Raw genomic sequence first — 114,535 nt, 5'->3', positions numbered from 1 at the left:
GACAGAAACACGATGCGCTCGAAGCGGCCTGCCGGCACGCATTCCGCCGCGCGTACCGCCAACGCGGTCTTGCCGATGCCGCCCGGCCCGTCGATCAGCGCGCCCCAGCCGCGCGCGTCTTCGGCCAGGGACTCCGCGATTTTTTGCAGCTCGCCGTCGCGACCGAAGAAATATTGCAGGCGCGGCAGATTGTTGGGAATCGCGGCTTGCAGCTTGATTGGCTTGGTTTTGTGCCGGCCGCTGAGGTAATAATCCGCCGGCTTATCGGCGTTCAGCGCCAAGCGCTCCAGAATCAAATCGGCGGTTTCGGCGGGGCTGATGTCGTCGAGATCGGTATAACCGGCTAAACCTCGCAAACCCTTGCCTTCGACTTTATTGAAGCGGGTCAACATGACTTCGCCGACTTTGCGGGCTTTCAGCAAGCCATAAATCGCGTTCCATTCCAAGCCGCACCATTCCTTGGTTTCGTAATCCGGGCAAAACACCGCGACCACCAAATCCGCTTCCTGCTCGTACAGATCCGGCAAATAAAATGCCAGATCGCTACGGGAAAATTCGGCCCGGTGATAACGATCGTAAAGAATCTCGGCTTTACTGAAATGTTCGGCCAATAAGTCGGCCATCTGTTCGACGAATTGGCGCTTTTCGCCGGCGAAGGAAAATGCGATACGGAAACGGCGCATGGTGAGGTCTATGTGTGGGCTGTTGGTTTACCGGCGTTACCGGGGTTCAGGTTTATCGTTTGGTTGAGCTTTTGAGAGGTTCCCTTCGACTCCGCTCAGGGAACGACAGCTCCGCTCAGAGAAGGACGGCTTCACTAAGGGTATGACCGCCCGCTCAGGGAGTGACAGCTCCGCCCAAGGAACGACGGTCTCACTCTGGGAACGACCGCCCGCTCAGGAAGCGACGGCTCCGCTCAAAGAAGGACGGCTTCTCTCTGGGAACGACGGCTCCGTTCAGAGAAGGACGACTTCACTCTGGGAACGACCGCCGCTCCCAACACGGAGTCGAAGCGAACGACTGCGCGCGTTCCCTGAGCGGAGCCGCCGCCCCCTGAGCGGAGCCGAAGGGAGCGCGGCGGTAGATTCAATCATCAACAGGCCGAATCATAATTCGCTCGACTCGTTTGCAAGGCGGCAAACGTAGCGCCATCAGTCCGCTAGTGTAGCCGGAAAGCGGCGCGGCGGAATCCCGGCGATGAACGTTTGTCGCGGCTGTCGGACCAAACCACGATCAGCCTTCGAATGCCAAGCGGGCGCCGCTTAATCTCGAACATGGTCAACCAAGGTTTTGCTCTAGCCAAGCGCCCGGTCCGGGCTATACTAAAAGGTACTTTCCACGCGCTCTTCGCTAGACGCCAAACCCGGCGGATGTCCCGCCACCACTTCAGCCGAGCCGTCGCGGCATTCCATCGGCCGCTCGCACTGTCAACGGCTTCTGATATGGGAGATAGCTCATGACAAACATCACAGCATTCATTCTCTGCGCCGGCTTGCTGGCCGCTTGCGCCTCGTCCGGCCCGGTGGCCCGCCGCGACCCGAACGATCATCGCGGTTACGCGGCCGACGCGATGCGTTGCAGCCAAGCATCGATGCGCATGGAAGCCATCAAAGTGCCCACGCCGCATGCGCTCAGTGTCGTCGAAATACCGACCATCCCGGACGCCGGACGCTTCACCGCCTGCATGGATTACGCCAAATGGCCGGTAGCGCGCGCGGACACGGCGCAGTATCTCAAGGTATCAACCGTATGCCTAAACCGGGCCAGGAATGCCGACAACGCCGACGAAACCTATGCCGACTGCATCAAAGCCAGCCAATTGAGTATCGAGTTAATCCCGAACCAGTAACGAAGCGGAGGGCATGATCCCCGCGCCCTTTTCGAGCATCCCCCGTACTCTGGTTGCGACCGGTTTCCAAAACTGAGCGGCTGCCGCGACCGCTTAAACGCAACCGGCGTCAAGTCGATCATCTCGGCATTACCCCATCGGATCGGTTTTGCGACACCGCCAACCACTGAATCAGTTTACCGCTTTCACTAAACAAGAGGCTTTACGGAAAGCGCGGCGACGAATACCTGCCCCAAGTCCGGCAATCCGCGACTCGCGCCACTCTCGCACCGCAACAATTTCAGGTAAGGCGCGCCCGGTAAACTTTGACGGTGCGCCATGACCCGTGTTTTATATGCGCTTTGACTTGATCCCAGGAATGGCCTTACTCCTAATGTTCTCGAATTCTCGCAATCGGCTTTCCCGTTCAGGCTTCACCGCCGGTGAATCCATCAGAGCCTCCGAAACCGCCGCGACACCGGCCAAAATCAATGCTACGAGTTGAATACGTTCCTGGACCGGTCGTTCGTGACCGCTTTGTTGCACAAATCCCTGATCAAGCAAACTCCCCTTACCCCAAACCCGCCGGACGGTTTTAGGGGTTAGCTACCGCGATTGGCCGACCGACCCGATTCGAGCTCACCTCAATGCCCGAATTCCGGAGTTTCGGCGTCGACTCCCAGCTGAACCTTGCGCGATTGGCGGCGATACTCCACGCCGGGTTTCTTGGTTTTGCATTTATGCTTTGGACACTTGCCTTCGCCCAACATCTTTACTGCGGAGCGATCGACAAGTAGACGCAAGCCATTGGGATGGGCGCGATAGGAAATACACACCGGCACATGTTGCTGGCAACGGCAAAGCGTCGGGTAATAGGGCTTAACCCGATCAAGGCCAAACAATTTCAATATACTGGCGACCATCCGGCTGGCTTGCCGCTGCGCCAAACCGAACAAGTTTTGATCATCAAACAAAACCGGATCGCCGCATCCGAAAATTTCTCGGCCGGCCCTCGCCGGCCACGGGCAGGTGCCAGCCAATCCATAGCTGCATAAAGCCACGGCTCCACAGGGATTGGTTATAGTCTCGCCAGGTAGTGGTTAGGAATTTCAAGGGTTCTGGCTTGGGCGTTTCGGCTTGTGTTCAATGACTTCCCTTGTATTATGGAGACCGCCGGCGATTTATGCGACAAAGCCCCGTGACGGGCAAATACAGCCCTGGATAATCGTCAAAAGTCATCTGGCGTCCTGGCTGAAAAGCTATAGCGGCGCAGGTATCGAATTGTTTTTAATATCGTTTTTTATGTTGATCGATGATCGAATATAGCCCGAAAAAAACCTATGCTAAACAGCAACGTGCCGGGAAGTTTTGAAAAGTGTAGTTAGCGAAAACCGACGCATAGCATAGAACAATTATCTGTTATTTCATTAATTTACGAATGAATCTCCAAATAAAACAAGACAGCAAGCAAGGCAGCGAAATCCAACACACGCCGATGATGCAGCAATATCTCCGCATCAAGGCTCAACATCCGGACATTCTGCTGTTTTACCGGATGGGCGACTTTTACGAGCTGTTTTACAACGACGCCAAACGCGCCGCTCAATTGCTGGACATTACCCTGACCGCACGCGGCGCATCGGCCGGAGCGCCGATTCCGATGGCCGGCATTCCCTATCATGCCGCCGAAAACTATATCGCCAGACTGTTGAAACAAGGCGAATCGATCGCGATTTGCGAGCAAATCGGCGATCCCTCCAAATCCAAGGGGCCGGTCGAACGTAAAGTCGTACGCATCGTCACGCCTGGTACCGTCACCGACGAAGCCTTGCTGGAAGACCGCAAGGACAATCTGCTGTTGGCGCTGGCGCGCTACGATAATTTGGTCGGCATCGCCTGCCTGGATTTGACCAGCGGCAAGTTCGTGTTGCAACAACTGGAAAACGACAGCCAGTTACTGGCCGAAATCGAGCGTCTGAATCCTGCTGAACTGTTGTTCAGCGAAGACCAAGCCCTGCCGGCGTCCATCAAGGAACGCAAGGGTTTGTGCAAACGCCCGCCTTGGCATTTCGATTTGGATAGTTGCCGCCAACTAATTTTGAAGCAATTCAACTGTCACGATCTGAAAGGCTTCGGTTGCGAGCACCTGCCGGCGGCGATTTGCGCCGCCGGTTGCTTGCTGCAATATGTGCGGGATACCCAGTTCAACGCCCTGCCCCACATTCAGGGCATTGCCGTCGAACACGCCGACGACGGCATCAGCTTGGACGCCGCCAGCCGCCGTAACCTGGAATTGGACAGCCACCCCAGCGGACAAATGCAATACACGCTGCTCGGCGTGCTGGACAAAACTGCAACCGCGATGGGCAGCCGCTGTTTGCGGCGCTGGCTGCACCGGCCGTTGCGCGATCAGGCCGTGGTCAACGGCCGCTATGCCTGCATCGCCAGCCTGCTCGAAAACGAGCTATACCGTGATTTGCAAACCAGTTTGCGCCAAGTCGGCGACATCGAACGCATCAGCTCGCGGATTGCGTTGAAATCGGCGCGGCCGCGCGACCTGCTGACCTTGCGGCTGACCCTGGCGGTGCTACCCGAATTACAACAAAAATTGGCCGGCAGCGACAATCCGCATCTGGAAGCGTTATGCGGCCAGTTGCGCGAACACCCTGAATTGGTAGAACTGTTACAACGCGCCATCATCGAAAACCCACCGATGTTGATCCGCGACGGCGGCGTGATCGCGCCGGGTTTCAACGCCGAGCTGGACGAATTGCGCAATCTCAGCCAAAACGCCGACCAGTTTCTGATCGACATGGAACAGCGCGAGCGCGCCGCCACCGGTATTGCCAATCTCAAGGTCAATTACAACCGGGTGCACGGCTATTACATCGAAATTTCCAACGCCCAGGCCGACAAGGTACCGGTGCATTACACTCGCAAACAAACTCTGAAAGGCGCCGAGCGCTATATCACGCCGGAACTCAAATCGTTCGAAGACAAGGTGCTCAGCGCGCGGGAAAAATCGCTGGCCTTCGAAAAAGCCTTGTACGACGACTTGCTCGATACGCTCGGCGAAGCGCTGCCCGACTTGCAACAATGCGCGACGGCTTTGGCGGAACTGGACGTGCTGGTCAACTTTGCCGAACGCGCCGAAACCCTGAACTGGACTCAGCCGGTATTGACTCAGGAGCCCGGCATCCACATCGTCGCCGGTCGTCATCCGGTGGTCGAGCAATTGTCCAGCATACCGTTCGTCGCCAATGATTTGGACTTTTCCGGCGACCGCCGCATGCTGGTGATCACCGGGCCCAACATGGGCGGTAAATCGACCTACATGCGCCAGGCGGCGCTGATCGTGCTGTTGGCGCACATCGGCTGTTACGTGCCGGCGCAGTCGTTGACGTGCGGGCCGGTCGATAAAATCTTCACCCGCATCGGCGCCTCGGACGACCTGGCCAGCGGGCGCTCGACCTTCATGGTCGAGATGTCGGAAACCGCCAACATCCTGCACAACGCCAGCGCCAACAGTTTGATTTTGATGGACGAAATCGGCCGCGGCACCAGCACCTTCGACGGCCTATCCCTAGCCTGGGCTTGCGCAGACTACTTGGCGCGCCACGTCAAAGCCTTTACCTTGTTCGCCACCCACTACTTCGAGCTAACCACGCTGGCCGAAGAACAAACCGGCATCCACAACATTCATCTGGATGCGATGGAGCACGGCGACAAGATCGTGTTTTTGCACGCGGTCAAAGACGGGCCGGCCAGTCAGAGTTACGGGCTGCAGGTCGCGGCCTTGGCCGGCGTGCCGCAATCGGTGATCGCCAACGCCAAGCACAAGCTGGCGCAATTGGAAAACACCGCCTACATCGAACAACAAAGTCACCAAGAGATTAATCAGTTCGATTTGTTTACCAGCCGCGAATGCCATCCCGCCGTGGTGCTGCTCGAAGAAATCGATCCGGACCTCCTCAGTCCGCGCCAAGCCTTGGAGACCTTATACCGGTTGAAGAAAATGCTCTAGAAACCATCAGGGCCGTCGCTCGCCCATTGGGTTAGGCGACGTCTCCCCGGCTGTTTGGCGCGGAGCCACGCAAATATCTCGGCCCGGCGTACAGACGCCCTCAAACCGCAGCCACGAATGTTTGCTTGCAACACGAACCGCGACGAAATACCAAAACGCTGTCCGCTGACTATAATCGGCAGTGATTCTTCAAACTTTCTCCGCATCGATGCCAAGACGGCTAAGCAAGCAAACGCCCATCGCGCTAATCCTCGCCGCCGCGATAGTGACCTTGACCTGGACCGACGCCGCTTGGCGACTGGACCGCTGGCTGTACGACGCCTGTTTGACTTGGCTGGCCAAGCCCGCTTCCGCCGATATCGTCATCGTCGAAGTCGATCAGCGCAGTCTTGGCACGCTGGGGCGCTGGCCGTGGCCTCGCGATATCCACGCCAAGCTATTGCGCAAATTGGCCGCGGCCCGGCCCACCGCGATTGCGCTGGATTTTGTGTTCTCCGAGGCCGATGCCGAGCACCCCGAAGCGGATGCCGAGCTATCCATGGCCTTGCGAAACAGCGGCCCTGTGATTCTACCGGTCATCATCGAAAGCAACGCCGATTCCCTGGTCGAAACCTTGCCGATCGCTTCGTTTCGCTCGGCGGCGATTCTGGGCCATGCCAACTTGGAAATAGACAAAGACGGGGTCGGGCGTGGCCTGCTGTTATGGAGCGGGCTAGGCGCCGCTCGTTGGCCGGCGATGGCGCTTGCAGCCTATGCGGTCCGCTATCCGGACGCTTTAAAAGCATCGACCGGCGCGCGGACAGGCAATAATCCGGCTGGCGTCGCCACCGGATTGGCCGGCGATTATCGGGTCGGCTTGCCGTTTTACGACACCAGCACCGACTTCGTCCGGGTGTCTTATGCCGACGTGCTGTCCGGCGCCGTGGCCGACCGGGTTTTCAAGGATAAATTCGTCTTGGTCGGCTTGACCGCCGCCGGCATCGAGCGAGAATTACCGGCCCCACTCGCGGTTGGGAATCGGCCGCTAAGCGGTGTCGAATTTGTCGCGGCCGGGCTGGACGCCTTATTGAAACAGAAATTTTGGCAAGAACTACCGTGGCTCTGGCAGTGCGGTGTGGCGCTGCTGCTGACCGGCTTGACCGTCGGCGCCGGCGCTTGGGCACCGGCGCGCTGGCTGCCGCTGGTCGTAGCGGCCTTTGCGGTTGGCACGGTCGTTCTCAGTCTGTTGTTATTGGCGTTCGGCGGCTATTGGTTTGCACCGGCAGCCACCGTCACGGTCGTATTCCTCAGCTATCCGCTACGCAGCTGGCGCCAATTCGAAAAACTGCTGCAATCCTTGTTTGCCGAACGTAAACGGGCTTACATCACATTGAATGCGATTGTCGATGCTGTCGTGACCACGCGCGATAACGGCGAAATCGACTTCATGAACTCCCGCGCGTTGGATATGTTCGGTCCCAAACTGCTCGAAGCCGGCCGTAACATTGACCAGTTATTTTCAGCACAAGCCGGCGGAAAGCTCTGGCTCCCTAGCGAGTTGATCGCCGAGAGCCGGAGCGGAAACGCGCCTCTCAAATTCGAACACTGCCGACTGACCGTTAGCGATCAACAAAGTGTGACCGCCAATTTGGTAGTGGCACCGTTGTTCGGCAGTCAAGGTGAAGCACTAGGCGCGGTGATTACGGTCAACGACCTTAGCGAGCGCATGCTGATGGCAAAACTCTTGCTTAAAAAAGCCGAGGAATTTAGCGAGATTCGCGAGTCCATGGATCGCGTCGAGCAAATGAGTACCGCCAAAAGCCAATTCATGGCCCAAATCGGCCACGAACTGCGCACACCATTGAACGCGGTGATCGGCTTTGCGCAGTTGCTGCAAATGGAGGACCCCGAGCACCCGCTGGCCGCCGAACATCTGGAAGCCGTAAACGAAATATTCAAGGCCGGCATGCACTTACTGAATTTGATCAACGATTTGCTGGACTTGGCCAGAATCGAATCCGGAAAGCTGAGTCTGAACCTGACCGCGGTCGAACTGACAACCCTGTTGGACGACTGCCTGGCCTGGATCGCACCGCTCGCCAACCCGAACGCGATTGTCGTAGAGCTGGCCAACCCGCTGGCCGCGACGACCTGTCTCTACGCCGATGCCGGCCGCGCCAAGCAGGTCTTGCTGAACTTTTTGTCCAACGCCGTCAAATATAACCGGCCCGGCGGCCGCGTCGTCGTGTCGACCCAGACCACCGACGCCGGCTACATCCGCATCGCGGTGACCGATACCGGGCCGGGATTGAGCACGGCGCAACTCGATCGCCTATTCAAGTCATTCGAACGCCTGGATGCCGAACATAGCGGTATAGAAGGGACAGGCATCGGCTTGGCTATCGCCAAGCAACTGACGGAGCTGATGGCGGGACGAGTCGGCGTCAGCAGCATCCCGGAGGTTGGCAGCACGTTCTGGGCTGAATTTCCACGCGCATAAGCCGCAATGCTGTCTATACTTGCCCGCTAACCCACCGCGCTGTCTGCGCAAGGCTTTCGGACTTTCGAGAGGGCATCCATGAAAATCGTATTCTTGTGTTTGATCTGGCTGAGCTGTGCCGCCGGCTCGGTCCGGGCGGAGCAATCGGCCATCGGTTACGTCAAAACGGTCGCCGACGCGACGGTGATTGTCGAAGGCGATCTGCAAATTCCGGCTGTATTAGGCTCGCCGATTAGAGTCGGTCAAGTCATCAAAACCGACGAGCGCGGCGCGGCCGGAATTACGTTGAAAGACAACACGGTACTATCGATAGGACCGAACACCGAACTGGAGATCAAGGCCTACCAATTCGAACCGCAACAAGAGCGCTTGGAACTGAACGCCAGCTTGCTGAAAGGCACGCTCCAATACATTTCCGGGGTTATCGCCAAACTCAAGCCCGAGGCGGTAACGCTGAAAACGCCGTCCGGCGTCATCGCGGTGCGCGGTACGCGGTTTCTGGCCAAAGTCGATCCATAAAGCGGGAGCAGCCATGACTATCAATCGAATGAAACCCTTAAGGCTGCTGCTGACCGTCGCGCCAATGTTCGTCGGCTGTAGCTCGTCGTATCTGGTGTTGTTGGAAGATCACGACGGCAGTACCGGCCAGGTCGTGTTCAAATCGGCCGACGGCGAAACGGTGTTGGACCGCGCCGGATCCGCGACCCGCATCGACCGGAAAGGGGACGTATTTCAGGCCGACCAAAAACAAATTGAATCAGACTTCGGCCGGGCACTCGGCTCAGAGCCGGTCAGGCCGGAAGTATATCTGCTGTACTTCGAAACTGGCGGTACCCGCTTGACGGCCGAATCGGCGGCGCAGTTGCCTAAAATCATCGAATCGGCGAGCCGTCACCCGGCCGCCGACATTTCCATCATCGGCCATACCGACACGGTTGGCGCGGCGGCGGACAATGAGACGCTGGCGAAAGAACGTGCCGAACAAGTGGCTAAGCTATTTGGTGCCGGACAGTTGGATGTCAAGGAAATTGCGGTGACTTCTCACGGTGAGAAAAACCCGCTGGTAAAAACCGCCGACGAAACACCGGAACCGAAAAATCGGCGGGTAGAAGTTACGATACGCTAGGGCAGCGAGTCTTCTTGAAAAATTTTAAAGTGGTCTAAAACCCGCTAAACGGTCGCTTAGCGGGAGTTTGGCGAGCAAACCGCCGGCTTATTCGCTGGACAGGATTTTGGCGAGCTGGGCTGCCGGCACGTATCCCGGTAATACGTTACCTTTTTCAGTGACAATCATCGGCGTGCCGTTCATGCCGAATTCCTCGCCCAAAGCCATGTGATTGTCGACCGGATTGTCACAGGCCTTGCTATCCAGATTTTCGCCTTTCTTGGCAGAGGTCAGCGCCTTGTTACGATCGGGCGCGCACCAGACCGACACCGCTTTCTTATAGGAATCCGAACCTTTGCCGGCCCTGGGGAAAAACAGGTAGCGTATGGTGATGCCCTGCGCCTGATATTGCTCCATCTCGGAATGTAGTTTCCGACAATAGCCGCAATCGATGTCAGTGAACACCGAGACCTGATGCTTAGGCGATTCGGGCTTGAAAATAATCATATTTTTCTCGCCGACTTTGTCCAGCGCGTTTTTTCTGGCGCCAGCCTGCTTGGTTTCGGTGATATTTTTCTTGGCCTCGGCATCGAACAACTGTCCTTGCAGCAAATACTTACCGTCTTCCGAGGCATAGAAAATATTGGCGCCCATCGTCACTTCGTATAAACCCTTGATTTCAGCCGGCGTGATTGAATCGACCTGTCCGGACGGCATGAATTCGGTCAAGGCTTTCTTGATGGCGGCTTCGTCGGCGGCCGCGTTCGCACTGATCGCGGCCGAAGCGGCAATCACCAGGGTTCGAAACAATGTTTTCATGGAATAGTCCGAGGGATGGGAAAGAAAGCGGTTGACTCGACGCGGCGCGAATCGTTCCAAGTTATTGGAACAATCGATCGATATCCAAAAACATCGCCAGCGCCATCAGCATCATTAGTAAAAACATGCCGACTTGTTGAAAATACATTTGGATCTTGTCCGGCAACGGCCGCCCGCGCAGGGCTTCGACCAGATAAAACAGCAGGTGACCACCATCCAGCACCGGTACCGGCAACAGATTGAGGACGCCCAAGCTGACGCTGACCAAACCGAGAAATTTCAAAAATGCCGTTAGGCCCATTTCCGCCGACTGACCGGCATATTGGGCAATACTGATCGGACCGCTCAAATTATCGACCGAAGCCGAACCCACCAACATTTTGCCCATCATTTTCAGCGTCGCGGTCGCGTAAAACCAGGTCCGCTCCAAGGCCAACGGCACCGCTTCCCAGGGGCTTTTAGACGACTTGACCAACACCGAATCGCTCAATTCCTTCGGAATGTGGACACCGGCACCAATCTTGCCGATCTCCCGACCGTCCTCCTGATGTTCGCGGCGCGGCGTTAGCGTCAACGGCAGAGTTACGTTGTCGCGCTCTATCAGCAACTTGATCGGTTGATCCGGTCTAGCCTGCACATAATCAACCCACTGTTGCCATTCGCCGATCGGATTGCCATCGGCGCTAAGGATCAGATCGCCGCTCAACAAACCGGCCTGCTTGGCGACACCGTCTTCAAGCAGTTTACCCACTACCGGCTTGACGACCGGCATCCACGGCTTTAGGCCCAGGCGTTTGTGTAACACTTCCGGAGAGTCGACGTCGCTGGGCTGTAATTGCAACTGTCTGACCTGCCGGCTATCGTCGCTGGTTTTGACCGCGACGTCGATTTGCGTCTGACCGTCGATGGCCAACGATAGCACGGCATCCAAGGCATCCATCCAGGTCGGGATGTCCTTGCCGGCCACGCCGACGATTTCTTCGCCAGCCGTGAAACCGGCAGCGGCCGCCAACGAATCCGCTTCGACACCGCCAATCACAGGTCTAACGCCGACTTCGCCCAGCACCAGCACGGTCCAAAACAAAACCACGGCCAGCGACAGGTTAGCCAACGGGCCGGCCGCGACTACCGCTGTTCTGGCCCACAAGGGTTGACGGTTAAACGCATAGGGTAAATCCTCGGGACTCACCTCGCCTTCGCGCTCGTCGACCATTTTGACGTAGCCGCCCAACGGCACGGCGGCAATGACGAACTCGGTGTCATGGGGCGATTTACGCCAAGTCCAAAGTGGCTTGCCGAAACCGATGGAAAAACGAATCACTTTGACACCGACTTTACGCGCCACCCAGAAATGACCGAATTCGTGAAATGCGACCAGAACCGCGATGGCGACGATGAAATAAAAGACGGTGTGCAGAGTATCCATGGTTAGGCGGTCAATTCGGCAATGATGTCGTTAGCGACTTGCCTTGCTTGACTGTCGGCCCGCAGGATCAGTTCCAAACTATCGGCGCTGTCCGCTTGAAACCTAGCCATGCCGCGCTCGATAACTTTGGCGATATCGGTGAACTTGATTCTTTCGTTCAAGAACGCGTCGACCGCGACTTCGTTGGCGGCATTCAACACGGTCGGCATGATACCGCCGGCCTTGATCGCTTCGTAAGCCAGGCGTAGGCAGGGGAAGCGGTTTAAATCGGGCTGTTCGAAGTCCATGTGCTTAACCTCGAAGATATTCAGCGGCGCGACGCCGGAATCGAAGCGTTCCGGCCACGCCATCGCGTAGGCGATCGGCGTACGCATGTCCGGGTTGCCCATTTGCGCCAATACCGAACCGTCGACGTAATCGACCATCGAATGGATGATGCTTTGCGGATGTATTACGACTTGGATCGCATCCGGGTCCATGTTAAACAACAGACAAGCTTCGATCAGCTCCAACCCTTTATTCATCATCGTCGCCGAATCGACCGAGATTTTCCGGCCCATATCCCATTTGGGATGCGCTACCGCCTGTTCGGGCGTGACGGCATCCAGATCGGCGATCGGCGTTTGCCGAAACGGTCCGCCGGACGCGGTCAACAAAATACGTCGGGCTTGCTTGGCGGTATGCCCGGTCGTGTAACCGGCCGGCATGCATTGAAAAATGGCGTTATGTTCGCTATCGATCGGCAACAGCGTCGCACCGGAGTCGGTGATCGCTTGCATAAAAATCTGCCCGGACATCACCAAGGCTTCCTTGTTCGCCAATAACACGGTTTTTCCGGCCTTGGCGGCCGCCAGCGTCGGCAACAAACCGGCCGCGCCGACGATCGCGGCCATGACCGCGTCGACGCTATCCAGCGTTGCCACCGTTTCCAGCGCCTCGGCGCCGGCCAGCACGGTCATGTCGGCGATCGGCGACCCGGCGATTTTGGCTTTAAACGCGTCGGCATTGGCCGGGTTGGCGACGACCGCGTAATCAGGCTTATGCACCAGACATTGCTGATACAGTGCTTCGATGTTGCCGTTGGCGGTCAGCGCGACGACGCGATATTGATCGGAATGCCGCGCGACGACATCCAGCGTGCTGACGCCAATAGAACCGGTCGCGCCCAGTATGCAAATACCTTTCATGAGTAAAAAATCCGGCCGATCAATAAAATACCCGCATAGAAGAACGGTGTCGCGGCGACGATGCTGTCTATCCGGTCGAGCACGCCGCCATGACCCGGCAACAAGCTGCCGCTATCCTTGACGCCCTTGCGGCGTTTGACCAAACTGAAAAACAAATCGCCGTAGATCGAGATCAAAACGGTGAATACCGACAGCATCAACATATCGAAAAACACCAATTCGTCCAGGAACTGCATCATGCCTTCCTGGGCTTGCGCCGATTCGGTGGAAATGGTTTTACCGTAAATAAAGAAGCCTATTCCACAGACTACCGCCGAGACCAACGCACCGTACATGCCTTGTATGGTTTTGCCGGGGCTGATCTCCGGCGCCAATTTGTCGGTGCCCCATTTTTTTCCGGCGAAATAAGCGGAAATATCGGCGGCCCAGATCAACAACAATAAGTAGATCACCATGCCGGACCCGTAATAGGCGCGCAGTTTGCTCAGGAACATCCAGGCCGACATCAACACCAACCAGCCCAGGAAGGCTTGCAGGCGCGGCGAAAATTGGGCCGTCAATAGCTGCGGCCCAGTCTGGCGTATCAGCACCATGGTCAGAATCCAAAACAACACCGGCGCGAACACCAACCATTCCAACACATCGGAATAATCTTTGATTTCCGGCCACTCCATCGCTTCGCTGAGCAACTCCAGCAATTCGGTCCAATAAGTGACGCCGAACATCGGCACGAGCATTGCGCCGAAAAACAATAGCTTACGCCCCAGGCTATCGACGCCGGTCAACGCCAGCCATTCCCAAGCGGCGATAAAGGTAATGATGGCAATAAATAACGAAAACAATAGAGCCGGTAATTTGAAGACGGCAACGATAACCAGTGCCGCCAACACCGAGGCGGTTAAAACGCGTTTCAATAACATGAGCTGATTTTCTTATACTTATGGTTATGGAAAAATCCCTAGCGCACTTTTTGAGCAATGACCTGCTCGCCAGTGTGCCCGAAGCGACGTTGCCTGCCCTTGAAGCTGGCGATCGCTTTATCGAGCGAGGCCTGATCGAAATCCGGCCATAAGGCGTCGGTAAAATAAAATTCGGTATAGGCCGATTGCCACAGCAGAAAGTTGCTGATGCGCTCTTCCCCGCCGGTGCGAATAAACAAATCCGGCTCCGGCAAGCCGGCGGTCATTAGATGACTATCGACCAACTCTTCAGTCACGTCGGACGCTTGAATGACGCCGGCCAAAACGTCGGCGGCTATTTTACGCGCGGCTTGGGTAATATCCCAGCGTCCGCCGTAATTGGCGGCTATCAGCAGGGTCAAACCGGTATTCCGAGAGGTCTGCTGCTCGGCTGCGGCGATCTTTTGTTGCAGTTTCTCGGGAAAGGCGTGCTTGTCGCCGATGATTTTCAAGCGGATGTTGTTCTTGTCCAGTTTGTCGACTTCCGATTGCAGCGTCGCCATGAACAATTCCATCAGCAAACTGACTTCGTCCTGCGGCCGGCGCCAGTTCTCGCTACTGAACGCGAACAGCGAGAGCACTTCAATGTGCTGTTTCGCGCAATATTCGACGATTTTTCTGACCGCCTTGACACCGGCGTGATGCCCCATGATTCTAGGCATCATCCGCTTCTGCGCCCAACGACCGTTGCCGTCCATAATGATGGCTATATGACGGGGATTACCATTATTCACGACCGTTTTTTCGTTGCTGACAGCAGTCATTTCACCTCCCGATTACATCGAAAGCAGGTCGGCTTCTTTCTCTTCAAGATGCTTTTCCACTTCCTTGATGTATTGATCGGTGAGCTTTTGAATTTTATCTTCGGCCTGACGAGCGTCATCCTCCGAAATCAGCTTTTCCTTCAACGCGTCCTTGACCGCCGCATTGGCGTCTCGACGGATGTTGCGTATCGCCACCCGTCCTTGTTCGGCTTCGTTTTTGACGATCTTCACCAGATCGCGGCGGCGTTCTTCGGTCAGGGCCGGCAACGGCAAGCGTATCACCGTACCTTGAGTGGCGGGATTCAATCCCAATCCAGACGACAATATGGCTTTTTCAATAGCGCCGACCATGCTTTTTTCCCAGGGTACGACTTTCAGGGTACGCGCGTCTTCGACGGTGACGTTGGCCACTTGGGATAGCGGCGATTCCGAACCGTAATAAGACACGCTGATTTGATCCAGCAGGCTGGGATGCGCCCGCCCGGTCCGAATTTTACTGAAGGCTTTCTGCAAAGCCTCTATGCTCTTCACCATTCGGCTCGCGGCATCTTGTTGAATATCGCTGATCATTGTTATTAATTCCTCACGATTAGAGAGCCGATGTCTTCGCCGCGCATCAGGCGCATCACCGCTCCCGGCTCAAAAACATTCATGACCCGCATGGGTAAATTGTTGTCCCGGCATAAGACCAAAGCCGTGGTATCCATCACGTTCAAACGCTGGTCTATGGCTTCGTCGTAGGTCAAACGCGGGTAAAAAACCGCATCGGCCACCTTGTTGGGATCGGCGGAATACACACCCTTGACCTTGGTCGCCTTGATCATCAAATCGGCGTCGATTTCGATCGCGCGCAGACTGGCCGCGGTATCGGTGGTAAAAAACGGGTTGCCGGTACCGGCCGCGAAAATCGCCACCCGGCCTTTTTCAAGGTGACGCACGGCCCGGCGCCGGATGTAATCCTCGCAGACCTGATTAATTTTCAACGCCGTCATCACCCGCACCGGCTGACCCAGGTATTCAAGAGCGTCCTGCATCGCCAAGGCATTGATCACGGTTGCCAACATACCCATTTGATCGCCGGTCACCCGATTCAGGGATTCCGACGCCTTTTCGCCGCCGCGCAGAATATTGCCGCCGCCAATTACCAGCCCCACCTGCACGCCGGCGTCGCATAAATCCTTCACTTCGAGGGCTAAGCGTTGGACGATATCCGGATCGATACTGCCGCCCTTCTCGCTCATTAGGGCTTCGCCGCTCAACTTCAGCAAAATTCTTTGGCAAATCATTTGATTCATAATCGAACGTCCGTCGGGAGTTTCAGTTAAAGCAACGAATTGTAGAACATAACCGCGTCGAGTCCCCTCGACGCGCGAACTAAGCGTAAGTTCGGGCGGAAACCGTTCTTGGCTCGGTGCCGGTTTCCGCCTCGGCTCGGCCTAGCCTCTAACTTGCGCCATAACCTCGGCCGCGAAATCTTCTTCTTTCTTCTCGATGCCTTCGCCAACTTCGAAACGAGCGAAGCGTACCGCCGAATTGCCTTTCTCTTTCAAAAGTTGGCCGACGGATTTGCTGTCGTCCTTAATAAAGGCTTGGCCTTGCAACGTAATTTCCGACAAAAACTTGTTAATGCGGCCTGAAACCATTTTTTCCACGATGTCCGCCGGCTTACCTTTGATTTTCTCTTCTTGCTGCGCCAAGAAAATTTCTTTCTCTTTTTCAAGGGTTTCCTGTGCAACTTGATCGGCGGAAATGCAAATCGGCTTGCTGGCGGCAATGTGCATCGCAATGTCTTTTCCCAATTCGGCATCCGCTTTTGCCAACTCGACGATAACGCCGATTTTGCTACCGTGCAGATAAGCCGCTTGACCGCCATCGGTGGTGGTGTATTTGACAAAACGGCGCACGGTGATGTTTTCACCAATTTTGGCGATCAATGCCCGCCGGGTTTCGTCCAAGCTGACGCCAGTACTCAACAACATGGCTTGCAAATCTTCGTCGCTATTGACATTGCTGTTCAGCAAGCTGTTGACCACATCGCTGGTGAATCCAATAAAGTCTTCACCCTTGGCCACGAAATCGGTTTCGCAGTTGACGTCGGCCATCACCACGGTTTTGCCGTCTTCGGAGACTTTGACGCCGATAATGCCTTCGGCCGCGATACGGCCGGACTTTTTATCGGCCTTGGCCAAACCTGCCTTACGCATGTTTTCGACTGCCAATTCCATATCGCCGTTGGCCTCGACCAGGGCCTTCTTGCATTCCATCATGCCGGAACCGGTACGCTCACGCAGTTCCTTGACCATCGCCGCACTTATACTCATCGTTATTTCCTCAAGTTTATTAACTAAAAAAACGCCTCACTAAGGAGGCGTTTAAAAGACATACGGTACCGGACGCAAATCAAGCACCCGGGAGGGTCCGGCGACAGGGCCGGACACTATCGAAAGTTTGCTTACGCTTCCGCTACGACTTCTTCGACGAAGTCGTCGGACTTGCCGCCGGCATCCATCCGCAAGGCTTTAGCTTCCAAAATCGCCGCGGCCGCACTTTGGCAATACAGGGTAACGGCGCGTATCGAGTCGTCATTACCGGGAATGACGTAATCAATGTTGTCTGGAGAGTTGTTCGAATCGACAACGCCAACCACTGGAATGCCCAATTTCTTGGCTTCCATAATGGCATTTTTTTCGTATCCGACATCCAAAACGAAAATCGCATCGGGTATGCCGCGCATATCCTTAATACCGCCCAAGCTACGCTCCAGTTTATCCAGCTCGCGCTCCATGCCCAGGGCTTCTTTTTTGCTGAAGCGTTGATACAGTGTGCCGTCGGCTTTCATCGCTTCCAGTTCCTTTAAGCGATTGATCGATTTCTTAATGGTCTTGAAGTTGGTCAACATGCCGCCCAACCACCGATGGTTGACATAAGGCATGCCGCAACGCGCCGCTTCTTCAGCCACGACCTTACGGGCAGCTTTTTTGGTACCCACGAACAATATGGTACCTTTATTAGCGGTCATTTGACCTAAATAGTTCATCGCATCGTTGAACAACGGCAAGGTGTGTTCCAGATTGATGATATGAATTTTGTTACGAGCTCCAAACAAATATGAAGCCATTTTGGGGTTCCAGTAACGGGTTTGGTGACCGAAGTGCACACCCGCTTCCAGCATTTGACGCATTGACACTGCTGCCATTTACTTCTCCTAAAATTGCCGAATAATTCGGCGTTGGGTTACGCCTCCACTGATCCCGACCGGTGACCCGACTTTTCTAAAAAGGCGAGCACCCCACCGATCGTGTCGATAAGTGTGAGTATTGGTTACTTGGTGAACTTACCTTTATACCATGATCGCGTTTTCCCAACAAGCTTAAACCTGCTAGACTGCGCTGCCTTAGCGGCGCACTCCGCGATGCGATCCGGCGCAGCTCCTTGTTTTTTCAACCATTACAACCCTCGAATGACTATCAGCATTAAGAACGCCGACGAAATCGCCAAAATGCGCGTGGCCGGAAAATTAGCCGCCGAAGTACTGGAAATGATTGCACCGCATGTCGTTGCCGGCGTGACCACCGAAGCGCTCGATAAAATTTGCCATGATTACATCGTGGACGTTCAACACGCCGTACCGGCACCACTGAATTATCGCGGCTTTCCGAAATCGATCTGCACGTCGGTCAATCACCAAATCTGCCACGGCATTCCGAGCGAAAAGAAACTAAAAAACGGTGACATCGTCAATGTCGATATCACGGTCATCAAGGATGGCTACCATGGCGACACCAGCAAAATGTTTTGCATCGGCGATGTCAGCCCGCACGCCAAGCGCCTGGTGGACGTCACGCGCGAATGCCTGATGCTGGGAATTGCCGAAGTCCGCCCCGGCAAGCATTTTGGAGACATTGGGCATTCGATTCAAAAACATGCGGAGGCCCATCGTTATTCGGTGGTCAGAGAGTTCTGCGGGCACGGCATCGGCAAACAATTTCACGAAGAACCCCACGTCATGCATTTCGGTAAGCAGGGCGAAGGTGCGATGTTCGAGCCAGGCATGATTTTCACGATAGAGCCGATGATCAACCTCGGCAAGCGCCACATGAAAATCCTCGGTGACGGCTGGACCGCGGTTACCAAGGATCACAGCCTTTCAGCACAATGGGAACACACGATTCTGGTCACCGAAACCGGCCACGAAATACTCACCCTGAGGCAAGAAGAGCTGTGAAAGGCATGTGGTTTTCCGAAAACGACTTTCTGGGTTGTTTCGGCGAAGAGAATCCGGTTGCCTCGTTCAAAAGCGCCATCGCCAAGGAAAACGCACATTTAAAGCTTCGCTTCAATCCCGACAAAGCAACCACCGGACTACTGACCGAGAAAGCCCATTTCATCGACAACTTGCTGCAAGCCTGCTGGAAGCACTTCATGGGAGCTTGCGATACTCACCACGGCTTGGTGGCGACCGGCGGTTACGGGCGCGGCGAACTGTTCCCCTACTCAGACATCGATATATTGGTACTACTGGACCCTGCTTGTGCCGAAGATTATCGGGAAGCCGTCGCCGGGTTTGCCAACTTCCTTTGGGACATTGGCCTAAAACCCGGACTAAGCACCCGCAGCGTTGCCGAATGTCTACAAACCGCGGCAGCCGACCAAACCGTGTTTACCAGCTTGCTGGAGATGCGTCTGATCGCCGGCAGCACAACGTTATTCGAAACCTTGAAACAGCAAGTAAATTCCGACACGCTCTGGCCGTCCGAAAAATTCTTTCCGGCCAAACTCAGCGAACAAGAACGCCGCTACGCCAAGTTTCACGACACCGCTTACAATCTTGAACCCAACATCAAGGAAGGCCCCGGAGGCCTGCGGGATCTGCAAGTCATCAGTTGGGTATTCAAACACCACTACAAAGCCGCGTCGCTACGCGAACTCATCAAATACGGCTTTCTACCCAAATCCGAATACGACAATCTGATCACTGCCCGCGACATACTCTGGCGTTTGCGATTTGCGCTGCACAACCTGACCGGCCGCTGCGAAGACCGTTTGCTGTTCGATTATCAACGCGAGCTCGCCGCCCAACTCGGCTATTTCGACGCGAACGACCAGCCGGATGTCGAGCAATTCATGCAATTTTTCTTCAAGACCGTCGTCGATATCGAGCGACTCAACGAAATGCTGTTGCAATTGCTCAACGAAAAACTGATCAGCAACAAGGAAAGCTTGAATCCGATCCCGATTACCGCGAATTTTTCGTCGATCGACGGCTACCTGGAGGCCTCCAACAAAGATGTTTTTCAAAAACAACCGCTGGCGTTACTGGAAATATTCTTGATTTTGCAACAATCGCCGTCGCTAAAAGGTATCCGCGCCAGCACGATACGGTTAATCCGAAAAAGCTTGCCCTTGATCGACGAAGAATTCCGGCAAAACAAGCGCGCCAACCGTTTGTTTATGGACATACTGCGACAACCGCGCGGCATCACCCACCAGCTCAAGCGTATGAACCGCTATGGGATACTGGCGGCCTACTTGCCGGACTTCGCCAATATTGTTGCCCGCATGCAGTACGACTTGTTTCATATCTACACGGTCGACGAGCATACGCTGTTCGTGATTCGTAACCTGCGCCGCTTTTCGCTGGCCAAGCACAACAAGGAATTACCGTTTTGCAACAATATTTTCCTGCTGATTTCCAAGCCGGAAATTTTGTATATCGCCGCGTTGTTTCACGACATCGCCAAAGGTCGCGGCGGAGACCATTCGACATTGGGCGAAACCATCGCCCGCCAGTTTTGCCAACAGCACGAGCTGCCCAGCTCAGACACCAAGATCATCACTTGGCTGGTTCGCAACCATTTGCTGATGTCCATGACCGCGCAGCGCAAGGACATCAGCGATCCCGACATCATTCACGACTTCGCGCTGCATGTCGGCAGCATCGAATACCTGAACTACCTGTATCTGCTGACCGTGGCCGACATTAGGGCGACCAATCCCAGCCTTTGGAATGCCTGGAAAGACGCGTTGCTAAAAGAACTGTATATTTCGACACATCAGGCGCTGCATCGCGGTCTGCTCAATCCGATGGCCAGATCGGAACGCCTTGAGGAAAACCGCAAGGAAGCCCGAGAGGAATTGATAAAGCTCGGTTTATCGCCGACATCGATAGAACGTTCTTGGCAACACGTCAGCGACGATTATTTTTTACGATACTCCGGCGACGAAATCGCTTGGCATACGGTCGCGATTGCCGCCTGCCACGACCACGAATTGCCCCTGGTGCTGTTGCGCCCGCAAACCCTGCGCGGCAGCGCGGAAATCTTCGTGTACGCCCGCAACGAAGTTCAGATTTTTTCGATCTGCACCGCGACGCTCGATCAATTAGGCCTCACCATCCTCGACGCGCGGATCATCACAACCGCCGACCAATACGTCCTGAACAGCTTTCAAGTCCTGGAACAGTCCGGCAAACCGATTACCGATTTGCACCGGGAGGTGCATATCTGCACATCATTACGTCACGGACTGCTAACCAAGACCGTCAAATCATCTAAAAACATCCACAAGCAATCGCGGCAAGCCAAGCACTTCCCAATCAAAACCACGCTGACCTATCTGGAAAATCCGTCGCATAAGCATACGATACTGGAATTGGTGACAACCGACAGCGCCGGTTTGCTATCGACCATCGGCCGCGCCTTTACCGAACAAAACATCCAGCTGCACGACGCGAAAATCACCACAATAGGCAGCCGAGCCGAGGATATGTTTTACATTAGCGCACTGGACGGCACGCCCATTACCGATCAGCACCAGCGACAAGCGTTGCGCGATACCATACTGCAACTACTGAGCGGCTAAATGCGCTAACCCAATAACAAACGTTCGCCGCGAGCCAATTTTGGCAGCCGACCTTCCAATCCCATCGCCGCCCTCATCACCTTATTCCGAGCCGGAGAGATACGTTGCGCCAACCCGAGGCCCAAATTACGTAAAACCTTTAAAGGCAAGATGTCGTTGCTAAACGATTGATAAAACACATCCATCACCGTCATCATTTTCAGATTTTCGTTACGGCGCATCCGTTCATAGCGCTGCAATACGGCCGAATCGCCGATCGCCTTGCCCTGTTTGCCGGCTTCGATCAGCACTTCGGCCAGCGCGGCGGCATCCAACAAACCGATATTGACGCCTTGACCCGCCAGGGGATTGATCATGTGCGCGGCATCGCCCACCAAGGCGACGCCTTGCTTGAAGTAATGCTGTGCATGTTGGCGCCGTAACGGAAAACTGGCGACACCCAACACTCGCTGGATTTCCCCGAGACAATCCGGGAAGGCACCCGTCAGTTCGCGCTTCAACTCTTCGACGGGCAATGCCTGCAAACGCTTAACTTCGTCGGGCGAGTTATACCAAACCAGAGAAGCAAAATGGCCGGTCAGGGGCAGGAACGCTTGCGGTCCGGACGGGACAAAGCGTTGCCAGGTGATATCTTGTTGGGGATATTGAGTCTCGACGTAGATCACCAGCGCATGCTGGTTATAATCCCAACTGGTGACCCCAAGCCCAACCGCTTGCCTAACCCTGGAATGACCTCCATCGGCCCCGACCAACATGTTTGTGGCGATTTTGGTGCCATCGGCCAACGTCAATTCCGTCCGGCCTGCTAGATAGTCGATAGCCTCGATCGAACACGGCGCGAGCAGCTCGATATTGGCGAAATCCGGCAAGCGCTCCAGCAAGGCCAACTGCGTGACGCGATTTTCGACAATGTAACCCAACTCCGACGCATTGATATCCTTACTGTTGAAGGTGGTGTCGCCCGCTGTTTCCCAAACGCGCATGCGCTGAAAAGGGCAGCATCGCTTGGACTCGACACCCTGCCAAGCGCCCACCATCTCGAGTATGGTTTTGGACGCAATACTCAACGCAGACACCCTTAAATCGTGCGGTTGTTCCGGCGCAAACGGTTCCGGCAAACGGTTTTCGAGCAGAGCCACCTTCAAGGCGCTACCGCCCAGACAGCAGGCGACCGCCGCACCCACCATTCCGCCACCCACAATTACTACATCGTATTGTTGTTTCATCATTTTTTATAGTGTGTTGCCGTTTATGCAATGGATTTGAAGCCGGCTTGGCCGGCCCCAGGAATGACAGGCTCTAGCGCGCATGGTATCATTGGAAAGTTTCACCAACCGAAAGCCACCTTGGCCAACGAGAACTGGTTGCGACGACTAGCGCAAAGCGAACTTCTCAAATATAGTGACTCTATCACGCGGTCGATTTAAAAACCATAAACCTGCCGGCAGGCCACTTCGGGTGGTTCATTAATCAGGAAGACAGGATCTGGATAGCTATGAATACACACGCCCAGAAAAACAACACATTCATGCTCTACGACGCGGACTTATCGCAAGACAGTTGCGGCGTGGGCTTCATCACGCGCAAGGATAGCAAACAGACTCACGAGTTATTGCTGAAGTCGCACGAGGCCTTATGCACGATCCCGCATCGCGGCGGCATGAGCGCCGAGGGCATCGGCGACGGCGCCGGCGTGAATATCGACCTGTCTTTGAAGTTTTTCCGCAAGGTCACCGGCGATGCAACGCTGGAACTGGGTCAATTCGGCGTCGCCAACTTCTTCTTCCCGGAAGATCACGCCCATTACGATTCCGAAGCACAAAAATTGGTCGAAGAACATCTGAAGGAATTCGATCTGCCGGTCATCAAGTGGCGTGAGGTGCCGGTCGACCATTCGGTATTGAATACAGCCTCTGTCAAGGCTCAACTACCGATCAAACAACTGATTTTCGGCCGCCCCGCATCGTTGAAGGATGCTAGCCACGAGCTGTTCGAAAAACATATTCAGCAAGCGCTGCTGACCATCGAAGTCGACGGTTTCGGCCGCCCGGAATTGCGCGGATTTTATCCGTTGTCGATGAGTTCGCGCACCCAGGTTTACAAAGGCCGCCTGAATTCGTTTGAAGTTATCCCATACTTTATCGACCTATACGACGCCGACCACGAAATCAGCACGCTGTTTTTCCACACCCGCTTTTCGACCAATACCGCGCCGGCGACGATGATGGCCCAGCCGTTCCGCTACATGGCCCACAACGGCGAGTTGAATACCGACAAGAAAAACCGTCTCAGCGAAAACGCCATTGCCCGGCAAAATAACAAACACATCGTATTTCCGTGCGGCCAGTCCGATTCCGGCCGCCTCGACCAAACCCTGACTCGCCGCATCAACGAAGACGAACTCGACATCGTCACCGCGATTCTGGCGATGATGCCGCCAGCCTGGGAAAACGACCCTACTTTGTCCGATGACGTGCGCGCGATGCTGGAATATTTCAGCTTGTACGAAGAGAAAAACGACGGTCCGGCGGCGCTGATCTTCAATGACGGCGTCCGTGTCGGCGCTCGCCTCGACCGTCTCGGGCTACGCCCGTTGCGTTCGGTGGAAACCCAAGAATATTTGGCGGTGATGTCGGAGGCCGGCCAGATCGATTTCCCGCCGGAACAAGTTCTGCGCCGCAGCCGGATCGAAGCCGGCGGGATGCTGTATTTCGATCACGGCACCGGCGAGTCGTACAACAGCCATCAGGTCATGGAACGCCTGGCGAAACAGAAAGATTACAAAGCCCTGTTGGCCCAGCGGTGCGTTCACATGAACGAACTGCCGAAAGTCGAATTGTCCGAAATCGGCAACGACCACGAACTAAACATTGATCAACGCCATACCGCCTATTCGCTGAATCAGGAAAGCTTCAAATTCCTGCTTGATCCGATACTGCAAACCGGTTTGGAAAAAGTGTCCGCGATGGGTTACGGCCTGACTCCGAACGCGCTCAGCGCGGCCGAAGGCGGCATGTCGCGCTATTTTAGCCAACGTTTCGCCCAGGTCACCAACCCACCGTTGGATTCGTTGCGCGAGAGCGACGGTATGACCCTGCGCGTCGCGCTGGGTGCGAAACCTACCTTCGCGCCGCCGACCAGCAAGCAATTGATGGTCGACTCGCCGATCCTGCAACGCACCCAGCTTGAGCAAATCCGTCGGCAAAACCAAGTTAAAACCGTCACCCTGGACGCGCTGTACACCCCGAATTTCGACGATGCCGACCAAAACGAGCTGGCTCTGGAACAAGCCCTGCTCGCGGTGTGCGAACAAGCGGAACAGGCCGCGCGCAACCACACCGGCATCATCATCCTTAGCGATGCCAATATCGGCAAAACCAAGGCAGCGATCCCAGCCCTGCTAATGATCGCCGCCGCCAATCAGCATCTGGTCAAACAAGGTTTGCGCTTCAACTCGTCTATCGTCATGGAAACCGGTCAAGCCGCCAGCCCTCACGACGTTGCGACGATCTTGGGCTTCGGCGCGTCGGCGATTTGTCCGCTCAGCGTGCATAACCGGGTGATGACCGAATACGGCGACGAGGCGGGCCGCAAGAAAGCCTTGTACAACTTCCAGAAAGGCGTCGAAAAATCGCTGATGAAAACCATGGGCAAGTTCGGATTGTGCACCGTGGAAAGCTACATTGGCGGCGAGTTCTTCGAATCCAACTATCTGGACACCGACGAGCCGAAACTGAACGCCTACTTCCCCAACATCAACTCGTCGGTCGGCGGCGTGCGCTACGCGGACATCGCCGCCAGCAACACCGAATGGCACCACAAGGCGCTGTCGGTGCAAGGCGAGAACGACATTCCGTTCCTGGGCCTGTTCAAGGAACGTCAGGACGGCGCCGGCCACACCTTCGGCAATACCGCGGTACGCGAATACATCGCGATGACCGACGAACCTATTTTATACGTAGCGCGGGAGCAGGCTAACGAAGCGAGCGACACCGCTTACCGCGATTTCGGCTACGATAAGCGCACGCCGGAGCAGATCGACGCCTTCGGCATTACCCCTGCGTATCGCAGCTTCGCTCGCAATTTGACGCTGGAACGCGCCAATCGCCCCGCCGCGTTGCGCGATGTGATGGAGTTTCCGGTCGACATCAGCGCAGCCGACACCCAAGCCGAATTCGATCGTCTGTTGGGCAGCCAAAATCTGCTTGGCAACAACAATTTTCTGGTTCGGGGCCTGAAAGTCAGCCAAATGGATAATTCGGTTTTCAATGTGAGTTTTACTGAAAATAGCAGTAAAACCCGTCTGGAACCGCTAGCGGCACATCTGAAAACCCGTTTCTCCAGCCAGGATTTCAGCATCAATATCGAAACGGATACGCTAAAAGTAGTGGTCAACGATGGCGACAGTTTGATCTACCGCTATTTGAGTAACGTCCGCACTGCCCGCGAGCGTCTGGATTTGAGTCAGGTCCAACCGGCTCACGAAATTACTCCGACGTTCGCCTCCGGCGCGATGAGTCACGGCGCCTTACTGGCCGAAGCTCACGAAGCCGTCGCCCAAGGCACCAATATCGCCGGCGCCATGAGCAACTCCGGCGAAGGCGGCGAACATTCCAGCCGCTTCGGCACCCTCCGTTCCAGCAAAATCAAACAGTTTGCGTCCGGCCGCTTTGGCGTCTGGGCCGGCTATCTGGCCGACCCTAATCTGGAAGAAATCGAAATCAAGATCGGCCAGGGGGCCAAACCAGGCGAAGGCGGTCAATTGCCCGCGCCGAAAGTGTCGGTCGAAATCGCCGCACTGCGCGGCGGCACCCCCAAAGTCGAGTTGGTCAGCCCGCCACCCCACCACGACACTTACTCCATCGAAGACTTGGGTCAATTGATTCACGACGCCAAAGCCGCTCGTGTCCGCGTGGTCGTTAAACTGGTGTCGTCGGAAGGCATAGGCACCATCGCGGTTGGCGTCGCCAAAGCCGGTGCCGACGTCATCAACGTCGCCGGCAATACCGGCGGCACCGGCGCGGCGGCGGTCACCAGCCTGAAAAACACCGGCCGTTCGCCGGAAATCGGCATTGCCGAAGTGCATCAAGCACTGGCCGTCAACGGCCTGCGCGATAAAGTGATCCTGCGTTGTAGCGCAGCCCATCAAAACGGCGCCGACGTGGTCAAATCCGCGATTCTCGGCGGCGACTCCTTCGAGTTCGGCACGACCGCGCTGATGATGTTGCGTTGTGTGATGGCGAAAAATTGCAACATTCGCTGCCCGGCCGGCCTAACCACCGCGCATGAAGAATTCAAGGGCGATCCGCGCGTATTGGCGCAATTCTTTATGAATTTGGCCCACGAAGTCCGCGAGATCCTCGCCGACCTGGGCTACACCAGCCTGAAGGAAATTCGCGGTAAAACCGAATTGCTGCATTTGATCGACCACCCAAGCATGGTTGGTCAAATTCATCTGCAAAAATTGCTGGCGGAAGTCCACGAAGTCAAAATAGCCCGACCAGTCTATCTGGAAAAAGACTTTGCTATCGACGACCGAATTTTCCCGCAAGTCAAAACCGCGTTGTTCCAGCGAGGTCTGAAGCAAGTCGTTATCGAAGGTGACGAGTTCAAGCTCAACAACCGCAATAAAACCGTCGGCGGCCAAACCGCGATCGACCTTGAGCGCTTTTTAGCCTACGAAATGAGCGCCGAGCAAGTCGCCGCCTCCAAAATCGTTTACACCAACCAGCACGGCCGCCGCTATCTAGCTGACGACACTATCATCGTCCGTACCCACGGCTCCGCGGGCCAAAGCTATGCGGCCTTTAATAACGACGGCATGCGCATGGAACACACCGGCACCTGCAACGACGGTGTCGGTAAAACCGCGTGCGGCGGAGTTATCGTCATCAAATCGCCCGGTGGCGGGTCTAAGCTGCCCGGCGAAAACGTGCTGATCGGCAATTTCGCGTTATTCGGCGCATCCGGCGGCAAAACCTTCATCAACGGCGAGGCCGGCGACCGCTTCGCGGTGCGCAACTCCGGTGCGATGGCCGTCGTCGAAGGCGTCGGCGACTTCGCTTGCGAATACATGATCAATGGCGCGGTGTTGAATTTAGGCGGCTTCGGCAAAGGTTTCTGCACCGGCATGTCCGGCGGCAATGCCTACCAATACGACCCGGAAAATCGTCTGGAAGACCTGTACGACGCCACGTCCGTGTCTATCCACGGCCTCACCGACGGCAGTGAGCTCGCGGCCAGCCATGAACAGTTCGTTCTGTACATGCTGGAACAACATATCGAACACACCGGTTCGGAAAAAGCGAAAACGATTCTGAACAATTGGACAAACGAGCGCCAGCACTTCAAATTCGCGCTGCCGTTGTGGTTGAATCGCACCCAAACTGCTGAGTTTCTCAGTAAATCGATGGATCGCAAGGCCATGATCGAGGAATTATCGGTCGCCCTCGCCCAGCAGCAAATCGAGCAAATCAAACAGGCTTACACCCTTGATAAGGCCCTGTTCGATGGCGCGATTCCCGCTTACGGCGAAACCGACGGCGAATTGACCTTGAAATTGATCAATAGCTACGCTGTCATCGACAAGGCGCAACAAATCGCCCGCGACCAGTTCCAAAAAGCAGGGCAAACCACCACGCCGGCACAGGTCGATCAACAGGCCCGCAAACTGGTGATGGAACGGCCACGCAAGTTACAAGACGCGCTGATCAAAAATATCCGCGAGGCCTATAGTCAATACGACGACGGTCAATTAGCGGCATTGATGGCGGCAAAGCGCCTGAACGATTACAAGACCACGCTGATGCTGCGCGATGTACAAAGCATCTACTCGATCGGTTCGACTGCCTGGATCATCGAGCAAGACCGTGTCAATCGCGCGGCATTGGTCAACTTACCTTCGGTCGACAAAAACCTGGCCAGCCTGGAAAGCCTGACCATCGTTCAAAACATGCTGGAATGCGAGGCAGCGTAACCGAAATCGAAGTGGACCAGGTTAACCTAGGCCGCACAGTCCGGCTATCTCGCCTTTGCGCCGGGTAGCGTTCCACTCGATCCAAGCTACGTTGATTTATATAGAGACCGGACCGGCGCAAGCCGGTCCCAAGTTGGTAGAGAAATGAAATCACCTTTTATCCCTGAAAACGCCCCCTACTCCGACTCACAACGTGCCTGGCTCAGCGGTTTTTTCGCCGGCATGCACAGCCATATGCTTCACAGCGCCGGCAGCGTCAATTCCGCCAACGCCCGCAACTTACATATTCTGTTCGGCAGCCAGACCGGCAATTCCGAATCCCTGGCTCACGACGCCGCCGCCCGCGCCAAAAGCCACGGTTTGGTTCCCATCGTTAAAGGCATGGACGAAATCGAAATCGGTCAACTAGCAAATATCGAATACCTATTGATCATCACCAGCACCTATGGCGAAGGCGCCATGCCAGACAACGCCGAAATGCTCTGGGAAGCCGCCAGCGGCGACAGCGCCCCTCGCCTGGAAAAACTCCATTACGCGGTGTTGGCGCTGGGCGATACCAGCTACGATTTGTTTTGCCAAGCCGGCAAGGACTGGGACGAACGCCTGCAAGCCCTGGGAGCCAACCGCTTGTTCGAGCGGGTCGATTGCGACGTCGATTTCGAAGCGCCCGCCGAACAATGGCTTAGCGAAGTGATTCCGTTGATGGCCGACGGCGCCGAAACCGTCGCGGTTGTCGATACCGAGGCTCAGCCAAGCAAATCTCAATACAACCGCAAAAATCCATTCCCGGCCAAACTGTTGGTCAATCGCTTGTTAACCGCCGGCGACTCGTCCAAGGAAACCCGCCACTACGAAATATCGATCGCCGGTTCCGGCCTGAATTACGAGGCGGGCGACGCAATGTGCGTGGTACCGACCAACTGCCCGCTACTGGTGGCCGATCTGGTCAAGGCCCTGGGTTGCAGCGGCGCCGAGGAAGAACCGGTAAACAGCGAACTGATGACGCTTTCGGAAGCATTGCGCACTCACTTCGAGATCAAAACGCCAAGCAAGGAGTTGATCGAGGAAATCGCCAAACGCTCTGGCGATCAGGAACTCAACGCGCTGCTGCAAGCCGGCGACAAGGACAAACTCGCCGATTACCTGTGGGGTCGCGACACGCTGGATCTGCTGATGCAGTTCCCAGGCGTCGAATTTTCCGCCGCTGAATTTCTGCGCCTGCTAAAGCCGTTGCAACATCGAGCCTACTCGATCTCGTCGAGCAGCAAGCAACATCCCGATGCCGTCCACCTGACCGTCGCCAGTGTGCGCTACGACGCCCACGGCCGGCATCACAAGGGCGTCTGTTCCACCTATCTGGCCGATTTAGTCGATGAAACCACCGATGTGCGGATTTTTCACACCGAACAACAATTTCCGAGTTCCGAGCGACGACAATTTGCCGATGATCATGGTCGGTCCCGGCACCGGCATTGCCCCGTTCCGCGCCTTCTTGCAAGAACGCCAAGCCCGCAAGGCCAGCGGCAAGGACTGGTTGTTTTTCGGCGACCGTAACGCCGCGACCGATTTCATTTACCGCGACGAAATCGAGGCGATGCAAAGCAACGGTCTGCTGACCAAGCTGGATCTGGCCTTTTCCCGCGATCAAGCGGAAAAGATTTACGTCCAGGATCGCATGAAGGAACACGGTGCAGAGTTGTTCGCCTGGTTGGAACAAGGCGGTTATTTCTTCGTGTGTGGCGACGCCTATCGCATGGCCAAGGACGTCGATCAAGCCTTGCACGACGTCATCCGCGAACACGGTAAAATGACATTGGTCGAAGCCGTGGAATACGTCAACCAATTGAAAAAAGACAAACGCTACGTCCGCGACGTTTATTGACAAGAGGGGCGAGCTGCCGGTTAGAAACCGACAACTCGCTGGTCCAGTTCCTCGAGCCGCCAGCAACGCCGATTCCATTCGAGTCCGGCTAAACCTAGCCGTTGGCAATGCGGCGATTTTCCGCCGGTTTTGGCCGAAACATCCTTCCTCCGCCCGACAAAATCCCGCTCGATCGACCCCGTATTCGGCTAAAATCGCCGGCTGATCCCGGCGCATCCGTGCCGGATACCATCAATTTGATAGGACGGCTAGCGTGGCCCATTCCGCTTACACTCTGAACTTGACATCCGGCCAGATCGATCTTAGTCACGGCGGCGGCGGCCGGGCGATGGCGCAATTGATCGATGCCTTGTTTATCAAGCATTTCGACAACGACTTATTGAAGCGCCGCAACGACCAGGCTGTTTTTCAGGTCCCGGCCGGCCGGCTGGCGATCAGCACCGACGGCCACGTGATCTCGCCGCTGTTCTTCCCGGGCGGCGACATTGGCGCGCTCGCGGTGCATGGCACGCTGAACGATGTCGCAATGTCGGGCGCCCGGCCCTTGTATTTGGCGGCCGGGTTTATTCTGGAGGAAGGCCTGGCGCTGGCCGATCTGGACCGTATCGTCGCCAGCATGGCCGCCGCCGCCAAAGCCGCCGGCACCCCGGTAGTCACCGGCGACACCAAGGTCGTCGAGCGCGGTAAGGGCGACGGCGTATTCATCACCACGACCGGCGTCGGCATCGTGCCGGACGGCGTTGATATAGCCGGTGACCGCGCCGAGCCCGGCTGCGCGGTGTTGGTCAGCGGCAGCATCGGCGACCACGGCGTGGCGATCATGGCCGGCCGCGAGAATCTGCAATTCGGGACCAGCATTATCTCGGATTCTGCCGCGCTGCACGGCCTGGTAGCGGATATGGTAGCCGCGGCGCCGACCCGGATACGCTGCTTGCGCGATCCGACCCGCGGCGGCTTGGCCACCGCACTGAACGAACTGGCCGAGCAATCCGGCGTCGGCATCGTCGTCGACGAAAACCGCATCCCGATCAAGGCCCAGGTCAGAGCGGCTTGCGAGATTCTCGGCCTCGATCCGCTTTACGTCGCCAACGAAGGCAAGCTGGTCTGTATTTGCGAAGCCGACGCCGCCGAAACCTTACTCAATACGATGCAAAACCATCCGTTGGGTCGGGATGCCTCGATCATCGGTACCGTCGTCGCCGATCAACACCATTTCGTGCAAATGACCACCGGCTTCGGCGGCCGCCGCATCGTGGATTGGCCCGCCGGCGAACAACTGCCGCGCATTTGCTGATGCCCGGCCTGGCGATCCGGGCGCGCGGCGTGGTGCAGGGCGTCGGTTTTCGACCGACGATCTGGCATCTGGCCAAAACATACCAATTGACCGGTTCGGTCTGGAACGATCAGGAAGGCGTGATGATTCACGCCTACGGCCCTGCAAGCGTGTTGGCGGAGTTCGCGGAGGCGATTCCCAAGCACCTGCCGCCACTGGCCCGATTGGACGCGCTGGAAAGCGCCGAACTGCTCGGCAGCGCGCCGGACGAGTTCCTCATCGTCGCCAGCGCCGGCGGCCGCGCGGCCGATACCGTCATCGCGGCCGATGCCGCCACTTGCCCGGCTTGTCTGGCCGACATTGCCGATCCCGGCAACCGTCGCTATCGCTATCCTTTCACCAACTGCACGCATTGCGGTCCGCGTTTATCCATCGTCCGCCGCGTGCCTTACGACAGGCGCCATACTAGCATGGCCGGTTTCGCGATGTGCCCGGAATGCCTAAGCGAATATCAAGACCCGGCCGACCGGCGCTTTCACGCTCAAGCCAATTGCTGTCCGGTATGCGGCCCCAAGCTGTGGCTGGAAGACGGCAAAGGCCTCCTCCCCGGAGATCCTATTGATCAGGCCGCCGCCGCGATCCGCGCCGGACGGATCGTCGCGATCAAAGGCTTGGGCGGATTTCATTTGGCTTGCGATGCCGCCAATGCCGAGACGGTGCGCCGATTACGCCAGCGCAAGCGCCGCTACGCTAAGCCGTTTGCGTTGATGGCCGGTAGTGAGACGATGTTGCGCCGCTACGCCGAGTGTTCCTCATTGGAAAGCGCCGCGCTGCAATCCCCGGCCGCGCCCATCATGCTGCTAACGGCAGCCGGCGCCGGGCTGGCACCTGAACTCGCCCCCGGCGACGATAAACTGGGCTTCTTGCTGCCGTACACACCACTACATCATTTGTTGATGGCCGCGCTGAACACGCCCATCGTGCTGACGTCCGGTAATGTTAGCGACGAACCGCAATGCATAGACAACGCTGCGGCCCGCGCCGAATTAGCCGACATCGCCGACCTGTGGCTGATGCACGACCGCGATATCGTGAATCGCTTGGATGATTCGGTGGCGCGGCTAGTGGACGGCGAAATTCGCTTGTTGCGGCGGGCGCGCGGCTACAGCCCGCAAGCGTTGATTCTTCCCGTCGGCTTCGAGCAGGCGGACGGCGTTCTGGCAATGGGCGCCGAATTGAAAAACAGTTTTTGCCTGATTCGGCGGGGTCAAGCCATCGTCTCGCAGCATATCGGCGATCTGGAAAATGCGGCGGCGCAACGTGATTACCGCCAAACGATTGATCTATACCGGCAGCTGCACGGCTGCACGCCGACACGGATCGCGATCGACCGCCATCCCGGCTATCTGTCCAGTGCTCACGGCCGAGAGCTTGCCGCCGCGCTACCCGCCGAGCTGAAGGAAGTCCAGCATCACCACGCCCATCTGGCCGCTTGTCTGGCCGAGCACGCCGCGCCATTGGCCGGGCCGCCGGTGCTGGCGGCGATATTCGACGGCCTGGGTCTGGGTGACGAAGGCAGTCTATGGGGCGGCGAATTTTTCTGGGGAGGCTACCGGACTTGCCGGCGTCTCGCGCATTTTGAAGCGATCGCCCTGCCCGGCGGCACGCAGGCGATTCGGGAACCGTGGCGAAACGCATACGCTCAGCTCGCGCACTATTTCGCTTGGCCCGACCTGATCGCCGAATACGGCGGTTTGGCTATCGTGCAATTGCTGAATCGCAAGCCGTTGGCAACTTTGGACGCGATGATCGCAAAAGGCTTGAACTCGCCACCGGCTTCATCGTGCGGGCGATGGTTCGACGCGTTTGCAGCCGCACTTGGCCTTCACGCCGAGTTCGCCGATTACGAGGGCCAAGCGGCAATCGCATTGGAGACCTTGGCCGGCCCGGCATTTTTCGGCGAGCGAGCTTATCCGGATGCTTGGACTTTGGCCCAAACCGGCGAGAGTCGGGTACTCAGTTGGCGCGGGTTGTGGCTGGCGGTACTAACCGATTTACGCGACGGTACCGATCTAGCCCGCGTGGCGGCCCGCATTCATCACACATTGATCGACGCCGCATCGGCAATCTTATCTACGTTGGCAACAACCCACCCGGCGGATACCGTGGTGCTGAGCGGCGGCGTGTTTCAGAATCGTTTGCTATTGGAAGGTCTATCGGCGAAGTTGAGAACCGCCGGCTTTCAGGTGTTGGCACCGCGCGCCTATCCGGCCAACGACGGTGGTCTGGCGCTGGGTCAGGCGGTCATCGCGGCGGCGGCAGCGCGATGACCCGAACGAAGGCTCAAGTATTCAACGTCTCCATCAAATCGATCATGAACTCCATGTCTTCATCTTCCAGAGCTTGCCAACCGGAAAATCCTAGGCTTTCCAGTACTCCGGGGCCCTTGTCTTCCTCGGCCATCCGCACCAACAGATCGCGAATCTCCTGGCGCCGCTCGGCCAGACGCGGGCCAACCAGCAGTGCGTGGTTGATGACGCTGATCTGACTACGTACCAACACCCTTAGTTGTTTTTTGATCATGCCGGATAAGTTGTCGAAGGCTTCGGCCAAGAAAATGCCGACATCGGCTTCGCCCTTTAGCAGGTGCTTGGCAACCAACACGTAATTGTCGGATAGCAATGCTTGAATGTTGCCGCGGTCCAGATCGGCCGGTTCCAACATGATCATGCCCATCAACCGCACGTCCGGATCTTCGGTGTGGGCGACGCGGATACCCGGCGTCAGATCCGCTACGTCCTGAATCGGGCTGTCGGCGTTGACCGCGATCACCGCCTCATCCGACAAGCCTACCGGCTTGACCAGGGGTAGAAAGCCTTTCTCCCGGACCAGCATCGCCGCGTCGAACGGATTGGCATAGATCAAGTCCACCGCATCGCCGGCGATAGCTTGGTGCAAGCGTTGATAATGGTCGTACATTTCCAAATGGATCGCGGCGGCGGTGTGTTTTTGCAGCCACGTATTGAAGATATACCATCCGGACAAACGATCCGGCGCGAAATCGGGACTAACGGTAAACAAATAAGTCATAACGCGTTCCCCTGCTCAGATTAGCGTCGAATAGAGTTGGATGCTGTCTTCGATCTTGCGGCGCGAGGGCTTACGCCTGACCGAGGTATACCCGACCACCTGACCGTTGCGGACGTTGGGAATGACGGTCGCCTTAACCCAATAATAGCCGCCGTCCTTGCGCAAATTCTTCACGTAACCCTGCCATTTTTCGCCGCGCCCGACGGTGTCCCACAAGTCCTTAAACGCGGCGGCGGGCATATCGGGATGTCTTAGCACACTGTGCGGCATCCCGATCAACTCTTGCACGGCGTAGCCTGACATGTCGATAAAGGCTTGGTTGGCGTGGCGAATGATGCCGTCCGGCGTCGTCGTCGAAACAATCAGTTTGCCGTCCGGATACGGGGTTTCCAGTTCGGTATACAGTACTTTACGGCTGCTTCCGTCAAAATAGCTCAGCGTCGTCTCCTTGAAGTCGCCTACGATATCCTCGGGCTTCATATCAGCAATCATGATGCGCTCCACTAGCGTTTGAGGGAATTACAACATTTCGGCGATGCTCTCGGCCGCCCGTTTGACGTCCAGAAATATCAAACCCAACTTGGCGTTAGGCTTGGCCAGCACCGTCAAAACCGCCTCGCGCCCGGCGTAAGTCATTAGCACGTAACCCTTATCGCCCTTGATCAACACTTGCTCCAGGCCGCCGCGACTCAACTCCTGCGCGGTGCGGTCACCCAACGACAACATCGCCGCGCTCATGGCGCCAACCCGGTCCTCGTCCATGCTGGCAGGCAATACCGAGGCCATCATCAAACCATCGGTGGAGATCACTCCGGACGCTTCGATGTCCGCCGAAGTGCCGTTCAGCTCGGTCAAGACCGAGGTCAACATGTCTGCTCTCATAGTGTGGTTTCCTCTGTTTTCAGGTGATAAATTAAAACCGCCGGTTTGCCGCCGGTCATTTCAGATAGCGAGTAATCAATGCCCACGCCAACGAGACGAACTCGGCGTGATTGAAATGCGGCACGCCGCTGATAGCCAACACAAAGCGGTGCTTGCCGACGAACATCGGCCAAAAGCCAATTTGGCTATTCCCGAACGGATCGACGATCGCCAAGGCGTGGCTGGCGATTCCCAGGTTATTAACCAGTAGACCGGACCGGCGCTTATGCACTGTCGCCAATTCCGCGCTCAGTGCCGATAACTCTTCGGCGACCTCATGCGCGAATCCGCTGCAAGCCAAGTAAAAACCTTGATCGTCGGCGAGCAAGACTTTTCCGGACTCGGCGATCAAGCCCAACATCGCCGGCAGAATATCCTCCAAAGCCCCTTGCGGCGCCGTTATCGGCGCGTCCAGACCTTGAACCCAACCAAGTTTTTGGCAATACGACAACAATTGCATGGCTTTTTCGGTTTCGTCGGTTTCCATCAAGGCCATTAAGCGACCTTCGGTCAATTCCGGCGTTTGTTCCAGCTTCAACAACTGATTTAGAAAGCGACGCGGCTTATCTTCGGCGGGACTGGCGATCGCGTAATAAGCGCCGGCGGGCGTCGGATATAAATACAAACCTTGTTTTAGTTCGTAACCGGCCATGACTTCAGCCCACCAAACCAGGATCGAGCGAGTACAACAAGGACTGGACCAACAGCGAGACATCGGCCCGCTCGCGAGCGTCGACGGCAAATACCGGCGGATTCAAACCCAAGGTTTGCAACTGTCGATGGTAGTCGTCTATCGCCGGCGTGCTGCTCAAATCCATTTGGGTGACGCCTATGGCCACGCCGGTGGTATCGATAAATTTACCGAAGGCATCCAGAAAGAATTTCATGTCTTGAAACGGATCGGCCCTGGTGTTGTCGAGCAGCAAGACCAAGCCGATACCGCCGACGGTCAGAATCTCCCACATGAAATCGAAGCGCTCTTGGCCCGGTGTTCCGTACAAGTGGATCTTTTCGCCGCCGGGTAAATTCATCACGCCGTAATCCATGGCCACGGTCGTCGATTCCTTGCGGTTCTTAGTCATATCGCTAGCGGCGGCATCGGTCTTGACCGGCGGCAGATCGCTGATCGAATGTATAGCGGTAGTCTTGCCGGCGCCGACTGGGCCGGTGAATATGATTTTGTATTGACTCATCGTGGTTCCTTATCGTTATTGCTCGCCGCGCAACTTCCCAAGAATCTTGCTCAACAGACCTTGGTTTTTGGCCGGTCTTGGGGCCGGTTGGGCGACCACCGCGTCGGCTTGGCGTTCGGATTGGCGCAACAAGCCCAGCGTATGACAGGCACTGACGAACACAAAGACGTATTGCATCTTGATCCGCAGCACTTCGGCGATTTCCAACGGCGTGCGCGGTTGCTGAATCAACAAGGCCGCGATCCGCAAAGCTTCCGGGGTAATCACCAAGCGGGTAAAGTTAGGCCAGCGGTCCAGATATACCGGCTTGTAAATATCGATTCCGATCGGAAATCGGCCCTTGGAGGTCCAAATCGCCAGTTTCCAAAGAAAAGCCGACATGTCCTGATGTTTTTCAGCGTCGCGGGGCGCCGGGTCGGTCAAATCGAATACCGACAATGTCATGTTCCCCGCCGAGGCCCGGTTCAGCACCACCCCGGCGAATGCCCGCAATTGCTTGTCATCGGCATCCAACCAGATTTCCTCGGACTCGGGAAAATCAACAACGGCTTCCAGATCGAGTTCAGCCGTAGTGCCTTATGCTGCAAGCGGGCGGTCTTGAATGCCGATTGCACAAAGCCCAGGAAATAATGTCTAGGATCAAAATACGCGGTGCGCCATTGAGCAGGGTCGTCGAAATCGATATCGGCCAATGTGCCGAGGAAGGTGCGGAACCCGCTATCGCTCAGTTGCGCCGCAGTCCGGTGTTTGCTGGATTTCAATCGCTCCGGGCGAGGTTGTCCGGACGATACCGATTCAGACGCATGCTCGGCTTCCGATCCGCGGCTGGCGGGGTGACGGAGTTTTTCGGCGACCTTTCGAGCCGCCAAAACATCCCGCACTTGCGCGAACACCGACAGCATTTGTTGAGCATTGACCGGCTTCTTAACGAAAAACGCGTTTTCAACCCGCAGGTCATAGAGCGACAACAATACTAACGGTCTACCGGGATTGGCGGCGCGCCGGGCTTTAATGATATCGGCCGCCTTGGCGTGGTCGGCATCGATCAGGTCCAGATCCGCTTCGTCTTCGTTGACGACGACCGCTACTCCGCGGCAAGGTCCTTTCAAATACATGGCCATGGTTTTGCCGGTCCGGCCGTCCATCGCGAATAACGCGGCCCGCAAGGCCGGGGGCACGTGAAGTGTCATGAGCTGATTCCGTCAAAGTAAACCGCAACTTGGCGCCAGCCGTCCACAAGAGCCACGCCGGCGTCGCTCAATGCTCGGTATTGCCGGCGAAAGCGTTCAGCATTTTTGGTAGAGCGATATAACTCCAACAGCGAGTTCTGCAAGTCCTCGCGTTCGGGTTGTTGAATCAATCCGGTTTCCAACGCCTCGATCGCCTGGCTCAATTGGCTGTACTCGATGAAATCGTTAGCCAGCGCCAGATAGTCGTATTGAGTGTCGGCTCCCCGGACCTGTTGAACCAAGTCCGAGCTTCCCAACATACCGTCGGTAAATAACGTGTAACGATTCGCCACGCGCGTACCGGGCTTGAGTAAAGCCGCCGCTTGGGCGGCACTCAATTTACCGCGACAGGCGGCGAGCAATCGGGCTCGTAACGCGGAACCGCGCCCGCCCAAGATAATCGTTAAATCGAGCAATGCGGCAAATAGCTGCTCGGATAAGTCGCTACGGTAACAGCGATAAATACGCCGCAAATGGCCAAGCAGATCGGCGGGTTGTTTGCGGACCGCGAAGACCAGGACATTCAAGGCCTGCTCGCCGTCCGGATCGATGCCAAACGCCGCCAAGCGAGCATCGGACCAGAACTCGGACTCCGCCGCTATGACCGTCCGAGCGGTTTCTAAACCAAAATCGCTTTGAAGCATTGCCACCCTCCGAACCAAGACCGTTCGAAAGGGTAGCAGCGAATCAGATAATTACCGCGATTTAACTAAGGATTTGCCGGCGCGCGTCACAAATTGCCTGACGCACCGTCTCCGGTGCCGTACCGCCAATATGCTTGCGCAAAGCCACCGACCCTTCTAAGCCGAGGATATCGAACACATCTTCCGCAATGGTTGCCGAGAAACTTTGCAATTCGGTCAGGGTTAATTCCGACAAATCCCGACCGGTCCGCAAACCCAGGCGAACCGCCAAACCGACCACCTCGTGCGCATCGCGGAACGCCATGCCCTTACGGACCAAGTAGTCGGCTAAATCGGTCGCGGTCGCAAACCCGCGTTTGGCGGACTGATACATGTTTTCGCGCTTGGCCTGGACGCGCGGCATCATGTCGGCAAAAGCCCGTAGACTGTTGACGACGGTATCGACAGTATCGAATAACGGCTCCTTGTCTTCCTGATTGTCCTTGTTGTAGGCCAGGGGTTGGCTTTTCATCAACATCAGCAAGGCCATCAAATGCCCGGCCACCCGGCCGGACTTGCCGCGCACCAACTCCGGTACGTCCGGGTTTTTCTTCTGCGGCATGATCGACGACCCCGTGCAAAAGGCGTCCGGAATATCGATGAAGTCGAACTGAGCACTAGCCCAAAGTACCAGCTCTTCGGAAAACCTGGACAAATGCAACATCACTAGGCTGGCGGCGGCGGTAAACTCGATCGCGAAATCGCGATCGCTAACCGAATCCAGCGAATTGTTGGACGGCCGGGAAAAACCCAGTAATTCCGCGGTCAAGAAACGATCCAGCGGATAACTGGTACCGGCCAGCGCCGCCGCTCCCAGCGGCATCACATTGATGCGCTTGCGGCAATCCTGGAAGCGCTCGGCGTCGCGGCTCAGCATCTCGAACCAGGCCATCAAATGGTGGCCGAAGGTCACCGGCTGGGCCACCTGCAAATGCGTGAAACCGGGCATGATCGTCGCGGCCTCGCGTTCTGCCAGATCCAGCAACGCGGTTTGCAGACGCCGCAATTGACCCAGAATGACGTCGACTTCGTCACGCAAATACAAACGAATGTCGGTGGCGACCTGATCGTTACGCGAACGTCCGGTGTGCAGTTTTTTGCCGGCGATACCGATCAGGTCGGTCAAGCGCGCTTCGATATTCATGTGAACATCTTCCTGCTTTATCGACCAGACGAACTCGCCGCGTTCGATTTCACCGCGAATTTGCGCCAGCCCGCTACGGATGTCGGCCAGCTCCTGTTCGGTCAAAATCCCAATCTCATGGAGCATCGTCGCGTGCGCCAACGAACCCTGAATATCCTGCAGGGCCATGCGTTGATCGAAACCGACCGAGGCGGTGAATTCCTCGACGAACGCGTCGGTGGCTTCGGCGAAGCGGGCGCTGGAGAGTTTTTCGGAGTTTACATTTGACATAGGCAACGATCGCAAGCGGCAAAAAACGCCGATTATACCGTCGACGACCGGAATCAAGATTAGGATTTGCGATATTCAGCCGGCCCTGCTTCGGGCATAATCGGCTAAAACCGACACTCAGGAGATCAACCATGACATTCAAATCAGCCATGTTGGCCGGCGCGTTAATCCTACTCGCCGGTTGCGGACACGGTTACGAAGGCGAATACCGGGCCGAAGGCGGCTCGGAAAACCAGTTCATCGACGCCGTCGCGAAAATCATTGGCGACCAAACCTTGGTCATTGGCAAAAACTACCTGGATTCCAACGGCGAACGCACCGAATTCGCCGAAATTTTCGTTCGCGAATCAGGCAGTCAGTCGTATTTGGTATTCAAGAAAGCCGACGGCTCGGAAGAGGCCTGGAAAATCGTCGACCAAGACACATTGGAACGTGGCGGCGGCTTGGTATCGATCAGGATGAAACGGGTTAAATCCTGAGATGATCACCAATTCAGATTTTACCGCTACGTTCCAATTTGGTCTGGCAGGGCAAACAATAACGACAGGCAATCGCGCTCCGGCGCGCCTCGGGGATGGGTTCGCCGCATTCGTCGCCGACTCCCCGGCATACATCGAGCGGCGAGTTTGTTCGACGAATAATTCAGTCATTTGATCCAAGCGTTCGACAATGGCGTCGGTACCGCCGGCCCATGCGGTGGACATACGGGTAATCCTGTGAAAAATTGGAAAAGTCGCTGGCGCCGCTCAAGCCGGAACGGGGAGGTCTAAAGGCGGAACGACTTTGATGGCGGCGGCTAATATATCCTCCGCCGACCCGCTCAGCAAGCGACAGGCGAATTCGACAGCCAGCGCCAGGTTTTGCGCGGCGTCAGGGCTGAGCACCTCGCCAAGCTCGAACGACAAACCGGCAATGCCCAATAAGAAAGTCGGCGGCGGCGAACCGTACAACGCTTGATAAACGTCCAGCAAGGCCGCCGGACTCATCGCATGGCTGGTGTAACTCCGATCACGTAACGGCATGAGCCGGCTGAATTGGTAGGGCATCTCGGCCTTGACCGACGCATCGACGAATATCGCCACACGCCGCCCCTGTAAATCCAGCGCGTGCTCGATTTGCAACTGAAAATCGACGATGAATTCGACGGTGTTGGTGCCGACTTGGTTTTCCAGTGCCTCCAATAGTAGAGGTCCGAGGGCATCGTCACCTCGGCTCGGGTTGCCGTAAGCAAACACCAGAACCGGTTTGAGCGCCGTCATCAGGCCAAACCGTGCTCGAATTCACCGTCACTATGCCGAATCAACCGATCAATCACTTGGCCTTCGGCATCCACCAATTCGAGTTGCAACGGCATTTTGCCAACCGCATGGGTGGCGCAAGACAAGCAAGGATCGTAGGCGCGTATCGCCACTTCCAGACTGTTCAGCAACGGCTCGGTCAACTCGCGCCCGGACAGGTATTCAGCCGCGACCTGACGTACCGACTCGTTCATGCCCATATTGTTACTGGTCGTCGAAACGATCAAGTTAGCCTTGGTGACGATGTCGTTGTCATCGATCTGATAGTGGTGAAACAGGGTACCGCGCGGCGCTTCGATCACGCCGATACCTTCGTAACGCTTTTCACCTTGAACCAGCAAATGACTACTCATCACGTCGGAATCGCGCAACAAAATCTTAATACCTTCGGCGCAATGCAATAATTCGATCAACCGCGCCCAATGGAAAGCCAAGGTGCTGTGCACCATGGCCTCCCCACCGTGTTGCTTGAACTCGACCCGCGCTGCTTCGGCCAGCGGCGTATCGATGAAATCGCAGTTGTTGACCCGAGCCAAGGGTCCCACCCGATACCAACCGTCGGCCTTGCCCAATGCGGTCAGATACGGGAATTTCATGTAACTCCAGGAGCGCACCTCTTCATGGATCAAATCGGTGTAAGCGCAATAATCGTAGTGGTCGACTATCGTCGCGCCGCTGTCGGTTTTGGCGCGAATCCCACCGTGATAAAGCTCCATCGCACCGTTCGACTTGATCAAGCCCAGATAATTGCTGCGTATCGTCGCAAACTCGTCGTAATACGGCAGGTTGGCGGTATGCACCGATTTGATCAAGGCCACCGCCGATTCGGCCCAAGCCAGCACCTGATCGATATCCCGCAACAAATAATCCCGCTCGTCTCGGCTCAAAGCCTTGTTCATGCCGCCGGGTATCGCGCCGGTACCGTGCACCCTTTTTCCGGACACCATCCGTATGACTTCCTGACCGTACTTGCGCAGCTTCACGCCTTGCAGACCGATCTCGGGGTATTCCGCCAGCACCGCGATGACGTTGCGCTTGGCGATGTCGCTATCGAAACCAAACAGCAAGTCCGGGCTGGAAAGATGAAAAAAGTGCAAAGCATGCGATTGTAAAACCTGACCAAAATGCAGCAGACGGCGCAATTTGTCGGCGGCTGGCGTCAGATCGGCCGGATCGACGCCCACCAATTGATCGATGGCCTTGGCCGCCGCCAGATGGTGACTAACCGGGCAAATGCCGCAGAGCCGTTGCACCAACACCGGCAACTCCCAATACGGCCGGCCCTGAATGAATTTTTCGAAGCCGCGAAATTCGACGATGTGCAGCCGGGCTTGCTGGACCCGATTCTCGGCGTCCAGCAACAACGTAACTTTTCCATGACCCTCGACGCGAGAGACGGGATCGACCACGACCCGCTTCAGGCCGGCGGGATTGACGGCGGTTTCAAGATGCTCGTACATAAATATTCTCTCTTTAACGGGACGGCGGGCCGCGCTCGACGTCATTTACTCGAACCGACGCCTAACGGGCGCGAGGCTCAATCGTAATGCACCAATTCGTAAGGCAGGCTGGGTTCTCGGCCCTCGACCAACGCGGTCAGGAAGGTCCAGAACACGTCGGCGGACGGCGGGCAACCGGGCAGGAAATAGTCGATTTTGACGATTTCGTGGATTGGATGCACCTGGTTCAGTAACAACGGCAATTCCGGATCGCTGGGAATTTGCGGATTTTCAACGCCGATGCCGTCTCGATACGCTTCCAGCAAACAATCTTCCAGATCGATGTGGTTGCGCATCGCCGGTAAGCCGCCGTTGATCGCACAAGCGCCAACCGCCACCAGGATCTTGCAGTTCTTCCGAAATTCGCGCAATACATGCACGTTTTCCGAATTGCAGACGCCGCCTTCGATCAAACCGATGTCGCAGGGACCGCAGTGCTCGATGTCGGTGATCGGCGAACGGTCGAATTCGGCGACTTCGGCCAAGGTCAACAGGCGTTCGTCGATGTCCAGAAACGACATGTGGCAACCGAAGCAACCCGCCAACGAGGTGGTCGCGACCTTAATTTTATTGCTCATGACTTCCCTCCGCGAACAGCGCCACTTCGCTGATTTGGCGATGATCGTAAATACGTTGCCCGATGGGGACTTGATAACCGGTGCGCTTGATCAACAACGCCCCGGTCGGGCACACGTGCACCGCGCTGTCGTCGATGCTGACGTCACTGTCCTTCAACAGCCCGCTGACCGAATTGACAACCAAACGCTTATTGATGCCGCGACCGGCGATCGCAAACACGTTTTTGCCGTCTTTTTCCTTACTCGCCCGCACGCAGAGATTACAAAAAATGCACCGGTTGTGATCGATCAAAATGTCCGGATGCGAAGCATCCATTTCCCGGTGCGCGAAAAAGTGCGGGAAGTGGTTGTCCGTCATATTCAAATAGTAAGCGACGCCCTGTAATTGGCAGTTACCGGTTTTCTCGCAAGACGGACATAGGTGGTTGCCCTCGACGAACAGCATCTGCGTGATGCGGCGGCGGTCTTGCTGCAGCTCGGCGCTATTGTTTATCACGGTTTGGCCGTCAACGGCCGGAAAGGTGCAAGCCGAGCAGTTCCGACCGTTCACGTTGACCGTGCATAATTTGCAACTGCCGTGCGGCGTATAGCCCGGCTTATGACAGAGATGCGGAATATAAATGCCGGCCGCGGTAGCAGCTTCGATGATGGTTTGGCCTGCTTGGAACGGGACGATTTGCCCGTCGATGGTGATGGTACCTGTCATGCTCAATCCTCCAGTTGCGACAAATGCGCGGCCGCGTCGTCGCGATGCGCCATGCGGCGGGCAATCGCCAACGCGCCGTCCAAATCGAACCCAGGTTCGTAACTGATCTGCTTCAATTGTTTTTCGTAGACGTCGGGGTAGCGTTCCAATGTGCTCAAGATCGGGTTGGCCGCGGTTTGTCCCAGGCCGCAATGGCTGTGGTGTTTCACTAACTGACAAAGATTTTCCAGCTCGACGACATCGCCGGCCGAACCATGACCGTCGACGATTTTATCCAACTGCTTTTTCAACAACGAGGTCCCAACCCGGCATGGCGTGCAAAATCCGCAACTCTCGTGGGCGAAGAAATGGGTGAAATTTTGAACGATCCTTAGGATGTCCCGACTGCAGTTAAAGACAATGAAGGAACCGCCGGTGGCTAGATCTTCGAAGGCTAAGGCCCGGTCCAGTTCCCGATTGGAAATGAACGTACCCGATGGTCCGCCGATCTGAACTCCCAATACGTCAACGGCGCCGCAGTCTTCCAGCACCTGGCGAATACGAGTACCGAACGGGTACTCGTAGATGCCCGGCCGTGCACAATCGCCGCTAATGCTGAGAATCTTGGTGCCGGCGGATTTTTCGGTTCCGACCGCGGCAAACCAAGCGCCACCGCGTACGGCTATGTGAGCGGCGGCCAAAAAGGTTTCGACGTTATTGACTATCGTCGGTTTATTCAAATAGCCGCTGGTCACCGGATAAGGCGGCCGATTGCGGGGTATGCCGGGCTTACCTTCCAACGATTCGATCAGCGCCGATTCCTCGCCGCAAATATACGCGCCAGCGCCGAGACGGATTTCGATATCGAAGTTCAATCCCAGGCCGAGGATATTCTCGCCCAGCAAGCCGGACGCGCGGCGCTCGGTCAATACACCCTGCAATTGTTCGTGCAGATGCAAATATTCGCCACGCAGGTACAAAAACCCTTGTTGGGCGCCAATCAGCGCTGCCGCCAGCGTCATACCTTCGAAAACTTGACTGGCATAGCTGTTGAGCAACACCCGGTCTTTGAAGGTACCGGGCTCGCCCTCGTCGGCGTTGCAGACCACGAAACGGGTGTCGGCCGGCTCATCGGCGCAAAACCGCCATTTCACCACCGTTTTGAAGCCCGCGCCACCGCGGCCGCGCAGACCGGAGCGGTCGAGTTCCTCCAACGTTTCCGGCAGACCGCGTCCAAACGCCGCCCGCAACGCATCGCCAGCGACCAAGGGTTCGCTAAGCAATAGTCCAGGTCTATGAATGTTATCGGCGACCGCAAACAATGTCGCCGGCCACTGCGACAGCGGCGTTTGCTGATTCACCAACTCGACGATTTCCTCGAGCCGAGCTATATCCAGGCTCGTTAAAGCCAATCCGTTGACCAAGCCGGCCGGCCCTTGATCGCACATACCGGTACACGAAGTACGATTTAAACTCACCAAGCCATCCGCCCGGACCTGACCGACCTGAACCGCCAAACGCTCGGCAAGATAATCCAACACAAACTGGTTACCCAACATCCGATCGGTGATCGAATCGCTGATTAACAAGTCATAACGACCTTGCGGGGTTATATGCAAGAAGCTGTAAAACTCGGCGACACCGAGAATTTGCGTACGCGGAATAGACAAGCCTTCCGCCAGCAATTCAATAGCTTCCTCGGGAATATGCTGGTAGCGGGCTTGGACGGCTCTTAGGATTTGCAGCAGATTAACCGCTCGAGCATCGGCTTCCGCCAGCACGGTCTGAATAAACGTCTTCATCGTTTCGCACCGTTTGGTTGGGCAAGAAATTTAGCAACTGCCCGGAAAACGCCAGGACCAAGGCTTTCGAAACATGAAACTACCTGGCGAAACTAAGCAATCAATCTGCGTTAATACTAGACAATTTGTGAGGACTATTCGGCAAATTTTTCAAAACGACCGGCGTTTTACTCCAAAACGTCCCGCAAACCCAAGTAAACCCAACGGTCTCGACCTTTCAAGGAGCTCACCAATCCAATTTGATCAGGCCGGGGACACCAGCATACGAAATCTACCGAGCGGCAAGGGTATTTTCATCTGAAATTCGACAAGCCGTTAACCGGCTTCGGTGGATTGACTTACGGAACGCCGAACAACACAAAGCTGACCTGCCGCCCCCCTAGGTCGGCCAGGCCAGACGTAAATTGGTGCGAACTTGACGTACCAAACCATTCGTCACAAATCCGGTCCAAAAACCGGGCGAACTGCAAAGTAACGAACAGAGGGAGAACTGCTCCGGATCCCGGAGCGAAGCACTAAAACATCAACACTAAGGCCGCTGTTACAGCAAATCCTTAACGCATTGCCGAGCGAAGGTTCGAATCGGCATGGATTCGCTTAAATATTGGTTGTACAAACTGTTGATCGCCAACGGGTTTAGATACACGTAGACACCGCATCCGGTCATCGACACAAATTGATGACTTAGCATTTCGATGAAATCAGTCCGGGTATCGCCAAACTCGAGATTATCGTTTGAAAAAGTTTCCATGACATTCACCCCTGGGTTTATAGAACTCCTTGAATATCCAGCAGATGTCGCGCCAAGTATTTCATCATTTCCATTCAACAAGTTAGATTCCATGGTCATGCTATGCGCCGCGTTGTCGGACATGTTTGTCAGTTTCGAGTCAGTATTGTCAGCGCGAACAGGTAGCGGCAACTCGGTTTGGATTGGCGCTACGATGCCGCGACTAGATTTCGGCGATCAGTCTACAAGGCCATTATGACAAACCGATTTCAACCGCTTCCTTATGATTCCTGGCAAGCCGATGGAAATGACGATCTTACAATGCCTCTCCCCGATTTGCCTGCGCGGCGGACGCCAATCCCAACACTTGCCGATATACCTCGATTCCACAAACACGAATTCCGGGAGTACAATCAAAAAAACTGAGTCTTGGTTGTGATTCACGTCAAGGAAATTGTATGAAAAAACATCGATCACTCGATCTCGACGGCTTGGACGGCATTCTTCGTCCCGCCGCCGAATCGCGCCCGCCGGCGAGCCGGACCTGGATCGTTTGGAGCTTGCTGTTGTTAGTGATCGCGGCAATCGGCGTGTACTGGATAGGCAACCATCCGCTACCGAAGTTGGAATGGCCGGAGACGCCAGACCGTTCCAGCAATGCCGCTCCGGCTCAACCTGTTCCGCCCCCTCCGCCAACCGAGCAGGCGGAAGTCGTTGCCAAGCAGCAGCCGACCAATGACGCCGCGCCAACGGCACCGGCGGAGAGCAAGACGGAATCGGTCGCCGCCTCACCAGCCCCGGTCGCCGAAGCGCAAACCGAGCTCAAGCTGCCAACCGAACCCACCGCCGCCGGCCCGGCGCCAGCCAACACCGATCCGGTTTACACAGTGTATTTCAAGTTCAATTCCACTAAGCCGATTCGACTGTCCGGGGCCGAGAAAAACCGTCTGCTCGAACAAGTCAAACAATGCGATCAGGGTACCCGAATCGTCGGGCATACCTGCAATCTGGGCAACGACGCGTCCAACCGCCAACTCGGCCAAGCGCGCGCGGAAGCCCTACAAAAGTGGCTGACCGCACAAGGTATTGCCGCGCCCATCGAAACCGCCACGGAAGGTTGGAACAGACCGGCGGCTTCCAACGACACGCCGGACGGCCAAAAGTTGAACCGGCGCGCCGAAGTACACTGTTTGACGCCCTAAACGCACCCCCCAAGAGGACAAGGCATGCTAACCAATAACAAAACCGACTACCAACTGGCGCAACAACAAATTCTCGAGGGTATTTTGTCCGGGGAATTCGGCATCGAAAACCGCAACGACCTCGGTCCGCTCATCCCGATTCGCCTGTTTCAGGTGTTGCGGATGGTGGCACTGGGCTCTAACGTCGAGGACATCCTCGGCCAGGGCGCACCGTCGCTGGTATACCACTCCGGACAAAGCCTGGGCAGTACGCTGGGCCAAATCGTCGCGGCCAACGTCGACAAGGATCTGGAAACCTATGTCGGCAAGATCCAGCAATTGTGCCGGCAACTTTGCATCGGCTTGGTGGTGCCCGACAAGGTCGATCTATCCAGTGGATTGTTGGAATTGCGGGTGGACGAATGCGTTTCCTGCGCCGGCATCCATAACGTGGCGGCGCCGATTTGCCATTTCGAGGCCGGCATGGTCGGCGGCATCGTCAAGGCATTTTTCAAGCGCAACGTCAAAGCCACCGAAACCAAGTGCAACGCCCTGGGCGACAAAACCTGCCTGATCCGGGTCGACCTACTGTAATTATGACGACACATTGGAGCGTATCATGAACAGCAACATCCACGCTTTGGAGCCCAGAGCCTCGCAATCGGCGGAAATCGAATCGATTCTGCGGAATTTGATGAGCATACAGGGAGTTTCCGCTGCGGCCATCGTCGACAGCGACGGATTCGTCACCCACATCCACCGCGATTACGAGATCAATACCGACGCCATCGGCGCCTCGGTGCAAGTGGTATTCGGCGCCGCGTCCAAAGCCGCCGGACATGTCGGCCATCATCAAACCCAAATGGTGATCTGCGAAAACGCCGAGGGCTATATTCTGTCGACGCCGATCGAAGCCGGTTTCATGCTGGCGTTGGTGACCAAACGCGACGCTTTGTTGGGCAGGGTCCGCTTCGAACTGAAGGAAACCGTGCCGATGCTGAAAAAACTGTTTTCCAGCTACCTATTCAAATAACCCGACGCACCGCAGCCATGCATTGGTTCGAATCGCAACTCGCCGAGCTCGATCGCTTGGCGGCGGCCTACTCGGCGGCCCAACGCCAGCCCTCGGACGATCTGGTAGGTACCAGCGCCTCCCTGCGCACCAAGCGCGGCGAATTCATCGGGGCACTGCAAACACTGGTCGATGGCGTGGTGCGGATCAAAGGCATCGACGCCTGCGCCGCTTACCACGAGGGCTTGATTCTGGCCAGTGCCGGTCAACTGCCGCACGCCGACGCGCTGGGCGCGTTGATCGAAGACAGCATCGGCGTCGCCCGCGACAGTTCGGCGATTCTAAAGTTGGGCGACATCGAGCAACTGGTCATCGTCGGCTCGGCCAGCAAAGTAGCGGTGCTCAACATCGGCCCGGTGGTGCTGTGCATCGCTTGCCCCAAGACCACCAACCTGGCCGCCGCACTCAGTGAACCGGTAAAGGCCAAGCGCTAAAGTGCCGCCAAACTTACGGACCGGCCGGCTTGTCCTCGGGTACGTAGACGAATGAACCGTCGTCTTTTAGTCGATAGGTCACGCCGGCTTTCATACCCTCGCCCTGACCGATTTTGCCGGTCGATTGGTATTTCTCCATTTTCTCGCCGTCCTTGATCATCATTTCCCTATTCGCTTCACCCGGATTCTTAACGACAATCACCTTGTCGCTGTTAAACGGATTCAGCGGGTTTTCCATGACATGGCGAATGTCTCGACTTTCAATGCCCCATCGCTAGCCGTTATCATGGTGAAGTCTGAAAACCGTCCGTCAATCATCTTTAGTCGAGAAGCCCATGTCCTCGTTCCACCTCCACCCGCAATTGCGACAAGATTGCCACGAAGTCGGCCGGTTCGAGCTGAGCCTGCTGCTGATGATGAACGACAGCGCCTATCCCTGGTTTATTTTGGTACCGCAACGCGGCGGCTTGACTGAGTTATATCAACTGAACGATCGGGACCGGTCTTTGTGGCTAGCGGAGTCTTGCCTATTGGCGGAAACGATGACGGCGATGTTTCGGCCCGACAAACTCAACGTCGCGGCGATCGGCAATCTGGTACCGCAACTGCATATTCATCATATCGCCCGCTATCGGACCGATCCGGCCTGGCCGGCGCCCGTCTGGGGAAGTTTCCGCCGCAACCCTATGCCGGCGATCAGGTGGAACGGCGCATCGAGCAAATGCGCCAAGCTCTGCGCGGTCAGTTACTGGATTAGGAATTCGGAGAAGAACACATCGCGGAAGCCATCCGGATTTTGAATTTTCGTCAACAAACCGGTGATCATTTCCTTGGTTTTCAAACGCAGACCTTCGCGTTGTTCCATCGTTTGCAAGTCGGCGGCATGCAAGCCACTCAACATCATAATCATTTCATGGCGCAGTAACGGCATGTGTTTTTTGATTTTTTCGACCGGCTCGGCCCCTTCCACCAGCAACTGCACGTTCAACAACAGGTATTTTTTCGGCTCGGCCAGATTGACGGTAAAGGCCGGCTTCATCTCCAAATACTCGATGACCGGGCCGGCGCTTTCATCGGCTTTTTTTCGCCGGAGTTAGCGGCGGACAAACCGGGTAACAGCAACAAACTGATCAACAAAACCAAAGTACGCACGGGGATTCCTCATATAATGTCGGGTTCAAGCTCCAGAAGTATATTCCAATTTAGACATTTATCACCATGAAACCACAAGCCATCGGTCCGGTCATGATAGACATCGACGGGCTCAGCCTGACGGCGGCGGATCGGGAAAAAATCGCCCATCCCAATACCGGCGCGTTGATATTGTTCGCTCGCAATTTCGATCATCCGGCGCAAGTCGAGGCATTGATTGCCGACATACGCAAGGCACGTAGCGGCGACATTTTAATTGCCGTCGATCAGGAAGGCGGCCGAGTTCAGCGCTTTCAGAACGGATTTACCCGCTTACCCGCGGCGGCCAAGTACGCCGACAAACCGGAATTGGCTGAAGCAGCCGGTTGGTTGATGGCCGCCGAATTGCTCGCCATCGACGTAGACTTCAGCTTCGCGCCGGTGCTGGATGTCGATCGCGGCGTCAGCGAAATCATCGGCAATCGTTCGTTTTCCGGCGATCCGACCCTAGCGGCCCAACTGGCTGGAGCCTTCCGTACAGGCATGCGCGCGGCCGGCATGGCCGCGACCGGCAAGCATTTTCCCGGCCACGGCGCCGTCGCGCTAGACTCGCACTTGACCTTGCCGATCGACGATCGCGATCTGACAAGCATACGCGGCGAGGATTTGGTGCCGTTTAAAGCGTTGATCGAACAAGGGCTGGAAGCCGTGATGCCGGCCCATGTGGTGTATCCGCGCATCGACCGCTTGCCGGCGGGTTTTTCCGGCGTTTGGCTGCAAGACATATTGCGCGGCGAGCTGGGTTTTAACGGTGCGATATTTAGCGACGATTTGAGCATGAACGGCGCCGCCGGTATCGGAGACTACTCCGATCGGGCGCGTTTAGCGCTGGAAGCCGGCTGCGACATGGTGTTGGTATGCAACAATTCGGCGGCGGCCGAGCAAGTCTTAGACGATCTGCCGGTTCGCGAACGCCGTGCCGGCGAAGCGCGTTTGCAAGCCATGCGCGGCCAGCCCAAATTCACCCGAGAACAGCTGCAACAACTGCCGAAATGGCAACAAATTTCCAAACAACTCCAAGAGCTTTATGAATCCCCTGCTTGAAGAAATCGATCAAGTCCAACGGCACGCGCGACAACTGCACGCCGCCGCCGAAGTCGAGTCCGCACTGGACTTGATGGCCGCCAACATCAGCGCCGCGCTGCGAGACCGCAATCCGCTGCTATTGTGCGTGATTAACGGCGGCATCATCGCCACCGGCAAACTGTTGCCGCGCCTGGACTTTCCGCTGATGTTGGACAGCATCCACGCTAGCCGCTACCGGAACGCCACCTCCGGCAGCGAGATTCACTGGCTGTTTACGCCGACCACGCCGTTGGCGGGACGGACGGTGCTAGTAATTGACGACATCCTCGACGAAGGCCATACCTTGCGCGCCATCGTCGATTACTGCCAACAGCAAGGCGCCGAAGCCGTTTACACGGCGGCGCTTTTTGACAAACAACTCGATGAGCCCAAACCGATCGCATTGGATTTTGTCGGTTTGAACGTGGAAAACCATTATTTATTCGGCTACGGCATGGATTACAAGGGTTATCTCAGAAACGCCGCAGGCGTCTATGCCTGCAAGGAAGTATTATGACCTTGGCTATTATCGGCGGCACCGGCCTGACCCAAATCCCGGACCTGCTTATCACCGGCGAACAAAGCCTCGATACGCCGTTCGGCGCGCCGTCGGCCGCTTACGTATTCGGCGAGCTCGACGGCCGTAAACTGGTGTTTTTAGCCCGGCATGGCAACCCACATCGAATACCGCCGCATAAAATCAACTATCGGGCGAATATCTGGGGCTTGCAAGCCTTGGGCGTGACCGAAATTATCGCGGTCGCGGCGGTTGGCGGCATTGGCCGCGAGATGGCACCGGCGGTCATCGCGATTCCCGATCAATTGATCGATTACAGCTACGGGCGAGAACATACCTACTTCGCCGACGATCTGGAACAAGTCACCCACATCGATTTCAGCGAACCCTACTCACCAGCCTTACGGGCTCGTATCGTCGCCGCCGCCGAACAAGCCGGCATCGCCACCGTAAACCACGGCATTTACGGCTGCACGCAAGGACCTCGTCTGGAAACGCCGGCGGAAATCAAACGCATGGCGAACGACGGCTGCGATTTGGTGGGTATGACCGGCATGCCGGAGGCAGCGCTGGCTCGAGAGTTGGGCATCGCTTACGCTAATGTTTCGGTGGTTGCCAATTGGGCGGCTGGCGTCGTCGCCGGCGAAATCACGATGGCGGAAATCGAAAAAAACCTGCACCAAGGCATGAATCAGGCGATCATGTTGCTAACAGCCGTGGCGCAGGCTTGAGGTAGGCAGAAACATATTCGGGAAGGGTTTTGCCGAAGCCCGGACACCTCGGCAAAACCCCAATTGAAAGAAACCACGGTTTCTTTTTTATAGCGGGACCTAACGCAGTTTCCCTGTCACCGCCGCAAACCCACAAGTGGATAGGAGAATGCAGTTCGCGACGTCTCCATTAAATCGTAACGGCCTTATTTGGTCAGACCGTTTTTGTGCAGCACATCCGAACGATAAGCAGAGTTGGACGAATCTTCGGCGATGTTTTTAGCGGCGGTAGCGTATTTATCGTGCTCCGCGTTTTTCACCATGAAAACCGCACCAGCGACCATAACGACGGCCAGAGCGATGTAGAGCCAAAAATTGTCTTTTTCTTGAACTTCATTCATTTTGTACCTTCCTGTATGTTGTTGTAGATGGTGCTGAAACAATTTCAACGGTGCTAACGATAACAAACCGAAATCGAAAAATTTTGATATACATCAAAAAAAGAAAGGTTATTTGGGCATGACTTATGACCGCCGTACTTTCCTGACAACATTCGGCCTAAGCCTGAGCGCTTGCGCGCTCACAACCGACATCAAGCCCGCCCTAGCCGACTCGGCGGCCGGATCGTCGCCGACCAAGACCCGGCTGGAAGAGATCTTGGCGATATTGTCCGATACCGGAATCCAAGATACCCCAACGTTGGAATTGACCTTACCGGCCGTTGCCGAAAACGGCGCTTTCGTGCCGATCACCGTCGCCAGCTCTTTGGAAGAGATTGAGCGGTTCGTCATCTATGTGGCTCACAATCCCAACCCACTGGTCGCCGAAATCGAACTCTCGCCGACGGTCTTGGCCTTCGTGAGCACACAAATCAAGATGGCCGGTTCTGGAGAGGTGGTGGTCCTGGCCAAGCGCGGCGCGGCTTGGCTACGCAATCGGCGTAGTGTGGAAGTCAGCATAGGCGGCTGCGGAACCGGCTGATGAGTACGATTAAAATTAGAAGTCGAGCGCTGGCGGGATTTTGGGAAATTCGGATTTTGAATCAACATCCGATGGAAAACGGCCGTAACCGCGACACCGATGGTGCGCTAATTCCGGCTCACTATATTCAAACCCTGACCTTGACTTTAAACGGCACGCCGACCCTTTCGGTCAACATGGCCGGCAGCGTTTCCAAGAATCCGTTTTTCGTATTTCGGCTGCGCGCTAGTATAGGTGATCGAATCAGCGTGATGTGGTTGGACAACCTCGGCAATCAAGACCGTGTAGAACACCAACTCGTCGAACGCGACGACTAAGCAAGCTCGTCGGAAATCAAGCAGGCCGGCTGGTTGCGCGCACTGGCTACTAAGAAGCTAAGCGGCGATTGAGCGAACTGCGACTCCAGGGCTTGAACCAACTCGGCGGCTCGCCGAGGGGACTCGACCGCGCAGAAACCGGTCGGCCCCCAGGACGTCTGGCCGATCGCCACGGCGCCGGCCTTTTCCAACATCGTCATCGCCGCCGCCACGTCCGGGCTGGTGAAAATTCCACCCTGCACCGGCGCGAAATGCTCGCCGACCGCCCGTTGTAACTCGGTAATCACCGCGCCGAACCTCGGCAAATCTTGTTCCGCCAACGCCGGCAGGCCCTGCATCAACAACAAATAACACAATCGCTCGGCACTGGCTTGCGGAAACGGCGGCAGCCGGCTGAACGCACTAATCTCCTGTTCGCCGTGCAAACCTTGGCCACGCTGATCGAACACCAGGATAAACCGCCAATGGTCCGGAATTGGCATTTGCGCTATCAGCGGCGGCGTTTTGGTCTCAGGACCGCGGCCGCCGTCGACCACCAAGCCGCCTTTTTCGAAAATCCCAATTCCTATCCCGGAGCGGGCGCCGCGTTCCGACAGCAACGCAATATCGCGCACCGTCAAACCCAGACCGTAAAATCGGCTCAACGCGGCCCCAACCGCCAGCGACATCTGCGTGCCCGAGCCCAGGCCGATATGCTCCGGAATCACGGTTTCCAACGCCAGCCGTAACCGATCGGAGACCCCCAGACGCTCGCACAGTTGTCGCACACAGCGGCCGGCCCGCTCGGTTTCCGGACCGACCACGGTCAGCGTCTCGGCGGCGCTCAGCGTCAAGCGAGTGTTGATTTCCTCTACCGCCAAACCGATGCTGCCGAAATGCCGCCCCAAACCACCGCTCAAATCGATGAAGCCCATGTGTAATCGGGCTGGCGCCACCACCGTGACCGTTTCGAACTGCGCTTTCACCACCGGGATTCCAAGACCAAAAAACGAGGCGGCATTATAACGGAAGCGACCGCGCGGCCGAGATAAAATCGGCGGCTTCCCTTAAGTCGGACAGTACCCGCTCGGCCTGCCGACCGGCCAGCGCATCGACAGGATAGCTGGAGGGCACCAGCCAACAACGGATGCCGGCCGCAACCGCCGCCGCCACGCCGACCGGCGAATCTTCCAGCGCCAGACAAGCCGAAGCCGGCAAATCCAGCCGTCTGGCCGCTTCCAAATACACGTCGGGCGCCGGCTTACCGCGCGCCACCTGATCGACCGCGACCAGCAACGGAAACGTCTCGGCCAGGCCGGCATAGGCCAGACTGCGCCGCGCTGCAGCCGCCCGGCTGTTGGTGGCGATACAATACGGGATGCCGGCGGCTTGGGCGGCCTCCAGCAATTCCGGTAAACCCGGCTTGACCGCGATACCGTCGGTTTCGACTTGAGCCAACCAAATCTCGCCGCTTAACTGACGAAAGCTCGCCTGATCGAAACCGTCGCCGGCCAGATTGGCCAATCCGGCCAGTACTTCCGGCCCGGACAAGCCGAGCAAGCCTGCCCAGTCGGCATCCGAGTATCGATAGCCCATTTCCGCCGCAGCCGCGCGCCAGGCCGCCCGGTACGTGGATTCGCTATCGATCGCCAGGCCGTCCAGATCGAGAATCAGGCCGGCAAGCGTTCCGGCCATTAGCGTAATACCTTGATATATTCTCCGAGCGCCTCGCGATTGGAACCGACTACAACCCGCCGCCGGCCGGTATCGTCGACTTCCAGCAAGCCGGCAACCGCCACCACTTCGCCGGTTTGCGCCTGCCCGCAGTAGGTCGCGGTATAACAGACTATGCTGTCCGCTTGCGGATGGTCTATCGAAAAAACAGCCGGATAATCGAAGGCGTGAAAATCGTCGCTGATTCTGGCTTGCAGTTCGATAGCGCCCAACTTGCGATATTCGCGCGTTTCGCTTTCCAGCATCGGCGCCAGCAAGGTCAGATCGAATTTACGGCCGTTAATCATGGCCTTGTTGTATTTCCGCAATTCGTGCCAAATATATTCGTCCAACGCGAAATCGCAGGCGCGGCGCCGATAGGCTTCCAACCAATCCGCATCGTCCAGAACCTGGCAATAGTCCTCGGCTATCAAGCATTGCACGACGTTGCGAGCCCGGTGGAAGATTTCGCGGTCGTAACAGACCAGATCGATATCCGAGCTGTGTTTTTGCATGCCGACCTGCAACGATCCGGTCACGCCGAACTGATCCATGTCCAAGCCGCGGCGGCGGAACAAGGTGCAGAGACTGTGCAAATCGGCCAGCACCTGATCGCTGGGCTCTACTTCCAATAAGCCTTGCAGGCTGTGGCGGGGATGAAAATGTCGAATTACCGCAGTTTCCGGTACCGCGTGCAAGCGAGCATCCAAGCGCGCCGAGTAATGTAGGTATTGCGGATAATGCGCCGCTAAATGGGCGTTGGCCGTATCGCTATCGACTTTACGCCAAGCGCCGTCCAACATCGCGTAGCGCAGAAAGCACAGAATACGACCGGCCTCCAAACCGTCGGCGACCACCGCGAAAATCAGCTGCTCCGCTGTTTCGACGAAATCCTTGGGCCTGAACATGTTCAACCTATTTCCACCCGATTCCGGCCCAACTGCTTGGCGCGATAAAGCGCGGCGTCGGCGGCCTTGATCAATTCGTCCGGGGACGAGTATTGGCCGAGGTGCGCGGCCGCGCCGATGCTGAGCGTCACGCGTCCGCACTCGGACGAGGCGTGAGCAATGCCCAGAGCCTGGACCGCATGGCGCATCCGTTCGGCCAATTCGCGCGCTTCAACCAACAAGGTCGCCGGCAAGACCGCGACAAACTCCTCGCCGCCATACCGACAAATTAGATCGGTACTGCGACGCAACTGATCGGACAAGGCCTTGGCGACCTCGACCAGGCATTCATCGCCGCGCACGTGTCCGTAGCTGTCGTTGTATTTCTTGAAGTAATCTATGTCGCAAACCAACACCGATAGTACCGAATTATTGCGCTGCGCCAGCGCAAATTGCAGGGCTAATACGCTATCCAAGCGGCGGCGATTCGCCAACCCGGTCAATTGATCGCTCTGCGACAGCCACTCCAGCTCTTGGTTGACCAATTGCAGCTGTTGCTGGGATTTTTGCAACTTTTGGCGCATCAAGTAAATCCGCTCCATCGCCACCATCGTGTACCGCAAACGTAGCGGATTCAGCGGCTTTTGCAAGTACGCGTCGCCGCCCGCCAGTATGCCTTGGCAAAACGAGTCGTCGTCGGTGCGCGTGGTCAAGAACACGATCGGGAACCAATCGGATTTTCGCAACTCACGGATGGCCTGAGTCGCCTCGAAGCCGTTCAAGCGGGGCATCTCGACATCCATCAACACCAGATCGACGTCCTGATCGGCAACGTATTGCAGGGCTTCCGCTCCGTTTTCGGCAAAGTCTACTTGATGCCGCAATTCACGGAGGCACTCCGCCACCAATTGCCGTATCGCCTTACTATCGTCGACGACTAAAACTTTCATACGCTCCGCCTAATCCTCCCTTTAACGAACACGATTTTAGTTCAACCTGCCAAAAAGTAGGGTAAGAGGGTCGACGACGATGTTTGACATCGCTAATCCCTGGGTTTCGGCGGCAGCCAAGCGATGATGTGGTCTTCCATATCGTCGACTTCCGATTCCTTGACCGCGAACCCAGTCACCGAAATGCCGGCCTCCGCCACGGTGTCCAGCCGCCCGGAAATCAGCGGATGCCATTCCGGCAACGCCTCTCCATCCAGCAACAAACGATAGGCGCAGGTGTCGGGCATCCAGTGATACGCGCTGAAATCGTGTTGTTTCAAGTCCAAACAATCCGGCACCAATGTGCAGCGCTCGGCATAGCGGCTACAAGAACAAGTGTCCAAATCGATCAAATCGCAAACGACGCGAGTCAGCGCGATCTCGCCGGTATCTTCGTCTTCGAGTTTGTTCAAACAGCACTTGCCGCAGCGATCGCACAACGACTCCCATTCTTCGGTGGTCATTTCGGCCAGCGTCTTGGTTTCCCAAAAGTTCATCGCGACTACTCCGGCTTCAGCAAGCGCAATTGATAATGCAACACGACCCAAGCACCGCAGACGGCCAGCGCCGAAGAAATCGTCAGCAACAGCAAAAACTCGCCGAAACTCAGAAACAATAATTCGAAGGCGCTGTTATAGAGCACCGACAATTTCTCAACCGGCGACTCCAAGATCAGCAACATCACCGTCACGATCAACCAGCCCAGAAAACCGGCGATGAATCCCAACCAAAACCCGGTATAGAGAAACGGCCGCTGAATGAAGGCATTCGTAGCGCCGACCAATTTGGAAATATAGACTTCGTCCTGACGATTCTGCAACTCCAGCCGAATCGTGTTGCCGGTGATAAAGGTGACCGCGAAACCCAGCAGCAAACTGACCAACATCACGCCGCGGCTAGCAATCGTCATGATGGTCTGCAAGCGGGCCACCCATTGCATATCCACTTGCACGAAATCGACTTGCGGCAATTGTTTGAACTCCGCCATCAGCGTTTCGATGTCGGCGTTGGATTCCAGGGTATGCTTAGGTTGAACCTGGACCACACTGGGTAGCGGATTTTGTTCCAAGGCATTCAACGCGTCGCCGAAACCGCTATTGGCCTTGAATTCGTCCAAAGCCTGCTGCTTGGTGATCAACTTAACCGCATCCACGCTGGGATTTTGCCGCAGTTGTTCGACCAGCTTCTGACCGGCGGCGTCGGTGACGTTGTCGTGTAAAAACAGCGACATTTGATTGCTGCTCTCCAAATTCCCGGTCAATTGCTGAATGTTGGCAACGCCGATGTAAAAACCGCCGGACAACGACACCGCGATCGCCAGTACCAGCACCGTCATCGCCGACGTGAACGGCGAACGGGTCAAGCGGCCGAGACTGGAAAACAGACCGTGGGCGTGATTCAGCAAATACGCCTGGAAACGGTCGTTCAAGCGCTGGCCGAAATGTTTGCGCTGTACTTGTCTCATCGTCAACTCGCCACCATATGCCCTTTGTCCAAGGTCAGCACCCGATAGCCGAGCACGTGAACCAGCTCGATATCGTGAGTGGCGATCAACACCGAAACCCCGACTTGCTTGAACTGCTCGAACATATGCATGACTTCGGCCGACAGATCCGGGTCCAGGTTGCCGGTCGGCTCGTCCGCGATTATCAACTTGGGTTTGTTGACGATGGCCCTCGCGATACCGACCCGTTGTTGTTCGCCGCCGGACAAGGCCAGCGGATATTTACGCTCCTTGCCCAACAGCCCCACTTTGTCCAGCGACGCCCTCACTCGCCTCGCCACTTCATTGGCCTGATAGCCGGACACCACCAACGGCAACGCCACGTTATCGAACACGGTCCTATCGTTTAGCAGTTTATAGTCCTGAAAGATCAGACCGAGTCCGCGCCGCAAATACGGCACTTTACGCTCGCTGACCCGGTTGATGAGCTGACCGTCCAGGAAAATGTTACCGCGCGTGCATTGCTCCATCATCGCGATCAATTTCAGCAATGTGCTTTTGCCGGCGCCGGAGCGGCCGGTCAGAAACGCCATTTCGCCTTTTTGCAGATGAAAGCTGACGTCGATCAAGGCCTCGCCGGCATCGGGGTAACGTTTGCTGACGTGTTCGAACTTGAGCATGGCGTTAGTCTTTAGCGAACAAGGCCTCGACGAACTGCTCGGCATCGAAGTCCTGCAAATCGTCGATACTCTCGCCGACGCCGATGAAGCGAATCGGGATATGCAATTGATTGGCCAACGCGAAAATGATGCCGCCCTTGGCGGTACCATCCAGTTTGGTCAGGGCCAAACCGGTCAAGCCAACCGCTTCGTTGAATATTTTAGCCTGCGACAACGCATTCTGGCCGGTGCCGGCATCCAGAATCAACAACACTTCATGCGGCGCGCTGTCGTCCAATTTGGCCATGATCCGCTTTATCTTTTTCAACTCGTCCATCAAATTGGATTTGGTGTGCAAACGCCCGGCGGTGTCCGCGATCAACACGTCCACGCCCCTGGATTTGGCCGATTGCAGCGCGTCGAAGATCACCGATGCCGAATCGGCGCCGGTGTGCTGCGCCACGACCGCCACATTATTACGCTCGCCCCAGGTCTGCAACTGCTCGACCGCCGCCGCCCGGAAAGTATCGCCGGCCGCCAGCATCACGCTATGCCCTTGTTGCTGCAAACGCTTGGCCAATTTACCTATCGACGTGGTTTTGCCGACGCCGTTGACGCCGACTACCAGAATCACGAACGGTCCATCCCGTTCCGGAATTTTTAGCGCTTGCGAGCAGGGTTTCAGTATCGTCAGCAGTTGCTGCTTTAGCGCATCGAGCAAGGCATCGCCGTCGGCCAGCTGTTCGCTCTCCAACGTTTTTTGCAAATGTTCGATCAATTGGGTCGTCGTTTCGATGCCGAGGTCGGCCATCAGCAAACTCGCCTCCAAATCGACCAGCAAACCCTTGGTCACCGCTTTCTTGCCGAATGCCAAGCTGCCCAGCACCGATCCGAAACCGCCGCGGGTTTTTTGCAGTTGATTACTCAGGCGTTGGAACAGACTCTCCGCCACCGGCACTTCGACGGGCACCGGTGCCAAAGCCACCTCACCGACCGTTGCCGGAATCGCCGCTTCGCCAACAGAAACCTCGGCTTCGGCTTCGGCTTCGGCTTCGGCTTCGGCTTCGGCTTCGGCTTCGGCTTCGGCTTCGGCTTCGGGAAAACCGTAACGGCTGTACAAGGCAATGGCCAATAACGGCACCATCAACAAAGCCGCCACCGCGTTATGCGCAACCGCCAATCCCAGCGGCAGACTATATTTGACGCTGAAGATCCCTAGTACGATTTGCAGCAACAAAACCAGGCTGACCAGGTTACCTGCCAAGCGTACCGGTTTGGGATAGCGGTCGCCGGTCGCTACCAGCATCAACGCGCTCACGACCAAGAAGGTAAGGCCGGCCGCCAGCCGGTGAACGGTGTGAACAGCCGCTAGCGCGGCGGCGCTCAACAACTGCCCTTGCGGACGGAACGGATTCAATGCATCCCAGTAGTCGGCCGCCGGCAGCCAAACCCCTTGGCAACGCGGGAAATCGTCGCACGCTAGCCCAGCGTAGTTGCTGCTGACCCATCCCCCCAACGCGATCTGCGCCAGCACCACCCACATCGCCAATCCGGTCAGCCACATCGGCCCGGAACTGACCGAACGCCGGCTCAGCGCCGGATCCAAGCGCAGATAAGCCCAAACCAGCGCCCAAAAGGTCATGAATCCCAATAACAAATGTCCGGTAACGACCGCCGGGGTCAGCTTGGAGGCCACGGTCCACATGCCCAACGCCGCCTGGCTGGCAATCAGCGATACGATAACCAGGGTCCAGCCGACCGCGAGGTCGCGTTTTTGCTCGCGCCAAGCGAACGGCAGGGCCAGCAACACCAAGACCGCCAGCGCGCCGGCTAAATAACGATGGGCCATTTCCTTCCAGGCCTTGGCGACATCAACCGCTTGCCCGCCGAACGCGGCCGCCGCATCGGCCTTGAATTGGTCGGTATCGGCGACGACGGCTTTGCCGTAACAACCGGGCCAGTCCGGACAACCCAAGCCGGCGTGGCCGAGGCGGACATAGGCGCCGACCACGATGACCAGCAGCGCCAGGATGGCCCCGCACAATAATAATCTTCTGAACATGTTTATTAACCGATTTGGGAAATTCTGAGGAGTTTGCTTAAGTCGTCTCTGACTTGATAGGGATCGAATCCGGGCGGGTATTTCATCATCAGATTGCCGAGAGGGTCCATGATGATCAAGGCACCCTCGACCGGGGCTTGGCCGGCTATCCCGGACAATCCCGCCCGCAAGCCATCGGCCGGCAGCGCTTTCAGCAGGCGCGCATCCTCACGCCATTGGCCGGGCAGCGCGACTTGTCCGTCGCTTAGCAAAGCCAAGCGCCGCACTCGGGCGATGTCCTTGCCTATCATCAGACCGATCTGCCGGGATTTATGCAGGGCATCGGCGCACACTTGCGAGCACGCGCCGAATACCGGATTAATGAGTACCCAGTGCCCCTTCAACTCCCCGATATTTTCTTGGGAAAACGTATCTGCACCGACAAAACTGACCGGTTCGGTCTGAAGCGGCGGTTGAATCAACTCGCCATGATTGGTCCCCAATCTGACGGTGTCCGGATGCGCCGCCAAATACCAAGCGATGCTAAATGGAATCGCCGTCATTGCGAAGATTCCTAAAATGGTGAGACGATTTATTTTTAATTGTTGTTTACTCACGACGTTTACGAAGACTGTTCCAAAACATTAGGGTGCTTAGCGTTAGCGCTAAACCGAACCATTGTACTGCATAGGCCCGGTGTTTTTCCGGCGGAATGACCATGTTGATACGCCAATCCCGCAGATAGCCGGCGGGTTGATCCGTATCCAATTCCAGTTGGAACGGCGCCAGCGCGTAGCCGAATTTGACGCCGAGCGCAGCCAAATCGACGTACTGAGTGCGAACCGGCCAGCCTTCGCCCGGCGTCCCGCCGCCAGCCAGCCGAATGCCGACGTCGGGAAAACGGTTGATGTGGCCGCGCAACTGTTCGACCGGCGTATCGATGCTTAAATCGGGGACTACTCGCCTATCTCGGCCCAGCGGCAACCAGCCGCGATTGACCAAGACCGCGGCTTGGCCGTTGGCGGGCAAAAACGGCGTGAACACCAAATATCCGGGCCGGCCGTCGTGTACCTGATTGTCGAGCAATAATTGATGGGCGTCGTCGTAATGCCCTTGTAAAGTCGCCTTGCGATACCGAATCGCCTCTAGCTCCGGCTCGCCCGGTATCCGCTGGTTCAAATCCAGCGCGACCGACATTTGCGCGGCGTGTTGCGCGTCGAGCAAAGCTTGTTTTTCATCCGCGCGGCGCAATTGCCAGAAGCCCAGATTGCATAGCAACACCATCATTGCGACATAAGCCACCAATAGGGCCGGCGACCAGCGCCACTCCATGGGAAACAGCCGAAATTTAATCATCTAAAACCGCCCTAAGTATTGGCAAGCCATTGGGAATCGTCGAGAATGGCGCTTTTGCGCCGACTTTCCCGCCATGCCGATCAAAATATTCGTTATTGTCGCTTTTCTCGCCATTTTAGTCAGCCTGGGCTCGGCGCTGTTTCATTTGGTCAGACACAAAAGCGACGAAGATTCGCGTAAAACCGCCAAAGCCCTGACGTTTAGAATTGGCTTGTCGCTGGGCTTGTTTATTTTGTTGGTGCTGGCCTTGGCCACCGGCCTGATTCAACCGCACGGCCTGGGCGCCAGAATGCACGCCGACCAAAAACCGGCGTCATCCGCTCCTCAAAATCCCGGCCGCTAAACGCCGGCAAAAAAAGCGCGCCCGTCGCCGAGCGCGCTTTTTTCGTTAACGAAAGCAGGCGTTTACATCAAGTAAACGAAGACAAACAAGCCCAACCAGACGACGTCGACAAAGTGCCAATACCATGCCGCCGCTTCGAAAGCGAAATGATTTTCCGGCGTAAAATGGCCTTTCCAGCTTCTGAACAGCACGACCGACAGAATGATCGCACCGACGCAAACGTGGAAACCGTGGAAACCGGTCAACATGAAAAAGGTTGAACCGTAGATCCCGGAACCCAGCGTCAAACCCATCTCGTGATAGGCTTCGTAGTACTCGGTAGCTTGGCAGGCGACAAACAAAAAGCCCAAGCCAACGGTAGCCAACAGGCCTTTGATCAGCTGGCCGCGATGCTTGGCCAACAAGCCGTGATGCGCCCAGGTGCAGGTAACGCCACTGGATAACAGCAACAAGGTGTTGATCAACGGTAAACCGAAGGCGCCCATCGGCTCGAAATCGCCGCCGACTTTACCGGGACCGTTGGTCGGCCAAGTCGAGCTAAAGCCGTCCCACAGCGTAAAGGTCGAACGACCCGGACCGCTGACGAACGCGCCGTCGGTCGCGCCCAACCAGGGCACCGACAGATTGCGGGTGTACCAGAGCGCGCCGAAGAACACCGCGAAGAACATCACTTCGGAGAAAATAAACCACATCATGCCCATCCGGTAGGAAATACCGACACCGTGGTTGTACATGCCGGACTCGCTTTCGGTTGCTTGCAACGCAAACCACGCGCCCAACATCACCAGAAACACCACGAAACCGGCCAACATCATGCCGGAGCCGATCGAGTTGCCGTTCAAATGGTTTGCAAAGCCCGCCAGCGTCAGCATCAAACCGGCGGTGGCCATCACCGGCCAAGTGGCTTTATGCGGGATGTAATAAGCTGTGTTTGTAGACATAACCTTCCCCTTCGTTAATTTTCAGATTTTTCAGTAATTTCAAAAAAAGTGTAAGACAGCGTAATGTTTTTATAGCGCTCGGGCAGTTTCGGATCGACAACCAAACGAACCGTCATGTTCTTCTCTTCGTTCGGATCGAATATCTGTTCCAACTCGCAAAAACAAATCACCTTGGTGACGTATTCCTTGACCAAGCCCGGCGTGTAAGTCGCTACCGCGCGTACCTTAATCCTGCGATCGCTCAAGTTTTTCGCGTGAAATCCCACCGAATAATATTGGCCGGGATGAATCTTCAGACTGGGAGTTTCCACCTTAAAGTCCATCGGCACCGCACGATTCAGCGACGTCAAAAACTCCATCGTGATTTCCCGCGACTCGTCGACCTTGAACTCGGATTCCGTCTTGGCGACGCTTTCCAGCGTGGCGTTTTGTCCGGTGAGTTCGCAAAGCACGTCGTAAAGCGGTACCAGCGCATAACCGAAACCAAACATCAGCACCGCCACGCCGATCAGTTTCGCGGCCAGTCTGCGGTTTTTACCACGCAACTCTTCGCCGCTCATTGCGACATGGCCTTCATCACCGCGAACACATAAATCGTCAACGCCACCGCGACCAAGGCCAGCGCGGTCAAAATATTTTTAGTCTTGATATTCATCTCTATCCTCGCGCCCTCCTGTCGGATCTTACCGACAGGAGGGCCGCCGTCCAAGCCGCTCGCCTAGCGATTAAAAATGCTCTGTCGGAATTTTTTCCGGCGGGGTGGCAAACGTGTGATAAGGCGCGGGAGACGCCACGGTCCACTCCAAGCTGTGCTTGCTGGCGTCTTCCCAGACTTCGTCGGTGACTTTCTCGCCGGTACCGCCGCGAATCGTATCGATGACGATGTAAACGAACAGCAATTGACTGAAGCCATAGATGAACGCGCCGATACTGGACACCATGTTCCAATCCGCGAATTGAATCGCATAGTCCGGAATACGGCGCGGCATGCCGGCCAGACCCAGGAAATGCTGCGGGAAAAACAGGATGTTGACCGAAATCGCCGACAACCAGAAATGCAGTTTGCCGATTTTCTCGTTGTACATATGCCCGGTCCATTTAGGCAGCCAAAAGTACCCGGCGGCCATCAGAATGAAAACCGAAGCCGGTACCAAGGTGTAATGGAAATGCGCCACGATGAAATAGGTATCGTGATATTGAAAATCGACCGGCGCGACCGACATCATCAAACCGGTGAAACCGCCCATCGTAAACAACACCACGAACGCGATCGCGAACAACATCGGCGTTTCGAAGGTCATCGAGCCTTTCCACATCGTCGCTGTCCAGTTGAATACTTTCACGCCGGTCGGAATCGCAATCAGCATCGTCGCATACATAAAGTAAAGCTCGCCGGCAATCGGCAGACCGACGGTGAACATGTGATGGCACCAAACGATGAACGACAGGAACGCAATCGCGCCGGTCGCGTAGACCATCGAAGCGTAACCGAACAACGGCTTGCGAGCGAAGACCGGAATGATGGTGGAAGCCACGCCGAAGGTCGGCAGAATCATCACATACACTTCGGGATGACCGAAAAACCAAAAGATATGTTGATACAACACCGGGTCGCCGCCGCCGGCCGCATCGAAGAAGCTGGTGCCGAAGAAACGGTCGGTCAACAGCATCGTCACCGCACCGGCGAAAACCGGCATGATCGCGATCAACAGGAATGCGGTGATCAGCCAGGTCCAGACGAACAGCGGCATTTTCATCAAAGTCATTGCCGGGGCGCGCATGTTGAAAATGGTCGCGATCACGTTGATCGCCCCCATGATCGACGACACACCCAGCAAGTGAACCGCGAAGATCGCGAACGGCAAGGCTTTTCCGGTTTGCAATACCAGTGGCGGATACAGCGTCCAACCAGCCGAGGGCGCGCCGCCCTCCATGAACAGGGTACTGGCGATCAGCAACACGCCAGCCACCAACATCCAGAAGCTCATGTTGTTCATCCGCGGCAGCGCCATATCCGGCGCGCCGATCATCATCGGAATCATCCAGTTGGCCAGACCGACGAAAGCCGGCATCACCGCCCCGAAGACCATCACCAATGCGTGCATCGTGGTCATCGAGTTGAAGAAGTTGGGATCGACGAATTGCAATCCCGGCTCGAACAATTCCGAGCGGATAATCAACGCCATGCTACCGCCGACGAAAAACATCGCCAGCGAGAACACCAGATACATCGTGCCGATGTCTTTATGGTTGGTGGTAATTATCCAGCGCAGAATACCCTTATCCGGGCCGTGATCGTGGTGATCGTGATGATCATCATGTTCAGCTACGACAGCAGTCATACGTAATACCTCAAGAAATAATAGATAGTGAGTTCAACCCTAGAAAACCGGTTCCAATCAAGAGCCGACTTTGTTCTCGGCGACAACCTTGGGTTTGACTTCGCCGTTCTCTTTACATTGTTGAGCCGCATCGTCGATATCCGGATACAAATCGTCGAAATCGTCGAGCGTCAAGGCCTGACAAGGTTGGAACTCATCGCCGACATTGTTGCCCAGATTCGGAGAATTCCGCAGATAGGTCACCAATTCGGCCAATTCGTCGGCAGGCAATTTCTTGAACGCCGGCATTTTGCTGGTACCGGCTTGCACGAAACCGATCAGTTGATCGACATTGCCGGTCACTTTCGCGCTGGCGCTCAGCGCTGGATACCAACCGCTGATGCCCTTGCCGTCGATTTGATGGCAAGCCACGCAGTTTTTCAAGTAAACCGATTCGCCCTTAATTAGCAGCGAAGACCGGGTCAGCTTGCTCAAATCCGGCGCTTGTTTTTGTTTTTCCAGCGTGGATTTCACCCAGGCGTCGTACTGCTCCTGTTCCATCGCGATGACGACGATAGGCATGAAGCCGTGGTCGCGCCCGCACAGCTCGGTGCATTGGCCGCGATAGACGCCGGGCTTGTCGACTTGGGTCCAGGCTTCGTTGACGAAACCGGGATTGGCGTCTTTTTTCCAGCCCAGATCGGGCACCCACCAGGAGTGAATCACGTCGGCGGCGGTAAACAGGAAGCGGATTTTCTTACCGATCGGAATCACCAACGGTTTGTCGACGTTCAGCAGGTAGTTGGGCACCGCGCGCGGGTCCATCGTGCTGACCCTATGGGTTTTTTCGCTGGCTTCGTCCAAATGGCTTTCGAAGTGAACGCCCGAATCCAGGTATTCGTAGTCCCAATACCACTGTTTCCCGGTCACCTTGATGCTCATCTCGGATTCCTGGGTTCCGTCCAGATCGACCACGGCCTTGGTAGCCGGAATCGCCATACCGATCAGAATCAGCGTGGGAATAATGGTCCAAATGATCTCGACCGTCGTATTTTCATGAAACTGCGAAGCTTCGTGACCTTTTGATTTTCGATGATGGAAAATCGAGTAAAACATCGTACCGAACACCGCGACACCGATGAATACGCATATCCAAAGGATCAGCATGTGCAAATCGTAAAGCTCATGACTGAGTTGTGTCACACCTTGCACAAGATTGAGTGTGTAGTCCGCGTGTGCCGCCTCCAGGCCCCAGGCCATCAAAACCAGACACGCGAGCAGTTGCTTTGTTTTCTTCACGGAGCAGCCTCCCCACTAGTAGTTATAAACTTGTATGCGTTATATCTTCTGTAACATTGCGCGCCCAACCGGCCAGGCCCGCGGTTCCCTTTACAGATAATTGTCTTAAATAAACTGAGCAATTTTACCCCATCGTAGAGCAGCAAACCAGAAGAGGTTTTCCCGTTTCGGCAATTTACGCGTAAAAAAGGCTTGCGAACATTGCTGCTCGCAAGCCTTTGTGACCGCTTTAGCCTGTCGGCTTGGGACTTATTTCAGCGTATCGGAGTACGACATATCGAAGGTAGGAATATGGCTATCCAACCAGCCTTTGACCAATTGCCCGACTTCCTCGGTCACTTCGGCTTGACCCGCGTGAAATTTCTTTTGCAAATCCGCGCAAATACCGACCATGGCTTCGTGCTCGGCTTTATGGCGATCGTAACCGCCAAAACCCTTGGCCATCATTTCCCGTTCTTCATGAGCAAAATGATCGACCACATAAGCGATCAAAGCATCCAAGGAAGCGCCGACCGTCGCGCGCGCCGCGCCGCCGGTTGCCTCGTCGTACAGTTTGTTCAACAAACCGAACAAAGTCTGATGCTCCGAATCGGCAAAGCCCACGCCGGTGCCATACTGATCCGCGGTCCAAGTAATTAAAGCCATAAAACGCCTCCAGGTTGTTTTTTATTTAGGATGCGCCGCGCGAATTCGTCCCGGATTCCGCCAGCGGCAATCAGTCCATACGGACTTTTTAAGTTCAGGCCGCCGGCCCTTCGAACCGGCGCCACCATCGTCTCCTTGCGCCGAGAGGCCCGGCCAGTCGCCGCGCCCTCGGATGGTGGCCGCCATTGTCGTCATCCCCGCTTTAAAAATTTTGACGCAAATCAAACATTTGCCAGTTTGGTGGGCATAGATGTTGCCCCAGCTCGGCGAAATCCGGCTCGAGCCGGTAAGGTAAAACCCCCAATAGCGGTGCCGACAAATGGGTTTGCAAATAGGCCAGATTGCCTTCGAAACCCGGCATCGCCTCGCTCAAGCGGACCGCGAGCCAACCGGCGCAGCGCAGCCCGGTCCGCTCGACCGCCGCGACGGTCAAGCGCGCGTGATTGATGCATCCCAAGCGCATGCCGACCACGACGACGACCGGCAATCCCAGCCGACGCGCCAAACCGGCGTTGTCCAACGCGGCGTCCAGCGGCGAATACCACCCGCCGGCGCCTTCGACCACCAACCAGTCGGCGGTCGCATGCAATGCGGCGGCCAGCGCGGCGATACGCTCCGGATCGACCAAGATATCGCCGCAGGCCAGATGCGGCGACATCGCCGCCTCGAACGCGTAGGGATTGATGGCCGCGTAGTCCGCCGGCGTGGAACACGCCGCCTGGATCAGCAAGGCGTCGCGGTTATAGAAACGGCCGTCGCGCCGCTCGCAGCCCGCCGCTACCGGCTTCATGCCGGCCACCGTGTAGCCGTCCGCGCGCAAGCGGCGCATCCAGGTCAGCGTCGCCCAGGTTTTGCCAACGTCGGTATCGGTACCGGTGATAAACACGCCGGCTTTCATCGAAACGCCCTGACAAACAGAATCTCCCAACTGGCAAGGATCCGCGCGTCGGGCATTAAAGTCTCGTAAGCGGCGATCATGTCCCGCAATTGCCGGCGCGTGGTCGGCCCGCGCTTGCGATCGGCGTTGAGATTATGCGCGCCTATACCCTTCAGCTCCCGCATCAGATCCGATACCGCCGCATATTCGGTCGAATACGTCCGCGAGACGATGTCGCCATCGTGCCAACCGGCCGCCGCCAACTGGTCGCGTATCTCGGCCCCGGACACGAACGCATTCACGTGCCGGTAATCGTCGACCTCGGCCCAAGCCGCCTTCAACTCCACCAGGGTACCCGGCCCGAAGGTCGCGAACGCCAGCTGCCCGCCCGGCGCCAGCACCCGCCGGCAATCGCCGAACAGCGCCGGCAAATCCGCGCACCACTGCAAAGCCAGATTGGAATAGATTTGACCGAGACCGGCATCGGCCAGCGGCAAACGCTCGGCGTCCGCGCACACATACCGCACGCCGGCCGGCCATTTGGCTCTGGCCGCTTGCAGCATCGGCAGTGCGATATCCAGCGCATACACCGGCCGATCGGCGGCGCGGCCCAGCAACAAACCGGTCAAAAAACCGGTGCCGCAACCCAGATCGGCAATAGCGCCGGCCGCCGGCGATACGTCGAATCGGACCAGCAATTCGGCCCCGACCCGACGCTGCAAGGCCGCCACGCTATCGTAGCCGGCCGCCGCCGCGCCGAACGAACGGCGAATATCGCGTTTGGCAATCGCGGCACTCATTGCGGCGCCCGCAACAATGCCATCACCTGCTCGGGATGGCTCAGAAACGGCAAGTGGCCGGCCGCATCGAGACAATACACGCCGGCCTCCGGCCTTAAATCGGCCAGCGCCTTAGCGGCGGCGACCGGTACCAGCATGTCTCTTCCGCCGAAAATGGCCGAGGCCGGACAGCGCAAATGCCGCCATTGTTCGCGCAAATCGGCGGTTTTCAAGATGTCCAGCCCGCCGCGCAACGCCGCTTCGGCCGGCGGCGGCGCATCCGCGACCGTTTGCCGCAAATGCGCCAACAACGCCCGTTGCTCGGGCAAGCCTTGTACTTGCAGGGCTAGAAAGCGTTGCAGCGTGGTTTTGGCATCGGCCAGCAACAGCTCGGCAAAGCCATCCAGCACCGCCGGACGCATGCCCGGCCAAGTGCCGTCGCCGACGAATTTAGGGTTGCTGGCCAGCAAGGTCAACTGCTCGACCCGCTCCGGGTAGCGCGCGGCGATGTCCAGCGCGAAGGCGCCGCCCAAGGACCAACCCAGCAACGCGAACCGGCGAACCGGCAGCGCCGCGACCAAGGCATCGCCGACCGCCGCCAGCTCGAACGGCGCCAGCGCGCCGCTACGGCCGTGTCCGGGCAAATCCGCGACGATGGTTTGATATTGGCCGGCCAAGCGCTCGGCGAACCCGCGCAACACGCCGCCGTGCATGGCCCAGCCATGCAACATCAGCAGCGGCGGCCCGCCGTCGCGCTTATCCAGATGAATGAACGTCATGCGCCCAGCTCGCTCAAAGCCTCCAGCAAGGCATCGATTTGCGCGTCGTCGTGCAGAGCCGTCAAGGTCACCCGTAAACGGGCGGTGCCGATCGGCACCGTCGGCGGCCGAATCGCGCCGACCCAGAAGCCCCGCTCGGCCAAGGCCCGGCTCAGCGCGACCGCGCGCTCGCTATCGCCGGTCGGCAACGGTTGGATCGCGGTTTCGGAAGCCATCAGCGGCAAACCCAGTTGCTCGGCGCCTTGCCGGAAACGCGCGATCAGCTCGCGCAAGCGCTCGCGCCGCCAGGTTTCGTCGCGCACGATGCGCAACGCGGTACGCGTGGCCTCGGCGACCGCCGGCGGCATCGCCGTCGTAAACACATAACTGCGGGCTTTTTGAATCAGCAGCTCGATCAAGTCGTCGGAACCGGCGACAAAGGCGCCGAAGGTGCCGAAGGCCTTGCCCAAGGTACCGATCAAGATCGGCACCTGTTCGGCACTCAAGCCGAAATGCTCGACGATGCCGCCGCCGCGCGCGCCAAGCACGCCGAAGCCGTGGGCATCGTCGATCAACAAGCCGGCATCGTGGCGGCCGGCCAATGCCGCCAATGCCGGCAGCGGCGCCAAATCGCCGTCCATGCTGAACACCCCGTCGCTGACCACCAAGACCTTGCCCGATCCGGTCGCCAGTTTCGCGGCCAGGTCGGTGGGATCGGCGTGATGGTAGCGGCGAAACCGGGCACCGGCCAGCAAACCGCCGTCCAGCAGCGATGCGTGATTCAGCCGATCTTCCAGCACCGTATCGCCGCGCCCCAGCAAGGCCGAAATCGTCCCGACGTTGGCCATGTAACCGGTCGAAAACAACAAGGCCCGCCGCCGGCCGGTGAACTCGGCCAATGCGTCCTCCAACGCGTGATGCGCGGCACTATGCCCGCAAATTAAATGCGCGGAGCCGCTGCCGACGCCGTAGCGTTCCGCGCCGCGCTGGAAAGCCTCGACCAGGCGCGGGTCGGCGGCCAGCCCCAGATAGTCGTTGCTGCAAAAATTGACCATCCGCCGCCCGTCCACGTCCAGCAGCACGCCTTGCGGGCCGTCCACGACCCGGCGGCGCCGGTACAAACCTTGTTGCTCCAGCCGGCCCAGCTCGCCGCTAAAATCGTAAAAGCCGGCCATCAAGCGTAACTGGAGCCGCCCATCCGCACGCCCAAGCGCTGAAACAATTGCCGGTCGTGGCTGGTCATCGGATTGTCGGTGGTCAGCAATTTATCGCCGTAGAAAATCGAGTTGGCGCCGGCCAAAAAGCACAAGGCCTGCATCTCGTCACTCATCGCGGTGCGGCCGGCCGACAAGCGGACCCGCGATCCCGGCATCATGATCCTGGCCACCGCCACGGTGCGCACGAACACCAGCGGGTCCAGCGTAGCGGTGCCGTGCAGCGGCGTCCCTTCGACTTGCACCAGCATATTGATCGGCACGCTCTCCGGATGCTTGGGCAGATTCGCCAGTTGCAGCAATAATTTGGCGCGATCGACCTCCGACTCGCCCATTCCGACGATGCCGCCGCAGCAGACATTGATGCCGGCCTCGCGCACCCGCTCCAGCGTATCCAACCGGTCCTGATAGGTCCGGGTGGTGATGATTTCCGAGTAATAGTCCTCGGAGGTATCGAGATTGTGGTTGTAATAGTCCAGGCCGCCGTCCTTCAAGGCTTGGGTTTGCCGGTCGGTCAGCATGCCCAAGGTCACGCAGGTTTCCATGCCCAGCGCCTTGACGCCCTTGACCATCTCGACGACCCGCTCGATGTCTCTATCCTTCGGGCTGCGCCAGGCGGCGCCCATGCAAAACCGCGAAGCGCCCTGGGCCTGCGCTTGTTGCGCGGCTTGCAAGACCGCTTCGACCGGCATCAGCGCCTCCGGCGTCAGATCGGAATCGTAGCGGGCGCTTTGCGGGCAATAGCCGCAATCTTCCGAGCAGGAACCGGTCTTGATGCTCAATAAGCTGCTAACCTGAATTTCGTTGGGATCGAAGAACGCCCGATGCGCGGTCTGGGCCTGAAAAATCAAATCGTTGAACGGCAATGCGAACAAGGTCTCGACCTCGGCCAATTGCCAATCGTGACGAAGGTTGGCGACGTGGTTCGAAGGTTTCTGGCTGGCGGACATTCTGCTACTCTCCCATGCTCGGCGGCGGCGCAAGCGGTGACCGGGACCGCTTATCAACCTGTTTAAAGAAAAATGGTAAACCATTGGCTAAACATTATACAGAATTTGCTGTTACCGCCGCGCTGCGTATTATGCGGCGCGCCCGGCCATGCCGGCCTGGACTTGTGCGCCGGCTGCCTGGACGACCTGCCCCGTAACGTTTCCTGCTGCTACCGCTGCGGCGAACCGTTCGAAACCCGCCATCCTCAACCGGTGCTGTGCGGGCGCTGCCTGAGCAAAACGCCGGCCTTCGACGAGACCTACGCGCCGTTTTTGTACCGCAGTCATTTACGCTTTTTGGTGAGCCGCCTGAAATTCCAGCGCGACTACAAGAATGCCCGAGTGCTGGCCGGCTTGCTGGCGGCCCACGCCGGAACCCAGGCCGAACGGCCGGAATGCCTGATCCCGGTGCCGCTGCATCGCGGACGCTACCGCGAACGCGGCTTCAACCAGGCCATGGAAATCGCCCGGCATTTATCGAAGGAATTGAAGATTCCGCTGGATTCGCGGAGCTGCCAACGAGTGCGGGATACCGGCCATCAAATCGCGTTGCCGGCTAAGCAGCGCCGCAAGAATCTGCGCAACGCCTTCCGCGCCACGCGGCCGTTACCTTACCGCCACGTCGCCATCGTCGATGACGTGATGACCACCGGCGCCACCGTCGCCGCGCTGGCAACGGCATTGAAGCGAGCCGGCGTCGGCCGGGTGGATGTCTGGGTCTGCGCCCGAGCCTAATGACCCACTGAAATAAATCGGGCCGGTATTCACCGGCCCGATCGCTACTGCCCCTATCGATACCCGCATCTAAGCGTAAGTATCGATGTTTCTACCTTTACTACCGTCGTTATCCCCATCGGCATCTTTCGCGACCGGTTGCACCGGTTGCGGCGCGGGCTGCCGATTCTCTACGGGCGGCTTCGCTTGATTGACGAGAGGAACGTACGGCGTGGAGCCCACTCCCGATATGGATGACATGTCGATCTCCCATGGATTGAACACTGTCCGCCCAACTGGACGGACCACCGGGTTATCGGCCGAGCCGGCGAAAGCTTGAGCGTAAAATCAGCGCTCAGCGCGGCGAACCCGCGCCCTGCGCCGCTGGCTCGGCCGGACCGAACAACGACCCTCCGCCTCGACCGGCCACATCGACCCATAAATGCGGCAGATTCAGTTGCTCCAACCACTCGACGCCGTCGCCTTCCTTCAGCATCGCGATCGTCGAAGCGCTACCGGCCACCACGCAAAAATCGCCGACCACCGTCACCGCCGCCAAATGCCGTACCGGCCAGCCGGTCTTCGGGTTCAAAATATGCCCGTAGCGCACCTGGTCGATGACCATGCAGCGCTCGTAATCGCCGCTGCTGGCCACCGCGCCCTCGTACAAGTTCAAGGTATCCAGCAAGCCGCCCTGCCGGCGCGGATCGCGAATACCCACCCGCCAGGGACTGCCGTCGCCGCGCGGACCGATCACCCGAATATCGCCGCCCAAATTCACGACCCCGCGCTGAACCCCGTGGTTGCGGCAGATCGTCGCCGCGCAATCGGCGGCGTATTCCTTGACGACGCCGCCGAAATCGATTTCCATGCCGGCGACCGAAAACGTCAATTCCGGCCGGCGCCAGCACAGCCGGTGCCAGCCCACCTTCTCCAGCAACGCCGCCAGCATGGCCGGCTCGGGCAAACGGCCGGCATCGAATTTCCAGGCCCGGCGCAAAATCCCGGAAGTTACGTCGAACAAGCCCTCGCTTTGCTCGTAGCAGGTCAGCGCATAATCCAGCAAGCTGGCGGTTTCGTCGTCCACCGCGATCGAACCGCCAAGCGCCGCGCTCCGGTTGATCTCCGATAAAAAGCTATCGTCCCGGTAACGGGAATAGCGTGCCTCCAGGCGCCGCACATCCGCGATCGCCGCATCCGCCGCCGCGCCGGCCGCCGCCGCGCTAATCGCGAACAATTGGATTTCGCACGGCGTCCCCATGGCTTGGAATTCGCGGCGGTAAAACGTTAACGGACGGCGTTTGCTGGGTTTTTTCGGTTTCATGTCGGGTTAATGCGAAACGAATGGCGATGGTCGACGGCCGGTCGGGTTTTCCCTAAGGCATAAACGCCTAGTGTAACCCGACAATCGTTTACCCCAACCCTCGCCTACAAGCTGGCCGGCTCGGCCAGCAATTGCTTGAGGACGCCTTGCAATTCGTCCACCTCGCCGGACCGGAAACCCTTATGGATGTAGCGCAGCTTGCCCTGGCGGTCGATCAAAAACGACGACGGCATGGCCTCCACCGCAAAGTCCTTGGCGCACTGCCGGCTCGGATCGGCGGCCACCGCGAAACCGGGGCGGACCTTGGTCAAAAACGCCTGGGCATCGGCGGCGTCCTCGTCCAGATTGACCGCGACCACTTGCAAGCCCTGAGCGCCGTGTTGGCGCTGCAACTCGTTCATAAACGGAAACGATTGCATGCACGGCCCGCACCAGGACGCCCAAAAATCGACATACACGACTTGATTCTTGAACTGTTGCAAGTGCAAGGCCTTGCCGTCCGCCATGCCCTGTAACGCGCAAGCCGGCGCGGCCCGATCGACCGCCGCCGCGTCGACTTGCGCGGCCGCCATCCCCAATCTTAACGCCAGCGCCCAGGCCGCCGGCCGGCGCTTAAACCACATCAAATCCTTTAGCAATGTATCGCTCATCGTCAAACTCTCCCAACATTAAAATGCGTCGGCCAACGGCCGACCGTTAAAAACCCGCCCGCGCCCGGCGTCCGCTACCTATCCGGTCCGGACCACCGGCCGAAGCCACTTAAACCCCGCCCCCGGTTTATCGATCGAATCCCCGCCGCCGCAACACCCGGCCCGCGTTCCGATTAAGCCCCGCCGAAATACGAACGCAGGCCGCATGCTGACCGACGGTTCGCGCAGCCCTTCAATACCGCTCGCCCTAGACCCGTCCAAGGGCGCGCCGGCCTGGATTTGGCCGAGCCCGACCCGAACCGAATGCCGGCGATCGAGAGGACCGGACTTAAACCTAAGCCCGGTGCGACGGCCACCAACCCGCTGACCGCGGATCGGCCGGTTTGCCCGACGCCGAACCAACGATACTCGGCGTCGAGTGTTTTTTGCCCGGCGATAGCCTGACCGACCTTAACTGGCCGCCGCCGGCTTGGCGCTGGAACCGCCGGGAAAACGGGTCCGCAAATCGTCGAACAAGGTTTGGGCATTCGGCCGGTCGCGCTTGGCCGCTTCGCGCTCGCTATGGTAGTAGGCCAAAGATGAACCCGACCCGATTGATCGCGGGCATTCGGTTCGGGCCGGGCGAAGACTATTTTTTCCACCGCCGCCCCTCCTTCATCGTCGCGTCACAAACCCGCTTTAGGCTGCCGCATGCCATCCCTTCATCGCGATGGCGCAACCCTCCCTTGATGCATTCGAATTTGGAGTGATCGTCCATGCGAACCACGAAATTCCGCTCTATCTATCCGCTGACGACGGCTGTCGCATCGGCGTTAATGCTTAGCGCCCCGGCGCAAGCGCAAGACGAACATAAAACCGCCACGCCGATTAAGCACGTGATCGTCATCGTTGGCGAAAACCATACCTTCGACAACCTGTTCGGCGCCTATCAACCCAAACGCGGCCAACGCATCGACAACCTGCTCAGCAAAGGCATCATCACCGCCGACGGCGAACCCGGCCCCCGCTTCGATCTGGCCAAGCAACGGGTCGGCAGCGCCACCGACCGCTACCGGGTCGTCACCGAATCCATCGGCGATTACGACCTCGGGCTACCGCAACCCTACACCACCTACGCCATCGGCCAAACCGCCGGCATCTTGGATAACCGCTTTCCCAGCAACCTGCCCAACGGCCCCTATCAAATCAGCAAATACGCGCCTTACAACGAATACACCGGCGACCCGGTGCATCGGTTCTTTCAAATGTGGCAAGACCTCGACGGCGGCAAACACGACAAATTCGTGTGGGTCGAAGAAAGCATAGGCACCGGCTCCGACGGCAAACCCTACCCGGCGGGCGGCTTCAATCCGATGGAAGGCGCCATCTCGATGGGCTTTTACAATATGAATACCGGCGACGCGCCGATCTTCAAAGCCCTCGCCGACACCTACGCCATCAGCGACAACTACCATCAATCGGTCCAGGGCGGTACCGGCGCCAATTTCCTGGCCCTGGTCACCGGCCACGCGGCCTATTTCACCCATCCGGCCAAGCTCGACGGCAGTGCCGCCAAACCTTGGGCCAACCAAATCGAAAACCCCAATCCGGTGGCTGGCAGCAACAACTACTACACCCAGGACGGATACGGCGGCGGCTCCTACGTCAATTGCGCCGATTCGGCCCAACCGGGCGTCGCGGCCGTCAACGCCGAGCTGATCCGCCAAGGCCTGCGCAAAAACAATTGCGAAAAAGACCATTACTATCTGGTCAACAACTACAACTTGTATTGGAACCAAACCAGCGCCAGCCCCCGCTCGCTCGGCGCCGACCAGTTCACGCTGCCGCCGCAAAGCCTGCGTACCATTGCCGACGTACTGACCGCTCATAACGTCTCCTGGAAATATTACAGCGCCGACCGAGGCGACGACGCCACCACCTTTGCCGGCGGCGTCAACGGCATACCGTTGCTGTTCCACGCCTACTGCGGTATCTGCGACCCGCTGACCGGGTTCAGCAGCATCATGAAAAACCCGGCGGAAGAAGCCAAGCTGCAAAACTACTCCGCCTTCCTGACCGACGTTGCCAACGGCACCTTGCCGGCGGTGTCTTACGTGCGCCCCTTCGAAGCCCTGGCCGGCCATCCCGCCGACTCGACCGCCGATCAATACGAAATGTTCTTGCAAGACCTGATCGCTCAAGTCAAGAGCAATCTGGCGCTGTGGGCATCCACCGCCATCGTCGTCACCACCGACGAAGGCGGCGGCTATTACGACTCCGGCTATGTGCAAGCCGTCGATTTCTTCGGCGACGGCACCCGGATTCCGCTACTGGTGGTATCGCCCTACGCCAAGAAAGGCCACGTCGACCATACCTACAACGATCATGCGTCGATCTTGAAATTCATCGAACGCAACTGGCACTTGCCGACGATTTCGCCGCGTAGCCGCGACAATCTGCCCAATCCGCTGGCGCGCGCCGAAAACCCTTACCGGCCCGTGAACGGCCCGGCGATCGGCGACTTGATGACGCTGTTCGACTTCGACCGGGACGACCGCCACCACGACCGCGACTAGTGTAGAAACCGCAGGCCCGCACGCCCCTTCGACTCCGCTCAGGGAGCGTGCGGAACCAACCCTTCCCCGAGCGGAGCAAACGTTCCCTGAGCGGAGCCAACGTTCCCTGAGCGAAGCCGAAGGGAACCCAACCAACCGCCCCGAGCGAAGCCGACATTCCGGATCAAAGCCGTCAGCCCAAATACATAGAAAATACATTGATTTGTACATCCTAGCCCGAATGCCTTGCTGACATCCGTCTAAACCTGCAACTCCAGGTCGCGGTCGAGCCGGCAGCCATTGACGTTGGGGTACAAGGGCCGCGTAGTTGCGGGGTCCATCTTGGGAACCTCTATTGCCCGCGTGGATAGGACGATGGCGCTACCGTGGTTACCAACGCCGTGAAGTAAAAGGCTCACCATCAAAGTAAGCCGGCGGCTAGGAAGAGTCTACCCGCTCTGGCTGAGGCGGAACCACGGTAACCCGCCGGCTGCGTTGAGCCGAATTAACCCGCTGGCTGAGCGGAGTCGAAGCCAGCAGTCTCGCTGAGATTCCACTACAGTGGTCGGAGCGGAACGAGGCCCGCGACATGCAAACCCGGTGGCTAAGTCAAGGCAAACTATCTTCGAGAGCCGGTCGCGACGCCGAAGCACGCCGCCAGCTTGGAGGAAAGGACAATGATCGGGGCTGTCGGCGCTCCGATGACGGCGCGCCGAACAAGGTCAAACCGACAGCGGCCCCAACCGGCCCGCTGCCGGTTGGGGTTTAGCTATGCTCGCATTCCAGCTCGGTTTCGCCGTTCTTTTTGGTGGTCAGTAAGCAAGCCCGGTTGGCGCCGTGCTCGTGTACGTCCTGCTCCGGGCCATGCTCGCATTCCTGCTCGACTTCGCCGTTGGCTTCGGTTTTCAGCACGCACGTGTCTGCGCCCTTGCCGCTGTCCAAGTTAACGTCGTCGCTGTCGTAACTCAGGGTATCCTTGCCGTTGCCGCCGAGCAGATTATCTTCGTTCAGACCGCCGTCCAGACTGTCCTTGCCGTTTTGACCGTACAGATTGTCGCTGCCGGGGCCGCCATTCAGGTCGTCGTTACCGTTGCCGCCCCACAAGCTATCGTCGCCGCTGGTGCCGGCATCCACGCTGGTATCGTCGTCGGCGTCTGAGGCATCGTCGTCAACGCCGTCCTTATTGCGATCGCGCAGGTTGTTGTCTTCGCCGTACAGGCCGTCGTTGCCGTTATCCCCGTTTAACGTATCCCGGCCGGCATTGCCTTGCAGGGTGTCGTTGCCGTTACTGCCGCTCAGGCTGTCATCCCCGGATCCGCCGTTGAGTTGGTCATTGCCGTTACCGCCGCTCAGCGTGTCGTTATCGTCTCCACCCCACAAGCTGTCATGCCCGTTACCGCCGATCAGGTTGTCGTTACCGGTGCCGCCATCCAATTGATCGTTACCGTGATTGCCTTTCAGCGTGTCGTCTCCGCCGCCGCCGCAGATCAAGTCGTTACCCTTGCCGCCGTCGATGATGTCGTTGGCAGCGGTACCCATGATGACGTCGTCGCCCTTGGTGCCCATCACGACTTCGTTACCTTGTTTGTCGAGCTTTTTGATCGCGGTTTCGGATTGAATGGTCACCGTGGCGCCCAAGCAGGTGTCTTCGGCGATGGCGGAGTGACTGAATGCGGCGGCGATGGTCAGGCCGAGTAAGGTTTTAGCGAATGTAGTTTGACTCATGATATTTCCTGGATAATTTAGGTTTTATACGCGGATCGAATGCTTCGCCGCACATTCGATCGACCGGATTGCGCCGAACCGGCATCAACGCCGAAACGTCGGCTGTCGATCGCAATCGTTTATGAATACCGGAACCGGTAGTGAAAGTTCAATCGGGGGTGACGCCGCGTCGAAACTTGAAAGGGATTTTTCGGTCGATGCGCCTGCATTCACGGCCGAAGTCGCTCCCACGGCATAGGGTCCGGCTTTTCCGGCACCTGTCCTCGAACCAGCACCTGGATTTGCCCATCCTCAAGCGCCGAACAAGGCCGAGCTCAAATAGCGTTCGCCGGAATCCGGCAGCATGACGACGAAGCTTAGTCCGGCGTATTCCGGCAACGCGGCCAACCGCATCGTGGCGGCCAAGGCCGCGCCGCTGGACAGGCCGGCTAGTATACCCTCCTCCTTGGCCAAACGACGGGCGTATTCTACGGCCTCGATTTCGCTGGCGGTTTCGATTCGATCGATCAGGTCCAGGTCGAGTATCGCCGGCACGAAGCCGGCGCCTATGCCTTGAATGCCGTGGGCACCAGGCTGTAACACCCGGCCGGCGCGGGTTTGGGTCAGCACCGGGCTGGCGGCCGGTTCCACCGCCACGGTTTCGATCCGCTTGCCCTGGCGTTTCAAAAATCGTCCGGTGCCGGTGATGGTGCCGCCGGTGCCGACCCCGGCGACGAACACGTCGACCGCGCCGGCGCTGTCTTGCCAGATTTCCGGGCCGGTGGTTTGTTCGTGTATTGCCGGATTGGCCGGATTTTTAAATTGTTCCAGCAGCAAATAGCGATCAGGATCGGCCGCCGCCACGCGTTCGGCCGTTTCGACCGCGCCGCGCATCCCGAGCTTCCCATCGGTTAGCAGCAGTTTGGCGCCGTATGCACCCAACAATATCCGGCGTTCGCGGCTCATCGTATCCGGCATCGTCAGCGTGATCGGAATGCCGCGCGCGGCGGCCACCGCCGCCAATGCGATACCGGAATTGCCGCTGGTGGCTTCGATCAAGGTCACGCCGGGCTTGAGCAAGCCTTGCCGTTCGGCGGCCCAAACCATCGCCGCGCCGACCCGGCATTTCACCGAATAGGCCGGATTGCGGCTTTCGATTTTGGCGAAGATCGTCACCGGCAGCTCGCGGCCGATCCGATTCAGCCGGACCAGCGGCGTGCGGCCTATCGAAGCGGAATTGTCGGTAAACCAGTTAGCCATATCGACTCCCCATCAGGGCTGACGCGATGCAAAAAAAGCCGCCTTAGCGGCGGCGTGAGCAGGATGCCAAGAGAAAGGACAGCACCATGGAACTACATGGAACTACATTGCGCGCCCCGCCTTACATGCCGTATTGGGCGGAGACGCTGAAGCTGCCGAAATGATGCGGCGCGCCCGGCATCAACGGGTTTTCCCGGCGCGACGACTTGACTTGGTGCCAGGCGGCGGCCGGCGCCGGCCGGCCCAGATAAAAACCTTGCAACAATTTGCCGCCGGCATCCAGCGCGATGTCGAGCTGGATTTCGTTTTCGATGCCTTCGATAACCGGTTGGGCGCCCAAGGCCTGGACCACCTCGATCAGCTTCGGCAACACCCGGCGGATTTTACCGCCGCGCTCGGCTTCCCGAATCAAGCCGGCGTCGAACTTCACGTAATGCGGCGCCAAATGCCAGAGCCGGTCCAGATTGTAATGACGGCTGCCGAAGTTGTCGATCGCGATCTTGAAACCGCGATCGCGATAATTGTCCACCGCTTCGGCCAAGGCCCGATCGGCCTCGACCGCGTTTTCCATGATTTCCAACACCACTTGGGTGGTCGGCACCGAATGCAGATGCAGAATATGTTCGAACACCTTGCCGTGAGTATTGACGCTGACCAACAGCTTGGGATGGACGTTCAAAAACAATTGGCCGCGCTCTTCCGGTAACTCCAGATAGTTGAGCATGTGCAAGGTGCGCGCCACCCGATCCAACTTCACCAATTTATCTTGATTATCGGCCCAACCGAATGCGAAGTCCGGCGATACCGCTTCGATGCCAGTCGAAGGTCTGAGCAGGGCTTCGTAACCCAGCAAGCCCTCCGAGGTCGAGGTATCGTAGATCGGTTGAAACTCGCTACGCAAGCGCAGACCGATGTAACGGCTCAGCACTTGCGCCGCTTCCACTTCCAGTTTGAATTCGTCCAGGTCCAGATATAGTACCCGTTCCAGGTCGTCCCGTATCGCTTCGATCGTGGTTTGCACCATCCCGTCACCCTCCATCGTTTCGGCCGCGATCAGCGTCCGTAAATCTTGTCGAATATGCCGTCGTCGGCGAAGTGTTTCGCTTGGTTCTCCGGCCAACCGCCCAACTGCGCGATCGTCACTAACTCCAGCGCCGGGAACTGTTTGGCGTATTTGGCCGCCACGTCCTTATCGATCGGGCGGTAGAAGTTTTTCGCGATGATTTCCTGGCCTTCCTTGCCGTACAAATACTTCAGGTATTCGGTCGCGACTTCGGTGGTGCCGTGTTTGCGCGCCACGTCTTCGACGACGGTCACCGGCGGTTCGGCCAGGATGCTGAAGCTGGGCGTGACGACTTCGTACTTGTCGGCGCCGAATTCCTTCAACACCAGATAGGCTTCGTTTTCCCAGGTAATCAACACGTCGCCGATGTCGCGCTCGGCGAAGGTGGTGGTGGAACCGCGCGCGCCGGTATCCAGTACCGAGGTGTTCTTGAACAATTTGCCGACGAAGTCCTTGGCCGCCTCTTCGCTATTGTTGTTGTGTTTCAACGCGTAAGCCCAGGCCGCCATGTAATTCCAACGCGCGCCGCCGGAGGTTTTCGGATTCGGCGTGACCACGCTGAGGCCGGGCTTGATCAAATCGCTCCAATCTTTAACATGCTGCGGATTGCCCTTGCGCACCACGAACACGATGGTCGAGGTATAAGGGGCGCTATTGTTGGGCAACTGGCTTTGCCAGTTTTCCGGAATCAGGTTGCGGCGCGCCAGTTGGTCGATGTCGGCCGAGATCGCCAGCGTCACCACATCGGCCTCCAGGCCGTCCAGTACCGCCCTGGCCTGCTTGCCGCCGCCGCCGTGCGACTGGTTGACGGTGACGTTGTCGCCGGCTTTGCCTTTCCAGTATTTGGCGAAAGCTTGGTTGTATTCTTTATAGAATTCGCGGGTCGGATCGTAGGACACGTTCAACAAGGTCACGTCCGCCGCGAAGGTCTTGCTTGCCGCCGCCGTCAGTAGGGTGACGGCAATCAAACCGAATAATCTGTTCTTCATAAGTGATCTCTCAAAAGCTATTTTGGTGAAATGGTTGCCATGTCCGCATCCGTGCGACTATCCGTGGGTCTAGCCTCAACCTAGCCCCCGTCCTGGGAGCAGCGGAACCGGCTTCCTGCCGCAATGACGAATCCGTTAAAACGCCAATTGGAAGCGGGTGGCGAATACGTTCTCCGACGGACGATTGGCAAATGCCGCGGCCGATAATCCCGCACCACCGTCGAAGTAGGTTTGCTCGTAATCGGCCATGATTCGGGCGTTTTGGTTTAGGAACCAGTTGAAACCCACAGCCCAAGCCGTGGCGTGCTTGGCCGACTTGGCCGGATTCAGGTAATTGAACGCGGTGGTGTCGACGTTGAATTCGCTCCAGCGCGCCGCCACCTGCAAGGCGCCCCAACTACCTTCCAACGGATTGAACGGCCGAATCGGCTTGACGCTTTGGAAGGTGTTGTCTTCGCCGGTCAACACATAGGAAAGCTGCACCTGCCACGCCGTATTGTTGAGTTGGTTACGCACGCCGGGGATGCTTTGACCGGTCCGGGTAGCGATGACTTCCTGAGCCGACAACACGTATTCGCCCATGATGCCGAACGGACCGGCATACCAATAGGCTTGCGGGTAAACCCGGTAATGCACGCCGTCCGCCTGTAGGGTACCGGTATAGGCGCTTCGCAAACTGTTGTAATTCAAGAACGTGGATCGCCCTATCGGCGTGCCCTGATTTTTCAAGGCTTGCAAGCTAGGCCGTTCCCAAGTACCGGCGACACCCAGGCCCAGACCTTCCAGCCAGCGGTTGCCGCCGTGTTGGAACGGATGTACCCATAAGCGACCGATAAATTCCTTGTCGTCGTCGGTATCCGGCGAGTTTTTATCGATGCTGCCGTCGTCGCCGGAACCGTTAAACACGCCGAGTTGATAGCTGACGAAGTTGCGGAAATCCACCGGCCCCGCGTAATCGGCCTTGTAACCCGGCGCGGCGAACGACCCGTGCAACATCACGCCGACATCGCGGTTGCTGGCCAGATAGGTCGGGAACGCGCGTTCCAGAAACGTACCGTCCGAGTCGCCTTGCAAACGCTCCAAGCTCAGCGGGGTTTTTTGCTTACCGACGCTCAAGCTGGCGTAGGGCAAATAGGCGTAATCCAGGTAGGCGTCCGGCAGGATATTGGTAGCCGCGAAATCCGGCATGATTTTGAAGTACAAGCTGTCCCAAAACTTACCTTCCAACCAAATCCGGGCTTGCTTCAACTCGAACTTGTCGGTTTCGGCGCCGCCGCTGATACCGTTGGACGCGGTCGCCCCGGTCCAACTACCGCCGGTGAAAAAGCGCGCGTCGGTTTGTACCGCGCCGCGAATCCGGACTTGATGTTTACCGTCGGCCGAGGAAATCCGAAAGCCGTCGCTGCCGCCTTCGACTTTAGGCGCGCGGCTGGCGGCCGTGGCGGCCACTTCCTTGTCCACTTCCAATTTGCGTTCTAGCGTGTTGATCTTGCGATTGAGCTTCTCTACTTCCGGATTCGACTGCGCGACCGGTGCGACAGCGGTCGGCGCGGCGGCCGCTTTCTCGAACCGTTCCAGTCTGGCTTCCAGCTCGCGAATGCGCTGCTCCAGCGCTTGGGCGTCGGCGGCTTGGGCATCGGCGACGCCGAATAGCGCCGCGCCGATCGCGCCCACCAATAGGCGGCGTTTAACATGAGTCATGTGGTGTTTTCCTGTTATCGCTTGCTTCCGGCGTTCCGGTCAGAAGGTCGTTATTGTTATTTGGCTGGCGTCTCCGGCGATCCGGTCGAATCGAATAAGTGCTTGAAAGCAACCGGATCAAATCGGTATTTTTGGGTCGGCTACTCGGAATCTTTCGCGCTTGTCGATTTGCACGACCCGGCCGTCGTGAATGACGACCTCGATGGAACCAAAGCGGATGTCTCGCAGAATCTCCGCAATCTTTAGGGCAATCTCGTTATGATTGCCCGGCTTAAACGAACGGTTATTGGTTTCGGTTGCCATATCGCCTCCCCGAGGTGGTGGACTGGGACGTTATTGAGTCGCTCCGTTGCCGGACCCGGCCGGCGACGTTGGGGAGATGATAAGAGGCTCGTTATTCGATGAAAAACGATATAAATTGAAATACAAATCTATAAATCAGATATACGTGCTGATAGGCTGCTGAAAAACCAGCATGAATAGTCAATATTCCAACCACTTGGCAGCAGCGCGTGTCTCGGCGACAGCAAAGATACCCTTGCCCTACGGCGACTTGATTCAATTTCGCGACCGCGACGTTGGGCATGATTTCGCCGATCGCATGACGGTCAAGCCGTTACCCTGTGGCGGTACGTTGCGTATCCGGGCTATGCGCATCCGCGTCAGCGCTATTTTGCCGATGCTAGGCGAGGGTGTGAGCAATGAAGAGATTTTGCAGGATTTTCCTGACCTGGAGCATCAAGATACACAGGCTTGTTTATTGTATGCCGCCAAGCGTGTCGATTTTGAACGGCTGGCGGCGTGACGTATTAGATTGATGCCCGACAGCGTAAGTTTCCGACCGTACCCCAAAGCCGGTAGATGCTCAAGAATCATTTGCCGATTGCGTGAAACATGACTACCATCATTGCCGGAGGTAATTAACATGACCAACGTCGAAAAAATATCTATCGCTTTAACACCCGAATTGGCGAATATATTGCGGCAATGTGTTGAAAGTTGTGAATACGCCAGTTCAAGCGAACTCGTCCGTGAAGCATTGCGCGACTGGAAAACTAATCGGTCATTGCAGAAAAGTGAACTTCAAGTTCTGAAAAGTCTTTGGCAGACAGGTATTGATAGCGGCTCTGGAAAATTTACCGATATGGATGCCATTAAGATGGAGGCCAGAAAACGCCTTGCATCATCCACTAAATAGCACGGCAAACTATCCATGGGTAGCGTCCAGCGTACTACTCAATCCGAAGAAGATTTATTGAGATATGGCTCTACATTGCCCAAGATAATCCCCTCGCGGCTGATAGAGTACTGGATGACATGGAACATCGTTTCATCATGCTGGCGGACAATCCCCAGATGAGTCGCTAACGCCCGGATATTGCACCAGAGCTACGGTATTTTATATCGGGCAAATACCTTATCCTTTACAGAATCCTAACCGATGGCGTGCAGATAGTTCGCGTCATTCATGGCGCCAGGGATTTACCCAACGTGGTCTAATCGCCGATGCACATTGGTGTAGCATTATGGCTTTTAGCCTTGTGCGTAAGGTCTTGAGACTCGCGCAAAAAGCTTTACGCTATCCTCGCCAGACATTAAAGCTTGCGCGTGAACCCAAATAGCCTTGCGAATTAAGCTCAAAGCCTCGCGCGCAAGGCAACTAAGCTTGCGGTGTTTTGCTATCCTCGCCAGGCATTTAAGCTTGGGAACGGGCCACCATAGCCTCGCGAACCAAGCTAAAAACCCTGCGGCCGAGGCATTTTGGTTTGCGCCCAAGCCTGCGAAGCGTTTGCGAATAGCAAGACACCATTCACGCCAGAGCGTAGGTTGACGACAGGAACCCCAACACGACAACCGTAAAACCACCAGCAAACCATCGACAACGCAACAATGAAGTCATCGACAAGTTAAAGGCCATCAATGTTGGGGTTCGTACCTCACCACCTACACAAGCCCAACGTACGCGGTCTCTAAAAAATTAGTACTCAATCCTCACAGACCCCATAAACGTTCTCGGCACGCCAACTTCTATACCGTTGCGGTTAAATGAAGAAGGAAAATACTCTTTATCCAATAAATTATTGACATTGAATTGCGTGGTTAATGTGCTTCCACCGACCTTCCAAGCGTAGCTGCTGAACAAGTTTACCGTTGCATAACCCGGTAATACGGCGGTCGTTGCAGCAATATCGGTTGTCTGAGAGCTTCTGGTAATGACGCCCCCGCCGAATTTGAAACCCTGCAATAGCCCTGATTGCAATTCGTAAGTCGAAAATAGGCTCGCGCCATGACGAGGAACACCGCGGAATCGGCGTCCAATTTCGCTTTCTCTGCCAACCGTAACGGTTGCATCCGGAGTGTATGCGTAGGACCCAATAATATTCCAACCTGGAAGTACTTCGCCTTTAATATCAAGTTCCAATCCAGCACTGTTAGCTTCGCCGATCGATAGAAAATTTCCAGATAGATGTGGATCGGGAATTCTGACATTTTGTTTTGTCAGATCAAACCAAGCTAACGTTCCTATAAACCGCTTGTCGAACAGTTCAGTTTTCAAACCAAATTCCCATTGCTGTGCCGTTTCAGGCTGAAGCAAATTGCCGCCTATTCCAGGGCTGCTAACCGATGTAAAGTTTTCGGAGTAGCTGCCATATACGCTAAGCTCAGGCAAAGCTTGCCAAACTACGCCGCCACGAGGAGACAGATTGTCCTGACGCGGAATCTCAGACCGGCTGCCGTTGAAAACCGTGCTCGATTCCGCGCTGTCGTACCTGAAACCCGCTAGCATGCTAAGGTCGAAAGGCAACTTGATCTGATCTTGCAGATATAAACCGAACCAATCGCTCGCTAGCGATAGCTGATTGTTAGTTGCTGGGTTGCCCAAGGCGGCTGGGAGGCCAAGATATTGCGGATTAAAAATGTTAATTCTATTACTCGGACCGGATACAAACCGCTGGATCGTATCAACAGACGTGTGGTAATGATCGCCACCCAATAACAGAGTATGCTTTAATCCGGCTGTATTGAAGTGTCCGGTAAGGTTCACGCTATTGTAGTAAACCGGTTGATTCCCTGGGTTTTGGGACTGGTAAAGCCCAAAGCGGTTCACTGTTTGATTATCAAAAAAACCTGTTACTGCTGAAGTCACGCCGTTTTGTCCGAGAAATTGCATGTTGAATCGATGACTCAATGTCCAGTTATCGTTAAATGCATGTGACCAATTCATGCCGACCATGACGCGCTCGTACTCATAATTAACCGGTTCGCCCAAAAAACGGTTTTGCGGTAAGTTGGCGGGTCGATTTCCGATGGCGGGGATGCCGCGGTCAAACACCACGTGGCCGGTGTCGTATTCCAATTCGAAGTTTATTTGAGTCCTAGGGCTGATATTCCAAGTCACCATAGGTGCGATAAAAGTCCTTTCGCTATTAACGAAATCTCGGAATGAATCGGCGCTTTTGTAGGCAAGGTTGAATCGATAGAGTAACGATTTGTCGTCCGAGATCGGCCCCGTAGCATCGACAGTAGTACGATATAGGTCATAAGAACCGAATTGCTGTTGCAACGAATAATAAGGCGTCGCCAACGGTTTTTTGGTTATGTAATTCACCACGCCACCCGGATTGGTCATGCCGTACAGTAAAGATGCCGGGCCTTTTAACACTTCGACACGCTCGGTACTAGCCAAATCTCGTCCGCCTATAATGTAGTCCGCCACGGGAAACGGCGCCCCATCTCGATAGTCTCCGCTCAAGCTGTTGAATCCACGACGTGTCGAGGACTCAAAAAAATCTCCCGAACCGCTACTACGATAAATGCCGCTCACGTAATCCAACGCATCGTTAGGACGTATTCCCTGAATATCTTCAATCACTTGTTTTGGAACAACCTGTATCGAATAAGGTGTTTCCATGATCGGTGTGTCGGTTTTGGTTGCCGTACTGGCATTCGGCAAACTGTAATCCGGATTATAGGGATCGGTCGAATCGTAAGTAGCTTTGCCAACCACCTGCACCGCCGGCATGGTCTGCGGCCCCAGATTGTTGTGCAGCTCCGCCGCTCGCGGCTGTAAGGTGATGGCCCCGTCCCCGGTCGTCACGGCCTGTAACGGCGCGTCACCCAATAAAATCCTGATTGCTTCATCGGCGGTGTAGTCGCCGTGTAGGGCACCGCTGCGCAGATTATCGGCAATATCGGTGCCGTACATCAGTTGCTGCTGGCCTTGCCTGCCGAACATCAATAAGGCCTGATTCAGCGACTGGGCGGGGATATCAAAATGGTGTTTGCCGGCAGCATCGCCGTGGGCGGTTTGCGAGATCAACGCCGCGAGTAAGACAGCTTTGGCGGCATGGCGCCGGCCCTTGCCGGCTGAATGATTGCAATACTTTGCGTTGGACATGGATACTCCTAGTTTCGGTCGGGTTACACGGCAGCAATTGGGCTGGTGTTAGTTAAGACGGAAACTTTTTAAAAACCCACATCGGGCGATCATGGATTTTTTGTTGGGAGAGTTCGGAATGGACGGTTCGCGTTTATCGTTGGCGTCGCCCCGGCATGGATTGCCGGGGCCCAGAAGCCACGGATGCAAAGTTTCAACACATCCTTGTGCCATGGATCCCGGCAATCCATGCCGGGATGACGGCTTCGATCTGATTCAACCATTAACGCGAACAAAGCCTTAATACTTGGGGTGTCGTGGTGGGCTTGGAAAATGATTTGAGGCGGGAACAAATTCTCGATGATGGGTTTCACTGCGCTCTCGGCAACTGCTCCATGCGTTGCTCTAGCTCCTGCATCCATGCAGTCGTACCCATCCGGCTCCGTTGTTTTAACTCTCATCACCCTACCCTCTCGGCAACTGCTGCCAGCGTTGCCCTACCTCCTGCATCCCTGCAGTCGTCCAGCAAGAGAGGTTTTTTGTGCGTCGGGAGAAGGTGCGGGGTGTGAACAGCGCCTAACGCAACACCACCAGATAGGGCGTGATGCTGACTATTTGCAGCGCCGGGATGGCGGCTTTTAAACTGGCGATGGCTTGATCCAGCGCATCCAAGCGAAACAGACCGCTGATGCGCTTGTCGGCCAGCGCGGTATTCAGCAACACGACGCGGCCGGGACGGTATTGGTTGATTTGGGCAATGGCGTCGCTTAGCGGCAAGCCGTCGAATTGCAGATAGCCAGCCCGCCACAACGCCATGCCGTCCGGTTGGCCGGCGTTTTTTAAAGCGATGCCGGTGGCGCCTATCGACGCAGACTGTCCCGCCGTCAGGCGTTGTTGGTGTTGCTGCCCCGCGTCTTGTATTTCAACTATCCCTTCGACCAGTTCGACTTCGGTCTGCTCGGGTTGTCGCTTTACGGCGAAGGCCGTACCCACCGCCCGCACTTCGCTGCCGGCGGCAGTGACCACGAACGGCCGTCGCGGATTTTTAGCCACGTCAAAAAACGCTTCGCCGGCTAATAACTCCACCCGGCGCGTGCCGGCGTCGAAGTGGATGGCCAGGGCCGTGGCGGTGTTAAGCATCACCCGCGAGCCGTCGGCCAAAGTCACGCTGCGCCGCTCGCCCTTACCGGTCGAGTAGTCCGCGCGCCAGAATGCCGGCGGATACAGCACGCTCAACGTGGTAGCCAGCAATGCACAGCAGGCTACCGCCAAACCTAACGACCGGCCACGGCGTCGGCGGTGCGTTCTGTTGTCAACGTTGTCTTTAAAATCCCTGAGGCTGTCATTTCCGCGCAGACGGGAATCCAGCATGGCAACCGGACTTGCAGCCACCACATCCGCTGCCTTCGCTTGCCTGCCACCTTGCCTTGGAGACTGTCGTAACAGCTCGCTTTCTTCTCGGGGCGACTGCATCGATACAGAAGATAGGGTAATGTCGGGATCGATTACCGAGAGGGTTGGAGCGAGGGAATCAAAATGCGTCAAAGCGTTAGTTTGCATCCCCTCACCCTGCCCTCTCCCAGAGGGAGAGGGTTGTATTTTGGCTTGTAAGCTCCCTTCCCCCGGCAACGGTTGCGCACCGGGAATGATGCGGCGGCCGCGCAGTTGCCCCAAGCCCGCCCACAGCGTTTCGGCGCGTTGCCAGGCTTGTTCGTGGGCGCTGTCGGCGGCGCGCCAGGCGTTCAGCTCTTGCCGCGCGGACACGGGAAATTCACCCGAATGCAGTCTACTTAACCAAGCGCAAGCCTGTTCCAGCAAACGCTCGGCATCATCCGGCATCGGTTCGGTGGACATGGTCAATTCCTGGTTGAACGGTGGGGAGATATATCATAGACGAGGCCCAAGCCCGGAACCACATGACCGGCTAGGACTGATCCAGGGTTTTGGCGCAATGCAGCAGCGCCTTTTTGACGTTCTCTTCGACAGTGCGAACCGAGATATTCAGGGTTTCGGCGATTTCGCGCTGCTTCATGCCCTCGAAGCGGTTTAAATAAAAAATCCGCTGGCATAAAGGCGACAAGCTGGTCATGGCTTCGATCAGCCTATCCAAATCCTGCTCCGCCAGCGCGACGGTCTCGGCGCAACGCGGATCTTCGGCTTCCGGCGGCTCGTCTTCCGGCCAATCGACGATCGCGTTATTGCGTACGGTCTGGCTGCGGTAGTGGTCGAACAGCAGATTCTGCGCTGTACGGAATAAATAGGCTTTCAGATTGCCGACATTACCCAGATCGTCGCTGCGGCATAAACGGACAAAGGCTTCCTGGCAAAGGTCGGCGGCGGTTTCCCGGCAACGCACGCGCGAAAACAGCACGGCTTCCAGCTCGCCGTGGCAACTGACGTACAGCTCTTGCAACGATTGATGCGGGTGAAATGACATGGGTCGCCGGTTTTGATTACGTCCGAATGGGCAGCTGAACCGAATCGGCTAGCAAAATTAACGCCGTAAGCGAAAATTTTTTTAAAATCAAAAGGCTGTCGATAGGCCGAACTCGCGCATTGCGGCCTCCCGTTATTGAACTATGTTAAATCACAACATCATTCGACTACACGAGGATCAGACGTAACCGAAGGCCTTGAGATAGGGCTCCAGCATGGGCAGGATGGTTTGAAATTGGGCTTGGTAACCGTGCCAGCGGGCGACGGCGCTACGGTAAATCGGCCGAGACACTGCCCCAAAGCTGGGCGTGGCCACGTAACGGCCGGCCGAACGCTCGTGGAAGCGTTGCACTTCCGGGCGCCACTCGACGCCCAGCAACTCGAACACCCGCCGAAAGCTGGTTTCGAAATCGTCGACCACATCCTCGTAGCGCAATTCCAGATAGACCGGGGCGATCCGATCGCGCAGGCTCAGCCACAAATCCATCACCGCCGCGTACTGGCGGGCGATGCCTTGCCAGGACAGCAGATTGACGGTGGCCGGCGCCAACGCGAACGATTGCATCGCGCAACTCAAACACACATCGCGCGGATCGCGGAGCGCGAACAGAATTTTTGCTTCCGGAAACAAAGTGGCGATCAGGCCGGTTTCGATACTGTTTAGCGCCACCTTGTTGACGAAAGTTTTTTCAACGCGGCCGACGTGAATTCCTCCACGGCACGTTGCCAGTAAAACGCCCGCAAGCGACGCGCGCCGGCAATATCCAGGGCCTTCAGCGCGGCCGGCGTATCGCCGGCGATGCCGGTCGCCGCGGCCAACTCTTGTGCCACTTCCTCGATCAAGTGGTTTTCGTCCGAGGTCAGTACCTCGGGATGCGCGGCCAGCACTTGCTCGGTCAGCGTGGTACCGGAGCGCAAGAATCCGATCAAGAATGCCGGGACCGGCAAATTGTCGGCAAAGTCGGTTACGCGCCAGCGTCCCAGCAAGGCATCGTCGTAACCGTGTTTGAACAAGGCGATCCGGTCGAACAGATAATTGGCGTCCACGTTCCGGGCTTCCGGACTAGCCGCCGCCAACGCGCCGGCCCTCGAGAACATCTCGAAGGCTTCGGCGTAGCGCTGTTGTTTATCGTAGACCTTGGACAGCTCCAAGCAAGCCCGCGCCAACTGCCCGCCATTTTGCTCGGCGGCAACGACCCGCTCCAGCCGCCCGCTGGCGTCGTCCATCCGTTTCTTGTCGATTTCCAGCAAGGCCATCAGGATTTGGCAGCCGGCGTCGCTCGGCGCCAATTGCAGGACTTTTTGCATCTGGGCGATGGCTTGATCGGTGTGGTTCAAGCGGTGCAGACAGGCGGCGATCGCATATTGCGCCGAGGCGCTGACCGGCATGCGCTTGGCGGCGGCCCTGGCCAATTGCAACGCCAAGTCGATGTCGCCCCACATTTGCATTTGCTCGGCGAATTCCAGCAAGACCCTAGCGTCGATCTTTTCCGGTTGGCGCAACATGGCCTTGGTGGCCTTGGCCAGATATTGCTTGCCCTCGGCGAGCCGATGCCGCCAACACAAGCCTTGGCCGACGCCGGCCAAAGCTTCGGCGTGATTGGGCTTGATCGCCAATACTTGCCGATAAGTCTGTTCGGCGGCGAGAAAGTCGCGGCGTTGATAGGCGTGGTAGCGGGCGGTTTCCAACAATTGCTTCGGGTCGGAGTCGCCGCTCCCGGCCTCGGCCTTCTCGGCGCAGCAATGTTTGAATTTTTTACCGCTGCCGCACGGGCAGGGATCGTTACGACCGGGTCTGGCCGGGGCGGATATTGTCATCGTCAATCGTGGTTAACGCGGGAGGCGGCATCATAACCGACAAACACCAAAACGGTAGGGCCTGGCCGGCCGCTCCGGTGTCGCGGAGCAAACATCGGCCAATTTTAAGCCACCCGCGCCTTGCGCCGAACCGTTACGCCAAAACCGGCCAAAACGCTGCCGAACAACCAGACCGCGCCGGGTAGCGGCACTTGCGAGACGGTGATGGTGTTGCCACTGACCGCGAAATGCAAGGTATCCGAGCTGAAAGTGATCCGGTAGTCGCCGTGATCCAAAATCGGATTGACGAAGCCGGTTGGCGCCGAAAAGCTATCGCCGGAGTTGATGCCGGCCGCCGCTTCGGCGTCGGTCAAGCGATAATCGGACATCACATATTGGTAGTTACCGGCGGCCAGAGTAATGTCGAAGGCCGGATCGCGACGGAAGTGAATCGAACCGTCCGCCGCGCCCTGCACTTGAGTTCGGCTGACCAAGCTGATCGTGGGGGTATTGACGGTCGCGCAATTGTTGGCGATGTCGTCGCAACGGGCCAAATGGTTGGCGGCGGTCAAGCCGGCGGAACCGTCGTCCAAATACCAATGGGTATCCGGGTCCAGCCAAGTCAGTTCGCCGTCGCCGTTCAGATCGGCCGCGAAATAACCGGCGGTCGCGACGTTGCTTTGCGATGCTTCGTAAGCCAACACATCGACACTAAAACTGCCGGCAGTGGTCATGGCGACCTTCCAGGTATCGAAGGTGGTACCGCCGGCTTGCAAGAACAGCGTGCCGTCGACGCTGAGGGTATTGGCCTGGGCCGAACCGATTGCGGTCAGCGCCAAGCCGGCCGCGATAGCGGTGCGTAATACATGCTTCATTGTGAAATTCCCTGTGTTTGATATTGATTGATAAATGATCGATTAAGCCGTTTTCACTGCAGCCGGCAAATCAATGCCGACATTATGGATACCGCCGCCACGGCGGATTCGCGCGGCGATAACCGCTTCCACGAGAACCGCGCCTCCAGGCAAACCCGCCGGCTCGCGTCAAACTCGGACCGCGCCAGCGGCCGGAGTTAGCTCGGCAAAAACCGGACCACAATGTAATCCCTCGCTGACACAAGCACTTAGCCGTTACCCAGCGCGCCGGACAAACTTACAAGTTGGGTCATTTCACGCGGATTGCGGGAAATGACCTATTCTCGAGACCGCGCTGAAAGCGCCTAAAGCCCGCCTGACCTCGAGGCGCCCAGGCCAGCCCTACACCGGGTTTTGGGCCGCGACTGCCACACGCCGCGATCGCGGCGAGCTACCCGAATCCTGCCTGACTAGCGAGCCGCCCACCCACGCTCAAGGCATAAAAAAGCCCCGGAACGCGGGGCTTTCTCAATGCGAGGCTCTATCGGTTTCGTCTGCTAGCTTAATTTACCGCCCGCTCGCGCATGCCTGCCTCGGACGAGCGCGCCCAGCAGCGCCGAGCCGTATAGCCATAGGCCGCCCGGTAGCGGCACCGACGCGACCGGACCCGAGCCCAACGTCGAATTGCCGGCAATCAGATCGAAGCTCAGACCCGTGCCGTAGGTGTGGCTGTGCAGGTCCAAGTTAAAGGTCAGCGTGAGTGTTTTATCACTGTTACTGACCCAACTGCTCCAGTCGCCGACATCCAGCGTCTTATCGTCGAAAAAATTCGCCGCGCCCGCCGCATCGGCAGCAGTGAAATCGTAGCTGGCACTTGAACTAGTGGCGGCACCATCCACGTCGATGGAGAAAGACAGCGTATCGTCGCCGCTCAAGGCAGCAATGCCGAACTCGGGGCTAAGTAGACCCAGCAACAGATGTTGGGCCGGCGCATAAGACGAGGTGTCGAGGTTCAGAGAAAAGCTGGCGTGATAATCGTGATAACCCGCCTCCGAACTGGTATTCAACACCCCCAAGGTACCTTGCAACCAAACCTGACTGCTGCCGCCAATATCGAAGTCATGCAACACCGTCGGATTACCGGCAAGTAGCGCCGAAACATCGGCGTTTTGAGGCAGTGCGGTGCCGAACGCAACCGCCTGCTTACCGGCTGCATCGGTTTTCGGCGCCGGGGCTTGACCGATGGCGGCGCGGCTTTCGCTGACGCTCGCAACGCTATCGGCGTGGGCCGCCGCCGTCAGCTGAATGCCGGTTTGGCCGGCCGTCGCGTTGGCGGACGAACCGTTCCCGCCCTGCGCCCAAGCGGTGGCGACGATTGGTGAAGTGAAACCGTAACCGCTGCCGCCTGTGGCATTCGCCGCCGCGCTGGCATGGCCGGCCGTACTCGACGCCAGCGCTTGCGAATTGGCGCCACCACCGGCACCGGCTCTACCACTGCCATGCCCTTGGCCTCCATCGCCGCCATAAGCAAACGAAGTCACGGACACCGACTGTGTGCCGGTATTATCGCCGTTAGCCAACGAACTGGCCGCGCCGCCGTTACCGCCGTTGGTGTCGCCGAACAGATTGACGCCGCCATTGCCGCCGCGCGCCTTGTCGCTTACCGTGACAGCGCTATTGCCGGAAGCGGTGCCATAACTGGTACTGATCGCGGAGCCGCCCGCGCCTGCCCGACCGCCGTAGCTGACGCCGCCTAGGCCACCCAAGGCATGACCGGAAACTGTAGCGTCGTGGTTGTCGCCGCTGGACGCGACCTTGGCCGTATTGTTGGCCTGACCGCCCGCGCCGCCGGTCTCGCCATTGTTGGTACTGCCGCCGTCGCCGCCGGTTGCGCTACCCCATGCGTAAACCGAGCCGGCGCTGTTGTCGGCATTGACGTAAGCCGTTCCCACCGCGCCGGCACCGGCCGCGCCGCTCGGCGCATTACTCAAATTGCCGCCGTTACCGCCGGTGGCGTAGTTGTACAGCGACAAGGCATTGACTGCGGCGGATTTGCTTAGCCGGCTGTCGGCGCTACCGGCCGCACCCACCTGCCCGCCAACGCTGCCGCCGCCGCCGTTACCGCCGTTGGCGGTTTGACTAAGGTTCAGATCGGCGCTGGTTTTTCCGTCGACTTTATTGACCAAGTTGACCGAAGCGCCGTTGCCGCCGGTACCGCCGGCGACCGACGAACCGCCGTTGCCGCCGCGAACCTCGCCGGCGACTTCGACCGTCCCGTTGCCGGTGGATTCACCATAGGCGGCTGCCAAGTCCAGACCTAAGCCCGCCAAACCGCCGTTACCGGCGATACCGGTATTGGATCGCCGCCGTTACCGCCAATGGCAACCGCACTGGCATTGACGCTGCCGCCGTGAATCAGCGCGATCTCCGCATTGGCGTCGCCGCCATTGCCGCCATTCCCGTTGCCGGCGGCGCTGGCCAAGCCGCCCGCGCCGCCTTCGGCGCTACTTTTTCCGGTGACCATCCCAGTGCCGTCATCGACATTGTTCAGCACCGATTTTGCCTGGCCACCGCTACCGGCTTGGCCTGCGGGATGGTTTTCGATGCCGACGCCTAGCGCAAAAATAATGCTGCTGACGTTGCCACCATCACCGCCTTTGGCGTATTGCGTCAAGTTCAATGCACCGCCGGTCGAACCGCTGACCAAATTATCGGCAATGGAATCGCCACCCACGCCACCGTCGGCGCCGAGGTAGCCCCAACCGCCCTTGCCGCCGCGTTGGTCGAGAGTCACCGCGACATCGCCGTTGCCGGTGGATGTGCCGCTGGCTTGCGCCGAAGCGGTACCGCCCGCACCGCCCTTATTTCCTAAACCTTGACCGGTGCCGCCGTCGCCGCCCCAAGCGCTGGTTTGCACTTGCAGTGGGCCCGAACCGGCGCCTTTGGCGCTGGTGGTTGTGGTTGCCGTTCCGCCGTTGCCGCCGTTGCCGCCGTTGCCATTGGCATAGCTGGCCCCGCCATGGCCTCCGTAAGCGGTGGTATCCGCGCTAATCTGGCTGTTATTGTGGGTAGCTACGGCATTGGCTGAAGAGCTCGCCGCGCCGCCAACACCGCCAGTACCGTTTTCCGCTCGGTTCGAGCCGCCATTTCCGCCGGTCGCGTAACCATTGGCGTCGGCGTCGGTGGTGCCAACCGCACTACTAACGCTACTGGCCGAACCGCCGGAACCGCCGCTACCGCCATAACTATCGCCACCGTTACCACCGATCGCTTCGCCACCGGCATGTGCGCTATCGCCGGCGGCGGCCGTGTTATTTTGGGCCTTACCGCCCGCGCCGCCGTTGCGCTGATTGTTGGAATCACCGCCGTGACCGCCGGTTGCATTACTGCCAGCATCGGTATCGCTATTGTTTCCGACAGCGGTATTGATGCCATTAACCGTCGTGGTGGCATCCGCCCCAGCGCCGGCCACGCCGCTAACCGCATTGAGCAAATAGCCGCCGTCACCGCCCTGGGCATTGCTATAGATTTGCAGGGATTTGGAACTGGTGTTTCTGCTTAAGCTGCTGTTGGCGCTGCCGGCGAGACCCGCCACGCCACCATGGCTGCCGCCGGCGTTCCCGCCGTGGGCGGTTTGAGTCAATCGTAAAATATCGGCGGTATCGCCTGAGACTTTGTCGGTCAAACTAACCGAGGCGCCGTTGCCGCCAATACCGGCGCCCTGGGCGTTGCCACCATTGCCGCCGTTGGCCGTGCCGGTCACTTTTGCGGTAATAAGGGCATTGCCATCGAGAGCGGTGTTGGGGGAAACGCCCAAAATCACTGCCCCGCCTGAGCCGGCGACACCCGTGCCGAAAGAATCGCCACCGTTGCCACCCGTTGCGGTGCCATCCAGGACTAAATAGCCGCCGCTACTTTCCGCGACCGCGCCGATCACTGCGGTGCCACCGTTACCGCCGTTACCACCGGCTCCCTCTCCGCCCTCGCCGCTCGCCGAGCCACCCAATCCGCCGTTACCGCCATTTCCGCCGGTAGCGTTCGCGGTGACGTTGGCCTCGGCATAGCTGGAGATGCTAGTGGAGGCCTGCGCAGTGGCGTTACCACCGTTACCGCCGGAACCGCCTTTCCCACCGTTCGAGCCAGGCGGGTTACCCGCGCCGCCGTTACCGCCATTTCCTCCGCTACCGCCGGTCGCCGTTGCGCTATTGGCAGTATCGTTATTGACGGGAAAGCCCGCTTTCGCAGTTGCGCTACCGCCGGCGTTGCCGTTGCCGCCGGCGCTACCGGGATTGCCGGCGGCACCGTCCGCGCCCGACATCCCATTGCTGCCGATCCCGGTGTCGGTTTGCGCCCAAGCCGGGCAAATTTGCAGTACCAATCCGGCCGCTAAAAATGCGGAGCAGAGCTGGTTCAGTTTCCAATGTTGTGGACCTTGTTTCATCGTTATGCCTTTTATTTTCTAATTGAACTGATGCCGAGTAAGGCGTGGGCAACCGCTTAATTTCGGGCGCGTGCCACGATCAACCCGTATGCCTAAGACCGCCCGGATCATTCGTCTGTGTTCCGTGCTCCGGTGCCGTTCACCTTAGGAATGCCCCGGTCGGCCCGCCACGCGGGTTCAGTATTACGCGGCCCCGAAACGTTAGGCTGGTTCTAGGATAACGACCGAGCCGGTGGGGAAACATCCTCCGCGCGGGGGATATTTCGAAGCGAAAGGGTTTGAAAATGCTCGCCGCGCGAGCAAGCGATTGTCCGCTTGCCAGGACAATCGCTCATTTCGGCTATCAAACTGCGCGCCGTCACGCCGACGCGTGCCTGCTCAGTCGTGAGTGGACGGTATCGTGATAAGGTCGGTCGTACAATTGATTCGCTCGACCGGACCACTGAAATAGCCGTGCGAATACTGGCCGTAGGGGCAGTTTGTGGTGCCTTTCAGACACAGTTGAATATGATCGACCGCCGCCGTTTCGCCGTTGCCAAAATACGCGGGATCGGTCGAGTGCATCGTCAAGGTCAAAATCACGCCGTCGCTGGAGGTACATGCGCTACCGCTGGAAGTCAGTACCACCGATGAACCGGTTTTGACGACGCCGGACCAAGTTCCGCACGAGCCGTTGCCCGGTAGCGAGAATCCCTTACCCACGAACGTGGTGCCACCATTCCCGAATCCGCCGTTGACGGCGATGCAGGCATTGCCGGCCGCATGAGCTTGCGTCGCGGTAAAACTTAAGCCAACCATGACCAATCCAACGATTAGCGGCATTGTGCTATTTGCTTTCATAAAGTTTCTCCAGAAGTTAAGGTTATTTTGGAAGTTGCCGGACTACGATCTCGGGTATCGCGCTTGTATTCAGTCGCTGCGACCTGTTGGATTCGATCGAGTTTGTCGCCGGGTCAACCCGGAATTTCGCAACTGGGACAGAGTACCTAACTCGTTGCTGGAAAAATATCCTACCCACGGAGGGCATTTCGGAGAGTGCGCGCGGGTGAGCTAGCGGAAATTAGTGGTGATGGAAGCGTCTTTATCGGTTGAAAAAACGCTATTTTTTCGCCAGGTTAAAGAGCGTCGGCAGTTATTCGCCGCGATGTCGCGCACCTGGAGTCATGCAAGCAAGCATGATTTTCGGCACATGCGAATCCGCCGGCTTTGACTTAAACTCCACGGTCTGTCGGGCAAGTGTTAGGACGTTTTGGGGCCGCCGCCGGAACCGCGACCAAGGTTTCCAACCCTAGACCCAGCCGGCGCTAGCCGGGAAACACCACACGCCGCCTGCTCGCGAATCGCGATTCGGCCGCCGCGACTAAAATCGACCCTGAACCATCACCGAGGAACCTATGCCCTATGTCTTGATCATCCACGAAGTCGAAGCCTATCCGGCCTGGAAAGCCATCTTCGACCAAGCCGCGGATATGCGTAAACATGCCGGCGAACTTCGCTATCAATTGCTGCGTCAAGCCGACGACGCCAACCGCGTCGTGCATTTTTCCGAGTGGTCGTCGCTGGACAGCGCAAGGCGCTTTTTCGAATCGGCGGAACTGGTGGCCATTCGCCGGCAAGCCGGCGTCAAGGCCCCCGAATTCCTGTACCTGGAAGAAATTGAACGCGGCGAGCTGTAAACCGCCTAGTCTATCCTTGCCCAAGCCCGCGTCTCTCAGACCACTTTAATGGAGCAAACCTCAACCATGAAATCCCGAATTCCCGTATTTCTCGGCTTGTTGATCGTGCTGTCCGCTTGCGCGGGCGGACCACCGCCCCGGCCGGAGACTTGGCAACGCGGCGATTACCGCTATCTGCAGACCTATTTGAGTTGGCTGATCGAAACCCAAATGGACAAACAAGCCATAGAAGGCTTGAGTATCGCCATTGTGGATGACCAGCAAGTGGTGTGGTCGCAAGGCTTTGGCTACGCCGATAGGCACCGCGACGTGCCGGCATCGGCCGAGACCGTTTATAGAGTCGGCTCGATTTCCAAGTTGTTTACCGATACCTTGGTGATGCAATTGGCCGAGCAAGGCAAACTGGATATCGACCAACCACTACAACGTTATTTACCGAACTTTTCGATCAATTCGCGGTTCGCCGATACCGCCGCGATCACGCCGCGCAACATCATGAGCCATCATTCCGGATTGCCGGGGGACATCGTCAACGGCATGTGGACGCAACACCCTCGGCCGTTCGGACAATTGGTCGAGCAACTCAAATCCGAATACGTCAGCAACCCGGCCAACACGGTATTTTCGTATTCCAATCTCGGCGTAACATTGCTGGGCACGATGCTGGAAACGGTCAGCGCCACGCCGTTCAGCGTCTATGCCGATCGGCAATTACTCAAACCGCTGGGCATGCGCACCGCTCGATTCGCGCCGGGACTCGAAGGCGAACTGGCGTCGAAATCCTACCGGTTCGGCGACGAAAAACCCGAAGCGCCGCTACGCGACATGCCGGCCGGCGGCTTGAATGCCAGCGTGTTGGACCTGAGCCGCTTCATGACGATGGTGTTTGCCGGCGGCGCGTCCGACGGCCGCCAGCTATTGAAACCGCAAACCGTCGCGGCCATGCTGAAACCGCAAAACGCCGATGTGCCGCTCGATGCCGGCCTAAAGGTCGGTCTGGGCTGGATGTTACGGGACAACTTAAACATCGGGCCGATTGCCGAACACGGCGGCGCGACGCTGTACCAATTCAGCCTGTTGAGCTTGGCTACCGACCACAAAATCGGCGTCGTCGTGCTCAGCAATTCGCCCAACCAAGCCTTGCAAAAGATCAACAACGCCGCGCTGAAACTGGCGGTCGCGATCAAAACCGGCCAAGCCTTCCGCGAAACCGAAACACCGGCTATCGAAACCCGCGCGCCAAACGCGGCGGAACAAAGCCAATTCGGCGGCCACTACGCGACGATGTTGGGCTACGTCGATGCCGCGAATACCGGTGACGGCATTTCCGCCGATTTGAACGGCAACTCGTTGGACATCGTGGTCCGCCCGGACGGCCAATTTGGTATTCGCTATTGGCTGCTGGGCTTTATTCCCATCCAACCGGAGGAGTTGGCCGAAGTCGGACTGTCACTAACCGAGATTGCGGGGCGCCGGGTATTGCTGGCTCATACCGAAGGCCAGACCGTTCCGATCGGCGAAAAAATCGTCCCGACCGCGATACCGGCGGCTTGGCGGCAGCGCTTGGGCGATTACCGTATCGTCAATCTAGCCGACGGCGACGCGATCGTTCCGGAACACTGCGCCTTGCGGGAACGCAACGGTTTTCTGGTGTTGGAATACGCGCTACCCAGCTTCGACATTGAAAAACAGACTTGGGCGCTCAAACCCATCGACGACGAGCAGGCCATTACCCACGGTCTGGGCCGCGGCATGGGCGACACCCTGCGCGTCGTCAAAATGGATGGCCGGGAGCTGATCGCCTATTCCGGCTATTTGTTGCAAAAGCAATAATCAGGCGCCGGCGAGCGCTAGAAAAACCGGATTGCGGTATCGCTATACCGAGGGCTATAGTGTATCCGCGCGACTGAGTCGCGGATTCACTGATTGCTGGCGCATCCATTCCTGTTAAGCGCCAAAAGCCGATCGTTTTGGAGTGAACCCGGCCTAAGGCTAACCCAACGCGCCAAGCAACACCCAACATGCAGCGGAGATCGTCATGAAAATTCTAAAGCCAGCCAAGCGCATCGACTCACAACCGAGACTTACAAGCATTGACGGCACTTGGATTCCGGAAATCGTGTTCTTTAGCTTATTTCTGATCGATTGGTACTTGGGTTTTCCGATTTGAACGACGGAGGCGGCGGCGTATCCACCGCGCCCGCCAACTGGTCGATCATCTCGCCAAACCGACTTAAGGCATCGTTGCCGCCTTGAAGATCGTGTAACAGACACAGAGTCGCGCGCGCCTCCGGCCAACGCTGCCGGCCTAATTCTTCATAAAGCGCCCGGTACAGCTGCCGGATCAAAAAACCGTGCAACAGTTTGGCCGGCGGCGTTTGCTTAAAACTCAACGAACGTAACAGCGCCGGCACCGCGACGGCCGGCAGACCGGCCGCGAGACTTTGCATCGCGACGCTAAGCCATTGTTCGGCCAAGCTTTCGCAACCCAGGATTTGCCGTAATTCGACGCCGCAACGCGGGCACGCCGAGGCCGTTCCGAGCCGGGCATTGCAGGCCGGACAGCGCTGTATCACGATTCCAGGTAGTAGATGATGTCGTTCAAACGTTCGACCGGCTCGCGCAGCCCGGCCTCGTCGCCGTTTTCCAGACAAGTCGAGATGGCTTCGATCAGATCGACCATGTCTTCCTTGTCTTCGGCGGAGACGGTTTCGAACAAGGATTCGGCTTTCTTGATCGCTTGACGCGCGGCCGCCACGGCCGGGCTTTCCGACGCCCCCGCTTCGCCGGCGGTTTCGCCGAACAAACCGTCGATACGCTGTTTGGCGCTGCCCAGTTCGCCGCTATCAAAACGGGAAATCGCGTTGTTGATCGTGATGGTCTTTTCCTTGCCGGAAGCTTTCTCCCGCGCCGAGACGTGCAAGATGCCGTTCAAATCCAGGTCCAGCGTCAAGGTGATGACGTTGCCGGCCGGCACGTCCAACAAACCTTCGACCAAAAACTCGCCGATTTCGACGTTGTTCAGCGCATCCGGGTCCTCGCCTTGAAAAATCCGCACGTTCACTTCGCGCTGATTGTCGTGATAGGTCTCGAAAGCCTCGGACTTGCGCACCGGCAACACGCTGTTTTTATGCACGATGGGTACGTACTGATACGGATAGGGCATGCCGTCCAGATAGCCGACCGCGCAAGTGCCGAAGCTGTACGGCGTCACGTCGACCAAGACCGTGCCGATGTCCTCGCCGTTAATCATCGCCGCCTGCATTGCCGCGCCCATCGCCACGCACAGGTCGGGATCGACTTCGCCGTGCGGCTCGAAACCGAATTCGTCGAACAGGCGCTCGCGTATGCACGGTGTGCGCGTCGAACCGCCGACCAGGATGATTTCGTCGATGTCGGAGGCGATCAATTTTGCGCCCTTCAGCGCGATGTGGGTGGCGTCCAGCGTGGCGTTGATATGGTCGGCGATCAGCTCTTCGTAGTCCGAACGCGCCAATTCCATGGTCAAATGCAGCGGCGTGCCTTGGCGCTCCAGCAAATATTCTTCCTCTATCGTCGCAAACGGCTCGTCGGACAAGCGCAGTTTCGCCTGTTCCGCCGCCCGCACGATGCGCGCCATCGCCTTGCCGTGCGGCTCGACTTCGATGCCGAATTGCTCGCGGATATGCGCCAGGATGCGATCGACGATCAGTTGGTCGAAATCGTCGCCGCCCAGGTGATTGTCGCCATGGCTGGCCAGCACCTCGACGACACCGCTCTGCACGTTGACCACCGACACGTCGAAGGTGCCGCCGCCCAAGTCGTAGACCAGCATGCGCTTGGCGTTGAGCTGGCCGGCACCGTAAACCAGCGCGGCGGCGGTCGGCTCGTTGATCATCCGCACCACCTCCAGCCCGGCGATTTCGCCGGCTTCGCGGGTGGCCTGGCGCTGGGCGTCGGAAAAATAGGCCGGTACGGTAATCACCGCCTTGACGATAGGCCGACCGACATAGGCCTCGGCAATCGCCTTCAAACGCTTCAGGATGATCGCGGAGATTTCCTGCGGCGTGTAAGCCTGACCGGCCATCGTGACTCGCGCGTCCTGGCCCATCAAGCGTTTGATCGATTTAACGGTGCGCTCCGGGTAAATCAGGTATTGATTGCGGGCGCTGGCGCCGACCAGAATGTCGCCGTTATCGTCCAGTCCGACGAAAGACGGCAAAATCTTGCTGCCGTTGTCGGCGATCACCGTGACCTTGCCGTTTTCGACAATCGCCACTTCCGAGTTCGTGGTCCCTAGATCGATACCGATGATGATGTCGTTCATATGTGTTCCCTGAATGCTTAAAGTTTATTGACTTTGACTTCCGCCAATCGCAACACTTGATCTTCGAGTAAAAATCCCTTGCGCAGCTCTTCGAGCACGACGGCGTTTTCCAGCGCCGGATCGGCGCCGATCGCGACCGTCGTCATGGTCCGCGCGTCGAAGGGCTGGCCGACGCAATCGATCGCAAACACCCGCCGGCGCTGCAGCATTTGTTCCAGACGCTTCAGCGTAATTTCCTGGCCTTCGCGAACGCTGGCGATGAAACCTACGTCCTGTTTTTTGGAATGCCGGAACAAACCATCGACCGGCCGATAGTTTTGCAAAGCCCGATGGCCGGCATCGAGCCGGTCGTAAATATCCAGCCATTCCACCAACATCGCTCGCTCAACCTCACGGCGTTGTTGTTCTAGGCGTTCGTTGGCTTTCGCCAGTTCGTCCGCCAGGGCTCGATTGTCGGCCTTCAGGGTTACGACGGCATCGCTCAAGCTGTCCAGCGTGGCTTTGAATTGCCGCGACTCGGCCTTGACTTCGGTTTTCAGGCCGGCCAAATCGCTGAACAGCGCGGTCAAATCCGGTTGCTCGATTGCGGTCAGATGGGCGAAGTCGGTTTCCTGAAGATACTGATGCAAGGCTGCCAGCAATTCGTCTTGCGGGGTGTCTGTGGTCATGATGGCGTTTTCGTTAATTGAGCGAGCGATTTTTCGATGGACAGCGTGCTCAATAGTTTTAAGAAATCGTCCGTAGCCATAGTCCCGCCAATGCGCGGTTGGCCGAAGGCTTGCATCAGTAACGCGTCGAAATCGACATGCGGCACATGAAACAAGGCGTGGCGCAAGCGGCAGTCTTGGTCCTTAATCGCTTCGAAAGCCTCTTGAATTTCACGAAAGCGCGCGGCATCGCGGTCGGGCGGATTGTCCTTGACCCTTTGCAAATAGGCTTGTTTGATGTCGGCGTCGCTGGCCTGTTCGGGCACGCCGAGAATGCTATACGGTGAAATCATCGGTACTCAATTGAAAGGCAGCGAATACTGCGGAGAATCGTGAATGAAGCGAGCAACGATGTCGTCGAAACCGACACCGATCTCGATTTTCAGTTCCTCGGCGGCTGCGAATATCGTCACACACCATAGGAAGTCTTGATTCATGAACAAGATCGCCAGGCTTTGCTCATCGCGGCCGTTACCGTATTGACGCATGATTTGGGCGACAAACTGCTCGGGACCGCGCTTACGCACCAGCTCCTCGATTTTCTTTTCGATACGCTTGAACACGGCATCTGGAACGTGGCCGAACAAATCTTCTATCGGATCGTCGCTAAGCGGCGGCCGGTCGAAATCCTCGATGTTATCCGCCGACGGCAATAGCTCGACGCCCCCGCTGGCCCGTTCGAGCAGGCGCTCGATCAACCCGGCGGTCCTGTTGTCGTTATCCGCCCGCGCGTCTTCCAACGCGACTTTCAAACGGTATAAGCTCATGAAATCCAAGTGGCTGGCATCGCCTTGGCATTCGGCCAGCGTCCGGTAATATAGCCAGGCCGGCTTAGGCCAACGGGCATGGCCCGCCTTGGCAGCGTGCTTCAATAGTTCGTAATGGCCGATCGTCTCCAAAGACTGGCACCAAGCCAATAATTCCGCTTCATGTTCCAACAACCATTCCAGCGACTTTTTCAGCGGCGCCTTGATTTTATCCAGAACCTTGAACAACAAGGTGTTGTCGTCCAATTGCTCGTCGTAATAGCCTATCGACGCGATCAAGCGCCGCAATTGCGGGGCGGACAGCAGATAGTCCTTTAGAGGGGGCAGCGCGCGGCTAAGCGCCTGCGTCGGCAGTTCCAACAAACCGGCTTCGATTTGCACTTGAAAATGCATGTTGATCGGATCGTCATGCAGACTTGCCAAGGTATCGACGATGCGTTGCAAGCCCTGGGTTTTGTCTTCGGCAACCCACAAATAAAAACCGCGCAACAACTCGGCCTGGCGGCGCAGGCTTTTATCGATGGTCAATTGTTCGGCCGCTTGAATTTCCTTCTCCACCAAATGAAACTTCTCGGTTTTGATCAAACGACGGGCATGGGCCAAGTGATTGGCAAACAATAGCTGTTTAGCCAAGGTATTGACCGGATCGATCTTCAGCAAGGCTTTGGCATAGGCTGCGGCCTTTTTGAAGGCTTTTCTGGCTGCGGCGGATTTGGCCGCCCGCACCAGTAAATCGGTATCGGCGGGAAAACGTTGCAGACCGCGTTCCAGCCAGTGCGCGTACTGAGCCGGGTCCGGCCGGTGTTCCTGATAAATCGTCAGAAGGTTCAGGTAGCTTTGTCGGTCGTCGGGATCGTATACCAAGCTGTCGGCCAACATGGCCGCCGCTTCGCCGGGATAGGCCTTGTCGGCCATGTGCCTGAGGATCAACGCGACTTTGCGGTCATTGGCCGGCCGGTCTTTTTTTAGAATATCGATGCAGCGGTCCCAGAAAAAGCCGGCGTCGTAGTCGTTTCCGGCTTGTTCGTGCAATAAGGCTTGCAAACGGTTTTCCTCGAACGAATCCTTGCCGGCAAAGTGTTTGAAATAGTCCTTCTCGCCGCCCGGATACTCGGCCAGCGCTCCCAGGCAATAGGCTTGCGCGGCATCGTCGCCGAATACGTCGCGATATTGCAGGACCAGATTGAAGCGCGCCTTGGCGTCGGGCTGGCCGTTGAGTTTGACCAGCGCTTCCAATAATTGGCTCTGGCGGGCATTAAGACCTTTGGCCTGAGCAACGATGCGGCGTTGATTGTGCTCCAGCGCCGACACGCTGGCGACGAAATCCGCGCCGGATTGCCGATACGCCACACAAGCCTTAACCAGCGGTTGATAAGGCGATTCGTCGGGAATTTTGGCTAACAGGGCCGAAGCTGGTTCGAAATCCGCGCCCTCCAGCAGTTGCGCTTTCAGCAAGCTGCGCAAATCGCGAAACGCCGAACGAAACGGCAATGGTTTCAAGGCCTGCTCGCAGCCCTCTCGCTCGCCGTTGCGATACGCCGCCAGCGCTTCGCTAACCCATTGCCAATGCTTGAGCAATGCGCAATCGTGGGGCAAATGCGGCACCAACTCCGTATCCCCGGAGACCAGTAGCATCCCCAGATATGCCGAAAGCACCGGAAACTCTTCGTCCAACTGCCGAGCATTCAACCCATCCAATAGGGCGTAGGCCTTGCGCTGGTTTTTGCCGGCCAACAGCCACAACACATAAACGTCTTGCGCTTGCGGCGGCGCGTGAGCATGGGCGGCGTAATTTTCCCAAAGTCCGCAAGCTTCCTTGAACATGGCCTTGGCCGCCATCCCCCAAGCCCGTTGCAAATAGCAATCGGCCAAATAGCGCTTGGTCTCGGCATCGCCCGACTGTTTCAACAACTCCTTGAACAGATCGCCGGCGTCCTTGTAGCGTCCCTCGGCATAGTGCGCCCTGGCTTTTTCCGACAGGGTCGACTCGGCAATCGCGGCGGAAATTTTCTGGATAATTTTTTTCATGGCGGCGCCGTCAATGGCCAGTACGTGAAGAGCCGCATTATAAAGCAGTTCAAACCCGGTCGACCGTTCGCGCGTTTTGCCGCACCGAAGCCTCCAACCCGGCGCGGCAAGAATCGCTCAGTCCCGATCGCCAACCGCCGACCGCGCGAGCGAACGCTTACTGCTCACGCGTGGCTGCCGCGGACCCGCGTCAGACATTGACGTCGCGCAGATTCGCTTGATAGGTGCGTACCCGATTGCGGCCTTCGGCTTTGGCGTAATACATCGCCAAATCCGCGCAATCCACCAAGCGCTGCGCGTTGTCGGCATGGTCAGGGTAGATCGCCACGCCGATGCTGGCGGAAATTTCCAGCGTCAAACCGTCGATTTCGAACGGCACACTCATTTCATGGCGGATTTTTTCGGCGATCTCCAACGCGTTCCGCTCGGTCTTGATCGCCGGCAGCAGCACGACGAACTCGTCGCCGCCGAGCCGGGCCGGCGAGTCCGACTTGCGCAAACACCGGTAGAGCCGTTCGGCGACGAGTTTCAGCAACTGATCGCCAACGCCGTGGCCGTAGGTGTCGTTGACCGGTTTGAAGCGATCCAGATCGACAAACATCAAGGCCAGCCGGCTCCGCTCCCGTTCGGCGCTAGCGATGGCGTGTTGCACTCGATCGCGGAATAGCGAACGGTTGGGCAAGCCGGTCAGCGCATCGTGGTAGGCCAAATGCTGGTTTCTGTCCTCGGCGATCTTGCGGTCTGTAATATCGTAAAACCAGATCAATAACGCCGGCTTGCCCTGATATTCCACCGGAAAATACGACGCCAGCGTCCATTTAACCCAAGCACTGCCGCGCGGGGCATGCAATTCCACCAGTTGATTGGTGACCTGTTCGCCATTGCCCAGACGCTCCAATACCGCCGCATACGCGTCGGGGCTGGCGTAATAACTGGCGGTAAACGCGCCGATAGCCCGCTCCGGAGAAGTATCGATCAATAAAGCGTAACTATTGTTGGCAAACATCACCCGACCGTTGGCGGCGTCCTCGATGCAAGTCGCGACCGGACTGCTTTCCAGCATCTGCCGAAAGCGCTGCTCGTTGTCGGTCGCCTGCATCCGCAAGCGAAAGTTTTCCGCCAGCTGCCGACTCGATTGCCGGGAACTGGCTAACAGGAAAAACAGGAACAAGGTTTCCATCGCACTCATGCCCTGCGAAATGGCATCGCGCTGCATTGCCAGAAACACGATTTGCGGCACCAACACCGTCAATAAAAATCCGACCACCGAAAAGCTATCGACCGCCAACGTGGCGGCGGCACCGGCGCATAAGCCACCCAACGCGAAGGACACGTAAATTTCATGGCTGATGTCGCCAACCGGCGCCAGCAGCAAACCGCCGACGCCCCAGACCATACCGGCGGCGATAGTGCCGAACCGAAACCAGAACAACCAAGCTTCGACGCCGGCCGGATCGATACCGGCATCGGGCCGGCGCCGCCACACCAATAGCAGCAAGGTTCTGGCCAGCAACACGGCGGCCAACACCGCAAACCAGTCGAACAACCGGGCATTGCGGATTTCCGTCGCCAATACCGCCGCCAATATGCAGGCCAGCAAACCGCTGATGGTCAGCGAGAACGGCAGATTCTCGAACAGCAATCTCACCCGTTCGCGTCGTTCGGCGGCAACGGCGGAACGCGATACACCGGTCGACGCCGACAGACTAGCCATTGGCAAGTCCGCGCCGTTTCCCCCCATGGCTGACTGCGCTTATCCACGGTGACGCTCCCCTGAGTCTAATGCGGATACGAAGGTCTTGGTTCGAGCGCCGCCCCGCGACGCCGGGCCAATGGCCCGAAATCGACGATGGCGAGCTGCGGCGGTTAGTCTAACTTGTTCACCCGGCGCGGACGCTCGGCATCCGCCCGGCTGATGACGTGGACCTACGGCGGAGCCAGCTCACGATCGGAACACGCTGGCTTAAGCCTCCAGCACGTTTATTTCATGTCTGAGCGCTTTCGATCGCGACTGAAGCCGTTCCTACGCCCAGCTATCCATTTTCCGCGACGAAAATCTTTTCATGACCGTTAGTTTGGTACAACTTGCCGGAATGTAAACGTCGCCGACCGGAAATGCGCCGGGGCGGCCTGAAACAACCGCCAATGCTGGGAAGGCCTCGCCGAGCCGCAAGGACTCGAAGACCGATGATCAACGCCGGCGAATCGTCAAATCGCCGATCGTAACACCGATGTCGAAGCCGCGCCCCTTGCCGATCAGTGCCAACGAAATTTCGCCGCGAGTCAGAATTTGTCGGTCTATCGAATTGATAAAACCGAAATGGTTGCCCAACGAAATGTAGTTACCGTAGATTTCACCGATGTCCTTGACGTCGGTGAAATGGCCTTCGCCTTCGATATCGGACTTACCGATCGTAAAGCCGATGCTTTTAGAGGACAGCGCCACTTGCGCCTTCTGGCCGTTGCGGCAGGTCACTTCGCCCAGGCCGTCGTATTGCTTGTAGCCCAGCGAGAAGCCGGATAAATGGTAGGTCATGCTGCAGGTGCTGTATTTCTGCTTGCCGAACTGATCGGTAAAGCTGAAGGCCGGCGGGTTTGGGCTCGGCGTCGGCTCGGTTGGCGCTACCGGTGCCGGTGCGGCATCGGTGGCGGGCGTCTCGGCCGGTTCGGCAGCATCGGCCGGCTGGACTTGAGTGATCGGCGCTTGATCGAACGGGTGAGTAGTCAATTCGGCGCGGGCCGGTCCCGCTAACGGAGCGACGGCCGAAGCGGCGATGGCGAAAAACGTTAATTTGGCTGGTTTCATGATTCCTGTCGTACTGTGCAAAAGCGGCGCGCGTCGGCGCCGAACCCTATTTCAACCCGCCAGACCGGCGAAAGTTCATTGGGCAATCCCCAGTTTCTTCATCCGGTAGCGCAAAGTGCTGGGCTTCATGTCCAACTTAGCGGCGGCGCCGTTGGGGCCTTCGACCACCCAGCCGGTTTGCTCCAACGTGGCGACGATGTGTTCGCGGGTCACTTCGCTCAAGGTCGCCGGCGCGCCGAGCGGTTCGCTCGACACTTGCGGCAGCAACTCCGGCGCGATGTCCAACCAAGGCCCGTCGGCTAGAATGGTTGCCCGCTCGATGACGTTCTCCAACTCGCGGATATTGCCGGGCCACGGGTAGGCCAGCAAGCGCTGCAACGCGGGCGGTTGGATGCCGTCTATGCGCCTGCCCAACTTGGCGGCGAACTTGCCGGCCATGAAGGTCGCCAGGGCTGGAATGTCGCTAGCGCGCTCGCGCAACGGCGGAGTTTGCAGCGGAAACACGTTCAGCCGATAAAACAAATCTTCCCGAAACCGCTTTTCGGCAACTTCCCGGCGCAAATCGCGGTTGGTCGCCGCGATAATCCGCACGTCGACCTTGATCGGCTTCTGGCCGCCGACCCGTTCGAACTCGCGTTCCTGCAGTACCCGCAGCAGCTTAACCTGCGTTTCGGCGGAGATTTCGCCGATTTCGTCGAGAAACAAGCTGCCGCCGTCGGCCAACTCGAAACGGCCGACCCGCTTGTGCAAGGCGCCGGTAAAGGCGCCCTTTTCGTGGCCGAACAATTCGCTTTCGATCAGCCCGGCCGGCAAGGCCGCGCAATTGACCTTAATCAACGGTTGCTCCCGGCGCGGACTGGCCGAATGGATCGCGCGGGCGATCAATTCCTTGCCGGTGCCGGATTCGCCTTGAATCAGCACCGACGCGTCGGTCGCCGCCACCTTGCGTACTTGTTGCAGCAAGGCCCGCAGCGGCGGGCTGTCGCCGACGATCAGATCGAAATCGTGGTCGGCCTTGATCTCGTCCTGCAAATAACGGTTTTGCGCCTGCAATTTAGCCTGGCGCCGTTCCATCAGCACTTGCTCGGTAATATCGACGAACATAGTTCGAGTAAACAAGCCGCCGGCGTCCGGCCGCGACCACCATTGAATCCAGATCGGCCGGCCGTCGTCGTGGCGGCGCAGTTCCAACACCACACCAGCGCTATCGCCGCCCCGACCTATCCCGGCGAATGCTTCTTCAACCCGGCGCTGAGCCTCCGGCAAGGCCGGTACCAGGGAACGGCCGACGAAACCCGGCACCAACGCCGCCGGCACGCCGAGTATCCGCAGCGCGGTGCGGTTGGCGCGCAAAAAACGCGATTGCAGGTCTTCGTGCACGTAGGCAATCGGCGCCTCGTCGAACAAATCGCGAAAGCGCTGTTCGCTTTGCATTAGCTGTTCGGCCGCGCGCAACCTACTCAATTCGGCGGCGGCACGGGCCGCGAAAATTTGAAAGGTGTACAGCAGCCTGGGCTGCTCGGGCATGGCCCGACCATCGAACACCGCCAGATGGCCGAGAATTTCGCCGGAGGTCTGGTCGCGCAACGGCACGCCCAGATAACTTTCCACGTCCGGCTCGGCGGGAAAGCGCTCGGAAACGCCGGACGGATAATGGCACAAGCGGCCGCTCAACACGTCCTCGCACGGCGTGCCGGGCAAGTCCCACTCGACGTCCTCCAACCAAGCGGCGTCTTGCCAGAACGCCAAAGCCCGCACCCGCCGCCGGTCCGGTAAAAATTCCGCGACAAACGCCCCGGCCACGCCGGTGGCCCGGCTCAAATTGCGCACCAAAGACCGGAAAAACTCGCCGCCAGCCTGGTGGGCGGTCCCTTCGACAATGGCGCGCAGCACCTCCAGTTCTTCAAGGTCCGGCGTCGTAAGCGGTGGAATCTCGGTCATCGGCAATTTTTGTAACGGAAACAACGGCCCATGTTACGCCGCCGCGACGGAATCCGCCAAATCCGATGCCGGTTTGCTTGGGTTTAGACGTTGCCGGGCCCAGGCAAGCAGCGGCGAACCGGCAAGCACCCAAAGCGGATTTCGGCTGGCCGGGTTTGTGAGTATGGGTTAACGCCGATCGGATAGGCCGAGCCAATCGCCGTGCTCGGTCTTTAATGGCTGCGGTTGGATGGATAACCGCCGGATGTATTTAAGGTTGCGCGCCAGGGGCGGGTCTTGCATACAATTTGGGTAGCCTCAATGCAGCGTTAGCGGATTCGAGGGTGTGGCTAATTTGCCTTGTTAGATGTTTCCATAACTTGTTCATGAGCGTCTTTTGCTACCTCAAAGAAATGCCGATGTGATACCACCTCTATCGTGAATATATCTTAAGGATTGGCTCTAGGATCGGTAACTTGTATTGGAAACTCATTATTGAAAATGAAGTGTTCTGACGCTTTTTCAAATAGCTCATATTTCTGAAAATCCTTAATAACATAATCCGTATTTCGATACATCGCTGGGAGAAATTCATCACGCATTCGTACAATCTCCATGAATATCCCTTCTCACCATTGTGCGAAAAAATTCTCTTGAAACTGCCGAAAATCCATTAAGTGAACATTCGTAGCTTCTCGGGTTTCTTTTGCTCCTGATTGAAACCCAACTTTCGATATAACTATTCCATAGTGAGCACCGACATCGGAACAAATACTGCGAAAAGCATAAATAACGCTTTGATCGACAGGCTTATTCCAGTATTTACACTCGCACAGCACGACAGTGGGGATAGGGGTTCGGAGATCAGTAGCAAATACATCTATTTTTACATCGCCTCTGACAGTGCCAACTGAGTGATTCTGATGGCTTTCGTATCCCATCTCTAAAAATGCAGTATTCACCATATCTTCAAGTTGGTGCCAGTCTTCTGGTTCATGGTCAAAAATTCTATTCGACATGATATTTCTTTACATATAATGCGAGGCCGTAAGGCGTAATAACCAACGGGCATT

Annotated in this window: 108 protein-coding genes and 1 pseudogene (1 of these 109 only partly in view); 31 read left to right on the top strand and 78 right to left on the bottom strand. The window is 57.4% G+C overall.

The window, feature by feature from the left end; genetic code table 11:
• Window positions 1–683 carry the 5' end (the start) of an AAA family ATPase gene (locus tag ACP4CD_RS04070; protein ID WP_426993682.1) on the bottom strand. Its footprint begins 847 nt before the window's first position, so 683 of the gene's 1,530 nt are visible here — the first part of the coding sequence; it begins with the start codon at window positions 681–683; the stop codon falls past the left edge of the window.
• 773 nt (window positions 684–1,456) lie between these two features.
• On the opposite strand from ACP4CD_RS04070, the gene ACP4CD_RS04065 reads away from it, so the two are divergent.
• Complete coding sequence (locus tag ACP4CD_RS04065; protein ID WP_426993681.1) at window positions 1,457–1,849, top strand: hypothetical protein; 393 nt, start codon at window positions 1,457–1,459, stop codon at window positions 1,847–1,849.
• Between the two features lie 623 nt (window positions 1,850–2,472).
• On the opposite strand, the gene ACP4CD_RS04060 is transcribed toward ACP4CD_RS04065, so the two are convergent.
• The gene (locus ACP4CD_RS04060; protein WP_426993680.1) at window positions 2,473–2,802 is read right to left on the bottom strand and encodes a transposase; all 330 of its coding nucleotides are present in this window, start codon (window positions 2,800–2,802) and stop codon (window positions 2,473–2,475) included.
• A 464-nt stretch (window positions 2,803–3,266) separates the two neighbouring features.
• Here ACP4CD_RS04060 and mutS point away from each other — a divergent pair, with 464 nt between their 5' ends.
• The 4 genes from mutS (at window position 3,267) to ACP4CD_RS04040 (ending at window position 9,457) form a co-directional block, all read left to right on the top strand.
• Window positions 3,267–5,852 carry a DNA mismatch repair protein MutS gene (gene mutS, locus ACP4CD_RS04055; RefSeq protein ID WP_426993679.1) on the top strand — a complete coding sequence of 862 codons (2,586 nt, stop codon included), beginning with the start codon at window positions 3,267–3,269 and terminating at the stop codon, window positions 5,850–5,852.
• A gap of 208 nt (window positions 5,853–6,060) precedes the next feature.
• The gene (locus tag ACP4CD_RS04050) at window positions 6,061–8,331 is read left to right on the top strand and encodes a CHASE2 domain-containing protein (RefSeq protein ID WP_426993678.1); all 2,271 of its coding nucleotides are present in this window, start codon (window positions 6,061–6,063) and stop codon (window positions 8,329–8,331) included.
• A 78-nt stretch (window positions 8,332–8,409) separates the two neighbouring features.
• Window positions 8,410–8,850 carry a FecR family protein gene (locus ACP4CD_RS04045; RefSeq protein ID WP_064027217.1) on the top strand — a complete coding sequence of 147 codons (441 nt, stop codon included), beginning with the start codon at window positions 8,410–8,412 and terminating at the stop codon, window positions 8,848–8,850.
• Between the two features lie 13 nt (window positions 8,851–8,863).
• On the top strand, window positions 8,864–9,457 hold the full coding sequence (locus ACP4CD_RS04040) for an OmpA family protein (protein ID WP_426993677.1): 594 nt from the start codon (window positions 8,864–8,866) through the stop codon (window positions 9,455–9,457).
• A gap of 87 nt (window positions 9,458–9,544) precedes the next feature.
• Here ACP4CD_RS04040 and ACP4CD_RS04035 read toward each other — a convergent pair whose 3' ends face one another.
• The 9 genes from ACP4CD_RS04035 to rpsB all read right to left on the bottom strand — a co-directional run bounded on the left by ACP4CD_RS04035 (window position 9,545) and on the right by rpsB (window position 17,787).
• Entirely contained in the window at window positions 9,545–10,255 is a 711-nt protein-coding gene (locus tag ACP4CD_RS04035) for a DsbC family protein (RefSeq protein WP_064027213.1), read from the bottom strand.
• Window positions 10,256–10,316: 61 nt separating this feature from the next.
• Complete coding sequence (gene rseP, locus ACP4CD_RS04030; protein WP_426993676.1) at window positions 10,317–11,681, bottom strand: RIP metalloprotease RseP; 1,365 nt, start codon at window positions 11,679–11,681, stop codon at window positions 10,317–10,319.
• A gap of 2 nt (window positions 11,682–11,683) precedes the next feature.
• Window positions 11,684–12,868 carry a 1-deoxy-D-xylulose-5-phosphate reductoisomerase gene (ispC, locus tag ACP4CD_RS04025; RefSeq protein ID WP_313730188.1) on the bottom strand — a complete coding sequence of 395 codons (1,185 nt, stop codon included), beginning with the start codon at window positions 12,866–12,868 and terminating at the stop codon, window positions 11,684–11,686.
• Entirely contained in the window at window positions 12,865–13,788 is a 924-nt protein-coding gene (locus tag ACP4CD_RS04020) for a phosphatidate cytidylyltransferase (RefSeq protein ID WP_064030545.1), read from the bottom strand. The genes ispC and ACP4CD_RS04020 overlap by 4 nt, the downstream gene beginning before the upstream one ends.
• A 38-nt stretch (window positions 13,789–13,826) precedes the next feature.
• Window positions 13,827–14,591, bottom strand: a complete 765-nt coding sequence (locus ACP4CD_RS04015; protein ID WP_426993675.1) for an isoprenyl transferase — start codon at window positions 14,589–14,591, stop codon at window positions 13,827–13,829.
• A gap of 12 nt (window positions 14,592–14,603) precedes the next feature.
• Complete coding sequence (gene frr, locus ACP4CD_RS04010) at window positions 14,604–15,161, bottom strand: ribosome recycling factor (RefSeq protein WP_064030541.1); 558 nt, start codon at window positions 15,159–15,161, stop codon at window positions 14,604–14,606.
• A gap of 5 nt (window positions 15,162–15,166) precedes the next feature.
• On the bottom strand, window positions 15,167–15,886 hold the full coding sequence (gene pyrH, locus ACP4CD_RS04005) for a UMP kinase (RefSeq protein ID WP_064030539.1): 720 nt from the start codon (window positions 15,884–15,886) through the stop codon (window positions 15,167–15,169).
• Between the two features lie 141 nt (window positions 15,887–16,027).
• Window positions 16,028–16,912 carry a translation elongation factor Ts gene (gene tsf, locus ACP4CD_RS04000; protein WP_064030537.1) on the bottom strand — a complete coding sequence of 295 codons (885 nt, stop codon included), beginning with the start codon at window positions 16,910–16,912 and terminating at the stop codon, window positions 16,028–16,030.
• Between the two features lie 131 nt (window positions 16,913–17,043).
• Window positions 17,044–17,787 carry a 30S ribosomal protein S2 gene (gene rpsB / locus ACP4CD_RS03995; protein ID WP_064030535.1) on the bottom strand — a complete coding sequence of 248 codons (744 nt, stop codon included), beginning with the start codon at window positions 17,785–17,787 and terminating at the stop codon, window positions 17,044–17,046.
• Between the two features lie 216 nt (window positions 17,788–18,003).
• Between rpsB and map the strand changes: the two genes are divergently transcribed.
• Both map and glnD read left to right on the top strand, forming a co-directional pair.
• A complete protein-coding gene (gene map, locus ACP4CD_RS03990) occupies window positions 18,004–18,816 on the top strand; it encodes a type I methionyl aminopeptidase (protein ID WP_083385702.1) in 813 nt (270 codons plus the stop codon).
• A 5-nt stretch (window positions 18,817–18,821) separates the two neighbouring features.
• Window positions 18,822–21,452: a [protein-PII] uridylyltransferase gene (gene glnD / locus ACP4CD_RS03985; RefSeq protein WP_426993674.1), complete on the top strand. Its 2,631-nt coding sequence runs from the start codon at window positions 18,822–18,824 to the stop codon at window positions 21,450–21,452.
• 5 nt (window positions 21,453–21,457) lie between these two features.
• On the opposite strand, the gene ACP4CD_RS03980 is transcribed toward glnD, so the two are convergent.
• Window positions 21,458–22,678 (bottom strand): FAD-dependent monooxygenase, encoded by a 1,221-nt coding sequence (locus ACP4CD_RS03980; protein WP_426993673.1) that lies wholly within the window; start codon window positions 22,676–22,678, stop codon window positions 21,458–21,460.
• A gap of 269 nt (window positions 22,679–22,947) precedes the next feature.
• Between ACP4CD_RS03980 and ACP4CD_RS03975 the strand changes: the two genes are divergently transcribed.
• From ACP4CD_RS03975 to hypF, 5 genes are all read left to right on the top strand, one after another.
• Window positions 22,948–28,428 carry a glutamate synthase-related protein gene (locus ACP4CD_RS03975; RefSeq protein ID WP_426993672.1) on the top strand — a complete coding sequence of 1,827 codons (5,481 nt, stop codon included), beginning with the start codon at window positions 22,948–22,950 and terminating at the stop codon, window positions 28,426–28,428.
• A gap of 144 nt (window positions 28,429–28,572) precedes the next feature.
• A complete protein-coding gene (locus tag ACP4CD_RS03970; RefSeq protein WP_426993671.1) occupies window positions 28,573–29,982 on the top strand; it encodes a diflavin oxidoreductase in 1,410 nt (469 codons plus the stop codon).
• Entirely contained in the window at window positions 29,921–30,310 is a 390-nt protein-coding gene (locus ACP4CD_RS03965; protein ID WP_426993670.1) for a hypothetical protein, read from the top strand. The genes ACP4CD_RS03970 and ACP4CD_RS03965 overlap by 62 nt, the downstream gene beginning before the upstream one ends.
• Window positions 30,311–30,563: 253 nt before the next feature.
• Window positions 30,564–31,604, top strand: a complete 1,041-nt coding sequence (gene hypE, locus ACP4CD_RS03960; protein ID WP_426993669.1) for a hydrogenase expression/formation protein HypE — start codon at window positions 30,564–30,566, stop codon at window positions 31,602–31,604.
• Window positions 31,604–33,913, top strand: a complete 2,310-nt coding sequence (gene hypF / locus ACP4CD_RS03955) for a carbamoyltransferase HypF (protein WP_426993668.1) — start codon at window positions 31,604–31,606, stop codon at window positions 33,911–33,913. The genes hypE and hypF overlap by 1 nt, the downstream gene beginning before the upstream one ends.
• A gap of 13 nt (window positions 33,914–33,926) precedes the next feature.
• Here hypF and ACP4CD_RS03950 read toward each other — a convergent pair whose 3' ends face one another.
• The 9 genes from ACP4CD_RS03950 to argH all read right to left on the bottom strand — a co-directional run bounded on the left by ACP4CD_RS03950 (window position 33,927) and on the right by argH (window position 40,113).
• Window positions 33,927–34,673 (bottom strand): phosphate/phosphite/phosphonate ABC transporter substrate-binding protein, encoded by a 747-nt coding sequence (locus tag ACP4CD_RS03950; protein WP_071156265.1) that lies wholly within the window; start codon window positions 34,671–34,673, stop codon window positions 33,927–33,929.
• Between the two features lie 15 nt (window positions 34,674–34,688).
• Complete coding sequence (locus tag ACP4CD_RS03945) at window positions 34,689–35,165, bottom strand: PAS domain-containing protein (RefSeq protein ID WP_168029125.1); 477 nt, start codon at window positions 35,163–35,165, stop codon at window positions 34,689–34,691.
• Between the two features lie 27 nt (window positions 35,166–35,192).
• Window positions 35,193–35,555: a roadblock/LC7 domain-containing protein gene (locus ACP4CD_RS03940; protein ID WP_064030514.1), complete on the bottom strand. Its 363-nt coding sequence runs from the start codon at window positions 35,553–35,555 to the stop codon at window positions 35,193–35,195.
• A 55-nt stretch (window positions 35,556–35,610) separates the two neighbouring features.
• Window positions 35,611–36,246: a hypothetical protein gene (locus ACP4CD_RS03935; protein WP_064030512.1), complete on the bottom strand. Its 636-nt coding sequence runs from the start codon at window positions 36,244–36,246 to the stop codon at window positions 35,611–35,613.
• A 4-nt stretch (window positions 36,247–36,250) separates the two neighbouring features.
• The gene (locus ACP4CD_RS03930; RefSeq protein WP_064030510.1) at window positions 36,251–36,787 is read right to left on the bottom strand and encodes a GTP-binding protein; all 537 of its coding nucleotides are present in this window, start codon (window positions 36,785–36,787) and stop codon (window positions 36,251–36,253) included.
• Between the two features lie 15 nt (window positions 36,788–36,802).
• Complete coding sequence (locus ACP4CD_RS03925) at window positions 36,803–37,300, bottom strand: hypothetical protein (RefSeq protein WP_426993666.1); 498 nt, start codon at window positions 37,298–37,300, stop codon at window positions 36,803–36,805.
• Entirely contained in the window at window positions 37,252–37,977 is a 726-nt protein-coding gene (locus tag ACP4CD_RS03920; RefSeq protein ID WP_426993664.1) for a hypothetical protein, read from the bottom strand. Before ACP4CD_RS03920 ends, ACP4CD_RS03925 begins: the two co-directional genes overlap by 49 nt.
• Window positions 37,974–38,660: a type IV pilus assembly protein FimV gene (locus ACP4CD_RS03915; RefSeq protein WP_426993662.1), complete on the bottom strand. Its 687-nt coding sequence runs from the start codon at window positions 38,658–38,660 to the stop codon at window positions 37,974–37,976. The genes ACP4CD_RS03920 and ACP4CD_RS03915 overlap by 4 nt, the downstream gene beginning before the upstream one ends.
• A gap of 61 nt (window positions 38,661–38,721) precedes the next feature.
• A complete protein-coding gene (argH, locus tag ACP4CD_RS03910; protein WP_426993660.1) occupies window positions 38,722–40,113 on the bottom strand; it encodes an argininosuccinate lyase in 1,392 nt (463 codons plus the stop codon).
• A gap of 131 nt (window positions 40,114–40,244) precedes the next feature.
• Between argH and ACP4CD_RS03905 the strand changes: the two genes are divergently transcribed.
• Window positions 40,245–40,592 carry a hypothetical protein gene (locus ACP4CD_RS03905; protein ID WP_426993658.1) on the top strand — a complete coding sequence of 116 codons (348 nt, stop codon included), beginning with the start codon at window positions 40,245–40,247 and terminating at the stop codon, window positions 40,590–40,592.
• Window positions 40,593–40,605: 13 nt separating this feature from the next.
• Here the strand turns inward: ACP4CD_RS03905 and ACP4CD_RS03900 are convergent, their stop codons facing one another.
• From ACP4CD_RS03900 to ACP4CD_RS03870, 7 genes are all read right to left on the bottom strand, one after another.
• A complete protein-coding gene (locus ACP4CD_RS03900) occupies window positions 40,606–40,689 on the bottom strand; it encodes a hypothetical protein (RefSeq protein ID WP_426994654.1) in 84 nt (27 codons plus the stop codon).
• Window positions 40,690–40,859: 170 nt separating this feature from the next.
• A complete protein-coding gene (locus tag ACP4CD_RS03895) occupies window positions 40,860–41,372 on the bottom strand; it encodes a hydrogenase maturation protease (RefSeq protein WP_168029137.1) in 513 nt (170 codons plus the stop codon).
• A complete protein-coding gene (locus ACP4CD_RS03890; protein WP_426993656.1) occupies window positions 41,372–42,871 on the bottom strand; it encodes a Ni/Fe hydrogenase subunit alpha in 1,500 nt (499 codons plus the stop codon). The genes ACP4CD_RS03895 and ACP4CD_RS03890 overlap by 1 nt, the downstream gene beginning before the upstream one ends.
• 77 nt (window positions 42,872–42,948) lie before the next feature.
• On the bottom strand, window positions 42,949–43,488 hold the full coding sequence (locus ACP4CD_RS03885) for an NADP oxidoreductase (RefSeq protein WP_064030494.1): 540 nt from the start codon (window positions 43,486–43,488) through the stop codon (window positions 42,949–42,951).
• A complete protein-coding gene (locus ACP4CD_RS03880) occupies window positions 43,478–44,194 on the bottom strand; it encodes a 2Fe-2S iron-sulfur cluster-binding protein (protein ID WP_071156248.1) in 717 nt (238 codons plus the stop codon). The genes ACP4CD_RS03885 and ACP4CD_RS03880 overlap by 11 nt, the downstream gene beginning before the upstream one ends.
• A gap of 2 nt (window positions 44,195–44,196) precedes the next feature.
• Window positions 44,197–45,975 carry an NAD(P)H-dependent oxidoreductase subunit E gene (locus tag ACP4CD_RS03875; RefSeq protein ID WP_281020481.1) on the bottom strand — a complete coding sequence of 593 codons (1,779 nt, stop codon included), beginning with the start codon at window positions 45,973–45,975 and terminating at the stop codon, window positions 44,197–44,199.
• 541 nt (window positions 45,976–46,516) lie between these two features.
• The gene (locus ACP4CD_RS03870; protein WP_064030488.1) at window positions 46,517–46,726 is read right to left on the bottom strand and encodes a hypothetical protein; all 210 of its coding nucleotides are present in this window, start codon (window positions 46,724–46,726) and stop codon (window positions 46,517–46,519) included.
• Window positions 46,727–47,163: 437 nt separating this feature from the next.
• Between ACP4CD_RS03870 and ACP4CD_RS03865 the strand changes: the two genes are divergently transcribed.
• From ACP4CD_RS03865 to ACP4CD_RS03850, 4 genes are read left to right on the top strand one after another with little or no spacing between them, the layout of a single operon-like run.
• Window positions 47,164–47,907, top strand: a complete 744-nt coding sequence (locus ACP4CD_RS03865; RefSeq protein ID WP_281020482.1) for an OmpA family protein — start codon at window positions 47,164–47,166, stop codon at window positions 47,905–47,907.
• A 24-nt stretch (window positions 47,908–47,931) separates the two neighbouring features.
• On the top strand, window positions 47,932–48,480 hold the full coding sequence (locus tag ACP4CD_RS03860; protein ID WP_082885617.1) for a V4R domain-containing protein: 549 nt from the start codon (window positions 47,932–47,934) through the stop codon (window positions 48,478–48,480).
• A gap of 25 nt (window positions 48,481–48,505) precedes the next feature.
• On the top strand, window positions 48,506–48,919 hold the full coding sequence (locus ACP4CD_RS03855) for a roadblock/LC7 domain-containing protein (protein ID WP_064030484.1): 414 nt from the start codon (window positions 48,506–48,508) through the stop codon (window positions 48,917–48,919).
• A 17-nt stretch (window positions 48,920–48,936) separates the two neighbouring features.
• The gene (locus ACP4CD_RS03850) at window positions 48,937–49,392 is read left to right on the top strand and encodes a roadblock/LC7 domain-containing protein (protein WP_426993652.1); all 456 of its coding nucleotides are present in this window, start codon (window positions 48,937–48,939) and stop codon (window positions 49,390–49,392) included.
• Between the two features lie 13 nt (window positions 49,393–49,405).
• On the opposite strand, the gene ACP4CD_RS03845 is transcribed toward ACP4CD_RS03850, so the two are convergent.
• Window positions 49,406–49,630, bottom strand: coding sequence for a DUF2149 domain-containing protein (locus tag ACP4CD_RS03845; RefSeq protein WP_426993651.1), 225 nt, complete (start codon window positions 49,628–49,630; stop codon window positions 49,406–49,408).
• A 97-nt stretch (window positions 49,631–49,727) separates the two neighbouring features.
• On the opposite strand from ACP4CD_RS03845, the gene ACP4CD_RS03840 reads away from it, so the two are divergent.
• Entirely contained in the window at window positions 49,728–50,192 is a 465-nt protein-coding gene (locus ACP4CD_RS03840; protein ID WP_426993649.1) for an HIT domain-containing protein, read from the top strand.
• Here the strand turns inward: ACP4CD_RS03840 and ACP4CD_RS03835 are convergent.
• On the bottom strand, window positions 50,138–50,431 hold the full coding sequence (locus tag ACP4CD_RS03835; protein ID WP_426993648.1) for a flagellar basal body-associated FliL family protein: 294 nt from the start codon (window positions 50,429–50,431) through the stop codon (window positions 50,138–50,140). The two genes, ACP4CD_RS03840 and ACP4CD_RS03835, sit on opposite strands and share 55 nt — an antisense overlap.
• Before the next feature lie 179 nt (window positions 50,432–50,610).
• Here ACP4CD_RS03835 and nagZ point away from each other — a divergent pair, with 179 nt between their 5' ends.
• From nagZ to ACP4CD_RS03820, 3 genes are read left to right on the top strand one after another with little or no spacing between them, the layout of a single operon-like run.
• A complete protein-coding gene (gene nagZ / locus ACP4CD_RS03830; protein WP_426993646.1) occupies window positions 50,611–51,627 on the top strand; it encodes a beta-N-acetylhexosaminidase in 1,017 nt (338 codons plus the stop codon).
• The gene (locus ACP4CD_RS03825; RefSeq protein WP_064030474.1) at window positions 51,611–52,165 is read left to right on the top strand and encodes a hypoxanthine-guanine phosphoribosyltransferase; all 555 of its coding nucleotides are present in this window, start codon (window positions 51,611–51,613) and stop codon (window positions 52,163–52,165) included. Before nagZ ends, ACP4CD_RS03825 begins: the two co-directional genes overlap by 17 nt.
• A complete protein-coding gene (locus tag ACP4CD_RS03820) occupies window positions 52,162–52,896 on the top strand; it encodes an S-methyl-5'-thioinosine phosphorylase (RefSeq protein WP_064030472.1) in 735 nt (244 codons plus the stop codon). The genes ACP4CD_RS03825 and ACP4CD_RS03820 overlap by 4 nt, the downstream gene beginning before the upstream one ends.
• 185 nt (window positions 52,897–53,081) lie before the next feature.
• Here the strand turns inward: ACP4CD_RS03820 and ACP4CD_RS03815 are convergent, their stop codons facing one another.
• The gene (locus ACP4CD_RS03815) at window positions 53,082–53,276 is read right to left on the bottom strand and encodes a hypothetical protein (protein ID WP_064030470.1); all 195 of its coding nucleotides are present in this window, start codon (window positions 53,274–53,276) and stop codon (window positions 53,082–53,084) included.
• Window positions 53,277–53,394: 118 nt separating this feature from the next.
• Between ACP4CD_RS03815 and ACP4CD_RS03810 the strand changes: the two genes are divergently transcribed.
• Together ACP4CD_RS03810 and soxZ are read left to right on the top strand one after the other, a co-directional pair.
• On the top strand, window positions 53,395–53,856 hold the full coding sequence (locus tag ACP4CD_RS03810) for a thiosulfate oxidation carrier protein SoxY (RefSeq protein WP_426993644.1): 462 nt from the start codon (window positions 53,395–53,397) through the stop codon (window positions 53,854–53,856).
• Window positions 53,856–54,173 (top strand): thiosulfate oxidation carrier complex protein SoxZ, encoded by a 318-nt coding sequence (gene soxZ / locus ACP4CD_RS03805; protein WP_426993642.1) that lies wholly within the window; start codon window positions 53,856–53,858, stop codon window positions 54,171–54,173. Before ACP4CD_RS03810 ends, soxZ begins: the two co-directional genes overlap by 1 nt.
• Here soxZ and ACP4CD_RS03800 read toward each other — a convergent pair.
• The 10 genes from ACP4CD_RS03800 to ACP4CD_RS03755 all read right to left on the bottom strand — a co-directional run bounded on the left by ACP4CD_RS03800 (window position 54,170) and on the right by ACP4CD_RS03755 (window position 63,241).
• The gene (locus tag ACP4CD_RS03800; RefSeq protein WP_426993640.1) at window positions 54,170–55,138 is read right to left on the bottom strand and encodes a beta-ribofuranosylaminobenzene 5'-phosphate synthase family protein; all 969 of its coding nucleotides are present in this window, start codon (window positions 55,136–55,138) and stop codon (window positions 54,170–54,172) included. The genes soxZ and ACP4CD_RS03800 overlap by 4 nt on opposite strands.
• A 34-nt stretch (window positions 55,139–55,172) precedes the next feature.
• A complete protein-coding gene (locus ACP4CD_RS03795) occupies window positions 55,173–55,847 on the bottom strand; it encodes an HAD family hydrolase (protein ID WP_426993638.1) in 675 nt (224 codons plus the stop codon).
• A complete protein-coding gene (locus ACP4CD_RS03790) occupies window positions 55,847–56,773 on the bottom strand; it encodes a hypothetical protein (protein ID WP_426993636.1) in 927 nt (308 codons plus the stop codon). The genes ACP4CD_RS03795 and ACP4CD_RS03790 overlap by 1 nt, the downstream gene beginning before the upstream one ends.
• A 2-nt stretch (window positions 56,774–56,775) precedes the next feature.
• A complete protein-coding gene (locus tag ACP4CD_RS03785) occupies window positions 56,776–57,702 on the bottom strand; it encodes a diguanylate cyclase (RefSeq protein WP_426993635.1) in 927 nt (308 codons plus the stop codon).
• A gap of 92 nt (window positions 57,703–57,794) precedes the next feature.
• Entirely contained in the window at window positions 57,795–58,238 is a 444-nt protein-coding gene (locus tag ACP4CD_RS03780) for a YcgN family cysteine cluster protein (RefSeq protein WP_426993633.1), read from the bottom strand.
• A 5-nt stretch (window positions 58,239–58,243) separates the two neighbouring features.
• The gene (gene ftsX, locus ACP4CD_RS03775; RefSeq protein ID WP_064030459.1) at window positions 58,244–59,206 is read right to left on the bottom strand and encodes a permease-like cell division protein FtsX; all 963 of its coding nucleotides are present in this window, start codon (window positions 59,204–59,206) and stop codon (window positions 58,244–58,246) included.
• A 2-nt stretch (window positions 59,207–59,208) separates the two neighbouring features.
• Entirely contained in the window at window positions 59,209–59,865 is a 657-nt protein-coding gene (gene ftsE, locus ACP4CD_RS03770; RefSeq protein ID WP_426993631.1) for a cell division ATP-binding protein FtsE, read from the bottom strand.
• A 4-nt stretch (window positions 59,866–59,869) separates the two neighbouring features.
• Window positions 59,870–61,906 (bottom strand): signal recognition particle-docking protein FtsY, encoded by a 2,037-nt coding sequence (gene ftsY / locus ACP4CD_RS03765; RefSeq protein WP_426993629.1) that lies wholly within the window; start codon window positions 61,904–61,906, stop codon window positions 59,870–59,872.
• Window positions 61,907–61,911: 5 nt separating this feature from the next.
• Entirely contained in the window at window positions 61,912–62,448 is a 537-nt protein-coding gene (locus tag ACP4CD_RS03760; protein ID WP_426993627.1) for a hypothetical protein, read from the bottom strand.
• A 46-nt stretch (window positions 62,449–62,494) separates the two neighbouring features.
• Window positions 62,495–63,241: an SURF1 family protein gene (locus tag ACP4CD_RS03755; RefSeq protein ID WP_426993625.1), complete on the bottom strand. Its 747-nt coding sequence runs from the start codon at window positions 63,239–63,241 to the stop codon at window positions 62,495–62,497.
• Between the two features lie 73 nt (window positions 63,242–63,314).
• On the opposite strand from ACP4CD_RS03755, the gene ACP4CD_RS03750 reads away from it, so the two are divergent.
• Window positions 63,315–63,584: a twin transmembrane helix small protein gene (locus ACP4CD_RS03750; RefSeq protein ID WP_064030447.1), complete on the top strand. Its 270-nt coding sequence runs from the start codon at window positions 63,315–63,317 to the stop codon at window positions 63,582–63,584.
• Between the two features lie 62 nt (window positions 63,585–63,646).
• Here the strand turns inward: ACP4CD_RS03750 and ACP4CD_RS03745 are convergent, their stop codons facing one another.
• From ACP4CD_RS03745 to bioB, 10 genes are all read right to left on the bottom strand, one after another.
• Window positions 63,647–64,525 carry a cytochrome c oxidase subunit 3 gene (locus ACP4CD_RS03745; RefSeq protein ID WP_064030445.1) on the bottom strand — a complete coding sequence of 293 codons (879 nt, stop codon included), beginning with the start codon at window positions 64,523–64,525 and terminating at the stop codon, window positions 63,647–63,649.
• A gap of 14 nt (window positions 64,526–64,539) precedes the next feature.
• Complete coding sequence (locus ACP4CD_RS03740; protein WP_064030442.1) at window positions 64,540–65,085, bottom strand: cytochrome c oxidase assembly protein; 546 nt, start codon at window positions 65,083–65,085, stop codon at window positions 64,540–64,542.
• A 165-nt stretch (window positions 65,086–65,250) separates the two neighbouring features.
• Entirely contained in the window at window positions 65,251–66,867 is a 1,617-nt protein-coding gene (gene ctaD / locus ACP4CD_RS03735; RefSeq protein WP_064030440.1) for a cytochrome c oxidase subunit I, read from the bottom strand.
• Window positions 66,868–66,924: 57 nt separating this feature from the next.
• Window positions 66,925–68,145, bottom strand: a complete 1,221-nt coding sequence (gene coxB / locus ACP4CD_RS03730; RefSeq protein WP_082885614.1) for a cytochrome c oxidase subunit II — start codon at window positions 68,143–68,145, stop codon at window positions 66,925–66,927.
• 249 nt (window positions 68,146–68,394) lie between these two features.
• Window positions 68,395–68,790, bottom strand: coding sequence for a bacteriohemerythrin (locus tag ACP4CD_RS03725; RefSeq protein ID WP_426993623.1), 396 nt, complete (start codon window positions 68,788–68,790; stop codon window positions 68,395–68,397).
• Window positions 68,791–68,992: 202 nt separating this feature from the next.
• Complete coding sequence (bioD, locus tag ACP4CD_RS03720) at window positions 68,993–69,688, bottom strand: dethiobiotin synthase (protein ID WP_426993621.1); 696 nt, start codon at window positions 69,686–69,688, stop codon at window positions 68,993–68,995.
• The gene (bioC, locus tag ACP4CD_RS03715; protein WP_426993620.1) at window positions 69,685–70,467 is read right to left on the bottom strand and encodes a malonyl-ACP O-methyltransferase BioC; all 783 of its coding nucleotides are present in this window, start codon (window positions 70,465–70,467) and stop codon (window positions 69,685–69,687) included. The genes bioD and bioC overlap by 4 nt, the downstream gene beginning before the upstream one ends.
• The gene (gene bioH / locus ACP4CD_RS03710; RefSeq protein WP_426993619.1) at window positions 70,464–71,225 is read right to left on the bottom strand and encodes a pimeloyl-ACP methyl ester esterase BioH; all 762 of its coding nucleotides are present in this window, start codon (window positions 71,223–71,225) and stop codon (window positions 70,464–70,466) included. Before bioH ends, bioC begins: the two co-directional genes overlap by 4 nt.
• Complete coding sequence (gene bioF, locus ACP4CD_RS03705; protein WP_426993617.1) at window positions 71,222–72,379, bottom strand: 8-amino-7-oxononanoate synthase; 1,158 nt, start codon at window positions 72,377–72,379, stop codon at window positions 71,222–71,224. The genes bioH and bioF overlap by 4 nt, the downstream gene beginning before the upstream one ends.
• Window positions 72,379–73,368, bottom strand: coding sequence for a biotin synthase BioB (gene bioB / locus ACP4CD_RS03700; protein WP_426993615.1), 990 nt, complete (start codon window positions 73,366–73,368; stop codon window positions 72,379–72,381). Before bioB ends, bioF begins: the two co-directional genes overlap by 1 nt.
• A 105-nt stretch (window positions 73,369–73,473) precedes the next feature.
• Here bioB and ACP4CD_RS03695 point away from each other — a divergent pair, with 105 nt between their 5' ends.
• Window positions 73,474–74,142 carry a ComF family protein gene (locus ACP4CD_RS03695; protein WP_426993613.1) on the top strand — a complete coding sequence of 223 codons (669 nt, stop codon included), beginning with the start codon at window positions 73,474–73,476 and terminating at the stop codon, window positions 74,140–74,142.
• Window positions 74,143–74,476: 334 nt separating this feature from the next.
• Here ACP4CD_RS03695 and ACP4CD_RS03690 read toward each other — a convergent pair whose 3' ends face one another.
• From ACP4CD_RS03690 to ACP4CD_RS03680, 3 genes are all read right to left on the bottom strand, one after another.
• Window positions 74,477–75,445: an FAD:protein FMN transferase gene (locus ACP4CD_RS03690; protein WP_426993611.1), complete on the bottom strand. Its 969-nt coding sequence runs from the start codon at window positions 75,443–75,445 to the stop codon at window positions 74,477–74,479.
• Window positions 75,446–75,549: 104 nt separating this feature from the next.
• On the bottom strand, window positions 75,550–76,095 hold the full coding sequence (locus ACP4CD_RS03685; RefSeq protein ID WP_426993609.1) for a TlpA family protein disulfide reductase: 546 nt from the start codon (window positions 76,093–76,095) through the stop codon (window positions 75,550–75,552).
• Between the two features lie 450 nt (window positions 76,096–76,545).
• Window positions 76,546–76,671 (bottom strand): hypothetical protein, encoded by a 126-nt coding sequence (locus ACP4CD_RS03680; RefSeq protein WP_302848343.1) that lies wholly within the window; start codon window positions 76,669–76,671, stop codon window positions 76,546–76,548.
• Window positions 76,672–76,850: 179 nt separating this feature from the next.
• Here ACP4CD_RS03680 and ACP4CD_RS03675 point away from each other — a divergent pair, with 179 nt between their 5' ends.
• On the top strand, window positions 76,851–78,650 hold the full coding sequence (locus tag ACP4CD_RS03675) for an alkaline phosphatase family protein (protein WP_426993607.1): 1,800 nt from the start codon (window positions 76,851–76,853) through the stop codon (window positions 78,648–78,650).
• A gap of 744 nt (window positions 78,651–79,394) precedes the next feature.
• Here ACP4CD_RS03675 and ACP4CD_RS03670 read toward each other — a convergent pair.
• From ACP4CD_RS03670 to ACP4CD_RS03645, 6 genes are all read right to left on the bottom strand, one after another.
• Entirely contained in the window at window positions 79,395–80,354 is a 960-nt protein-coding gene (locus ACP4CD_RS03670) for a calcium-binding protein (protein ID WP_426993605.1), read from the bottom strand.
• Between the two features lie 291 nt (window positions 80,355–80,645).
• Window positions 80,646–81,593 carry a cysteine synthase A gene (gene cysK / locus ACP4CD_RS03665; RefSeq protein WP_426993603.1) on the bottom strand — a complete coding sequence of 316 codons (948 nt, stop codon included), beginning with the start codon at window positions 81,591–81,593 and terminating at the stop codon, window positions 80,646–80,648.
• 121 nt (window positions 81,594–81,714) lie between these two features.
• On the bottom strand, window positions 81,715–82,617 hold the full coding sequence (locus ACP4CD_RS03660; protein WP_426993601.1) for an EAL domain-containing protein: 903 nt from the start codon (window positions 82,615–82,617) through the stop codon (window positions 81,715–81,717).
• A gap of 29 nt (window positions 82,618–82,646) precedes the next feature.
• Window positions 82,647–83,645 carry a sulfate ABC transporter substrate-binding protein gene (locus ACP4CD_RS03655; RefSeq protein ID WP_426993600.1) on the bottom strand — a complete coding sequence of 333 codons (999 nt, stop codon included), beginning with the start codon at window positions 83,643–83,645 and terminating at the stop codon, window positions 82,647–82,649.
• Between the two features lie 135 nt (window positions 83,646–83,780).
• On the bottom strand, window positions 83,781–85,346 hold the full coding sequence (locus tag ACP4CD_RS03650) for an OprO/OprP family phosphate-selective porin (protein WP_426993598.1): 1,566 nt from the start codon (window positions 85,344–85,346) through the stop codon (window positions 83,781–83,783).
• 117 nt (window positions 85,347–85,463) lie between these two features.
• Complete coding sequence (locus ACP4CD_RS03645; RefSeq protein WP_426993597.1) at window positions 85,464–85,649, bottom strand: YezD family protein; 186 nt, start codon at window positions 85,647–85,649, stop codon at window positions 85,464–85,466.
• 172 nt (window positions 85,650–85,821) lie between these two features.
• Here ACP4CD_RS03645 and ACP4CD_RS03640 point away from each other — a divergent pair, with 172 nt between their 5' ends.
• The 3 genes and pseudogenes from ACP4CD_RS03640 to ACP4CD_RS03630 all read left to right on the top strand — a co-directional run bounded on the left by ACP4CD_RS03640 (window position 85,822) and on the right by ACP4CD_RS03630 (window position 86,846).
• Window positions 85,822–86,151, top strand: coding sequence for a DUF433 domain-containing protein (locus ACP4CD_RS03640; RefSeq protein ID WP_426993595.1), 330 nt, complete (start codon window positions 85,822–85,824; stop codon window positions 86,149–86,151).
• Window positions 86,152–86,271: 120 nt separating this feature from the next.
• Window positions 86,272–86,544, top strand: a complete 273-nt coding sequence (locus ACP4CD_RS03635) for a ribbon-helix-helix domain-containing protein (RefSeq protein WP_426993593.1) — start codon at window positions 86,272–86,274, stop codon at window positions 86,542–86,544.
• A 41-nt stretch (window positions 86,545–86,585) separates the two neighbouring features.
• Window positions 86,586–86,846, top strand: a pseudogene (locus ACP4CD_RS03630) (type II toxin-antitoxin system RelE/ParE family toxin).
• A 478-nt stretch (window positions 86,847–87,324) separates the two neighbouring features.
• Here ACP4CD_RS03630 and ACP4CD_RS03625 read toward each other — a convergent pair.
• The 9 genes from ACP4CD_RS03625 to ACP4CD_RS03585 all read right to left on the bottom strand — a co-directional run bounded on the left by ACP4CD_RS03625 (window position 87,325) and on the right by ACP4CD_RS03585 (window position 100,092).
• Window positions 87,325–89,745 (bottom strand): TonB-dependent siderophore receptor, encoded by a 2,421-nt coding sequence (locus tag ACP4CD_RS03625; RefSeq protein ID WP_426993591.1) that lies wholly within the window; start codon window positions 89,743–89,745, stop codon window positions 87,325–87,327.
• A gap of 555 nt (window positions 89,746–90,300) precedes the next feature.
• Window positions 90,301–91,578 (bottom strand): FecR family protein, encoded by a 1,278-nt coding sequence (locus ACP4CD_RS03620; protein WP_426993589.1) that lies wholly within the window; start codon window positions 91,576–91,578, stop codon window positions 90,301–90,303.
• A 70-nt stretch (window positions 91,579–91,648) separates the two neighbouring features.
• Window positions 91,649–92,161 carry an RNA polymerase sigma factor gene (locus tag ACP4CD_RS03615; protein ID WP_083385966.1) on the bottom strand — a complete coding sequence of 171 codons (513 nt, stop codon included), beginning with the start codon at window positions 92,159–92,161 and terminating at the stop codon, window positions 91,649–91,651.
• A 177-nt stretch (window positions 92,162–92,338) separates the two neighbouring features.
• A complete protein-coding gene (locus ACP4CD_RS03610) occupies window positions 92,339–92,830 on the bottom strand; it encodes a sulfotransferase family protein (protein ID WP_426993587.1) in 492 nt (163 codons plus the stop codon).
• Window positions 92,821–93,978, bottom strand: a complete 1,158-nt coding sequence (locus ACP4CD_RS03605; RefSeq protein WP_426993586.1) for an SEC-C metal-binding domain-containing protein — start codon at window positions 93,976–93,978, stop codon at window positions 92,821–92,823. The genes ACP4CD_RS03610 and ACP4CD_RS03605 overlap by 10 nt, the downstream gene beginning before the upstream one ends.
• A gap of 104 nt (window positions 93,979–94,082) precedes the next feature.
• Entirely contained in the window at window positions 94,083–94,832 is a 750-nt protein-coding gene (locus ACP4CD_RS03600) for a hypothetical protein (protein ID WP_064030256.1), read from the bottom strand.
• A gap of 536 nt (window positions 94,833–95,368) precedes the next feature.
• Window positions 95,369–97,120 carry a hypothetical protein gene (locus ACP4CD_RS03595; RefSeq protein ID WP_426993584.1) on the bottom strand — a complete coding sequence of 584 codons (1,752 nt, stop codon included), beginning with the start codon at window positions 97,118–97,120 and terminating at the stop codon, window positions 95,369–95,371.
• 8 nt (window positions 97,121–97,128) lie between these two features.
• Complete coding sequence (locus tag ACP4CD_RS03590) at window positions 97,129–99,252, bottom strand: beta strand repeat-containing protein (RefSeq protein WP_426993582.1); 2,124 nt, start codon at window positions 99,250–99,252, stop codon at window positions 97,129–97,131.
• Between the two features lie 378 nt (window positions 99,253–99,630).
• On the bottom strand, window positions 99,631–100,092 hold the full coding sequence (locus ACP4CD_RS03585) for a hypothetical protein (RefSeq protein WP_157197923.1): 462 nt from the start codon (window positions 100,090–100,092) through the stop codon (window positions 99,631–99,633).
• 554 nt (window positions 100,093–100,646) lie between these two features.
• Between ACP4CD_RS03585 and ACP4CD_RS03580 the strand changes: the two genes are divergently transcribed.
• Both ACP4CD_RS03580 and ACP4CD_RS03575 read left to right on the top strand, forming a co-directional pair.
• Entirely contained in the window at window positions 100,647–100,928 is a 282-nt protein-coding gene (locus tag ACP4CD_RS03580; RefSeq protein WP_426993580.1) for an antibiotic biosynthesis monooxygenase, read from the top strand.
• A 66-nt stretch (window positions 100,929–100,994) separates the two neighbouring features.
• Window positions 100,995–102,761 (top strand): serine hydrolase domain-containing protein, encoded by a 1,767-nt coding sequence (locus tag ACP4CD_RS03575; protein WP_426993578.1) that lies wholly within the window; start codon window positions 100,995–100,997, stop codon window positions 102,759–102,761.
• Between the two features lie 293 nt (window positions 102,762–103,054).
• Here the strand turns inward: ACP4CD_RS03575 and ACP4CD_RS03570 are convergent, their stop codons facing one another.
• From ACP4CD_RS03570 to ACP4CD_RS03530, 9 genes are all read right to left on the bottom strand, one after another.
• Entirely contained in the window at window positions 103,055–103,504 is a 450-nt protein-coding gene (locus ACP4CD_RS03570; RefSeq protein WP_083385964.1) for a hypothetical protein, read from the bottom strand.
• Window positions 103,501–105,234, bottom strand: a complete 1,734-nt coding sequence (locus ACP4CD_RS03565; RefSeq protein ID WP_426993576.1) for an Hsp70 family protein — start codon at window positions 105,232–105,234, stop codon at window positions 103,501–103,503. The genes ACP4CD_RS03570 and ACP4CD_RS03565 overlap by 4 nt, the downstream gene beginning before the upstream one ends.
• 17 nt (window positions 105,235–105,251) lie before the next feature.
• Window positions 105,252–105,902, bottom strand: coding sequence for a nucleotide exchange factor GrpE (locus tag ACP4CD_RS03560; protein ID WP_426993574.1), 651 nt, complete (start codon window positions 105,900–105,902; stop codon window positions 105,252–105,254).
• Entirely contained in the window at window positions 105,899–106,234 is a 336-nt protein-coding gene (locus ACP4CD_RS03555) for a J domain-containing protein (RefSeq protein WP_426993572.1), read from the bottom strand. The genes ACP4CD_RS03560 and ACP4CD_RS03555 overlap by 4 nt, the downstream gene beginning before the upstream one ends.
• A 6-nt stretch (window positions 106,235–106,240) precedes the next feature.
• The gene (locus ACP4CD_RS03550) at window positions 106,241–108,736 is read right to left on the bottom strand and encodes a hypothetical protein (RefSeq protein WP_426993570.1); all 2,496 of its coding nucleotides are present in this window, start codon (window positions 108,734–108,736) and stop codon (window positions 106,241–106,243) included.
• Between the two features lie 190 nt (window positions 108,737–108,926).
• Entirely contained in the window at window positions 108,927–110,450 is a 1,524-nt protein-coding gene (locus ACP4CD_RS03545; RefSeq protein WP_426993568.1) for a diguanylate cyclase domain-containing protein, read from the bottom strand.
• Between the two features lie 477 nt (window positions 110,451–110,927).
• On the bottom strand, window positions 110,928–111,542 hold the full coding sequence (locus tag ACP4CD_RS03540) for a hypothetical protein (protein WP_426993566.1): 615 nt from the start codon (window positions 111,540–111,542) through the stop codon (window positions 110,928–110,930).
• 75 nt (window positions 111,543–111,617) lie between these two features.
• Entirely contained in the window at window positions 111,618–113,483 is a 1,866-nt protein-coding gene (locus tag ACP4CD_RS03535; protein ID WP_426993564.1) for a sigma-54-dependent Fis family transcriptional regulator, read from the bottom strand.
• Window positions 113,484–114,091: 608 nt separating this feature from the next.
• Complete coding sequence (locus ACP4CD_RS03530) at window positions 114,092–114,481, bottom strand: restriction endonuclease (RefSeq protein ID WP_426993563.1); 390 nt, start codon at window positions 114,479–114,481, stop codon at window positions 114,092–114,094.
• Window positions 114,482–114,535 lie beyond the last annotated feature (54 nt).

Origin of the sequence: Methylomonas stagni (assembly GCF_050154735.1) — a bacterium.
GTDB lineage: Bacteria > Pseudomonadota > Gammaproteobacteria > Methylococcales > Methylomonadaceae > Methylomonas > Methylomonas koyamae_A.
Note: the sequence above shows the minus strand (reverse complement) of the source record. Positions and strands in the feature narration are given on the sequence as shown.

What these genes read in the sequence shown, in the direction of transcription:
- ACP4CD_RS04065 (WP_426993681.1), top strand. Translation starts at nt 1,457, where the DNA reads ATGACAAACATCACAGCATTCATTCTCTGCGCCGGCTTGCTGGCCGCT.
- mutS (WP_426993679.1), top strand. Translation starts at nt 3,267, where the DNA reads ATGAATCTCCAAATAAAACAAGACAGCAAGCAAGGCAGCGAAATCCAA.
- ACP4CD_RS04050 (WP_426993678.1), top strand. Translation starts at nt 6,061, where the DNA reads ATGCCAAGACGGCTAAGCAAGCAAACGCCCATCGCGCTAATCCTCGCC.
- ACP4CD_RS04045 (WP_064027217.1), top strand. Translation starts at nt 8,410, where the DNA reads ATGAAAATCGTATTCTTGTGTTTGATCTGGCTGAGCTGTGCCGCCGGC.
- ACP4CD_RS04040 (WP_426993677.1), top strand. Translation starts at nt 8,864, where the DNA reads ATGACTATCAATCGAATGAAACCCTTAAGGCTGCTGCTGACCGTCGCG.
- ACP4CD_RS04035 (WP_064027213.1), bottom strand. Translation starts at nt 10,255, where the DNA reads ATGAAAACATTGTTTCGAACCCTGGTGATTGCCGCTTCGGCCGCGATC.
- rseP (WP_426993676.1), bottom strand. Translation starts at nt 11,681, where the DNA reads ATGGATACTCTGCACACCGTCTTTTATTTCATCGTCGCCATCGCGGTT.
- ispC (WP_313730188.1), bottom strand. Translation starts at nt 12,868, where the DNA reads ATGAAAGGTATTTGCATACTGGGCGCGACCGGTTCTATTGGCGTCAGC.
- ACP4CD_RS04020 (WP_064030545.1), bottom strand. Translation starts at nt 13,788, where the DNA reads ATGTTATTGAAACGCGTTTTAACCGCCTCGGTGTTGGCGGCACTGGTT.
- ACP4CD_RS04015 (WP_426993675.1), bottom strand. Translation starts at nt 14,591, where the DNA reads ATGACTGCTGTCAGCAACGAAAAAACGGTCGTGAATAATGGTAATCCC.
- frr (WP_064030541.1), bottom strand. Translation starts at nt 15,161, where the DNA reads ATGATCAGCGATATTCAACAAGATGCCGCGAGCCGAATGGTGAAGAGC.
- pyrH (WP_064030539.1), bottom strand. Translation starts at nt 15,886, where the DNA reads ATGAATCAAATGATTTGCCAAAGAATTTTGCTGAAGTTGAGCGGCGAA.
- tsf (WP_064030537.1), bottom strand. Translation starts at nt 16,912, where the DNA reads ATGAGTATAAGTGCGGCGATGGTCAAGGAACTGCGTGAGCGTACCGGT.
- rpsB (WP_064030535.1), bottom strand. Translation starts at nt 17,787, where the DNA reads ATGGCAGCAGTGTCAATGCGTCAAATGCTGGAAGCGGGTGTGCACTTC.
- map (WP_083385702.1), top strand. Translation starts at nt 18,004, where the DNA reads ATGCGATCCGGCGCAGCTCCTTGTTTTTTCAACCATTACAACCCTCGA.
- glnD (WP_426993674.1), top strand. Translation starts at nt 18,822, where the DNA reads ATGTGGTTTTCCGAAAACGACTTTCTGGGTTGTTTCGGCGAAGAGAAT.
- ACP4CD_RS03980 (WP_426993673.1), bottom strand. Translation starts at nt 22,678, where the DNA reads ATGAAACAACAATACGATGTAGTAATTGTGGGTGGCGGAATGGTGGGT.
- ACP4CD_RS03975 (WP_426993672.1), top strand. Translation starts at nt 22,948, where the DNA reads ATGAATACACACGCCCAGAAAAACAACACATTCATGCTCTACGACGCG.
- ACP4CD_RS03970 (WP_426993671.1), top strand. Translation starts at nt 28,573, where the DNA reads ATGAAATCACCTTTTATCCCTGAAAACGCCCCCTACTCCGACTCACAA.
- hypF (WP_426993668.1), top strand. Translation starts at nt 31,604, where the DNA reads ATGCCCGGCCTGGCGATCCGGGCGCGCGGCGTGGTGCAGGGCGTCGGT.
- ACP4CD_RS03950 (WP_071156265.1), bottom strand. Translation starts at nt 34,673, where the DNA reads ATGACTTATTTGTTTACCGTTAGTCCCGATTTCGCGCCGGATCGTTTG.
- ACP4CD_RS03945 (WP_168029125.1), bottom strand. Translation starts at nt 35,165, where the DNA reads ATGATTGCTGATATGAAGCCCGAGGATATCGTAGGCGACTTCAAGGAG.
- ACP4CD_RS03940 (WP_064030514.1), bottom strand. Translation starts at nt 35,555, where the DNA reads ATGAGAGCAGACATGTTGACCTCGGTCTTGACCGAGCTGAACGGCACT.
- ACP4CD_RS03935 (WP_064030512.1), bottom strand. Translation starts at nt 36,246, where the DNA reads ATGGCCGGTTACGAACTAAAACAAGGTTTGTATTTATATCCGACGCCC.
- ACP4CD_RS03930 (WP_064030510.1), bottom strand. Translation starts at nt 36,787, where the DNA reads ATGAGTCAATACAAAATCATATTCACCGGCCCAGTCGGCGCCGGCAAG.
- ACP4CD_RS03920 (WP_426993664.1), bottom strand. Translation starts at nt 37,977, where the DNA reads ATGACACTTCACGTGCCCCCGGCCTTGCGGGCCGCGTTATTCGCGATG.
- ACP4CD_RS03915 (WP_426993662.1), bottom strand. Translation starts at nt 38,660, where the DNA reads ATGCTTCAAAGCGATTTTGGTTTAGAAACCGCTCGGACGGTCATAGCG.
- argH (WP_426993660.1), bottom strand. Translation starts at nt 40,113, where the DNA reads ATGTCAAATGTAAACTCCGAAAAACTCTCCAGCGCCCGCTTCGCCGAA.
- ACP4CD_RS03905 (WP_426993658.1), top strand. Translation starts at nt 40,245, where the DNA reads ATGACATTCAAATCAGCCATGTTGGCCGGCGCGTTAATCCTACTCGCC.
- ACP4CD_RS03895 (WP_168029137.1), bottom strand. Translation starts at nt 41,372, where the DNA reads ATGACGGCGCTCAAACCGGTTCTGGTGTTTGCTTACGGCAACCCGAGC.
- ACP4CD_RS03890 (WP_426993656.1), bottom strand. Translation starts at nt 42,871, where the DNA reads ATGTACGAGCATCTTGAAACCGCCGTCAATCCCGCCGGCCTGAAGCGG.
- ACP4CD_RS03885 (WP_064030494.1), bottom strand. Translation starts at nt 43,488, where the DNA reads ATGAGCAATAAAATTAAGGTCGCGACCACCTCGTTGGCGGGTTGCTTC.
- ACP4CD_RS03880 (WP_071156248.1), bottom strand. Translation starts at nt 44,194, where the DNA reads ATGACAGGTACCATCACCATCGACGGGCAAATCGTCCCGTTCCAAGCA.
- ACP4CD_RS03875 (WP_281020481.1), bottom strand. Translation starts at nt 45,975, where the DNA reads ATGAAGACGTTTATTCAGACCGTGCTGGCGGAAGCCGATGCTCGAGCG.
- ACP4CD_RS03870 (WP_064030488.1), bottom strand. Translation starts at nt 46,726, where the DNA reads ATGGAAACTTTTTCAAACGATAATCTCGAGTTTGGCGATACCCGGACT.
- ACP4CD_RS03865 (WP_281020482.1), top strand. Translation starts at nt 47,164, where the DNA reads ATGAAAAAACATCGATCACTCGATCTCGACGGCTTGGACGGCATTCTT.
- ACP4CD_RS03860 (WP_082885617.1), top strand. Translation starts at nt 47,932, where the DNA reads ATGCTAACCAATAACAAAACCGACTACCAACTGGCGCAACAACAAATT.
- ACP4CD_RS03855 (WP_064030484.1), top strand. Translation starts at nt 48,506, where the DNA reads ATGAACAGCAACATCCACGCTTTGGAGCCCAGAGCCTCGCAATCGGCG.
- ACP4CD_RS03850 (WP_426993652.1), top strand. Translation starts at nt 48,937, where the DNA reads ATGCATTGGTTCGAATCGCAACTCGCCGAGCTCGATCGCTTGGCGGCG.
- ACP4CD_RS03845 (WP_426993651.1), bottom strand. Translation starts at nt 49,630, where the DNA reads ATGGAAAACCCGCTGAATCCGTTTAACAGCGACAAGGTGATTGTCGTT.
- ACP4CD_RS03840 (WP_426993649.1), top strand. Translation starts at nt 49,728, where the DNA reads ATGTCCTCGTTCCACCTCCACCCGCAATTGCGACAAGATTGCCACGAA.
- ACP4CD_RS03835 (WP_426993648.1), bottom strand. Translation starts at nt 50,431, where the DNA reads ATGAAGCCGGCCTTTACCGTCAATCTGGCCGAGCCGAAAAAATACCTG.
- nagZ (WP_426993646.1), top strand. Translation starts at nt 50,611, where the DNA reads ATGAAACCACAAGCCATCGGTCCGGTCATGATAGACATCGACGGGCTC.
- ACP4CD_RS03825 (WP_064030474.1), top strand. Translation starts at nt 51,611, where the DNA reads ATGAATCCCCTGCTTGAAGAAATCGATCAAGTCCAACGGCACGCGCGA.
- ACP4CD_RS03820 (WP_064030472.1), top strand. Translation starts at nt 52,162, where the DNA reads ATGACCTTGGCTATTATCGGCGGCACCGGCCTGACCCAAATCCCGGAC.
- ACP4CD_RS03815 (WP_064030470.1), bottom strand. Translation starts at nt 53,276, where the DNA reads ATGAATGAAGTTCAAGAAAAAGACAATTTTTGGCTCTACATCGCTCTG.
- ACP4CD_RS03810 (WP_426993644.1), top strand. Translation starts at nt 53,395, where the DNA reads ATGACTTATGACCGCCGTACTTTCCTGACAACATTCGGCCTAAGCCTG.
- soxZ (WP_426993642.1), top strand. Translation starts at nt 53,856, where the DNA reads ATGAGTACGATTAAAATTAGAAGTCGAGCGCTGGCGGGATTTTGGGAA.
- ACP4CD_RS03795 (WP_426993638.1), bottom strand. Translation starts at nt 55,847, where the DNA reads ATGGCCGGAACGCTTGCCGGCCTGATTCTCGATCTGGACGGCCTGGCG.
- ACP4CD_RS03790 (WP_426993636.1), bottom strand. Translation starts at nt 56,773, where the DNA reads ATGTTCAGGCCCAAGGATTTCGTCGAAACAGCGGAGCAGCTGATTTTC.
- ACP4CD_RS03785 (WP_426993635.1), bottom strand. Translation starts at nt 57,702, where the DNA reads ATGAAAGTTTTAGTCGTCGACGATAGTAAGGCGATACGGCAATTGGTG.
- ACP4CD_RS03780 (WP_426993633.1), bottom strand. Translation starts at nt 58,238, where the DNA reads ATGAACTTTTGGGAAACCAAGACGCTGGCCGAAATGACCACCGAAGAA.
- ftsX (WP_064030459.1), bottom strand. Translation starts at nt 59,206, where the DNA reads ATGAGACAAGTACAGCGCAAACATTTCGGCCAGCGCTTGAACGACCGT.
- ftsE (WP_426993631.1), bottom strand. Translation starts at nt 59,865, where the DNA reads ATGCTCAAGTTCGAACACGTCAGCAAACGTTACCCCGATGCCGGCGAG.
- ftsY (WP_426993629.1), bottom strand. Translation starts at nt 61,906, where the DNA reads ATGTTCAGAAGATTATTATTGTGCGGGGCCATCCTGGCGCTGCTGGTC.
- ACP4CD_RS03760 (WP_426993627.1), bottom strand. Translation starts at nt 62,448, where the DNA reads ATGACGGCGATTCCATTTAGCATCGCTTGGTATTTGGCGGCGCATCCG.
- ACP4CD_RS03755 (WP_426993625.1), bottom strand. Translation starts at nt 63,241, where the DNA reads ATGATTAAATTTCGGCTGTTTCCCATGGAGTGGCGCTGGTCGCCGGCC.
- ACP4CD_RS03750 (WP_064030447.1), top strand. Translation starts at nt 63,315, where the DNA reads ATGCCGATCAAAATATTCGTTATTGTCGCTTTTCTCGCCATTTTAGTC.
- ACP4CD_RS03745 (WP_064030445.1), bottom strand. Translation starts at nt 64,525, where the DNA reads ATGTCTACAAACACAGCTTATTACATCCCGCATAAAGCCACTTGGCCG.
- ACP4CD_RS03740 (WP_064030442.1), bottom strand. Translation starts at nt 65,085, where the DNA reads ATGAGCGGCGAAGAGTTGCGTGGTAAAAACCGCAGACTGGCCGCGAAA.
- ctaD (WP_064030440.1), bottom strand. Translation starts at nt 66,867, where the DNA reads ATGACTGCTGTCGTAGCTGAACATGATGATCATCACGATCACCACGAT.
- ACP4CD_RS03725 (WP_426993623.1), bottom strand. Translation starts at nt 68,790, where the DNA reads ATGGCTTTAATTACTTGGACCGCGGATCAGTATGGCACCGGCGTGGGC.
- bioD (WP_426993621.1), bottom strand. Translation starts at nt 69,688, where the DNA reads ATGAAAGCCGGCGTGTTTATCACCGGTACCGATACCGACGTTGGCAAA.
- bioC (WP_426993620.1), bottom strand. Translation starts at nt 70,467, where the DNA reads ATGAGTGCCGCGATTGCCAAACGCGATATTCGCCGTTCGTTCGGCGCG.
- bioH (WP_426993619.1), bottom strand. Translation starts at nt 71,225, where the DNA reads ATGACGTTCATTCATCTGGATAAGCGCGACGGCGGGCCGCCGCTGCTG.
- bioF (WP_426993617.1), bottom strand. Translation starts at nt 72,379, where the DNA reads ATGGCCGGCTTTTACGATTTTAGCGGCGAGCTGGGCCGGCTGGAGCAA.
- bioB (WP_426993615.1), bottom strand. Translation starts at nt 73,368, where the DNA reads ATGTCCGCCAGCCAGAAACCTTCGAACCACGTCGCCAACCTTCGTCAC.
- ACP4CD_RS03690 (WP_426993611.1), bottom strand. Translation starts at nt 75,445, where the DNA reads ATGAAACCGAAAAAACCCAGCAAACGCCGTCCGTTAACGTTTTACCGC.
- ACP4CD_RS03685 (WP_426993609.1), bottom strand. Translation starts at nt 76,095, where the DNA reads ATGAGCGATACATTGCTAAAGGATTTGATGTGGTTTAAGCGCCGGCCG.
- ACP4CD_RS03675 (WP_426993607.1), top strand. Translation starts at nt 76,851, where the DNA reads ATGCGAACCACGAAATTCCGCTCTATCTATCCGCTGACGACGGCTGTC.
- ACP4CD_RS03670 (WP_426993605.1), bottom strand. Translation starts at nt 80,354, where the DNA reads ATGAGTCAAACTACATTCGCTAAAACCTTACTCGGCCTGACCATCGCC.
- cysK (WP_426993603.1), bottom strand. Translation starts at nt 81,593, where the DNA reads ATGGCTAACTGGTTTACCGACAATTCCGCTTCGATAGGCCGCACGCCG.
- ACP4CD_RS03660 (WP_426993601.1), bottom strand. Translation starts at nt 82,617, where the DNA reads ATGGTGCAAACCACGATCGAAGCGATACGGGACGACCTGGAACGGGTA.
- ACP4CD_RS03655 (WP_426993600.1), bottom strand. Translation starts at nt 83,645, where the DNA reads ATGAAGAACAGATTATTCGGTTTGATTGCCGTCACCCTACTGACGGCG.
- ACP4CD_RS03650 (WP_426993598.1), bottom strand. Translation starts at nt 85,346, where the DNA reads ATGACTCATGTTAAACGCCGCCTATTGGTGGGCGCGATCGGCGCGGCG.
- ACP4CD_RS03645 (WP_426993597.1), bottom strand. Translation starts at nt 85,649, where the DNA reads ATGGCAACCGAAACCAATAACCGTTCGTTTAAGCCGGGCAATCATAAC.
- ACP4CD_RS03640 (WP_426993595.1), top strand. Translation starts at nt 85,822, where the DNA reads ATGAATAGTCAATATTCCAACCACTTGGCAGCAGCGCGTGTCTCGGCG.
- ACP4CD_RS03635 (WP_426993593.1), top strand. Translation starts at nt 86,272, where the DNA reads ATGACCAACGTCGAAAAAATATCTATCGCTTTAACACCCGAATTGGCG.
- ACP4CD_RS03625 (WP_426993591.1), bottom strand. Translation starts at nt 89,745, where the DNA reads ATGTCCAACGCAAAGTATTGCAATCATTCAGCCGGCAAGGGCCGGCGC.
- ACP4CD_RS03620 (WP_426993589.1), bottom strand. Translation starts at nt 91,578, where the DNA reads ATGTCCACCGAACCGATGCCGGATGATGCCGAGCGTTTGCTGGAACAG.
- ACP4CD_RS03615 (WP_083385966.1), bottom strand. Translation starts at nt 92,161, where the DNA reads ATGTCATTTCACCCGCATCAATCGTTGCAAGAGCTGTACGTCAGTTGC.
- ACP4CD_RS03605 (WP_426993586.1), bottom strand. Translation starts at nt 93,978, where the DNA reads ATGACAATATCCGCCCCGGCCAGACCCGGTCGTAACGATCCCTGCCCG.
- ACP4CD_RS03600 (WP_064030256.1), bottom strand. Translation starts at nt 94,832, where the DNA reads ATGAAGCATGTATTACGCACCGCTATCGCGGCCGGCTTGGCGCTGACC.
- ACP4CD_RS03590 (WP_426993582.1), bottom strand. Translation starts at nt 99,252, where the DNA reads ATGAAACAAGGTCCACAACATTGGAAACTGAACCAGCTCTGCTCCGCA.
- ACP4CD_RS03585 (WP_157197923.1), bottom strand. Translation starts at nt 100,092, where the DNA reads ATGAAAGCAAATAGCACAATGCCGCTAATCGTTGGATTGGTCATGGTT.
- ACP4CD_RS03580 (WP_426993580.1), top strand. Translation starts at nt 100,647, where the DNA reads ATGCCCTATGTCTTGATCATCCACGAAGTCGAAGCCTATCCGGCCTGG.
- ACP4CD_RS03575 (WP_426993578.1), top strand. Translation starts at nt 100,995, where the DNA reads ATGAAATCCCGAATTCCCGTATTTCTCGGCTTGTTGATCGTGCTGTCC.
- ACP4CD_RS03565 (WP_426993576.1), bottom strand. Translation starts at nt 105,234, where the DNA reads ATGAACGACATCATCATCGGTATCGATCTAGGGACCACGAACTCGGAA.
- ACP4CD_RS03560 (WP_426993574.1), bottom strand. Translation starts at nt 105,902, where the DNA reads ATGACCACAGACACCCCGCAAGACGAATTGCTGGCAGCCTTGCATCAG.
- ACP4CD_RS03555 (WP_426993572.1), bottom strand. Translation starts at nt 106,234, where the DNA reads ATGATTTCACCGTATAGCATTCTCGGCGTGCCCGAACAGGCCAGCGAC.
- ACP4CD_RS03550 (WP_426993570.1), bottom strand. Translation starts at nt 108,736, where the DNA reads ATGAAAAAAATTATCCAGAAAATTTCCGCCGCGATTGCCGAGTCGACC.
- ACP4CD_RS03545 (WP_426993568.1), bottom strand. Translation starts at nt 110,450, where the DNA reads ATGGCTAGTCTGTCGGCGTCGACCGGTGTATCGCGTTCCGCCGTTGCC.
- ACP4CD_RS03540 (WP_426993566.1), bottom strand. Translation starts at nt 111,542, where the DNA reads ATGAAACCAGCCAAATTAACGTTTTTCGCCATCGCCGCTTCGGCCGTC.
- ACP4CD_RS03535 (WP_426993564.1), bottom strand. Translation starts at nt 113,483, where the DNA reads ATGACCGAGATTCCACCGCTTACGACGCCGGACCTTGAAGAACTGGAG.
- ACP4CD_RS03530 (WP_426993563.1), bottom strand. Translation starts at nt 114,481, where the DNA reads ATGTCGAATAGAATTTTTGACCATGAACCAGAAGACTGGCACCAACTT.